The sequence below is a fragment of the Bordetella sp. BOR01 genome (assembly GCF_019218885.1).
In the GTDB taxonomy this organism is placed as follows: domain Bacteria; phylum Pseudomonadota; class Gammaproteobacteria; order Burkholderiales; family Burkholderiaceae_B; genus Bordetella_A.
The window spans coordinates 1,243,406-1,355,612 of record NZ_JAHUWT010000003.1 but is presented as its reverse complement, the minus strand read 5'-3'; the positions used below and the strand labels follow the sequence as shown (position 1 = coordinate 1,355,612).

112 protein-coding genes and 1 riboswitch (2 of these 113 cut by a window edge) are annotated in these 112,207 nt (G+C 65.3%); of the genes, 49 read left to right on the top strand and 63 right to left on the bottom strand.

The window, feature by feature from the left end:
* Positions 1 to 185: the end of a class I SAM-dependent methyltransferase gene (locus tag KW845_RS21325; RefSeq protein ID WP_218371316.1), read on the top strand. It extends 1,009 nt beyond the left edge of the window; the window shows 185 of its 1,194 coding nt (coding positions 1,010–1,194); its start codon lies off the left edge, out of view; its stop codon occupies positions 183 to 185.
* Between the two features lie 12 nt (positions 186 to 197).
* Here the strand turns inward: KW845_RS21325 and KW845_RS21320 are convergent, their stop codons facing one another.
* Both KW845_RS21320 and KW845_RS21315 read right to left on the bottom strand, forming a co-directional pair.
* Positions 198 to 1,307, bottom strand: coding sequence for a CCA tRNA nucleotidyltransferase (locus tag KW845_RS21320; RefSeq protein ID WP_218371315.1), 1,110 nt, complete (start codon positions 1,305 to 1,307; stop codon positions 198 to 200).
* Positions 1,304 to 3,394, bottom strand: coding sequence for a lytic transglycosylase domain-containing protein (locus KW845_RS21315; protein ID WP_218371314.1), 2,091 nt, complete (start codon positions 3,392 to 3,394; stop codon positions 1,304 to 1,306). Before KW845_RS21315 ends, KW845_RS21320 begins: the two co-directional genes overlap by 4 nt.
* A gap of 11 nt (positions 3,395 to 3,405) precedes the next feature.
* Between KW845_RS21315 and KW845_RS21310 the strand changes: the two genes are divergently transcribed.
* The 11 genes from KW845_RS21310 to KW845_RS21260 all read left to right on the top strand — a co-directional run bounded on the left by KW845_RS21310 (position 3,406) and on the right by KW845_RS21260 (position 14,490).
* Complete coding sequence (locus KW845_RS21310) at positions 3,406 to 4,086, top strand: 5-formyltetrahydrofolate cyclo-ligase (protein ID WP_218371313.1); 681 nt, start codon at positions 3,406 to 3,408, stop codon at positions 4,084 to 4,086.
* A 343-nt stretch (positions 4,087 to 4,429) separates the two neighbouring features.
* The gene (locus KW845_RS21305) at positions 4,430 to 5,863 is read left to right on the top strand and encodes a circularly permuted type 2 ATP-grasp protein (RefSeq protein ID WP_218371312.1); all 1,434 of its coding nucleotides are present in this window, start codon (positions 4,430 to 4,432) and stop codon (positions 5,861 to 5,863) included.
* 2 nt (positions 5,864 to 5,865) lie between these two features.
* The gene (locus tag KW845_RS21300) at positions 5,866 to 6,807 is read left to right on the top strand and encodes an alpha-E domain-containing protein (protein WP_218371311.1); all 942 of its coding nucleotides are present in this window, start codon (positions 5,866 to 5,868) and stop codon (positions 6,805 to 6,807) included.
* A 26-nt stretch (positions 6,808 to 6,833) separates the two neighbouring features.
* On the top strand, positions 6,834 to 7,637 hold the full coding sequence (locus KW845_RS21295; RefSeq protein ID WP_218371310.1) for a transglutaminase family protein: 804 nt from the start codon (positions 6,834 to 6,836) through the stop codon (positions 7,635 to 7,637).
* A gap of 87 nt (positions 7,638 to 7,724) precedes the next feature.
* The gene (locus KW845_RS21290) at positions 7,725 to 8,585 is read left to right on the top strand and encodes a proteasome-type protease (RefSeq protein ID WP_218371309.1); all 861 of its coding nucleotides are present in this window, start codon (positions 7,725 to 7,727) and stop codon (positions 8,583 to 8,585) included.
* A 137-nt stretch (positions 8,586 to 8,722) separates the two neighbouring features.
* A complete protein-coding gene (locus KW845_RS21285; RefSeq protein WP_218371308.1) occupies positions 8,723 to 9,622 on the top strand; it encodes a LysR family transcriptional regulator in 900 nt (299 codons plus the stop codon).
* Between the two features lie 242 nt (positions 9,623 to 9,864).
* A complete protein-coding gene (locus KW845_RS21280) occupies positions 9,865 to 10,782 on the top strand; it encodes a tripartite tricarboxylate transporter substrate binding protein (protein ID WP_218371307.1) in 918 nt (305 codons plus the stop codon).
* A gap of 66 nt (positions 10,783 to 10,848) precedes the next feature.
* On the top strand, positions 10,849 to 12,207 hold the full coding sequence (locus KW845_RS21275) for an acyclic terpene utilization AtuA family protein (RefSeq protein WP_218371306.1): 1,359 nt from the start codon (positions 10,849 to 10,851) through the stop codon (positions 12,205 to 12,207).
* Positions 12,208 to 12,323: 116 nt separating this feature from the next.
* The gene (locus KW845_RS21270; RefSeq protein ID WP_218371305.1) at positions 12,324 to 12,656 is read left to right on the top strand and encodes a DUF4387 domain-containing protein; all 333 of its coding nucleotides are present in this window, start codon (positions 12,324 to 12,326) and stop codon (positions 12,654 to 12,656) included.
* A 291-nt stretch (positions 12,657 to 12,947) separates the two neighbouring features.
* Entirely contained in the window at positions 12,948 to 13,184 is a 237-nt protein-coding gene (locus KW845_RS21265) for a helix-turn-helix domain-containing protein (protein ID WP_370628264.1), read from the top strand.
* Complete coding sequence (locus tag KW845_RS21260; RefSeq protein WP_218371303.1) at positions 13,177 to 14,490, top strand: HipA domain-containing protein; 1,314 nt, start codon at positions 13,177 to 13,179, stop codon at positions 14,488 to 14,490. The genes KW845_RS21265 and KW845_RS21260 overlap by 8 nt, the downstream gene beginning before the upstream one ends.
* 37 nt (positions 14,491 to 14,527) lie before the next feature.
* Here KW845_RS21260 and metF read toward each other — a convergent pair whose 3' ends face one another.
* From metF to ahcY, 3 genes are all read right to left on the bottom strand, one after another.
* Positions 14,528 to 15,373, bottom strand: a complete 846-nt coding sequence (metF, locus tag KW845_RS21255) for a methylenetetrahydrofolate reductase [NAD(P)H] (protein WP_218371302.1) — start codon at positions 15,371 to 15,373, stop codon at positions 14,528 to 14,530.
* A 13-nt stretch (positions 15,374 to 15,386) separates the two neighbouring features.
* Entirely contained in the window at positions 15,387 to 15,722 is a 336-nt protein-coding gene (locus KW845_RS21250; protein WP_218371301.1) for a phage holin family protein, read from the bottom strand.
* Positions 15,723 to 15,801: 79 nt separating this feature from the next.
* Positions 15,802 to 17,220, bottom strand: coding sequence for an adenosylhomocysteinase (ahcY, locus tag KW845_RS21245; protein ID WP_218371300.1), 1,419 nt, complete (start codon positions 17,218 to 17,220; stop codon positions 15,802 to 15,804).
* 99 nt (positions 17,221 to 17,319) lie between these two features.
* Positions 17,320 to 17,445: riboswitch (S-adenosyl-L-homocysteine riboswitch) on the bottom strand.
* Between the two features lie 100 nt (positions 17,446 to 17,545).
* Between ahcY and KW845_RS21240 the strand changes: the two genes are divergently transcribed.
* Positions 17,546 to 18,505, top strand: coding sequence for a tripartite tricarboxylate transporter substrate binding protein (locus KW845_RS21240; RefSeq protein WP_218371299.1), 960 nt, complete (start codon positions 17,546 to 17,548; stop codon positions 18,503 to 18,505).
* A gap of 37 nt (positions 18,506 to 18,542) precedes the next feature.
* On the opposite strand, the gene KW845_RS21235 is transcribed toward KW845_RS21240, so the two are convergent.
* Complete coding sequence (locus KW845_RS21235; protein WP_218371298.1) at positions 18,543 to 19,595, bottom strand: glycosyltransferase family 1 protein; 1,053 nt, start codon at positions 19,593 to 19,595, stop codon at positions 18,543 to 18,545.
* Between the two features lie 114 nt (positions 19,596 to 19,709).
* Here KW845_RS21235 and KW845_RS21230 point away from each other — a divergent pair, with 114 nt between their 5' ends.
* Together KW845_RS21230 and KW845_RS21225 are read left to right on the top strand one after the other, a co-directional pair.
* Positions 19,710 to 21,095 (top strand): YcxB family protein, encoded by a 1,386-nt coding sequence (locus tag KW845_RS21230; protein WP_218371297.1) that lies wholly within the window; start codon positions 19,710 to 19,712, stop codon positions 21,093 to 21,095.
* Positions 21,092 to 21,682 (top strand): hypothetical protein, encoded by a 591-nt coding sequence (locus KW845_RS21225; protein ID WP_218371296.1) that lies wholly within the window; start codon positions 21,092 to 21,094, stop codon positions 21,680 to 21,682. Before KW845_RS21230 ends, KW845_RS21225 begins: the two co-directional genes overlap by 4 nt.
* Positions 21,683 to 21,755: 73 nt before the next feature.
* Here KW845_RS21225 and KW845_RS21220 read toward each other — a convergent pair whose 3' ends face one another.
* From KW845_RS21220 to KW845_RS21200, 5 genes are all read right to left on the bottom strand, one after another.
* A complete protein-coding gene (locus tag KW845_RS21220; protein ID WP_218371295.1) occupies positions 21,756 to 22,001 on the bottom strand; it encodes a DUF1289 domain-containing protein in 246 nt (81 codons plus the stop codon).
* A gap of 83 nt (positions 22,002 to 22,084) precedes the next feature.
* Positions 22,085 to 22,975 (bottom strand): alpha/beta fold hydrolase, encoded by an 891-nt coding sequence (locus tag KW845_RS21215; RefSeq protein ID WP_218371294.1) that lies wholly within the window; start codon positions 22,973 to 22,975, stop codon positions 22,085 to 22,087.
* Between the two features lie 30 nt (positions 22,976 to 23,005).
* Complete coding sequence (gene leuD, locus KW845_RS21210; protein ID WP_218371293.1) at positions 23,006 to 23,656, bottom strand: 3-isopropylmalate dehydratase small subunit; 651 nt, start codon at positions 23,654 to 23,656, stop codon at positions 23,006 to 23,008.
* Positions 23,653 to 25,074 (bottom strand): 3-isopropylmalate dehydratase large subunit, encoded by a 1,422-nt coding sequence (leuC, locus tag KW845_RS21205; protein ID WP_218371292.1) that lies wholly within the window; start codon positions 25,072 to 25,074, stop codon positions 23,653 to 23,655. Before leuC ends, leuD begins: the two co-directional genes overlap by 4 nt.
* A 58-nt stretch (positions 25,075 to 25,132) precedes the next feature.
* A complete protein-coding gene (locus KW845_RS21200) occupies positions 25,133 to 26,116 on the bottom strand; it encodes a tripartite tricarboxylate transporter substrate binding protein (RefSeq protein WP_218371291.1) in 984 nt (327 codons plus the stop codon).
* Between the two features lie 144 nt (positions 26,117 to 26,260).
* Between KW845_RS21200 and KW845_RS21195 the strand changes: the two genes are divergently transcribed.
* Positions 26,261 to 27,184 carry a LysR family transcriptional regulator gene (locus KW845_RS21195; protein ID WP_218371290.1) on the top strand — a complete coding sequence of 308 codons (924 nt, stop codon included), beginning with the start codon at positions 26,261 to 26,263 and terminating at the stop codon, positions 27,182 to 27,184.
* Between the two features lie 8 nt (positions 27,185 to 27,192).
* On the opposite strand, the gene KW845_RS21190 is transcribed toward KW845_RS21195, so the two are convergent.
* The 6 genes from KW845_RS21190 to KW845_RS21165 all read right to left on the bottom strand — a co-directional run bounded on the left by KW845_RS21190 (position 27,193) and on the right by KW845_RS21165 (position 33,660).
* Complete coding sequence (locus tag KW845_RS21190) at positions 27,193 to 28,179, bottom strand: tripartite tricarboxylate transporter substrate binding protein (RefSeq protein WP_218371289.1); 987 nt, start codon at positions 28,177 to 28,179, stop codon at positions 27,193 to 27,195.
* Positions 28,180 to 28,256: 77 nt separating this feature from the next.
* Positions 28,257 to 29,633 (bottom strand): acetyl-CoA carboxylase biotin carboxylase subunit, encoded by a 1,377-nt coding sequence (gene accC, locus KW845_RS21185; protein WP_218371448.1) that lies wholly within the window; start codon positions 29,631 to 29,633, stop codon positions 28,257 to 28,259.
* Between the two features lie 2 nt (positions 29,634 to 29,635).
* On the bottom strand, positions 29,636 to 31,114 hold the full coding sequence (locus KW845_RS21180; RefSeq protein ID WP_218371288.1) for a CoA-binding protein: 1,479 nt from the start codon (positions 31,112 to 31,114) through the stop codon (positions 29,636 to 29,638).
* Positions 31,111 to 31,839 carry an acetate--CoA ligase family protein gene (locus KW845_RS21175; protein WP_218371287.1) on the bottom strand — a complete coding sequence of 243 codons (729 nt, stop codon included), beginning with the start codon at positions 31,837 to 31,839 and terminating at the stop codon, positions 31,111 to 31,113. Before KW845_RS21175 ends, KW845_RS21180 begins: the two co-directional genes overlap by 4 nt.
* Before the next feature lie 32 nt (positions 31,840 to 31,871).
* The gene (locus KW845_RS21170) at positions 31,872 to 32,093 is read right to left on the bottom strand and encodes a biotin/lipoyl-binding carrier protein (RefSeq protein WP_218371286.1); all 222 of its coding nucleotides are present in this window, start codon (positions 32,091 to 32,093) and stop codon (positions 31,872 to 31,874) included.
* Positions 32,094 to 32,124: 31 nt separating this feature from the next.
* Positions 32,125 to 33,660: an acyl-CoA carboxylase subunit beta gene (locus tag KW845_RS21165; protein ID WP_218371285.1), complete on the bottom strand. Its 1,536-nt coding sequence runs from the start codon at positions 33,658 to 33,660 to the stop codon at positions 32,125 to 32,127.
* A gap of 174 nt (positions 33,661 to 33,834) precedes the next feature.
* Between KW845_RS21165 and KW845_RS21160 the strand changes: the two genes are divergently transcribed.
* Positions 33,835 to 34,752 (top strand): TrmB family transcriptional regulator, encoded by a 918-nt coding sequence (locus KW845_RS21160; protein WP_218371284.1) that lies wholly within the window; start codon positions 33,835 to 33,837, stop codon positions 34,750 to 34,752.
* A gap of 94 nt (positions 34,753 to 34,846) precedes the next feature.
* Here the strand turns inward: KW845_RS21160 and metK are convergent, their stop codons facing one another.
* Positions 34,847 to 36,010: a methionine adenosyltransferase gene (gene metK / locus KW845_RS21155; RefSeq protein ID WP_218371283.1), complete on the bottom strand. Its 1,164-nt coding sequence runs from the start codon at positions 36,008 to 36,010 to the stop codon at positions 34,847 to 34,849.
* 228 nt (positions 36,011 to 36,238) lie between these two features.
* Here metK and KW845_RS21150 point away from each other — a divergent pair, with 228 nt between their 5' ends.
* From KW845_RS21150 to xerC, 5 genes are read left to right on the top strand one after another with little or no spacing between them, the layout of a single operon-like run.
* A complete protein-coding gene (locus KW845_RS21150; RefSeq protein WP_370628274.1) occupies positions 36,239 to 37,180 on the top strand; it encodes a lysophospholipid acyltransferase family protein in 942 nt (313 codons plus the stop codon).
* Positions 37,173 to 38,063, top strand: coding sequence for a lysophospholipid acyltransferase family protein (locus KW845_RS21145; RefSeq protein ID WP_218371281.1), 891 nt, complete (start codon positions 37,173 to 37,175; stop codon positions 38,061 to 38,063). The genes KW845_RS21150 and KW845_RS21145 overlap by 8 nt, the downstream gene beginning before the upstream one ends.
* Before the next feature lie 32 nt (positions 38,064 to 38,095).
* Positions 38,096 to 39,019: a diaminopimelate epimerase gene (gene dapF, locus KW845_RS21140; protein WP_218371280.1), complete on the top strand. Its 924-nt coding sequence runs from the start codon at positions 38,096 to 38,098 to the stop codon at positions 39,017 to 39,019.
* A complete protein-coding gene (locus tag KW845_RS21135) occupies positions 39,016 to 39,693 on the top strand; it encodes a DUF484 family protein (RefSeq protein ID WP_218371279.1) in 678 nt (225 codons plus the stop codon). Before dapF ends, KW845_RS21135 begins: the two co-directional genes overlap by 4 nt.
* Positions 39,694 to 39,725: 32 nt before the next feature.
* Positions 39,726 to 40,706, top strand: a complete 981-nt coding sequence (gene xerC / locus KW845_RS21130) for a tyrosine recombinase XerC (protein WP_218371278.1) — start codon at positions 39,726 to 39,728, stop codon at positions 40,704 to 40,706.
* Positions 40,707 to 40,716: 10 nt separating this feature from the next.
* On the opposite strand, the gene KW845_RS21125 is transcribed toward xerC, so the two are convergent.
* From KW845_RS21125 to KW845_RS21095, 7 genes are all read right to left on the bottom strand, one after another.
* Complete coding sequence (locus KW845_RS21125) at positions 40,717 to 42,804, bottom strand: TonB-dependent receptor domain-containing protein (protein WP_218371277.1); 2,088 nt, start codon at positions 42,802 to 42,804, stop codon at positions 40,717 to 40,719.
* A 126-nt stretch (positions 42,805 to 42,930) separates the two neighbouring features.
* A complete protein-coding gene (locus KW845_RS21120; protein WP_218371276.1) occupies positions 42,931 to 43,962 on the bottom strand; it encodes a nickel/cobalt transporter in 1,032 nt (343 codons plus the stop codon).
* Positions 43,959 to 44,549, bottom strand: a complete 591-nt coding sequence (locus tag KW845_RS21115; protein WP_255592849.1) for a DUF1007 family protein — start codon at positions 44,547 to 44,549, stop codon at positions 43,959 to 43,961. The genes KW845_RS21120 and KW845_RS21115 overlap by 4 nt, the downstream gene beginning before the upstream one ends.
* Positions 44,550 to 44,590: 41 nt before the next feature.
* Positions 44,591 to 45,574: a metal ABC transporter solute-binding protein, Zn/Mn family gene (locus KW845_RS21110; RefSeq protein ID WP_218371274.1), complete on the bottom strand. Its 984-nt coding sequence runs from the start codon at positions 45,572 to 45,574 to the stop codon at positions 44,591 to 44,593.
* A gap of 12 nt (positions 45,575 to 45,586) precedes the next feature.
* The gene (locus tag KW845_RS21105; protein WP_218371273.1) at positions 45,587 to 46,462 is read right to left on the bottom strand and encodes a metal ABC transporter permease; all 876 of its coding nucleotides are present in this window, start codon (positions 46,460 to 46,462) and stop codon (positions 45,587 to 45,589) included.
* Complete coding sequence (locus tag KW845_RS21100) at positions 46,459 to 47,187, bottom strand: metal ABC transporter ATP-binding protein (protein WP_218371272.1); 729 nt, start codon at positions 47,185 to 47,187, stop codon at positions 46,459 to 46,461. The genes KW845_RS21105 and KW845_RS21100 overlap by 4 nt, the downstream gene beginning before the upstream one ends.
* Positions 47,184 to 47,333: a hypothetical protein gene (locus KW845_RS21095; protein ID WP_218371271.1), complete on the bottom strand. Its 150-nt coding sequence runs from the start codon at positions 47,331 to 47,333 to the stop codon at positions 47,184 to 47,186. Before KW845_RS21095 ends, KW845_RS21100 begins: the two co-directional genes overlap by 4 nt.
* Before the next feature lie 153 nt (positions 47,334 to 47,486).
* Between KW845_RS21095 and KW845_RS21090 the strand changes: the two genes are divergently transcribed.
* The 3 genes from KW845_RS21090 (at position 47,487) to dksA (ending at position 49,866) form a co-directional block, all read left to right on the top strand.
* A complete protein-coding gene (locus KW845_RS21090; RefSeq protein WP_218371270.1) occupies positions 47,487 to 47,993 on the top strand; it encodes a Fur family transcriptional regulator in 507 nt (168 codons plus the stop codon).
* A 242-nt stretch (positions 47,994 to 48,235) separates the two neighbouring features.
* Positions 48,236 to 49,345, top strand: a complete 1,110-nt coding sequence (locus tag KW845_RS21085) for a GTP-binding protein (RefSeq protein ID WP_218371269.1) — start codon at positions 48,236 to 48,238, stop codon at positions 49,343 to 49,345.
* Positions 49,346 to 49,401: 56 nt separating this feature from the next.
* A complete protein-coding gene (gene dksA / locus KW845_RS21080) occupies positions 49,402 to 49,866 on the top strand; it encodes an RNA polymerase-binding protein DksA (protein ID WP_218371268.1) in 465 nt (154 codons plus the stop codon).
* Between the two features lie 117 nt (positions 49,867 to 49,983).
* Here the strand turns inward: dksA and KW845_RS21075 are convergent, their stop codons facing one another.
* From KW845_RS21075 to KW845_RS21055, 5 genes are read right to left on the bottom strand one after another with little or no spacing between them, the layout of a single operon-like run.
* On the bottom strand, positions 49,984 to 50,886 hold the full coding sequence (locus KW845_RS21075) for a 2-hydroxy-3-oxopropionate reductase (protein WP_218371267.1): 903 nt from the start codon (positions 50,884 to 50,886) through the stop codon (positions 49,984 to 49,986).
* The gene (gene hyi, locus KW845_RS21070) at positions 50,883 to 51,689 is read right to left on the bottom strand and encodes a hydroxypyruvate isomerase (RefSeq protein WP_218371266.1); all 807 of its coding nucleotides are present in this window, start codon (positions 51,687 to 51,689) and stop codon (positions 50,883 to 50,885) included. Before hyi ends, KW845_RS21075 begins: the two co-directional genes overlap by 4 nt.
* Before the next feature lie 9 nt (positions 51,690 to 51,698).
* Complete coding sequence (locus KW845_RS21065) at positions 51,699 to 52,619, bottom strand: dihydrodipicolinate synthase family protein (protein ID WP_218371265.1); 921 nt, start codon at positions 52,617 to 52,619, stop codon at positions 51,699 to 51,701.
* Positions 52,620 to 52,665: 46 nt separating this feature from the next.
* Positions 52,666 to 53,634: a tripartite tricarboxylate transporter substrate binding protein gene (locus KW845_RS21060; RefSeq protein WP_218371264.1), complete on the bottom strand. Its 969-nt coding sequence runs from the start codon at positions 53,632 to 53,634 to the stop codon at positions 52,666 to 52,668.
* 28 nt (positions 53,635 to 53,662) lie between these two features.
* Positions 53,663 to 54,427 carry a GntR family transcriptional regulator gene (locus KW845_RS21055; RefSeq protein ID WP_370628263.1) on the bottom strand — a complete coding sequence of 255 codons (765 nt, stop codon included), beginning with the start codon at positions 54,425 to 54,427 and terminating at the stop codon, positions 53,663 to 53,665.
* 148 nt (positions 54,428 to 54,575) lie between these two features.
* Between KW845_RS21055 and hslV the strand changes: the two genes are divergently transcribed.
* From hslV to KW845_RS21040, 3 genes are all read left to right on the top strand, one after another.
* Positions 54,576 to 55,115, top strand: a complete 540-nt coding sequence (gene hslV, locus KW845_RS21050; RefSeq protein ID WP_218371263.1) for an ATP-dependent protease subunit HslV — start codon at positions 54,576 to 54,578, stop codon at positions 55,113 to 55,115.
* Between the two features lie 38 nt (positions 55,116 to 55,153).
* Complete coding sequence (hslU, locus tag KW845_RS21045) at positions 55,154 to 56,488, top strand: ATP-dependent protease ATPase subunit HslU (RefSeq protein ID WP_218371262.1); 1,335 nt, start codon at positions 55,154 to 55,156, stop codon at positions 56,486 to 56,488.
* A gap of 63 nt (positions 56,489 to 56,551) precedes the next feature.
* Positions 56,552 to 57,511, top strand: coding sequence for a LysR family transcriptional regulator (locus KW845_RS21040; protein ID WP_218371261.1), 960 nt, complete (start codon positions 56,552 to 56,554; stop codon positions 57,509 to 57,511).
* Here the strand turns inward: KW845_RS21040 and KW845_RS21035 are convergent.
* The 3 genes from KW845_RS21035 to KW845_RS21025 all read right to left on the bottom strand — a co-directional run bounded on the left by KW845_RS21035 (position 57,459) and on the right by KW845_RS21025 (position 59,744).
* Entirely contained in the window at positions 57,459 to 58,268 is an 810-nt protein-coding gene (locus tag KW845_RS21035) for an aspartate/glutamate racemase family protein (RefSeq protein WP_218371260.1), read from the bottom strand. The genes KW845_RS21040 and KW845_RS21035 overlap by 53 nt on opposite strands.
* A 51-nt stretch (positions 58,269 to 58,319) precedes the next feature.
* Positions 58,320 to 59,288 carry a tripartite tricarboxylate transporter substrate binding protein gene (locus KW845_RS21030; protein ID WP_218371259.1) on the bottom strand — a complete coding sequence of 323 codons (969 nt, stop codon included), beginning with the start codon at positions 59,286 to 59,288 and terminating at the stop codon, positions 58,320 to 58,322.
* 138 nt (positions 59,289 to 59,426) lie between these two features.
* Positions 59,427 to 59,744, bottom strand: a complete 318-nt coding sequence (locus KW845_RS21025) for a copper-binding protein (protein ID WP_255592773.1) — start codon at positions 59,742 to 59,744, stop codon at positions 59,427 to 59,429.
* A 204-nt stretch (positions 59,745 to 59,948) separates the two neighbouring features.
* Between KW845_RS21025 and KW845_RS21020 the strand changes: the two genes are divergently transcribed.
* Genes KW845_RS21020 through KW845_RS21005 form a run of 4 tightly spaced genes read left to right on the top strand, consistent with a single transcriptional unit; the run spans position 59,949 to position 64,024 of the window.
* Positions 59,949 to 60,929 carry a tripartite tricarboxylate transporter substrate binding protein gene (locus KW845_RS21020; protein WP_218371258.1) on the top strand — a complete coding sequence of 327 codons (981 nt, stop codon included), beginning with the start codon at positions 59,949 to 59,951 and terminating at the stop codon, positions 60,927 to 60,929.
* Positions 60,930 to 60,936: 7 nt separating this feature from the next.
* Positions 60,937 to 62,277 carry an SRPBCC family protein gene (locus tag KW845_RS21015; protein WP_218371257.1) on the top strand — a complete coding sequence of 447 codons (1,341 nt, stop codon included), beginning with the start codon at positions 60,937 to 60,939 and terminating at the stop codon, positions 62,275 to 62,277.
* Positions 62,267 to 62,767 (top strand): aromatic-ring-hydroxylating dioxygenase subunit beta, encoded by a 501-nt coding sequence (locus KW845_RS21010; protein WP_218371256.1) that lies wholly within the window; start codon positions 62,267 to 62,269, stop codon positions 62,765 to 62,767. The genes KW845_RS21015 and KW845_RS21010 overlap by 11 nt, the downstream gene beginning before the upstream one ends.
* Before the next feature lie 21 nt (positions 62,768 to 62,788).
* A complete protein-coding gene (locus KW845_RS21005) occupies positions 62,789 to 64,024 on the top strand; it encodes an FAD-dependent monooxygenase (protein ID WP_218371255.1) in 1,236 nt (411 codons plus the stop codon).
* Here the strand turns inward: KW845_RS21005 and KW845_RS21000 are convergent.
* Positions 64,002 to 64,919, bottom strand: coding sequence for a LysR family transcriptional regulator (locus tag KW845_RS21000; protein WP_255592848.1), 918 nt, complete (start codon positions 64,917 to 64,919; stop codon positions 64,002 to 64,004). The genes KW845_RS21005 and KW845_RS21000 overlap by 23 nt on opposite strands.
* 79 nt (positions 64,920 to 64,998) lie before the next feature.
* Between KW845_RS21000 and KW845_RS20995 the strand changes: the two genes are divergently transcribed.
* The 5 genes from KW845_RS20995 (at position 64,999) to rfbC (ending at position 69,118) form a co-directional block, all read left to right on the top strand.
* A complete protein-coding gene (locus KW845_RS20995; protein WP_218371253.1) occupies positions 64,999 to 65,964 on the top strand; it encodes a PDR/VanB family oxidoreductase in 966 nt (321 codons plus the stop codon).
* Positions 65,965 to 66,036: 72 nt separating this feature from the next.
* Entirely contained in the window at positions 66,037 to 66,597 is a 561-nt protein-coding gene (locus KW845_RS20990) for a cob(I)yrinic acid a,c-diamide adenosyltransferase (RefSeq protein ID WP_218371252.1), read from the top strand.
* A gap of 3 nt (positions 66,598 to 66,600) precedes the next feature.
* Positions 66,601 to 67,662: a dTDP-glucose 4,6-dehydratase gene (gene rfbB, locus KW845_RS20985; RefSeq protein WP_218371251.1), complete on the top strand. Its 1,062-nt coding sequence runs from the start codon at positions 66,601 to 66,603 to the stop codon at positions 67,660 to 67,662.
* On the top strand, positions 67,659 to 68,576 hold the full coding sequence (gene rfbD, locus KW845_RS20980) for a dTDP-4-dehydrorhamnose reductase (RefSeq protein ID WP_218371250.1): 918 nt from the start codon (positions 67,659 to 67,661) through the stop codon (positions 68,574 to 68,576). Before rfbB ends, rfbD begins: the two co-directional genes overlap by 4 nt.
* Positions 68,573 to 69,118 carry a dTDP-4-dehydrorhamnose 3,5-epimerase gene (gene rfbC, locus KW845_RS20975; RefSeq protein ID WP_218371249.1) on the top strand — a complete coding sequence of 182 codons (546 nt, stop codon included), beginning with the start codon at positions 68,573 to 68,575 and terminating at the stop codon, positions 69,116 to 69,118. The genes rfbD and rfbC overlap by 4 nt, the downstream gene beginning before the upstream one ends.
* Positions 69,119 to 69,179: 61 nt before the next feature.
* Here rfbC and lipA read toward each other — a convergent pair whose 3' ends face one another.
* The 6 genes from lipA to KW845_RS20945 all read right to left on the bottom strand — a co-directional run bounded on the left by lipA (position 69,180) and on the right by KW845_RS20945 (position 74,180).
* Positions 69,180 to 70,178, bottom strand: coding sequence for a lipoyl synthase (lipA, locus tag KW845_RS20970; protein WP_218371248.1), 999 nt, complete (start codon positions 70,176 to 70,178; stop codon positions 69,180 to 69,182).
* Between the two features lie 61 nt (positions 70,179 to 70,239).
* The gene (gene lipB / locus KW845_RS20965) at positions 70,240 to 70,881 is read right to left on the bottom strand and encodes a lipoyl(octanoyl) transferase LipB (protein WP_218371247.1); all 642 of its coding nucleotides are present in this window, start codon (positions 70,879 to 70,881) and stop codon (positions 70,240 to 70,242) included.
* 22 nt (positions 70,882 to 70,903) lie between these two features.
* Positions 70,904 to 71,179, bottom strand: a complete 276-nt coding sequence (locus tag KW845_RS20960) for a YbeD family protein (protein WP_218371246.1) — start codon at positions 71,177 to 71,179, stop codon at positions 70,904 to 70,906.
* Between the two features lie 21 nt (positions 71,180 to 71,200).
* Complete coding sequence (locus KW845_RS20955; RefSeq protein WP_218371245.1) at positions 71,201 to 72,067, bottom strand: D-amino acid aminotransferase; 867 nt, start codon at positions 72,065 to 72,067, stop codon at positions 71,201 to 71,203.
* Positions 72,068 to 72,121: 54 nt separating this feature from the next.
* Positions 72,122 to 73,366, bottom strand: coding sequence for a D-alanyl-D-alanine carboxypeptidase family protein (locus KW845_RS20950; RefSeq protein WP_218371244.1), 1,245 nt, complete (start codon positions 73,364 to 73,366; stop codon positions 72,122 to 72,124).
* Positions 73,367 to 73,526: 160 nt separating this feature from the next.
* Positions 73,527 to 74,180: an alpha/beta hydrolase gene (locus tag KW845_RS20945; protein ID WP_218371243.1), complete on the bottom strand. Its 654-nt coding sequence runs from the start codon at positions 74,178 to 74,180 to the stop codon at positions 73,527 to 73,529.
* A 92-nt stretch (positions 74,181 to 74,272) separates the two neighbouring features.
* On the opposite strand from KW845_RS20945, the gene KW845_RS20940 reads away from it, so the two are divergent.
* From KW845_RS20940 to KW845_RS20930, 3 genes are read left to right on the top strand one after another with little or no spacing between them, the layout of a single operon-like run.
* Complete coding sequence (locus KW845_RS20940) at positions 74,273 to 75,133, top strand: biotin--[acetyl-CoA-carboxylase] ligase (RefSeq protein WP_218371242.1); 861 nt, start codon at positions 74,273 to 74,275, stop codon at positions 75,131 to 75,133.
* The gene (locus tag KW845_RS20935; protein ID WP_218371241.1) at positions 75,130 to 75,933 is read left to right on the top strand and encodes a type III pantothenate kinase; all 804 of its coding nucleotides are present in this window, start codon (positions 75,130 to 75,132) and stop codon (positions 75,931 to 75,933) included. The genes KW845_RS20940 and KW845_RS20935 overlap by 4 nt, the downstream gene beginning before the upstream one ends.
* 10 nt (positions 75,934 to 75,943) lie before the next feature.
* A complete protein-coding gene (locus tag KW845_RS20930) occupies positions 75,944 to 76,096 on the top strand; it encodes a hypothetical protein (protein ID WP_218371240.1) in 153 nt (50 codons plus the stop codon).
* A 14-nt stretch (positions 76,097 to 76,110) separates the two neighbouring features.
* On the opposite strand, the gene KW845_RS20925 is transcribed toward KW845_RS20930, so the two are convergent.
* The 11 genes from KW845_RS20925 to KW845_RS20875 all read right to left on the bottom strand — a co-directional run bounded on the left by KW845_RS20925 (position 76,111) and on the right by KW845_RS20875 (position 88,727).
* Positions 76,111 to 77,406 carry a 3-deoxy-D-manno-octulosonic acid transferase gene (locus tag KW845_RS20925; protein WP_218371239.1) on the bottom strand — a complete coding sequence of 432 codons (1,296 nt, stop codon included), beginning with the start codon at positions 77,404 to 77,406 and terminating at the stop codon, positions 76,111 to 76,113.
* Positions 77,407 to 77,459: 53 nt separating this feature from the next.
* Positions 77,460 to 78,494, bottom strand: coding sequence for a lipopolysaccharide heptosyltransferase I (gene waaC / locus KW845_RS20920; RefSeq protein WP_218371238.1), 1,035 nt, complete (start codon positions 78,492 to 78,494; stop codon positions 77,460 to 77,462).
* A gap of 69 nt (positions 78,495 to 78,563) precedes the next feature.
* A complete protein-coding gene (locus KW845_RS20915) occupies positions 78,564 to 79,652 on the bottom strand; it encodes a glycosyltransferase family A protein (RefSeq protein WP_218371237.1) in 1,089 nt (362 codons plus the stop codon).
* A complete protein-coding gene (glf, locus tag KW845_RS20910) occupies positions 79,652 to 80,824 on the bottom strand; it encodes a UDP-galactopyranose mutase (RefSeq protein WP_218371236.1) in 1,173 nt (390 codons plus the stop codon). Before glf ends, KW845_RS20915 begins: the two co-directional genes overlap by 1 nt.
* Positions 80,825 to 80,827: 3 nt before the next feature.
* On the bottom strand, positions 80,828 to 82,012 hold the full coding sequence (locus KW845_RS20905) for a hypothetical protein (RefSeq protein WP_218371235.1): 1,185 nt from the start codon (positions 82,010 to 82,012) through the stop codon (positions 80,828 to 80,830).
* Positions 82,013 to 82,143: 131 nt separating this feature from the next.
* Positions 82,144 to 83,565 (bottom strand): glycosyltransferase, encoded by a 1,422-nt coding sequence (locus KW845_RS20900; RefSeq protein WP_218371234.1) that lies wholly within the window; start codon positions 83,563 to 83,565, stop codon positions 82,144 to 82,146.
* A gap of 7 nt (positions 83,566 to 83,572) precedes the next feature.
* Positions 83,573 to 84,862 carry an ABC transporter ATP-binding protein gene (locus tag KW845_RS20895; RefSeq protein WP_218371233.1) on the bottom strand — a complete coding sequence of 430 codons (1,290 nt, stop codon included), beginning with the start codon at positions 84,860 to 84,862 and terminating at the stop codon, positions 83,573 to 83,575.
* A complete protein-coding gene (locus KW845_RS20890) occupies positions 84,852 to 85,610 on the bottom strand; it encodes an ABC transporter permease (protein ID WP_255592772.1) in 759 nt (252 codons plus the stop codon). Before KW845_RS20890 ends, KW845_RS20895 begins: the two co-directional genes overlap by 11 nt.
* Before the next feature lie 99 nt (positions 85,611 to 85,709).
* Positions 85,710 to 86,489, bottom strand: a complete 780-nt coding sequence (locus KW845_RS20885; RefSeq protein WP_218371231.1) for a glycosyltransferase family 2 protein — start codon at positions 86,487 to 86,489, stop codon at positions 85,710 to 85,712.
* A complete protein-coding gene (locus KW845_RS20880; RefSeq protein ID WP_218371230.1) occupies positions 86,479 to 87,606 on the bottom strand; it encodes a glycosyltransferase in 1,128 nt (375 codons plus the stop codon). The genes KW845_RS20885 and KW845_RS20880 overlap by 11 nt, the downstream gene beginning before the upstream one ends.
* An 11-nt stretch (positions 87,607 to 87,617) precedes the next feature.
* Complete coding sequence (locus KW845_RS20875; RefSeq protein WP_218371229.1) at positions 87,618 to 88,727, bottom strand: glycosyltransferase; 1,110 nt, start codon at positions 88,725 to 88,727, stop codon at positions 87,618 to 87,620.
* 382 nt (positions 88,728 to 89,109) lie between these two features.
* Here KW845_RS20875 and KW845_RS20870 point away from each other — a divergent pair, with 382 nt between their 5' ends.
* From KW845_RS20870 to KW845_RS20845, 6 genes are all read left to right on the top strand, one after another.
* Positions 89,110 to 90,378 carry an O-antigen ligase gene (locus tag KW845_RS20870; protein WP_218371228.1) on the top strand — a complete coding sequence of 423 codons (1,269 nt, stop codon included), beginning with the start codon at positions 89,110 to 89,112 and terminating at the stop codon, positions 90,376 to 90,378.
* Positions 90,379 to 90,431: 53 nt separating this feature from the next.
* Entirely contained in the window at positions 90,432 to 90,998 is a 567-nt protein-coding gene (locus KW845_RS20865; protein ID WP_218371227.1) for a carbon monoxide dehydrogenase subunit G, read from the top strand.
* Between the two features lie 37 nt (positions 90,999 to 91,035).
* Positions 91,036 to 92,478 (top strand): MFS transporter, encoded by a 1,443-nt coding sequence (locus KW845_RS20860; RefSeq protein WP_218371226.1) that lies wholly within the window; start codon positions 91,036 to 91,038, stop codon positions 92,476 to 92,478.
* Between the two features lie 15 nt (positions 92,479 to 92,493).
* A complete protein-coding gene (locus tag KW845_RS20855) occupies positions 92,494 to 93,381 on the top strand; it encodes a DMT family transporter (RefSeq protein ID WP_218371225.1) in 888 nt (295 codons plus the stop codon).
* A gap of 350 nt (positions 93,382 to 93,731) precedes the next feature.
* On the top strand, positions 93,732 to 94,928 hold the full coding sequence (locus tag KW845_RS20850; RefSeq protein ID WP_218371224.1) for a hypothetical protein: 1,197 nt from the start codon (positions 93,732 to 93,734) through the stop codon (positions 94,926 to 94,928).
* Positions 94,925 to 95,203, top strand: a complete 279-nt coding sequence (locus KW845_RS20845) for a hypothetical protein (RefSeq protein ID WP_218371223.1) — start codon at positions 94,925 to 94,927, stop codon at positions 95,201 to 95,203. Before KW845_RS20850 ends, KW845_RS20845 begins: the two co-directional genes overlap by 4 nt.
* 215 nt (positions 95,204 to 95,418) lie before the next feature.
* Here the strand turns inward: KW845_RS20845 and clsB are convergent, their stop codons facing one another.
* The 6 genes from clsB to KW845_RS20815 form a co-directional block, all read right to left on the bottom strand.
* The gene (clsB, locus tag KW845_RS20840) at positions 95,419 to 96,630 is read right to left on the bottom strand and encodes a cardiolipin synthase ClsB (RefSeq protein WP_218371222.1); all 1,212 of its coding nucleotides are present in this window, start codon (positions 96,628 to 96,630) and stop codon (positions 95,419 to 95,421) included.
* Positions 96,627 to 97,487 carry an endonuclease/exonuclease/phosphatase family protein gene (locus KW845_RS20835; RefSeq protein ID WP_218371221.1) on the bottom strand — a complete coding sequence of 287 codons (861 nt, stop codon included), beginning with the start codon at positions 97,485 to 97,487 and terminating at the stop codon, positions 96,627 to 96,629. Before KW845_RS20835 ends, clsB begins: the two co-directional genes overlap by 4 nt.
* A 116-nt stretch (positions 97,488 to 97,603) precedes the next feature.
* Positions 97,604 to 99,391 carry an aspartate--tRNA ligase gene (gene aspS / locus KW845_RS20830; protein WP_218371220.1) on the bottom strand — a complete coding sequence of 596 codons (1,788 nt, stop codon included), beginning with the start codon at positions 99,389 to 99,391 and terminating at the stop codon, positions 97,604 to 97,606.
* 40 nt (positions 99,392 to 99,431) lie between these two features.
* Entirely contained in the window at positions 99,432 to 100,073 is a 642-nt protein-coding gene (locus KW845_RS20825) for a DUF502 domain-containing protein (RefSeq protein WP_218371219.1), read from the bottom strand.
* A 28-nt stretch (positions 100,074 to 100,101) separates the two neighbouring features.
* Positions 100,102 to 100,434 carry an FmdB family zinc ribbon protein gene (locus tag KW845_RS20820; RefSeq protein ID WP_218371218.1) on the bottom strand — a complete coding sequence of 111 codons (333 nt, stop codon included), beginning with the start codon at positions 100,432 to 100,434 and terminating at the stop codon, positions 100,102 to 100,104.
* A gap of 135 nt (positions 100,435 to 100,569) precedes the next feature.
* Complete coding sequence (locus tag KW845_RS20815) at positions 100,570 to 101,484, bottom strand: LysR family transcriptional regulator (protein ID WP_218371217.1); 915 nt, start codon at positions 101,482 to 101,484, stop codon at positions 100,570 to 100,572.
* A gap of 130 nt (positions 101,485 to 101,614) precedes the next feature.
* Here KW845_RS20815 and KW845_RS20810 point away from each other — a divergent pair, with 130 nt between their 5' ends.
* Complete coding sequence (locus KW845_RS20810; protein WP_370628262.1) at positions 101,615 to 102,409, top strand: SDR family NAD(P)-dependent oxidoreductase; 795 nt, start codon at positions 101,615 to 101,617, stop codon at positions 102,407 to 102,409.
* A gap of 14 nt (positions 102,410 to 102,423) precedes the next feature.
* On the opposite strand, the gene KW845_RS20805 is transcribed toward KW845_RS20810, so the two are convergent.
* Positions 102,424 to 103,719, bottom strand: coding sequence for a putative Na+/H+ antiporter (locus tag KW845_RS20805; RefSeq protein ID WP_218371216.1), 1,296 nt, complete (start codon positions 103,717 to 103,719; stop codon positions 102,424 to 102,426).
* Between the two features lie 102 nt (positions 103,720 to 103,821).
* Positions 103,822 to 105,432: a GMC family oxidoreductase gene (locus KW845_RS20800; protein WP_218371215.1), complete on the bottom strand. Its 1,611-nt coding sequence runs from the start codon at positions 105,430 to 105,432 to the stop codon at positions 103,822 to 103,824.
* Positions 105,433 to 105,718: 286 nt separating this feature from the next.
* Here KW845_RS20800 and KW845_RS20795 point away from each other — a divergent pair, with 286 nt between their 5' ends.
* Positions 105,719 to 106,564 (top strand): cyclopropane-fatty-acyl-phospholipid synthase family protein, encoded by an 846-nt coding sequence (locus tag KW845_RS20795; protein WP_218371214.1) that lies wholly within the window; start codon positions 105,719 to 105,721, stop codon positions 106,562 to 106,564.
* On the top strand, positions 106,561 to 107,913 hold the full coding sequence (locus KW845_RS20790) for an APC family permease (RefSeq protein WP_218371213.1): 1,353 nt from the start codon (positions 106,561 to 106,563) through the stop codon (positions 107,911 to 107,913). Before KW845_RS20795 ends, KW845_RS20790 begins: the two co-directional genes overlap by 4 nt.
* Before the next feature lie 64 nt (positions 107,914 to 107,977).
* On the opposite strand, the gene KW845_RS20785 is transcribed toward KW845_RS20790, so the two are convergent.
* The 4 genes in view from KW845_RS20785 to KW845_RS20770 are tightly spaced (at most 15 nt apart) and all read right to left on the bottom strand, a layout consistent with a single transcriptional unit that may run on beyond the window.
* Positions 107,978 to 108,859, bottom strand: a complete 882-nt coding sequence (locus KW845_RS20785; RefSeq protein ID WP_218371212.1) for a hypothetical protein — start codon at positions 108,857 to 108,859, stop codon at positions 107,978 to 107,980.
* Positions 108,856 to 110,775 carry an iron-containing redox enzyme family protein gene (locus KW845_RS20780; protein WP_218371211.1) on the bottom strand — a complete coding sequence of 640 codons (1,920 nt, stop codon included), beginning with the start codon at positions 110,773 to 110,775 and terminating at the stop codon, positions 108,856 to 108,858. Before KW845_RS20780 ends, KW845_RS20785 begins: the two co-directional genes overlap by 4 nt.
* Before the next feature lie 15 nt (positions 110,776 to 110,790).
* Positions 110,791 to 111,714 (bottom strand): fatty acid desaturase, encoded by a 924-nt coding sequence (locus tag KW845_RS20775; protein ID WP_218371210.1) that lies wholly within the window; start codon positions 111,712 to 111,714, stop codon positions 110,791 to 110,793.
* Positions 111,692 to 112,207, bottom strand: partial view of a sterol desaturase family protein gene (locus KW845_RS20770; protein WP_218371209.1) — the 3' portion only. It continues 261 nt past the right edge of the window; only the last 516 of its 777 coding nucleotides appear in the window; the start codon falls outside the window, past its right edge — the gene reads right to left on this strand; its stop codon occupies positions 111,692 to 111,694. The genes KW845_RS20775 and KW845_RS20770 overlap by 23 nt, the downstream gene beginning before the upstream one ends.

Below are 112,207 nucleotides of genomic sequence, written 5' to 3'. Positions count from 1 at the left end.
TGGCCGAACTGCTGGCCGGCCACGATCCGGCCGATGCACGCGCTTATGCGCAGCTTGTTGCGCCCGTGCAGAAACTGCTGAGCGAAGCCGAGATGGGCGAGCTGTTCAAAGTGCTGGCCGTGGGACGCGGCATCCCGTCGCCGTTGCGCGGCTTCGTGCGCGGAGACCGGCTGGCGGCGCTTTAGTGCGAACGCACCCTAGCCCGCAGGGCCGGCCAACGCCGCCAGGCGGGCCTGCTGCAGCGCCGGCTTGATGCGGGCGGGGTCGCCCGCGCACAAGCGCGCAATGGCACCGGCATCCACGCCGCGCACGGCATCGACGCGGCGCTGCCAGGCGGGCAGGTCCACGCCGGTGACCACGGCGGCGGCCTGCAGCAGCGCGGCAAAGCGATCCGGCTTGCGCAGTGCATCGCACGACTCGATCAGCGCCAGTTGTGCCGGCGGCTGACCGGCACCCACCCCATCGACCACCTGCGGCAACAGGCGCGCCTGGTCGGCGCACTCGGTGGGCACGCGCAGGCGGCGGCTCATGGCATCGCGCTCGGGGGTCTGGCGGCACAACAAGGCGTAGCGGCCCGGCAACGCCAGCCCGGCGCGGGCGGCGCGATCCAGGTCGATGCCCACGCCTGGCACGCCTTGCAGTTCGGGCATCACCCGCGCCAAGGCGCCCGATTGCGCCAGCACGTCCAGCATGCGCGACGGCGCGGCGGCCATCAGCCCGCGCGACAGTTCTTTCCAGACCCGTTCCGGCACCAGGGCGTCGGCTTCGCCCGCATCGACCATGCGGCGGCACAGCGCCAAGGTTTCGGGCGCGACCGTGAAATCGCCGAAGCGCGCGGCAAACCGGCCCAGGCGCAGGATGCGCACCGGATCTTCGGCAAACGCTTCACCCACGTGCCGCAGCACGCGGGCCCGGATATCGGCCGACCCGTCCAGGGGATCCAGCAACTGGCCCTGCGGGGTGCGCGCGATGGCGTTGACGGTCAGGTCGCGCCGCAGCAGGTCTTGTTCCAGCGTGACGTCGGCCCCGGTATGGAACGTGAAACCCTTGTAACCGCGGCCCGATTTGCGTTCGGTGCGGGCCAGCGCGTATTCCTCTTTGGTGCGCGGGTGCAGGAACACCGGGAAATCGCCGCCCACGGGAATGAAGCCGCGGCGCGCCATGTCTTCGGGCGTGGCGCCCACCACCACCCAGTCGCGGTCGCCGGCGGGCAGGCCCAGCAACGCGTCGCGCACCGCACCGCCCACGATATATACCTGCAGCCCGTCGCAGTCCGGGTCGCCAGACGGCTGGGCGGACGCGCTCACGGCAGTTCGGCCGTGCGCACCGAAGGCGGCTCGATCTGCCCCAGCCGGGCCTTCAGCGATTGCGGCTGCCCCGAGAACATGGCGGCATAGTAGGTGGCATTGGACATCACGTGCTTGACATACAAGCGGGTTTCCGTGAACGGGATGGTCTCGGCGAAAATGGCGCCTTCCACGGGATGCGACAAGGTGGCGCGCCAGTTGCGCGGCCGGCCCGGCCCGGCGTTGTAGCCGGCGCTGGCCAATACCTGCGACCCGTCCAGGCCGGTCAGCACGATATTCAGGTAGTTGGTGCCCAACAGGGTGTTGGTGTCGAAGTCGTTGACGCTGGACGGCGAGAAATCGGCCATGCCGATCTTGCGCGCCACCCACTTGGCAGTGGCAGGCATCAATTGCATCAACCCCGAGGCCCCCACGTGCGAACGCGCGTCCATGACAAAGCGCGATTCCTGGCGGATCAGGCCGTATACCCAGGCCGGATCCAGCGAGATGGCATTGGCCTGGGCCGTGACACGACCTTCGAAGGGCGCGATGTAGCGCTGCGTGAAGTCCACCTCTTTGGCGGTGCGCTCAGACGTGTTGACCACCCGGTCGTAGATGTCTTCGGCGCGCGCCAGCTCTGCCGCGGCCAGCAATTGGCGGTCGGACATGCCGCGCAAGGCGAAATTCCATTCGCCCACGGCCTCGGAACGCCACCCCAGGCGGAAAAGGTGCACGGCACGCTGCAGGCCCGCGTTGGCGCGCGCCTCGCTCATTTCCTGGTCGGTGACGGGCGCCGGGCGCGGCGGCACCGTGATCGAGCGGCCCAGTTCTTCGGCCGCCAACTGCCCGTAGAAGTTGTACTGGTCGGCGATATCGGCGTAGGCTCGGCGCGCCTGCGTGTCGCGGCCGCGCGCCGCTTCGCCGCGCGCCTTCCAGTAGACCCACACGGACTCGGCCTGCTGGGCCTTGGGCATGTGCTCGACAGACTCGATGACCCAGCGCCAATCGACCTTGGGCTGGCGCAGCGCCGAACGCACGCGCCAGGCACCGTTGTAATCGGTGAGCTCGACCGTGTTGCCGGCCTCGCGGTACCAGCCATCGGCGCGGCTATCGAGATTCAGCGCGGCGATCAGCGCATACTGGTTGCGTACCCAGGCCAGGTTCGACTTCGGCAGGTTGCCGGCCCATTCGCGGCGCAGGTACGCATCGGCCACGTCGAGATCCTGCCGAGCCAGCCGGGCCAGCGCCAGGGTGGCCAATTCTTTTTCATTGCGGCCCACCAGCTTGTGGTCTTGCCGGGTCAGCCACTTCATGGGGCTTTTCAGCAAGGCATCGAAGGCCTTCTGGTCTTTGGGCTCGAAGATGTAAGCGACGAACTTGCGGGCATCGCCGGTGCGGTCGGTTTCAATGGCCGCACGCAATTGCGGCTGGAGCTCGTCCCAGCCCAGGATGTTGTCGGCCACCATCTGGTCGAACAGGTTCCAGCAATCCCGGCCGGGCGCGAAAATGGCCAGCGCCTGACTGGCCGTGGCCCGCTGGCCCGTCAGGTGCCGGGCTTCGAGCATGGCGCACTGGGTTTGCGCGTTGGCATCGGGCAAATCGCCCAATTCACGCACGGTTTCAAAATCGCCACGGCGCGCCGCCGCCAGGATCCAGCTTGAGCGCAGGCGCTCGGCCATGTAGGTGCCGGCGTTATCTTGCAGGAAACGGGCCACCTCGGCCTTCGGAACCACGTTGCCCGGCGGTGACCACACTTGGTAGCGCAGCAGCCAATACTGCGGATAATTGCCCAGTATGTCGCCGCGCGCCTGCGGCACCAACATGCCCAGCACCGACCACTGCTTGCGGCTATTGGCCTCGCGCGCAGCTACCACCGCCTGCAAGGCGGGGGTCTGCGGCGTGGGCGGCAGGCCGGCCAGCTTGGCCGGCGGCACCAGGATTGCCGGGCGTGCCGCCTGCGTCGGCGCCGCGGCCGCCTGGCGCGGTTGCTGTGCATCCACCGAGCTGCAGGCGGCCGTGACCAACGCCAATACCGGCAGCCACCGACGGCCCCGTGGCTCGGCCCGCGCCGATTTCTGATAACGTCCCGATTCAAGCCACTGACGCATTGCCGACCCGCATGAATACTCCAAATTCCGAACAGAATAACGCAGTCGCGCTACGGACGCGATTACGACAGGCCCGCGCCGAGTTGCCCGAGGCCCAACGCAGCCGTGGCGGCCTGCTGATGCGAGGCCGCCTGTACACCTGGCTGAATGCCGTGCGCGAGCAGGCCGCCAAGCACGGGACACCGGCGCCGGGCTCGGTAGCGGCCTTCTGGCCGCTGGACCACGAGCCCGATCTGCGCCCCCTGCTGGAGCAATGGGTACAGGCCGGCGTCGCCGTGGCCCTGCCGGCCATCCGCGCGGCGGGCGCGCCGCTCGAGTTCCGCGCCTGGACGCCCGGCGACACGCTCAGCGCCGGCCTTTACAACGTGCAAGAGCCGGCCGCCGACCGCCCCGCGCTGCGCCCCGACGTCATCCTGGTGCCCACGCTGGGTTATACCGTCCAGGCCGACCGCCTGGGATACGGTGGCGGCTACTACGACCGCACGCTGGCCGACTTGCGCCAGGCCGGGCACGACTTCACCGCCATTGGCGTTGCCTGGAACGAAGGCCTGCTCGATGCCGACTACCAGCCGGCCGCGCACGATGTGCGGCTCGACGCGATACTGACGCCCGATGGCTGGGTGCCCGAGCCGCCCTTGCTCGGGCCCGGCGCGCCATCGGGCCGCACGATCGGGTCGTACGTGCTGCGCTGAACGCCGACCGCACACCAGGCGGTCCGCGCCGTCTTTGCGATACTTGACGCTGACCCATGCCGCACGGGGAAAGCCCTGCACCGCCTTGTCCCACGGCCTGCGCGACGATGGTGCGCGCACTGCTTTGGTGCCACCCCCGGGCCAACCCGGCTACCTGCGCGGCAGCCCTTCTGCTACAACGTTCCCAGGCACCGGCATGGGTGCGCATGATGCGCAATCCCTTGCCAGAGTTGGCACAGGGGTTGCTTGAGCACTGTACGGCGCATGCAACCCATGCCCGCGCTTCGGGCCGCAGGCTCCATCCGGATCACGCGGCAGGCCCGGATCGCATACAGGAGGAGCCATGCAGCATCCCCAGCCTGCGCCCATCGCGGCGTATGACGAAATGGTTGACGCCCAGGGCCAGGTACGCCCTCATTACCAGGCGTTTTCGCAATGGCTGGCGCAAGAACCCGCCGACGCCATGGCGACGCGGCAGATCGAGGCCGACCTGAGCTTCCGGCGCGTGGGCATCACCTTCTCGGTGGCAGGCGACGAAGCGGGCACCGAGCGGCTGATTCCCTTCGACCTGATCCCGCGCATCATTCCCGCCGACGAATGGCAGCGCCTGGATGCTGGCCTGAAGCAGCGGGTGCGCGCCCTGAACCTGTTCATCCACGACATCTACCATGGCCACGACATCGTGCGAGCCGGCGTGATGCCGGCCGAGCAGGTCTTCCTGAATGCGCAGTACCGCCCCGAGATGCAGGACGTGGATGTGGCCGAGGACATCTACTGCCATATCGCCGGCGTGGACATCGTGCGCGCGGGCGCCGGTGAATTCTATGTGCTGGAAGACAACCTGCGCGTACCGTCAGGCGTGTCGTACATGCTGGAAAACCGCAAGATGTCGATGCGCCTGATGCCCGAGGCGTTCGGCCGCGTCAGGGTCAAGCCGGTGGCCCACTATCCCGACCTGCTGCTGGACAACCTGCGCGAAGTGGCGCCGCACAGCAGCGACAACCCGACTGTGGTGGTGTTGACGCCGGGCATGTACAACTCGGCCTACTTCGAGCACGCCTTCCTGGCGCAGCAGATGGGCGTGGAACTGGTCGAGGGCCAGGACCTGTTCGTGGAACAGAACACGGTGTACATGCGCACCACGCGTGGCCCGCGCCGGGTAGATGTGATCTATCGGCGGGTGGACGATGATTTCCTGGACCCGCTGACCTTTCGCGCCGATTCCGCACTGGGCGTGCCGGGGCTGCTGTCGGTGTACCGCGCCGGCCGCGTCACGCTGGCCAACGCCATCGGCACCGGCATCGCCGACGACAAGTCCACGTACCCGTACGTGCCCGACATGATCCGCTTCTACCTGCAGGAAGAACCCATCCTGGCGAACGTACCCACGTGGCGCTGCTCGCGGTCCGACGAACTGTCGCACGTGCTGGCCAACATGCACGACCTGGTCGTCAAGGAAGTGCATGGCGCGGGCGGCTACGGCATGCTGGTGGGCCCGGCCTCGACGCGCGCGCAGGTCGAGGCCTTCAAGGAACGGGTGCGCAGCCGGCCGGCCCATTACATCGCCCAGCCCACGCTGGCGCTGTCGACCGTGCCCACCTATGTCGAATCGGGCGTAGCACCGCGCCACGTCGACCTGCGCCCCTATGTGCTGTGCGGCAAGGATATCCGCACCGTGCCAGGTGGGCTGTGCCGCGTGGCCCTGATCGAGGGCTCGCTGGTGGTCAACAGCAGCCAGGGCGGCGGCACCAAGGACACCTGGGTACTGGGAGACTGACCATGCTGAGCCGTACCGCCGACAACCTGTTCTGGATGTGCCGCTACATCGAGCGGGCCGAGAATACCGCCCGCATGCTGGATGTGAACCTGCAGATGTCGCTGCTGCCGCAGGACGCCCAGGCGCGCGAAGGCCTGTGGCGCGCCGTGCTGGATATCTCTGAACTGCAGCACGGCTACGACGCGCGCTACCCCGCCGTGACGCCACTGGACGTGCTGCAGCACATGGTGCGCGAACCGTCCAACCAATCGTCCATCTACGCCTGCCTGCGCGCCGCCCGCGAGAACGCCCGTGCCGTGCGCGGCAGCCTGACCACCGAAGTCTGGGAAACCTACAACACCACCTGGCTGGAACTGCAGCGGCACCTGCAAGACCAGTTACCCGAACGCAATCCGGGCGAGTTCTTCGAATGGGTGAAATTCCGCGCCCACCTGGCGCGCGGCGTCACCATCGGCACCATGCTGGAAGACGAAGCACTGTATTTCCTGCGGCTGGGCATGCACCTGGAACGCGCCGACAACACGGCGCGCCTGCTCGATGTGAAGTTCCACGAGGCCGACGGCGACACGCCGGCGCGCGCCAGCGAGTTCTACCGATGGGCGGCGCTGCTGAGCTCGGTATCGGGCCTGGAGATCTATCGCAAGGTATATCGCGACGTCATCACGCCGGACCGCGTGGCCGAATTGCTGATCCTGCGCCCGGATATGCCGCGCTCGCTGCTGGCCTCGGTGCAAGCCCTGACCTGCGACCTGGCGCTGGTGTCCAACCAGCGCTCGGCCGAGACCGAACGGCGCGCCGGCATGCTGCATGCCGAGCTGCGCTACGCCCGCGTCGAAGACATTCTGCGCGGCGGCCTGCACCGCTATCTGGAACGTTTCCTGGACCGCATCAATGACCTGGGCAACCGGATCAGCCAGGATTTCCTGGTGCCGCTGGCGGCCTAGCCTGCACACACGAAAGAGAGCCGCGCATGAAACATCTCATCAGGCACGTCACGCAGTATCGCTATACGGCGCCGGTCGGCTACAGCATCCAGACCCTGCGGCTGACGCCGCGCCCCGACGAACACCAGCGCACCTTGCGCTGGCGTATCGACGCCCCTGGCCCACTGGAACAACAAGTGGATGCCTACGGCAATATCACCCACATGCTGACGCTGCCGCGCCCGCACGACAGTATCGACTTGTGCGTGACCGGCCAGGTCGACATCGCCCCGCTGCCCGATGGCCGCCTGCGCCCGGAAGACAACCGCCTGCCCGTGCACGCTTATTGCGTGCAGACGTCGCTGACCCAGGCCGACGATACGATTCGCGATTTCGTGCACCGCGCCCTGCCCGGCGGCCTGCGCAGCGCGGCCGATGTGCTGTCGCTGGCCGGCGCCATATCCGACCGGGTGGCCTATGAGCCCGGCACCACCGACGTCACGACCGCCGCGGGCCAGGTGCTGGCGCTGGGCCATGGTGTATGCCAGGACCATGCCCACCTGTTCCTGGCCTGCGTGCGCGGCCTGGGCGTGCCTGCACGATACGTCAGCGGCTATCTGTACACCGAGGACGAACACGCCGCCAGCCACGCCTGGGCCGACGTCTGGCTGGCCGACATCGGCTGGACCAGCGTCGACATCACCAATCGCCAGTTCGCGTCAGAGTGCCATTGCCGGCTGGCCGTGGCTCGCGATTACGACTCGGCCTCGCCCGTGCGCGGCGTGCGCCACGGCGGCGGCGAAGAGTCGATGACCGTGTCGGTGCAGGTACAGGCGGCTCCCCAGCAGTAAATGGGGCCAGTACAAGCCGGGGGGGCGGTGCCGGCACGCCGGCCTGACTACCCCTACAATACGCCAGCCGTTTTCCATTGCCAGACCATGACCTACTGTGTTGCCGCCCGCCTGGACGCGGGCCTGGTTTTCCTGTCCGACTCGCGCACCAACGCGGGCGTGGACCAGATCAGCATTGCCCGCAAGCTCAATGTCTTCGAACAACCGGGCGACCGCGTCATGGTGCTGCTGACCTCGGGCAACCTGGCCATCAGCCAGGCGGTGGTCAACCTGCTGGCCCAGCTCGATGGAAACAGCCCCGATTCGCTGTGGTCGGCGCCCGACATGTACGAAGCCGCCCGGCGCGTGGGCGAAGCCGTGCGCCGCGTGCACGAGCGCGACGCCGAGGCGCTGAGCGAACATGGCATCGATTTCAACATCAGCCTGATCTTCGGCGGCCAGATCGGCACCGAACGCGGCCGGCTGTTCCAGATCTATTCGGCCGGCAACTTCATCGAGGCCAGCCCCGACTGCCCTTATTTGCAGATCGGCGAAGCCAAGTACGGCAAGCCCATCCTCGACCGGGTGCTGCGTCCCGATACGCCGCTGGACGAAGCCGCCAAGTGCGCGCTGATTTCCATGGATTCGACGCTGCGCTCGAACATCTCGGTGGGCCTGCCGCTGGACATGCTGGTGTACGAAAGCGGCGCGCTGCGCGTGACGCATTTCGCCCACATCGATGAAGACAACGAATACTTCCGCATGATCCGCAAGTCCTGGGGCGAACGCCTGCGCCAGGTGTTTACCGAGATCGCCGACCCGACCTGGACCGACGCCGGCGCGTCGGGTTCGCTGGCCGCCGCCGGCCGCCTGCACCAGCCGCACCGGCTGACGCCGGACGGCAACAACGCCGAACCCGCGCCGCTGCAAGTGCTGGCGCAGGATCCGGGGCAATCGCAGGCCAGTTGATCCTTCAGGCACCTTGAGTCTATTGCCAGGTGCCAGGCTCCCGCCAGGGTGCCTGGCACCCTACGACTGAGACAGTGGCGGCACACAAGGGTGTCAGGCACCTGCGGAGCCTGACACCTGGGACATAGGACTGCGCCATGAACCTGCGCCAAATCGAAGTGTTCCGTGCCGTCATGCTGGCCGGATCCGTCAGCGGAGCTGCCCAGCTCCTGCATGTGTCGCAGCCGGCCGTCAGCCGCCTGCTTTCCTATACCGAACAGCGCCTGGGCTTTGTCTTGTTCCAGCGCCTGCGCGGCCGCCTGCACCCCACACCGGAAGCGCATAAGCTGTTTGCCGAAGTCGAGGTCATCTACCAGAACATCAAGCGCCTGCAGGGGCTGGCCAATGACATGGCGAATCAGCAGGGCGGCGTCCTGCGCATTGTCTGCAGCCCAAGCCTGGCCTATGCCCTGATGCCGTTGGCGATCGCCTCTTTTGCCACCCGTCACCCGGACGTCCAGGTGCTGGTGGAAGGCATGTTGTCCGATCCGCTGATCGACGCGGTGCTGACCCAGCGCGCCGACATCGCCGTGGCAATGGTGCCGCTGCAGCACCCCCGCATCCAGATACACAAATTGTTCCGCAACCGGATCGCGGCGGCGCTGCCGCACGGCCATCGCCTGCTGGGCCGCAAGCGGCTGCGCATCGCGGACCTTGCCCGCGAACGTGTCATCGGATATTCCGCCGACACGCCGCTTGCGCATGCCATCGGGCGCTTGTACGACGGCGCCCAGGTCGCGCCGCGCTGGGTCGCGGAAGTCAAGCAGACCCACGTGGCCTGCGCGATGGTGCAGCAAGGCTTGGGCATCGCGCTGGTGGACGAACAGGCGCAGCTCGCCGGCGCCTGGCCCGGCTTGGAACTACGCGAGATCAGCCCGACCATCGATCTGCAGGTGCGCATCGGGTATTCGCGACACGAACCTTTATCGACGGTGGCGCAGGCATTCGTCGACGACCTGCAGGCCCTGCGGCACCCCTTGCTGGTGCCCGCCAACTGATTCATCGCCATCCAGTTCTGTGCAGAGCCAATAGCGGCGCGGGTCTTAACGTCGTGTTATGGGAATTTTCCATATCGGAATGCGACAGCCGCAACAGGCCTACCTAGAATTTCCCTTGAGTCGTCGCCAAGACGGCCAGCCGAAATCGGCACACAAGCCAATACAAGGGGTTAACGATGAAGCCTGCATTCAAATGTACGCGCAGAGGCCTGATTGCGGCGGCGGCCTGCCTGGTTCTACCCATGTGGTCGCAAGCCGGCACGTTTCCCGATCGTGCGGTCACCATGGTGGTTCCCTACCCGGCCGGCGGTTCGCTGGATACCGTGGGCCGGCCTCTCACGCAGATGTTCGAGCAAGAAACAGGGCAGTCGCTGATACTGGAGAACGTCGGTGGCGCCGGCGGCCTGATTGCAGCGGCCAAGGTCGTGCAAGCCAAGCCTGACGGCAATACGCTGTTGCTGGCCAGCAATGGCCAGGTCACGATCGCGCCCTTGATGTACAAGGACATGGCCTACGACCCGCAGACCGATCTGCTGCCCATCGCGCACCTGGTGGATCAGACCGCTGTGTTGTATGCCAGCACGAAATCACCTTACCGCACGTTCGATGACGTAGCGAAGGCTGCGCAATCCGGTTCGGGCCGCCTGCAATTCGCCTCTAGCGGCACGGGCAGTATCTCGCACCTGGCCCAGGAACTCCTGGCGCAGCAAATGGGCGTGCAATTCACGCACGTGCCATACCGGGGCGCCGCGCCGGCACTGCAGGATGTGGCCGGCGGCCAGGTTCCGCTGCTGTTTACTTTTGTTGGCTCGGCCAAGGCGATGACGGCTTCCGGCATGGTGCGCCCCCTGGCGGTGGCCGCCGCCGAGCGCTTGCCCGCGCTACCCGACGTTCCGACCTTTGCCGAACTGGGCTATCCCGGCGTACAGGCCTCGGTCTGGATCGGCCTGATGGCGCCCAAGGGCACAGCGCCCGACCGCATCGAACGGCTGGCCACGGTATTCAACCATCTGCTGCAGCAGCCCGGTTTCAAGAAGCTGATGACGGACAACAACATGGAAGTCAAAGGCGGATCGGTCGCGCAGTTCACCACCATGATGGCAGAAGACGGCAAACGCTGGGCCGACCTTGCCAAGGCGGTCAACCTCGCGGCCAATTGACCGGCCTGCAGCCGGCGTTTTCCGGCGGGCGCATGCCCGCCGGCGATTCATCAATCAAGGATCAACATGAAACAGATCACGGGCGTCGCGCCGTCGGGCTCGATGGGCAGCGGCTATAACCTGGCCTCGTTCAAGCGTGCCATGCAAGCCAAGCCGGACTTTATCGGCCAGGATGCCGGTTCCACCGACATGGGCCCCTACTACCATGGTGCCGACCAGGCTTTTCTGCCGCTCTCCGCCTATCGCCGGGATCTCGCGGTCATGCTGGCCGCCGCGCGCGCCGCCAAGATCCCGCTGATGATAGGCTCTGCCATCACCAACGGGTCGAACACCACGCTGGAGTTGATGATCCGCCTGGTGCGCGAGGTGGCCGCGGAACAGAAACTCTCATTCAAGCTCGCCGTCATCAGTGCCGAAATCGACAAAGCCTATCTGAAACGCAAGATTGGCGCGGGCCCTCTGGAATCGATCGGCCCCGACGGCATACTGACGGCCGACACAGTAGACGCCGCGGGGCCCATCGTGGCGCAAATGGGCATGGAGCCGTTCATGCGGGCCCTGGACGCCGGTGCCGACGTGATCATCGCGGGACGCGCCTGCGACGACGCCATTTTCGCGGCCATGCCGGTGCTGCGCGGCTTCGCTCCGGGCCTGTCGCTGCATTGCGGAAAAATCCTGGAATGTGCAGGCCTGTCGGCGGTTCCTTACGATCTCGGTGAACCCATGATAGGCCGCGTGTACGAAGACCATTTCGAAGTCGAACCCGGCAATCCGGACAGCCGCTGCACGACTGTGTCGGTGGCAGGCCACTCGCTGTACGAGCGCAGCGACCCCTTTCTGCAGGCCGGCCCGGGCGGCATCAATGACCTGACCCATGCAGAGTTCCAGCAGGACGGCCGCAAAGTACAGGTGCGTGGCAGCGCTTATCTGCCGGATACCCGCTACCGCGTAAAACTCGAGGCCGCAGAGAAACTGGGCTATCGCAGCATCGTGGTGGTGGGCATACGGGATGCGGTCATGATCGCGCAACTGGACCACGTGCTGGACCATGCCCGCGAACGCGCTGAAGAACGCTTCGGCCTGGCCCAGAACGGCATCAACCTGCTGTTTCGCAACTATGGCAAGAACGGCGTCATGGGCGATCTGGAACCGGATGTGTCGCACGTACCCAAAGAGATCGGCTTGGTGATCGACGTCGTGGCGCCCGACCAGGATACGGCAACAGCGGTGGCGATGTTCACACGCGGCGTGCTGCAGCACGCCGACTATCCGGGCATCCTGACCACGGCAGGGAACATGGCTTATCCGTTCTCACCCTTCGGCATCCCGGTGGGGCCCGCTTACCGGTTCTCGATTTATCACCTGATGCCCGTGTCAGAACCGTGCGAGTGCTTTCCGATCCATTATGAAGACATCAAGAATTGAAGCGGCCCCCGAAGCGCTGCGCGCTTCCCCCCAGGGGGGCGGAGCCGGCTCCGCTGCGCCCCTGGTCTGGCCACGCCTGTTTCATGCGGCGCATAACACAAGGAAAAAATGACATCATGACTTCAGACACTAGAGCGCTGACCACCTACGCCAAGGTGATACGCAGCAAGAACTCCGGGCCCTTCGAACTGACGTTCGACATCATGTTCGACGCCGATGAGCCCTACTTTCATGTCAAGCGCAGCGGCGTCATCACCCTCGAGAACGTTGCCACGGCCTTTTCGATCGCACCCGACCAGGTGTTGGTCTGCAAGGCGTTCGATGCCGCGCGGGCATTCAAGGTCACCATCAAGCGCCCGGTAAGCTCGGGCGACCTGACCGACCGCGATGTCTACGGATGCCAGCAGCACGTTCCCCTGACCCGCATCCAGGTGCCGGTCAAGGCTTGATAGCTCCGAGGGCGGTGGACCATCGTCCCCAGCCTCTTTACGAGACTGGGTCCGCTTACGCCCCAGGATGCAAAGGGTCATCGCAGGCTAGCTGACGCAATAAGTTTCGGGATACCGAAATTTTCGGACTACCGTAGGATTTTGGCCGATAATTTCGGTTAGCCGAAATTATCGTGACTTTCTAGATATTCTGCGCTTTAATTTCGGCATACCGAAATTAAAGCTGCCATGAACCGTCTCCCACCCCCCGACACAAGCTCCCCGGCCTCGCCCATCTCTGACACGAGGGCATTGGGAGCGCTCGTCCGCGCCGCCCGGCTCGCCCAGGGTTTTCGGATCGATGACATGGCGGCATTTTGCGGCGTGTCGCAGGATTTGATGTCCAGGCTGGAAAACGGCCGCCCGGTGACATCGGAAAAGCTACTGCAGGTATTGCACCGGATGGGGTTGGCCATGCTCGTCTTGCCCAAAGCCGATATACCGGAAGCTAACAACAGGCTCGCATCCGAGGAAAACCCACATGGCTGAGCACATGTTGATCACGGCAGGTAGTGCGCAAGTCGGGACACTGGGGTTTGATTCCCGCCAGGACGAATTCGAATTCAGCTATGCCCCGGGCTGGCTAGCGCATCCTCAACGCTTCCCGCTTTCGCCATTTTTTCCTTTGGATGGCCCGCCCGCGGCGCCTGCCACCGTACGCCGCTTCCTGGATAACCTGATGCCCGAAGGCCGGCCGTTGAGAATAGCGGCTCAGCATCTCAAGATATCCGAGCAGAACATCGTCGGCCTGCTGATCGAACTGGGTCGGGAAACCACGGGCGCACTCAGCTTCCAACTCGACAATGTCGCGCCGACCGAGCCTGTGCCGATGCGCGAGATCACGCGGGATGAACTCGCGCAGCGGATTGCGCAACGAGCCTGGATCGAGTTCGCAATCTGGGATGGCAAAGTCAGGCTGTCGACTGCGGGCGTACAAGACAAACTCGCAGTGCATCGAATCGATGACGCGCTGTTCCTGCCGGACGACGGCCACCCTTCGACCCATATTCTCAAACCAGAATCCGAAGATCCGAGAACAACCCATTTGGTCGCCAATGAATTCTGCTGCATGCGCCTGGCAAGCGCCATGGGCCTGGCAGCCGCACCTGTCGAAATTCTGCGCTTGCCGGAGCCCGTTCTGATGGTCCAGCGGTTCGACCGCCACAAGCATGAAGGAGAGATCCGAAAAGTACATACCATCGACGCCTGTCAGGCGTTGGATCTTCCGGTGACGTACAAATATGAACGCATTTATGGCGCCTCACGCGATGTGGCGCACCTGCGCGATGGCGTTAGCGTGGCCAGATTGGCCAGTATGGCTGACACATCTGCCTTGGCGCCCGCGCAATATCTGCGCAGTATGCTGCAGTGGGTCTTTTTTCAGTTCTTGATTGGCAATAGCGACGCCCACGGCAAGAATCTGTCGTTCTTTTGTACAGCGCAAGGGCTCCATATGACGCCTTGGTATGACTTGGTCAGCGTGGCCCAATATCCGCATTTTGATCAGGAAATGGCCATGGCGATCGGCGATGTGTTCGAGTTCGACGCCATCCGTCCATTCGACGTCGCGGATATGGCTGCGCGGCTCGCCATGCCGCGCAACGCCTTGGCCCGCCTGATGACCAGCCTGGCAACCAAGGCACAACGTGCCTTGCCCCACCTGGTTCAGGCTCCCGAGCTTGTTGCCGACGAACGCCTCATGGCTGAATCGATCGCTGGTCTGGTCCGCACGCGTAGCGAGCGGTTGATGCAGCTCGCCCACGACATGCCGCAAGTATCCGAAGACCCGCTGTAAGCGCCATCAAGCCTATCTTTCTGCATGCCCCGTCTGGCTAGACCAAATCCAGCTCGCGCCAGATCGCCAACGGCGCCTCGGCGTGGTTCAGCGTATAGAAGTGCAGCCCCGGCGCGCCGTTGTCGAGCAGGTTCTGGCAAAGCTCGCCGATCACATCCACCCCGAAGGCGCGGATAGAGGCCTTGTCGTCGCCGAACTCGGCCAGCCGCAGCCGTATCCAGCGCGGGATTTCCGCGCCGCACATTTCCGAGAACCGCACCAGTTGCGTGTGGTTGGTGATGGGCATGATGCCCGGCACGATGGGAATGGACACGCCCTTGCCCTGCGCACGATCGACGAAATCGAAATAGGCGTCGGCGTTGAAGAAATACTGCGTGATGGCGGCATCGGCCCCGGCATCGACCTTGGCCACGAAGTGGTTCAGGTCGGCCGCCGGGCTGGTGGCCTGCGGATGCATTTCGGGGTAGGCCGCCACTTCGATGTGGAAGGCATCACCGGTTTCGGCGCGGATGAAGGCCACCAGGTCGGCCGCATAGCGCAGTTCGCCCGCGTCGCCCCCCATGCCCGAGGGCAGATCGCCGCGCAACGCCACCAGGCGGCGCACGCCCTGGTCGCGATAGGCGGCCAGGATATCGCGCAGATTCTCGCGCGTGGCGCCGATGCACGACAAATGCGGCGCGGCATCGCAGCCCAGGTTCTGCAACATGCGCACGGTATCGGCCGTACCGGCGCGGGTGGAACCCCCCGCGCCGAACGTGACGCTGACATAGCGCGGCTGGATGGCCAGCATCTGCTTGGCCGCGCGCACCAGCCGCTCTTGGGCGGCGATGTCGCGCGGGGGGAAAAACTCCAGGCTCAGCGCCGCGGGGGAAGGTCCGGTCATCAGGAAGAGAAAATCAGGGGATCAGGCGCGAAAGCAGGCCGGAAATGATGCTGTACAAAATGGCACCCGCCACGGCCCACCAGAAGCCGTTGACCTGGAAGCCGCGCAAGATCGAGCCGGCCAGCCAGAACAGCAGGGCATTGAGCACGATCAGGAACAGGCCCAGCGTAACGATGGTGATGGGCAGCGTCAGCAGCACCAGCACCGGCTTGACCAGCATGTTCAACAAACCCAGCACCAGCGCGGCTATCAGCGCCGAACCGAAGCTGGCCACGGTAATGCCGGGCAGCAGATAAGCGACGGCCAGCAGGGCAACAGCGTTCAACAGCCAGACGAGTATCAAGGTCATTGCGATCTCCGGTAAGGCGCCAGAATATTGGCAAAGCCGCCGCGCATGGCGCGCGGCGTGCTTCTATTGTGCTACAGGTTCAATAGCGATAGTGGCCGGGCTTGTAGGGGCCCTCGACCGGCACGTTGATGTAGTCGGCCTGGTCCTTGCGCAGCGAGGTCAGGTTGACGCCCAGCTTCTTCAAGTGCAGGCGCGCCACTTTCTCGTCCAGTTGCTTGGGCAGCACATAGACCTGGCCGCGCACGTAGGCGTCGTTGCGGGTGTACAACTCGATCTGCGCAATGGTCTGGTTGGCAAACGACGACGACATCACGAACGAGGGGTGGCCCGTGGCGCAGCCCAGGTTCACCAGCCGGCCCTTGGCCAGCAGGATGATGCGCTTGCCATCAGGGAACACCACGTGATCGACCTGCGGCTTGATCTCTTCCCATTGGCAATCATCCAGCCCGGCAACGTCGATTTCGTTGTCGAAGTGCCCGATATTGCAGACGATGGCCTGGTCTTTCATGGCCTGCATGTGCTCGCGGGTGATGACGTGATAGTTGCCCGTGGCGGTGACGAAGATGTCGGCGCGGGCGGCGGCTTCTTCCATGGTCACGACCTTGAAGCCTTCCATGGCGGCCTGCAGTGCGCAGATCGGGTCGATCTCGGTGACCCACACCTGGGCGCGCAGCGCGGCCAGCGCCTGCGCGCAACCCTTGCCCACATCGCCATAGCCGGCCACCACGGCGACCTTGCCGGCCACCATCACATCGGTGGCGCGCTTGATGCCATCGACCAGCGATTCGCGGCAGCCGTACAGGTTGTCGAACTTGGACTTGGTGACCGAGTCGTTGACGTTGATGGCGGCAAAGGCCAGTTCGCCCTTCTGCGCCATCTGGTACAGGCGATGCACGCCGGTGGTGGTTTCTTCGGTTACGCCGCGGATTTCCGCCAGGCGGGTCGAATACCACTTGGGGTCGCGCGCCAGCGTGGCCTTGATGGCGGCGAACAGCACGCGTTCTTCTTCGCTGCCCGGCTTGGCCAGCACCGAAGCGTCTTGCTCGGCGCGCGCGCCCAGGTGCAACAGCAGGGTGGCATCGCCGCCGTCGTCCAGGATCATGTTGGCATGGCGGCCCTGGGGCCATTCGAAGATGCGGTGCGTGTACTGCCAGTACTCTTCCAGGGTTTCGCCCTTGACCGCGAACACCGGCGTGCCGGTGGCGGCAATGGCGGCGGCGGCGTGGTCCTGGGTGGAAAAGATATTGCACGAGGCCCAGCGCACTTCGGCGCCCAGCGCCACCAGCGTCTCGATCAGCACGCCGGTCTGGATGGTCATGTGCAGGCTGCCGGCGATACGCGCGCCCTTCAGCGGCTGGCTGGCCGCGAACTCGTCGCGGATGGCCATCAGGCCCGGCATTTCGGTTTCGGCAATGGCCAATTCGCGGCGGCCCCAGGCGGCCAGGGACAAATCGGCAACGAGGTAATCGGCAACGGCTTGGTCGGGTACGGCATTCATGGTGTGTGCTCCGGTAAAGAATCAACGGCAATGCGCAACGCGGACGGCCGTACGGAACACCATGATGGAACAGGCGCCCGCCTTTATCGTCCGCTGCGACAAAGGTGAGCGCCGTTACAGGGCACCGCCGTGGCGGTGCCTGATGAGATTCCTGAGCCTGGCAACCCCTGCTGGCTGGCCCGCGCGTGGGGGCAGCCGGGGATCGTCGCAGCGCTCCTCAGGACTGACCCGAATTGTACCGGCTGGCGCAAAGCGTGCAACACCAGTCAGGCGCTCGTCAGACGTTCACCGATACAGTGACCGGGTACGAAAACGGAGACACATCATGCTGAAATTACCCCGCTGCCTGGCCCGTTCGCTATGCGGGCTGGCCCTGCTGGCCTGGGCGGCCGGCGCCCAGGCTGCCTGGCCCGACCGGCCCATCACCCTGGTGGTGCCCTTTCCGCCAGGCGGCACCACCGACATGGTCGGCCGGCCGCTGGCGCAGGCGCTGTCGCAGCGGCTGGGGCAGCCGGTCATCGTCGACAACCGCTCGGGCGCGGGCGGCACCATCGGCGCGGCCGACGCGGCGCGCGCCAAGGGCGACGGCTATACGCTGTTCCTGGCCACCATCGCGCACACGATCGCGCCGTCCACCTATGAGCACCTGCCGTACGACTTCCAGAAAGATTTCGCGCCGGTCACCACCATCGCGTCGTCGCCCAATATCCTGATCGTGAACAAGAAGCTGCCGGTCAAGTCGGTGCAAGACCTGCTGAAGTACGCCAAGGCGCATCCCGGCGAACTGAACTACGGCTCGGCGGGTATCGGCAGCACCGAGCACCTGGCCGGCGAACTGTTCAAGCGCATGGCGCACATCGACATCCAGCACGTGCCCTACAAGGGCGGTGCGCCGATGATGTCGGACCTGATGGGCGGGCAGATCCAGATGGCCCTGGAAACCAGCGGATCGGCCATTGCCCAGGTGCGGGCCAAGACGGTGACGGCGCTGGGCGTCAGCAGCTCCAAGCCCAGCCCGTACTTTGCCGGGATCCCGGCCATCGACGAATCCGGTGTGCCGGGCTACACGTTCGAGACCTGGTACGGCCTGATGGTACCGGCCGGCACGCCTGCCGATGTGCAGGCCAAGCTGTACCAGAACACGGTCCAGGCCTTGAAGTCGCCCGAGATGCAGCAGGTCATGAAAACCATCGGCGCGCAGGCGGGCGGCGAGCCCCCGGCCGAGTTCGGCAAGTTCATCGCCAGCCAGACCAGGAAATGGCATGACATCCTGAAGGGCGGCTGACAACCGGCCTGGCGGCGGCCGTGCGACGTGCCCGGCATCACGCCGTGCTTGCCGACCCCGCCGCCACGGGCCAGTCGGCCGCGCCGGCCGGCGTCAAGGGCACCAGGGCGGCCAGCAGGTCGTGCGCGATTTTTTCCCAGGTGCGCTTCAACGCGCCTTCGCGCACCCCGGCACGGTCCAGTTCCAGCGCTTGCCGGCACGCCATGGCCAGGTCGTCGTTGACGAAGCCGGTGGCACCGGCCTCGATCACCGCCAGCGGCGCCTCGCTGTGGAACGCGGCCACCGGCGTGCCGCAGGCCATGGCTTCCAGCATGACCAGGCCGAAGGTATCGGTCAGGCTGGGAAACACGAACACGTCGGCCGCCGAATAGTAGGCCGGCAGCTTTTCGTCGGGCTGCATGCCGGTAAAGTGCGCAGCCGGGTAGGCCTTGCGCAGGCGCGCCTCGTCGGGCCCGGCTCCCACCACCACTTTGCTGCCCGGCAAGTCCAGCGACAGGAAGGCATCCAGGTTTTTCTCGCGCGCCACCCGGCCCACGCTCAGGAAAATGGGCCGCGGCAGATCGGCGAAGGCATCGCGCGGGCCGGGGCGGAAATGCGCCGCGTCGACGCCGCGCGACCACACTCGCAAGTTCGCCAGGCCGCGCGCCGCCACGATGTCGCGCACAGTGGGCGTGGGCACCAGCACGCAGGCCGATGGCCGATGGAACCAGCGCATGTATTTCCAGGGCAGCGACGCCGGAATACCCATGCGGGCCTGCAGGTAGTCGGGAAACAGCGTATGGAACGAGGTCGTGAAGCGCCAGCCGCGGCGCATCGCCATGCGCCGCGCCGCCAGGCCCAGCGGACCTTCGGTGGCGATGTGCAGGGCATCGGGCACGGTGTCGCCCAGGATGCGGCGCAGTTGCCGGCCCGGTGTCAGACACAGGCGCAGTTCCGGTTCGGACGGCGCGGGCACGGTGCGCGCGCCATTGGGGTTGACCACGATCAGTTCATGGCCCCATTGGGTCAGCAGGCGCTGCATGGTGGTCCAGGTACGAACCACGCCATTGACTTGCGGCGGCCAGGCGTCGGTGACGAGCACGATGCGCATGCGGGTCCTCCGGGGCGGAAGAGTGGACAATGGCGGGATTTAGCCTGCGGGATGTTACGGGGGTGCGACGGGAATGTGACGGGGTTCTGACAGGGGTGGGTGCGTTAAGGCATCATGGATTCGGATAATCGGGAGCAGGGCAGCCGCCAGTATCACTTTATCGAGAATGCTAAATTCTTGTTCGACGATGACGGAGGCCGTATGGCTGAGCGGGGCTTTTTCCGGGACGAAGGGCGGACATCGCGCGGCATGATGGAGAGCAACGCCACCGGCGAGCGGGACGGAACATTGACGATCGAGGCCCCGATCGACTTGCAGGACCGGATAGCGGCCGCGCTCTTCACCTATTCCGATCTGTTCGCCGCAGGGCGGCGGTGCCTGCTGCACCTGCTGGCGTGGGTGGTGATCGTGCTGCTGCTGGTGATAAGTTTCTCGTCCTGGCAAGAGAGCGGCCGTCAGGGCATCGGTGCTTTCGCTTCCCGCTTCATTCCTGACCTGTTCGGCCTGGACGGCTTGCCCATTCTGATCGTCGCCCTGCCGGTGCTGCTCTTCTACGCCATCCACCCCGCGATCGTTCGCAATCGCTTGCGGCGCTGGTACCGCGACGAGCGGTTCGACCAGCCCGTCGACGCGACCTATCGCTTCGAACCCGGCGGCCTCGCTGTGACGCTACCCGGGCGCAAGACCGTTCTCGCCTGCTCGCGCATCAAAGGCGTCGTCCGGACACCCACGCATCTTCTCGTCTCACTCAAGGACATCGAGGACGTCTTTGCCTTGCCGCTGCGCGTGCTGTCCGACGAGCAGGTCGCGCGTATCGAGGCATGGGCCGCATCCTGCCATGCCGGCCTCGCCGCGGCGGATCACGGCCTGCTGGAGCGAGAAGCACGCTCTGATCAGCAATCGTTGCTGACATCCCGGTTCCAGTTCAACGAGACCGACCGCGCCGTCGCGATCGGCTGGCAGATGGAACGCCCCGGCATGCGGCGGCGGCGGCGGCGCGGCTTCATCCTCGCCTTCCTGGTCACCGCCTTCATCGTGCCGCTGATTTTCGGCTTTCTCTGGTTGCTGGATCCCGCGCGTGTTCCCTTCCGCTACGCCTTTCCACTCTTCATCGAGCTGTCCACCGGCTTCTTTTGGCGATATGTGCTGGGTGTCTGGGCGATCATTACCATCATCATTCTCTTGCACCCGTGGTCACGGCGGCGGCAGGGGTACCAGCTTGCCCAGCGGATGCACAAGCGGGTGCAGGCCCATGAGTACAAGGTGCAGCTTTACGAGGACAGGCTCGAAGTCTGCCAGGACGGCTGGTGCAACCACTTCGAGGCGATCGGCTTCGAAGGGATCGAGCGCCAGGGCGAGCATCTCATCGTGCTGTGGGAGAAAAGCGAACCCCTGATCCTGCCCCTGCGCGCGCTCGACCTCGACAAACTGGCCATCTTCGAGCGCACCGTCGATCGCTGGGGCGACAAGGAAGACCACCGACCGGAGGCCGAAGCATGAGCAAGCCACGCATACCTCCCCTCGTCGCGCTGTTCGCCGCGCTGGCGCTTTCGGCCGGAGTGCAGGTCTCGCGGGCCGAGACCATCGTGATGCCCTACGGACTCTCTATCGCAATACCCGAGGGCTGGGTGGTGGACGGATCGCCGCAGGGGAAACTTTCCAAGACCGGGCTCCGCCGGGTGCAACTCGTTTGCGAAAGCGAAGCCTGCAAACAAACGCAAGAGACTTGCACCATCCTGATGCGCGCCAAACAGATGGAAGGCGACGACGACATCGCCAAGCTGCATTCGCTCTATGCCTCGCCGCTCCAGCAGTACTTCCGCCTGCGCGCCGTGCTGCGCGCAACCGGCCGCGATGCCGGGATTCGCAAGCCGCTCGATCTGGTACGCATCGGCGATCGGGAATGGTATCGGGTCGAGACTGATGCGCGGCACAACTACAAGTCGGGCTTGTTTGCCGAGACCGTCATCGATGGTCTCTACGTCGGCGGAATCTGCAAGTCCTGCGAAACGGGTGAGATCCGCCATCAGAGCGGCTTGCAGATCCTGATGAGCCTGAAGAAATCGAACGCCGCTTCGCTGCGATGATGGTGCGGCTTTCAATGAGCGACAGGGTGCGCACGTACTTGTCGACGCTGACTCGTGCCAAGTCGAACAGCGGTCACCCCTTGCGCCGCGGATATCCCTGCGCCCGGATGCGCTGCCAGACGGCTTGTTTTTCTTCGTCGGTCATGAACACCCAGTTGGACACTTCCATGGCCGTCCGTCCGCAGCCGCGGCAGATTTCGTCGAACAGGGTCGAGCAGACCGCCACGCAGGGCGAATCGGTGGCGATGAAGGCTTGCTGCGAGGCGTCGGCGCAAATGGAATCGGGCGCGTTGCCGCCCTTCGAAGGGGTGTTGCTCATGCGGCGCAGCTTACCATCCGCAGTGCGTCCCTTTTTAGATGGCCCTGCTGGCGTAGCGGGTAGGTTTCCCCCCGCTGCGCCTCTTACCCTTGGCCGAACAGTCTGGCCGCTTCTTCCAGCACCTGCTCGGGCACTTCCTCGGCCAGGTAATGCGCGCCCGGCAGGGCGCGGCCAGTGACGTCGTCGGCCACGGCGCCCCACAGGCCCAGCACATCGAAATTGCGCCCTACCGCGCCACGCTCGCCCCAGAACACCCGCACCGGCTGGCGCAACCGTTCACCACGCTGGCGGCCGTCGCGGTCGTGCTGCAGGTCGATGGTGGCCGAGGCGCGGTAGTCTTCGCAGATACCGGTGGCCCAGCCCGGCAGGCGCGCGCAGCGCTCGTACTCGGCCAGGGCCTGCGGCGCGAACAGGGCCAGCCCGCCAGGCCGCCCGCCCATCACCGACCGCACGTAGAAGGCCGGATCGTGCCCGATCATGGTCTCGGGCAGCGGCGCCGGCTGGATCAGCCAGAACCAGTGGTAATACGCCTGGGCGAAGGCGCGCGTCGTACCTTCGTACATATCCAGCGTCGGCGCAATGTCCAGCAGCATCATGCGCCCGACCCGCGCCGCATGGTCCAGGGCCAGGCGATGCGCCACGCGCGCGCCGCGGTCGTGCGCCAGCACGTCAAAGGTATCGAACCCCAATGCGCTCATCAATTCGGCCATGTCGCGCGCCATCTCGCGCTTGGAATGTGCCGCGTGGTCGGGCGAGGCCGGGGGCTTGCCGCTATCGCCATAGCCGCGCAGGTCGGCCGCGATACAGGTGCGATAACGCGTCAGCCCGGGCCACACGCGGTGCCAGATCACATGGGTTTGCGGATGCCCGTGCAACAGCAGCAATGGCGGCCCCGAGCCCTGCACGCGGGCAGCGATGCGGGTGCCATTGACCTGGAAGGTTCGCAGCGGCAAATCGAATAGCGTCTCGGACAAGGTGTGCTCCCAGTGAATAGCGTTAGCGCGTCAGCCCGCGGCGTCCAGCCGCGCGCGCACGCGCTGCGCGACGTCCCGCATCCAGGGATGGCGGGCCCAATGCCTGGCCTCGTAGCGCTCGATGTCATCCAGCTGCCGCAGCGAGGCGCCCACCATATCCTGGTTATGCGCGAACATGTCGCGATGCCGGGCCGACATCGGAAACGACGCGGTCCAGCCGTCGGCGGCCTTGACCGTCGCGGCCAGCACGTCGATCTCGACCCCGGCGTCGGCGGGCCGGGACACGCGCTGCAGCAGCGCGTCCACGTCCGCAGCGGGCAGCGTCACCAGCAGCAGGCCGTTGTTCAGGGCATTGAAGAAAAAAATCTCACCGAAGCTCGGCGCGATCACGGCCCGGATGCCGAATTGCTGCAGCCCCCAGACCGCGTGCTCACGGCTGGATCCGCAGCCAAAGTTCGGGCCCGCCACCATCACCGACGCCCCGGCGTAGGCCGGCTGGTTCAGCACGAAATCGGTGCGCGGCGCACCGGTTTCGTCAAAACGCAGGTCATACAGCAGGCCGCGGTCCAGCCCGGCCTTGTCGACGATGCGCAGGAACTGCTTGGGCATGATCTGGTCGGTGTCCAGATTGCTGAAAGGCAAGGGCGCCGCGACGCCCGCGATGACAGAAACCGTGCTCATGCTGCCTGCTCCAGTGTGCGCGCATCGACGATCCGGCCGGCCAGCGCGGCCGCGGCGGCCATGGCGGGGCTCATCAAGTGCGTGCGTCCGCCGCGTCCCTGGCGGCCCTCGAAATTGCGGTTGGTGGTGGATGCGCAGCGCTCGCCCGGACGCAACATGTCGTCGTTCATGGCCAGGCACATCGAACAGCCGGGCTGGCGCCATTCGAAGCCCGCCTCGATCAGCTGGGCGGCAATGCCTTCAGCTTCGGCCTGCGCCCGCACGGCGCCCGACCCCGGCACGACCATGGCGCGCACCCCCGGCGCCACCTTGCGCCCGCGCACCAGGCCGGCCACCACCCGCAAGTCTTCGATACGGCCATTGGTACAGGAACCGATGAACACGCGGTCGATCGGCACGCCGGCAATGGGCATGCCGGGCGCCAGGCCGATATAGTCGATGGCCTTGCGCAGGGCGATGCGCGCCAGCGTGTCGGGCTCGGCATCGGGATCCGGCACCGTGCCGGTCACCGGCACCGCCTGGTCGGGGCTGGTTCCCCAGGTCACGAACGGCGCGATCAGGGCGGCATCGAACACATGTTCAGCCTCGAAGCGCGCGCCGGCATCGGAATACAGCGTGCGCCAGTGTGCGCGCGCCAGGTCCAGGTCGGTGCCGGCCAGATGCGGCGCGTGGGCCTCTACATAGCGCCGCGTGGTGTCGTCGGGCGCGATCAGCGCGGCGCGCGCACCGGCTTCGACCGTCATGTTGCACAGGGTCATGCGGGCTTCGGCGGACAAGCCGTCGATGGCCTGCCCGCAGTATTCGACCGCATAGCCCCGCGCGCCCTGCGCGCCCAGGCGATGCACCACGTAGATCACCAGGTCCTTGGCCGACACGCCGGCGGGCAAACTGCCGTCGATGCGCACGCGCATGTTGCGCGCCACGCGGTACACCAGGGTCTGGGTGGCCAGGATGTGCTCGACCTCGGACGTGCCGATGCCGAATCCCAGCGCCCCCAAGGCCCCGTATGTGGTGGTGTGGCTGTCGCCGCACAGCACCACCATGCCCGGCAGGATCATGCCGTGCTCGGGCGCCACCACATGCTCGATGCCTTGCAGCGGATCGGTGGTGTCGAACAGCACGATGCCCTGCTCGTCGCAGTTGCGCTTCAGGTTGCGCGCCTGCAATGACGAGGCCGGTTCCTGGATCACGCGCGCCGCCGATGGCACGGCATGGGTGGGAATCACGTGGTCCACCACCGCCATCTGCTGGCCCGGCCGCAACACACGGCGGCCGCGGGCGGCCAGGCCGCTGAAGGCCTGCGGGCTGGTGTACTCGTTCATGATGTGCAGGTCTACGTAGAGCAGCACATGCTCGCCGTCGATGCGGGCCACTTCGTGGCTGGCCACCAGTTTGTCGTATAGAGTCATGCCGCGCATGATCGAAGTTCCTCGGTAAGGTACGGCCCGCGGCCGGTCGCCGCGAACGTTGCCGGCATCAGTTGGGTTCGATGCCGGCGGCCTTGATGATCCCTGCCCAGCGCGTCATCTCGGCGGCCACCATCTGGTCGGCCTGGGCGGGGGTGGATATCAGTGGCTCGAAGCCTTCCCGCTTCATGCGGTCGACCACTTCGGGCGAACGCAGCGCATCGCCCAGCTTGGCATTGAGCGTATCCACCACGGCCTGCGGCGTGCCGGCGGGCGCGCTGATCACGAACCAGGTGTTGAATTCATAGTCGGGCAGCCCCGATTCGGCGATGGTGGGCACGTTGGGCAATAGCGGCGAACGCGTCTTGCCGGTGACGCCCAGGGGCTTGAGCTTGCCGCCATCGACTTGCGGCTTGGCGGCCGACAACACCGGGAAGCTCATCTGCACTTGGCCGCTGATGGTGTCCAGCATGGCCGGGCCGCCCCCCTTGTAGGGCACGTGCAGGATCTGGGTCTGGGACACCGACTTGAACAGTTCGGCGGCCATGTGGAAAGTGCTGCCGGTGCCGGCCGACCCGAAGCTCACATCGTTGGCCGGGCGCGCGCGCACGTATTCCAGCAGTTCGGCCACGCTATTGACCGGCAAGCCGTTGGTCACGGTAAGCACGTGCTGCGAGGTAGCCACCGTGCCCACCGAGCGCAGGTCTTTCACCGTGTCGAAGGGCATGGTCTTGAACAACGACGGGTTGATCGCCAGCGACATCGTATTGATCGCCAGCGTGTAGCCGTCGGGCTGGGCCCGGGTCACGGCGGTCATGCCGATATTGCCGGACGCGCCGGCGCGGTTCTCGATCACCACGCTCTGGCCCAGCTGCTTGGCCCAGGCATCGGCGATCAGGCGCGCGGTGATGTCCACGCTGCCGCCGGGCGCGAACGGCGCCACCAGCGTGATGGCCCGCTGCGGAAAGTCCTGCGCCAGGGCGGGCACCGCCGCGCTACAGCAGGCGGCCAGGGTGGCCAGAAGCACGGCGCGCCGGGAATGAAATGGGGTCATGAATCGAGTCTCCTTTGGGCTGGGCAGCGGTGAGCCACCCTGGTTGATGTTGTGCAGGCAGTGTATAGGCCTATTTTGTTCTTATAATTAATTCATAAATAAAGCTTTATTTAAATTTATTTAATAATTGAAGCAAGGTGCCTCATGGATGCCATGTCCGACCTGGCTTTCTTCTCGCTGCTGGTCAAGCACGGCAACCTGTCGGCCGCCGCGCGGGAACTGGGCCTGACGCCGCCTGCGGTCAGCACCCGGCTGGCGAACCTGGAGCGCCGGCTGGGCGTGCGCTTGCTGAACCGCACCACGCGACGCGTCAGCGTCACCCAGGAAGGCGAGCTGTACCTGGCCGAAGGCGGCCGCATCCTGGCCGACCTGGAAGCCCTGGAACGCAATGTCGCCAGCGCTCGCGCACAGCCGCGCGGACTGCTGCGCCTGAATGCCACGTTCGGATTCGGCCGCGCCCACATCGTGCCGGCCGTGTCCGACTTCGCGCAGCAGTACCCCGAAGTGGAAGTGCAGATGCGGCTGACCGACAGGCCGGTCAACTTGATGGACGAAGGGTTCGATGTGGCAGTGCGCTTCGGCGAGATTCCCGACGCGCGGCTGACGGCCCGCAAGATCGCCTCGAACCACCGCCTGCTATGTGCCTCGCCGCACTACCTGCGCGCCCACGGCGAACCGCGCACGCCAGGCGAACTGCAGCGGCACCGCTGCATCGTGGTGCGCGAGAACGATGTGGCTTATGGCACCTGGCACCTGCAGGCGGGGCAGCGCGTCGAAACCGTGAAAGTGCGCGGGCCGCTCAGTTCCAACGATGGCCAGAGCGCGCTGGAATGGGCCCTGGCCGGCCATGGCATCGTGATGCGGTCGGAATGGGAAACCGCGGCCTATCTCAGGTCGGGGCGCTTGCGGCCCGTCTTGCCCGACTGGAACACGCCGCCCGCCGATATTCACGCCCTGTACCCCGAACGCCTGAACCTGCCGGCCAAGACCGTGGCGTTCGTGGACTTCCTGGTGCAGCGCTTTGCCAGGCACGTGCGCCCGCCGGGCAGCGACGATTCCGTGTGGTAGCCGCCCGTCTACTTGCCGTCAGGCGACTTCCCGACCTTGAGCTTGCCCAGCACTTGCTCGACACTTTGCGTTTCCGCCGCCAGCATCTCCGAGGTTTGCTGCGCATCCAGGAAACGCGGCGCCCACTGGTTTTTCTCAAGGAAAACGCGCCAGTCTTCGGTATCCGACACTTGCTTCAAGGCCGACTCCCAGAACTTGACCTGGGCGGGCGAAATGCCCTTGGGCGCCAGCACGCCCTGCGGCGATGAGGTCACGACATCGATGCCCAGCTCTTTCCAGGTGGGGGTATCGCTCAACACCCCCTGCAGGCGTTGCGGCGCGCCGATCACCAACAAGCGCACCTTCCCGGTCTGCAGCGCCGGAATGATGGTGGGCGTGGTCGCGCCCACGACATCGACGTTGCCGCCGATCAGATTGGTAATGGACTCGCCAGACGACTTGAACGGCACGAACGTCAGCTTCGAGATATCGACCCCCGCATGCATCAAGGGCTTGGCCACCCCCACATGCACGTCATTGCCCAGGGTCGCGGCGATGGCGATATTCAAGTCGTCGGGGTCTTTCTTCAGGTGCGCCACCAGATCCATGGCCGTCTTGAACGGCGAATCGCTGCGCACCAGCACCCCGACATAGCCATCGAGCAGCATCGCGACCGGCGTGTAATCTTTGTACGAGACCTTGATGTTGCCCAGATAGTTGTTATTGACCATCGACGTGGCCAGGGTCATCAAATAATGCGGATCCCCGACATGCTGGTCCAGTACGTTCAAGGCCATCTGGGTCGATGCCCCGGGCTTGTTCAATACGACGATATCGCTGACCAGCTTTTTCGCCACCAGCAGTTCCTGCAGCTTCCGGGCTACCGCATCCAGCGAACCGCCGGGGCCGGCGGGCACAATGAACTGCACTTCCCTGTTTATTTCGGATTGCGCAACGGTGCCCTGCAGCGGCAACATCGCGAGAAAAGCCAATACCCCAAGAACGTGTTTTCTCATCTTAGTGTCTCCTCGGCCTGAAAGTGCCGTAAAGCAGGGCTTGTCTCAGGGCGGCCAGGCCTGTGCCGCATGCCCTGTCACAGCAAGCGCTGCATCGGATGCTTGCTGTACATGTGCTCTTTGATGAACCGCGTGTGCACCTCGTTATTCAGGAAGGCGGGTTCTTCCAGCAGGCGCCGGTGAAACGACAGCGTGGTGGCGAACCCTTCGATGCGAGCCTCGGACAAGGCGCGGCCCATGCGGGCCAAAGCCTCTTCGCGGTCCTGTCCCCAGACCACCAGCTTGGCCAGCAACGAGTCGTAGTGCGCGGGCAGGCAATAGCCCGCGTAGGCATGGGTATCGACCCGCACGCCCGGTCCGGCCGGCATTTCGAATTCGACGATGCGACCGCTGCGGGGCAGAAAGCCCTTGTCCGGGTCTTCGGCATTGATCCGCAGTTCGATGGCGTGCCCGCGCAGGTCTACGTCTTCCTGGCGCAAGTCCAGGGGCCGGCCGGCGGCGATCGACAATTGCAGTTTCACCAGGTCCAGGCCGGTCAGCAGTTCCGTGACCGGATGCTCGACCTGGATGCGGGTATTCATTTCAATGAAATAAAACGCCTGCGTCACGGGGTCTACGATGAATTCCACCGTACCCGCGCTGCGATAGTGGATCGACTCGGCCAGCTTGGTCGCCGCCGCCCGTATCCGCGCCTGCGTCGCCGGGCTCAGGATGGCAGCGGGAGCTTCTTCAACCAGCTTCTGGTGCCGGCGCTGCAACGAGCAGTCTCGCTCGCCCAGGTGGATGACGCGCTGGCCGTCTCCAACCACTTGCACCTCGATGTGCCGGACCCGCTCAAGGAATTTCTCGATGTAGACCTCGCCCGAACCGAACGACGCCTGGGCTTCGGCGACCGCGCGCTCCATGCTTTCGGCAAGTTCGGCATCATCGTGCGCAACACGCATGCCGCGCCCGCCGCCACCTGCCGCGGCCTTGATCAGCACGGGGTATCCCACCCGGTGCGCCATGGCCACGGCTTGTTCCACCGACGCAACCGCCGCGGCCGACCCCTGTATGACGGGCACGCCGGCAGCCTCGGCGCACCGCCGCGCGGCGATCTTGTCGCCCATCGTGCGAATGACCTGGGCCTGCGGGCCGATGTACACCAGCCCGGCCTGTTCGACCTGCTCGGCGAAGTCCGCGTTTTCTGACAGAAACCCGTATCCGGGATGCACGGCATCGGCCCCCGTGCGGCGGGCGGCCTCGAGCAGCGCGGCGGCGTTCAAATAACTGTCGGCGGGCTTCGGGCCGCCGATGCATACGGCCTGGTCGGCCATGCGTACTGCCCTGGTTTCCTGGTCGGCCTCGGAATAGGCCTGCACAGACTGCAGGCCGGCTTCGCGGCAGGCCCGGATAATCCGCAACGCGATTTCTCCCCGGTTGGCAACCAGGACTTTGCGGAAAGGACGAGGCATGGTCATGGGGTCTCCGGGCGCGACTGGCGAAAGCGGGAATACCTGTGCAGGGCGGCCAGGGCTTGCGCCACCGCCGGCAAGCTGAAGAAAACCGGAATGCCCGATTGCATGGCCAGGCTGGCATACGTCTGGCGCTTTGCTTCCAGCTCTGGCTGGCCGGTCGAACGCAGCACCAGCAACAAGCGAACCGCGGCGGGCAGCATGGCTTTGAGCCCGATGGCGGCGTGCACCAGTTCATCCAGCAATTCGCCCTGTCGATAACCCAGGATGACAGGCAGGTTCAGGTGCATGACCACGGCGCCGGGCCGTTCGGTGGCGGCCACTGTGTCAAGAATGCGGCGCGCCAGCGCCCCGCGGTCGCGCTGCAGGATATTCGCGGGCACGTCCAGCGGATTCTCGATACCCGCCCCCGGCGGAATGCCGAGTTGCTCCAGGGCGGCAACCGTGCCGGCCCCGAGCGGCGGCACATCCACGCCCAGCCTGCCCAGCGCATCGGCGGCCAGCACACTGGCGCCGCCGCCATTGCCGAACAGGATCACGCGGCCGTCGAACGCGCAGGCACGCGTGCTTTCGTGTTCCAGCGCAACCAGTGCGTCGATGAAGTCCTCCATCGTATCGGCCAGGATCGAACCCGTCTGTGCCGCCAGCGCACGCCACACTTGGTCATTGCTGGCCAGCGAACCGGTATGCGATGCCGCCGCCCGCTGCCCTTGCCGGGTACGCCCCCCCTTCAACAGCACCACGGGCTTGCGCGCCCGCGCGCCGCGCAGCAATTCAAAGAAGCGGCGCCCGTCGCGGATGTCTTCGATATAGGCGCCGATGACACGCGTGCCGGGGTCGTCCAGGTAATGCTGAAGCAGGTCGCTGGAGTCGACATCCAGGCAGTTGCCCAGCGATACCACCCCGCTGAAGCGCAACCCCCGGTATTCGCCGCTGCGCACGATGTCGATGGACAGGCCCCCGCTTTGCGACAGGATGCCCACCACGCCGGCATCGCCCATCTGGCCATCCGTGAACGTGACCCGCCCCGATGGCGAGTAGATGCCCATGCAATTGGGCCCCAGCAGTCGCATGCCGCCCTGTCGCACGGCCTGCAGCAGGGCGGCGCGCAGGCCGCCGCCGCGCCCGCCTTCGCCAAAACCGCTGGACATGACCTGCGCGTAGCGGACCCGATGCTTGGCCGACGCCAGTAACGGCGGCACCGCTACGGCCGGAATGGCGATGAAGGCGTAGTCGATCGGTTCGGGCGTGTCCGCCAAGGACGGATAGGCGGGCAGCCCTTCCAACTGGCTTTCGGTGGGATGAATGGGGTAGATCTTTCCTGGGTATCCGGCTGCGCGCAGGCGCTGGATGAACTTGTTGCCCTGCCCGGCGCTCTTGGCGGACACGCCGGCCACCGCGATGGTGGCCGGACGGAACAGCGCCTTGAAGTTTTCAGGCGGGCGGGCGCCAGGCCAGACATGCTGCGAGTCGAGGATCACGTTGGCTCACCGTGCGGGCAAAGCATCAGGCGCGCATCGACGGCCACCGCGCCGTCGGCCGATACGATCAGTGGGTTGATGTCGAGCTCTGCGATGCTGTCGGCGTGCTGGGTCAGCAGGCCGCCATCGCCGCCGATGGCCAGCAGCGTCGCGGTCAGCACTTCGTCGGGGATGCGCGTGCCGCCCCGGGCCCCCCGCAACAGCGCGGCGCCCTGCAGTTCATCGAGCATCTCGTGGGCATCCAGCGGGGTAATCGGGCAAATGCGAAACGCGACATCGCGCAAGACTTCGACGAACACGCCGCCCAGGCCGATCATGACCACCTGCCCGAATGACGGGTCTCGAAAACCGCCGATGACCAGCTCAACCCCGGGCGCGGCCATCTCTTCCAGCAGGAAACCGCTTAATCGGTGGCCCGCCGTGGCGCAACGAGCCGACATCGCATCCATGCCCGCAAGCACTTCATCGGCATGCCGCAGGCCAAGCTTCACCCCGCCAAAATCGGATTTGTGCAGTACGTCGGGGGACATCAGCTTCAGCGCGAACGGGCCCCGCAGGCTTTCGGCCGCAGGCCGGACATCTGCCGCCCCCCTGATGACCATGGACCGGGGCACCCGCAGTCCATACAAAGACAGAACGTGTTTTGCCGTGGGCTCGTCCAGCGACCGCCCGCCCTGGCGGCGTGCCTGTTCGATGATGGGCCCGGCCGCTGAGGGCGATGGCATGGATTGGCTCCTGGCGGAAACGGGATTGCGGCTCAAGCTTTCAGCACGGCCACCAGCTCGCCTTCCGAGATCGTCTGCCCTTCGGTCACGCATATCTCTTGCACGGTAGCGGCCTCGGGTGCCGTTACCGGGATCTCCATTTTCATGGACTCCAGGATCATCAGCGAGTCATCCTCCGCAACCTTGTCGCCCGGCTTGACCAGGATTTTCCAGACCGTACCGGTGATGTCGCTGGGAATGTTGATAGTGGACATGGCGGCGTTTCCTTGAAGATCGTTATCGGGTTCAGTAGCTGGTGGGCCAGCAGGCCAGCCGGTGCGCGCCGATGCCCCCCGAGGGTTTGCGCGAATGGATGGCCAGCAGGCGCTTCAAGTAAGCACGCGTTTCGCGCGGATCGATCACGTCCTTGGCTTCATACAAGGACGCCAGCGCCCAGGGGGCGTTGTCCTGGTTGATCTGCTCGACCAGCTGCTGGAATTTCTCGGGGTCTTCGTCGTGGCGCACGCCGTACAGGACGTTGACGGCGGTTGCCGGATCCATGAAGCCGAAATCGGCACATGGCCAGGCCGCGGCTTCATCGCTATTGCGCCCGCCCCCCATGTTCAGGTATGCCTGGCCGTAGTTCTTGCGCAGGGTGATGACAAACCGCGGCACGGTCACCTGGGAGAGCGCGTTCATCCAGTTCATGATGCGCCCTGGCGCGCCGCGCTTCTCGCCATCGATGCCGATCAGGAAGCCGGGCTGGTCTGCCAGGAAAACAAGGGGAATATTGAACGAGTCGCACAACACCAGGAAGCTGGTGGCCTTCGCGCAGGCGTCCACATCGATGGCGCCGCCCTTGAACTTGGGATTATTGGCCAGCACGCCCACCGTGCGCCCGGCGATGCGGCCCAGCCCGGTAACAATAGACTTGCCGAAGCGCGGCTTGAGCTCGAACAGGCTGTCCGTGTCGAGCAACCGGCGGATCACCTCCCGGCTGTCGTAGGTCTTGGCGCGAGACTCAGGCACGATGTCCAGGATATCGGCCATGGCGTCATCGGACCCTGCCGGCACGGGTGCCACCGGCGGTGCCTCGCCGCTGTGGCTGGGCAGGTAGCTCAGGAAACGCTTGATGACTTCCAGCGCTTCCTCATCGGTATCGACCGCGACATCGACAATGCCGGTCGTGCCGGTGTGCAGTTTCCAGCCGCCCAGGTCTTCGGCATCCACCGCCTGCTTGATGGCCAATTCCGTGACGCGGCTGCTGGCAACCGCCATGGTGGCGCCCTTGCGCATCACGACAAAATCGGACAGGCAGGCGTACCAGGTGGACGAGCCATAGCAGTTGCCCAGCAGGGCCGACACCCAGGGCGTGCGGCGGTCGCGCAGATATTCGGTGGGATCCTGCCCCAGGATGGCGCGGCCTGCCGCGCCCATCCGGTCGGGCATGCGCGCGCCGGCCGATTCGCCCAGCAGGACCAGGGGCATGCCGGAATCGGCCGCCACCTGCCGCACATGCTTGATTTTCTTGCCGTTGACGACACTGCTGGATGCCCCCATGACAGTGAAATCGTTCGACACGACTGCCACTGGGCGGCCGGTGATCGCGCCGAAGCCGGCGATCTTGCCATCGGCCGGCGTCTTCTCGCGCGCTTCCGGACGATACGACGTGGCCAGCAATCCGGACTCGCAGAAACTACCCGGGTCGAGCAGCGCATCCAGGCGTTCGCGCGCGTTCAGGACACCTTGGGCGCGACGCTTCGCAAGGCGTTCTTCCCCGCCCATGGCGTAGGCCTTGCTGCGCCGCTGCTGCAGTTCCTGGATGTGGGTTTCATGGCTCATGGTCGTGCGTTGCCTCCGGGCTAAAATTAATAGTAGTTATAGCTACTACTAAAAGTCAAGCGCGTGACGGACGCTGCCATCGTGGCGTGCGGGCAGCCCATCGCCGCCAGGGTTCGGCATTACACTTTGTGGCCCAGGGATTTCTTGGAAAGCACCTCAACAAGGGCGCGTCATATGTCAAAGAGCGTAGCGGCCAAGCCTGCCGCAAAACGCAGGAACGCTGCGGATCCGGTCCATGATCTACAGCGCCTGGGTTTCTCCGAATACGAAGCCAGCGCATACATAAGCCTGCTGCAAGCCAGTCCGGCCACGGCCTACGAAATCAGCAAGCGTTGCGGCCTGCCTCGCGCCAATACGTATGGCGCGCTGGAAGGCCTGGCCAAGAAACGCGCGGTCCAGCCTGTCAGCGAAAGCCCGGCCCGCTATGTGCCCGTGGATCCGGCGGTGCTGCTGGGCGATATCTCAGATGACATCAGCACCGTCTGCAGCCGCCTGAAGCAAAGCCTGGACAACCTGGGGTCGGAAGAAGATCCGAATGTCGTCTGGAGCATCGAAGGCCAGGAACGCATCCAGGAAAAAATCAATGAACTGATCGACGGCGCCTCGGAACATGTGTGGATCAAGGCGTCGACAGACATCCTGCGCGAGCATGCCGCCAAGATGAAAAAAGCCGCGGCGCGCGGCGTGAAACTGGTGTTCGTCGTGTTTGGCGAAGACGTGGAATTTCTACGCTTCGGCGCCAATTCGAAGATCTACCTGCACGAAGGCAATGGCTTTCGCGTCGGTGGCGCCGACAACCTGTTCACGCTGGCCATCGACTACCGGGTCGCGCTGACGGCCAACCTGGGCGAGACCCTGACGGGCGCCTACACCACCAATTCCGCCATCGTGCGCATGGCCGAGACCCTGATCCGCCACGACATCTACATGGCCGAAATGATGTCCGCGTTCGGGGACCAGATCGAGAAGAAATTCGGCAAGGCCCTGGTCCAGTTGCGCAAGCAGCTGTTTTCGCCGCAACAGATGGCGCTGCTGCGAACCAACCTGCCGCAAGCGGATATCGACCCGGCCGCGAGAAAACCGGCGAAGTAACCAGCCCGGCCCCAAGAAAAACGGCCCAGCGCCCTGTGCATTCCAGAGGCTGGGCCCAGGGCCGGGACAGGCCCTGCGGTTTCTTGCTGCCGGATCAGGCCGCTTGCTTCAGGGTCTGGACCTTGTCGGCGGTTTCCCACGAGAACTCGGGTTCGGAACGGCCAAAATGGCCGTACGCCGCCGTCTTGGTGTAAATGGGGCGCAGCAGGTCGAGCATGTTGACGATGCCCTTGGGACGCAGGTCGAAGTGCTCGCGCACCAGCTTGGCGATCTGGTCGTCGGGGATGACGCCGGTGCCTTCGGTATAGACCGTGATGTTGATGGGTTCGGCCACGCCGATAGCGTAGCTGACCTGCACCTGGCACTGGCGCGCCAGGCCCGCGGCCACCACGTTCTTGGCCACGTAGCGCGCCGCATAGGCGGCCGAACGGTCGACCTTGGACGGGTCTTTGCCCGAGAACGCGCCGCCGCCGTGGGGGCAGGCGCCGCCGTAGGTGTCGACGATGATCTTGCGGCCGGTCAGGCCGCAATCGCCTTGCGGGCCGCCGATGACGAAGCGGCCGGTGGGGTTCACCAGGAACTTGGTCTTGGGCGTGATCAGGCCGTCGGGAAAACTGGGCTTGATGATGTCTTCGATGACGGCCTCGTGGATGGCCGACTGCGAGATTTCGGGCGCGTGCTGGGTCGACAGCACCACGGTATCGACTTCGACCGGACGGCCGTCGACGTAGCGGAAGGTGACTTGCGATTTGGCGTCGGGGCGCAGCCACGGCAGGCGGCCATCTTTGCGCAGTTCGCTCTGGCGCTGCACCAGGCGGTGCGCGTACCAGATGGGGGCCGGCATCAGGTCGGGGGTTTCGTCGCAGGCGTAGCCGAACATCAGGCCCTGGTCGCCCGCGCCCTGGTTCAGGTAGTCTTCCGAGGTGCGGTCCACGCCCTGGGCGATGTCGGGCGACTGCTTGTCGTAGGCCACCAGCACCGCGCAACCCTTGTAGTCGATGCCGTAGTCGGTGTTGTCGTACCCGATGCGGCGAATGGTGTCGCGCGCCACCTGGATGTAATCGACATTGGCCGTGGTGGTGATTTCGCCAGCCAGCACTACCAGGCCGGTATTGCACAGCGTTTCGGCGGCCACGCGGGCGTTGGGATCTTGCGTAAAGATGGCGTCGAGGATGGCGTCGGAAATCTGGTCGGCGACCTTGTCCGGATGCCCTTCCGAGACGGATTCAGAAGTAAAGAGGAAATCGTTGTTGGCCACGGATACGTCCTTACGAGACCGGCGGCGCCGGCACACAGGTTTAACGAGGCGCGTAGCGCCCCGGATCTGAACCTGCCTTTGACGATCTGGGCGCGACGCTTTAGCGGATTTTGCCTGAAACGCGCACCGCGCCCCAGACGTCGCCCCGCAAGTTGTCGGTTAACTCGGCGACTGGGGGCATTTTAGGCGAAAATGCCCACTTCTTGCTGATCGCTTGAATCTATAGATATATACCGCGGCACGCGTCCGGCGCGCCGCACTTGCTCCTGGCCTCGCATGCTGCTCCTCGCCTTGTTCCGCGCCGTCGCCCTGCTTCCCCTGCCCCTGCTGCATGCAGTGGGGCGGGTTGCGGGCCTGTTCACCTATGCCTGGCCGGGCCGGTACCGCCAGCGGCTGCGCGCCAACGCGGCCCAGGCCGGCTATGCCGATGCCGCCTTCGCGCGCCGCGCGGCGGCCGAGACCGGCGCCATGATCCTGGAAATGCCCAAGGTCTGGTTCCGCAGCGCCGAAAGCCTGGCCAAGACCACCTCCGACGAATTCCACGTGGTCGAGGCCGCCCTTGCCGAAGGCCGCGGCATTCTGTTCCTGACGCCGCACCTGGGCTGCTTCGAGATCATCGCGCGCTATGCGGCGGTGGCCCGCCGCACCCCGGTCACCGTGATGTTCCGGCCCCCGCGCATCGAGGCGCTGGCCCCCTTGCTGGCCACCGCACGCAACACCTCGGGCCTGAAGGCCGTGCCGGCCACCATGCAAGGCGTGCGCGAATTCGTGCGGGCGCTGCGGCGCGGCGAAACGGTGGGGCTGCTGCCCGACCAGGCCCCCGGCGAAGGCGAGGGCGTGTGGGCACCGTTCTTCGGCCGCATGGCCTACACCATGACGCTGCCGGGCAAGCTGGCCGCGCAAACAAAGGTGGCGGTCGTCGTGGTGGCGGGCGAGCGCCTGCCGCACGGGCGCGGCTGGCGCGTGCATTTCGCGCGCGTGCCCGAGCCCCTGCCGGACGACCCGCAGGCCCGGGCCGCCCTGTTCAATGCCTCCATGGAAATATTGATCCGGCGCTTTCCGCATCAATATTTGTGGAGCTACAACCGCTACAAAACCCCGCGCAACGCCCCGCCCATCCCCCCCATGGCCGCCAGCACACCCCCTGATACCCCGGCTTCCCATGACTGACTTCAAGACGCGGGCCTTGGAAGCGCTGTTCGCAGGGTTCGGCCGCATGCGCCCGGCCACGCGCCAGCGCATCGGCGCTGCGCTGGGCTGGCTGGCCCCGAAACTGGCCCGATCGCGCGCGCGCATCGTGCGCCTGAATCTGCGGCTGTGCTTTCCCGACCAGCCCGAGGCGGTGCGCGAACGCTGGCTGCGCGAGCACTTCCGCGCGCTGGCGCAAACCATCGTCGACCGAGGCGTGCTGTGGTATGGCACCCCCGAAGCCGTACGCGAACTGGTCACCGAAAATGGCACCGAGCTCGTCAACACCCTGGTGGCCCAGGGACGGCCCGTGCTGTTGCTGGCGCCGCACTTCGTGGCCCTGGACGCCGCGGCCACGCGCCTGACCCTGGAACTGCCCAGCAGCGCCACCATGTACACCCCGCAAAGCGACCCGGCGGTGGACGCCATCGTGTGCAAGGGCCGAGCCCGCTTCAATGAAGTGTTCCTGGTCAGCCGCAAAGAAGGCGTGCGCGAACTGATCCGGCACCTGCGCAAGCCGCGCCCGGTGTACTACCTGCCCGACATGGATTTCGGCCGCAACGGCGCCGTGTTCGTGCCGTTTTTCGGCGTGCCGGCTGCCACGCTGCTCGCCACCGCCCAACTGGCGCGCAAATGGAACGCCGCCGTCATGCCCGTAATCGACTTCTGGGACCCGGCCACCGGCCGCTACCATGTCGAAGTACTGCCGCCCCTGGAAGATTTCCCTGGCAACGGCACCCTGGAAGACGCCACCGCGCGCCTGAACCGCGACATCGAGACCTGGGTGCGGCGCTGCCCCAGCCAGTACTACTGGGTGCACCGCCGCTTCAAGACCCGCCCGCTGGGCGAGGCCAAGTTCTATTAGCACTATTTGGCGGCCGACACCGCCGCGCCGTAATGGGCGATAATCGGCCAATGATCTGGAACTTCACCAAGATGCATGGCGCGGGCAACGACTTCGTCGTGCTCGACGGCGTGCGTCAAGCCATAGCCATGACGCCCGAGCGCGCGCGCGCCCTGGCCGACCGCCATTTCGGCATCGGCGCCGACCAGATCCTGCTGGTCGAGCCCGCCACCCGGCCCGATGCCGACTTCCGCTACCGCATCTTCAACGCCGACGGATCCGAGGTCGAGCACTGCGGCAATGGCGCGCGCTGCTTCGTGCGCTTCGTGCACGAGCAGCACTTGTCCGACCGCAACCCGCTGCGCGCCGAAATCGCCACCGGCATCCTGGTGCTGGACGAGGGCGACGACGAACAAGTCACGGTCGACATGGGCGTCACCCGGTTCGATCCGGCCGCCCTGCCATTCGACACCGCGGGGCTGGCATCCACCGTTCAGGGCGACGACACCCTGTGGCAGCTCGACCTGCCCGACGCCCCCGCCGGGCTGCCGCGCAGCGTACTTGTGTCGGCCGTGGCCATTTCCAATCCACATGCCGTGCAGCAGGTCGACGACGTCGACACCGCGCCGGTGGCCGCCGTCGGCCCGTTGGTCGAGCGCCATCCGCGCTTTGCGCGACGCGTGAACGCCGGCTTCATGCAAGTGGTCGATCGCCACACCATCCGCCTGCGTGTCTACGAGCGCGGCGCCGGCGAAACGCTGGCCTGCGGCACCGGCGCCTGCGCCGCCGTGGCGGCCGGCATCCGGCGCGGCCTGCTCGATACGCCTGTACGCGTGCACACGCGCGGCGGTACGCTTACGGTCGACTGGAACGGCGAGCGCCTGCGCATGACCGGCCCGGCCGCTTCCGTCTTCACGGGCCAGGTCGATATCGACAAACAGGTTTTTTCCATGGCCCTAGCCCCTACGCCTTCATGACCGATACCGCTTTCACCGCCCAGGACGTCGCGGATTTCCTGCAGAACAATCCGGACTTCTTCGACCAGCACGCCGAGGTCTTCGCCACCTTGCAGGTGCCGCACCCGCATGGTGCGCGCGCCATCTCGCTGGGCGAACGGCAGATCCTCACGCTGCGCGAGCGCAACCGCGAGCTCGAATGGCGCCTGAACGAACTGGCCCACCATGCCGATTCCAACGAGGCCATCGGCGAACACGTGTCGCAGTGGTGCTGCCGCCTGCTGGGCGAAACCGAACCGCAGCACCTGCCCGGCGAGATCGCCCTGGGCCTGGCCGAACAGTTCGACCTTAATCACGTTGCCTTGCGTCTTTGGAACCTGCCCGGCCAGCCGCCTTCAGGCTACGGCCTGCCGGTATCGCCCGACGTGCACGCTTTCGCCGACAGCCTGAAAGCGCCTTATTGCGGCCCCGATACCGAATTCGAGGCGGCTGGCTGGCTCGACGCCAAGCCGCAATCGCTGGCCCTGGTACCGTTGCGGCTGGAACCCGACCAGCCCAGCGTCGGCCTGCTGGTACTGGGATCCGACGACCCCGATCGCTTCAGCCCCGAAATGGGCACCGTATTCCTCGAGGCCATCGGCCGCCTGGCATCGGCCACGCTGCGCCGGCTGGCCGTGCCCGCCGCGCAGCCCTGACCGGGCTTGGGCGGCAACCGGCCTGCCACGCTATGAGCCACGCCGATCCCGCCCCGCCCGAAGCCCTGCCGCGGCCCCTGGACGAATGGCTGCACCACCTGCGGGCCCATCGGCGCTACTCGCCCCATACCCTGGACGCCTACCGGCGCGACCTGCGCCAACTGGCTGACCTGGCCCAGGCAACGCACCTGCCACTAGAGCAACTGGCCAACGGCCACATCCGCCAGTTCGTGGCGCGCCTGCATGCGCAAGGCCTGGGACCGCGCAGCCTGGCGCGCGTGCTGGCGGCCTGGCGTGGCTTCTATCAATGGTGGGCGCCCACGGCCGGGCTGGCCGGCAACCCGGTCGCCGGCGTGCGGGCCCCCAAGGCCCCGCGCGGCTTGCCCAAGGCGCTGTCGGTTGAACAGGCGCAGGCGCTGCTCGACCACGCCACCAATCGGCTGGCCACCGACCCGGCCGGCCTGCGCGACCGCGCCATGTTCGAATTACTGTATTCCAGTGGCCTGCGCCTGTCCGAACTGGTGGGGCTGGACCTGCGCTACGAACGTGCCGACGGCTACGAATCGCGTAGCTGGCTGAACCTGGCCGACGCCGAAGTCGTGGTGCTGGGCAAGGGCGGCAAGCGCCGCACCGTGCCCGTGGGCAAAGCGGCGCTGGCCGCGCTGCAGCGCTGGATCGAGGCACGCCCCCAACTGGCCGCCGCGGCGGCGCCCCCCACCGATGCCGCGGCGCTGTTCGTGGGCACGCGCGGCCGACGCATCGCTCCGCGCGTCGTGCAGGTTCAATTGGCCAAGTTGGCGCAGGCTGCCGGGCTGCCGGCCCACGTACACCCGCACGTCTTGCGCCACAGTTTCGCCAGCCACGTACTGCAGTCCGCGCAAGACTTGCGTGCCGTGCAGGAAATGCTGGGCCACGCCAACATCTCGACCACGCAGATCTACACCCGGCTCGACTTCCAGCACCTGGCCAAGGCGTACGACCAGGCACACCCGCGCGCCGGCCGCAAGTCGTAGCGCACCCCGCCTAGTACGTTACCCGCACCCCCAGCATCACGCTGCGGCCCGGCAGCGGCGCCACTTTCGAAATGAACGACGCGTGGTTGTAGGCCAGCTTGTCCAGCAGGTTGGTGCCGCGCAGATAGACTTCGTAGGCAGCATCCGCGCCCAGGCCGTCGCGGTAGCTGACCACGGCATTGACCATGTCGTAGCCCGGCGTGCTGGACTCGTACGACGCAATGTCGTTCTGGCGGAACACGTGGGCGTATTCAACGCCACCCGACCATTTTTGCCACTTGGCATTGGCGCGCACACCCAGCCGCGCGGCCGGGATGCGCGGCAAGTTGCCATCGCCGCCGGTCAGCTTGCCGCGCACATAATCGCCAAACACCGCAGCCGAAAAAACCTTGGTGAACTGATGCCGGACCTCGCCTTCCAGGCCGGTGAATTCGGCATCGCGCTGCGTGTATTCGATCAGGCGGAAGTCCTCGAACTGGTCCAGCGTATCGGCATAGATGTAGTTCTTCACCTTGTTGTGGAACGCGCTCAGGCTGAAGGTGGTGTCGCCCTCGTGCTTGCGCAGCGTCAGGTCGATATTGTGCGAGGTCTCTTTGCCCAGATCGGGGTTGCCGATTTCATACGTATTGGTGGCCAGGTGCACGCCGTCGGCATACAGCTCTTGCGCCGACGGCAGGCGCTGCGAACGCGACAGCGACAGGGCCACGGAATACTGGGGCGCGAAGTCCCAGATGGCCGAGGCCGACAACGACGTGCCCGACTCGCTCGAACGCGGCTGGCCGCCCTCGGGCGTGATGCGTTGCCAGTCCTGCCGCGCGCCGACTTCGAAGCGCCAATCGGCCAGGCGATATTCTTCCAGCAGGAAGATGCCGGTGGAACGGGTCTCGCTGCGCGGCAGGAAGGCTTCTTCCCCCTCTGCGCTGAAGTCGCTGTAGGCGTTCTGGACGCCGATCACGCCGCGCCATCCGTGCCAGGGCTTGTGCTCCAGTTCCAGGCGCGCATCGTAGCCGCGGTTCTTGAACGTGGTGCCCACTTCGCCGCCTTCGATTTCCTGGTGCTGGTAATCGGTCAGCCCGCCACGAAAGCGGATTTTCTCGAAGCCGGCGAATGGATCGGCATATTCGGCGCGCAGGTCGATGCGGTTGCTGCGCAGCTTCACGTAGGGCGGATCTTCGTGCTCGTGGTCATGATCGTGATCATGGTCGTCGTGGCCGCCATGGTCATGGTCGTGCCCGCCGCAATGCAGGTGCGTGCCGTGCGGATGGCACCCTTCGTATTCGTGGTTGTGCCCGGGCAGGCCGTATTCGCTTTCCAGGTAGGTGTATGCCACCCCCACGTAGCCGCGCGGCGTTATCCACGACAGGCCCACGGAGCCTTGCGAAGACTCGCTATACGAGCCTTCCAGTTCGCCGCCCGGCCAGTCGGGTACGTTGTAGTCGTCGGACCGGCGCTTCAGGCCTTCGACGCGCACCGCGAATTCCCCCGTGCCCGCCGTGATGCCCACGGTGCCGGCGCGCTCGCCGGTGCCGGTGGCGCCGCGTACTTCGGCTTCGGCTTCCACGCCTTTTTCGGGCACGGCGGTGGGAATCTTGCGGTCCAGCACATTGACCACGCCACCGATGGCGCCGCCGCCGTACAGCAGCGTGGCGGGGCCGCGCAGCACTTCGATGCGGTCGGCCAGCAGTGGCTCAGTGGTTACGGCATGGTCGGGCGAGATGTTCGACGCATCCATCAGTTCCGATCCATCGGACAGCACTTTCACGCGCGGCGCCGTCTGGCCCCGGATTACCGGACGGCTGGCGCCGCCGCCGAAAGTGTCCGAATGGATGCCGGGCAGGCCGTTCAGGGTGTTGCCCAGCGTGTCCTGGCGGCGTTCGATCAGGGCATCACCACTTAACACCAGCGCAGGCAGCGCCATGCTGTCGGGGTCCAGGCCCAAGGGGTTGGCCGACACCGTGATCGGCGCCAGCGTGGGCGCCTGCCGAGCTTGCGCCACATCGGGCAGGGCCTGATCCTGGACCTGGACCTGTTGCGCCTGAACGGCAGGGGCCAGCACCAGCGAAAGCGCCACGGCCAGCGGCAGCGGTTGGATATGCATTTCCCGTCCCATTAATGTTATATCATTCCAAAAACAAACGAATGATATAACATCTCAAAATTGATTGCAGGGGAAATCCACTTGTCGACGCCGCCGGCCGCCATGTCGGCACTCAGACACCCGATATCAGGCGCCGCCGGCCACCTGCCCACCCAGCAATAACAGGCCCAGCAGCAGGATGCAGAGCGCGGCCACCGCTTCGATCAGCCCCCGCAGGCGCGCCGCCCAGGCGGCCGACAAGCGGGCGCTGAAACGCGTGGCGGCCCCGCCCGCCATGACCGCCACGACGGCCAATGCCGCCACCGTCAGCCCCGTACCCACTCCCATGGCCAGGGCGGCCGCAATACCAGCGACGAAGAAGCCTTGCGACAAGGCAAACACCAGCACAATCAAGGCACCGCTGCATGGCCGCAGGCCCATCGCCAGGATGGCCGAGACGGCCTTGCGCCATTCCAGCGGGCCGGCCACCTGCTCGGCGGCGGGCGCATGCGCATGGCCGCAGCCGCAGTCGGCAACGTCATGGCCATGCCCATGACCCTGGTCGTGGGCATGGCCATGCCCGTGCGAGTGTCCCGGCGCCGGTTCATGCGCGTGGCGGCCCGCGCGGCGCAGCCAGCGCCGCACGGCCTTCTGCCAGACCAGCCAGGCCCCCAGCGTCACGATCAGCGCGTATGACGCGGTTTCCAGCCAGCGGGTGGCGCGATTCATGGTGGGCGCCGTGGCATTGAGCAGCCAGGCCAGCACCGCTACCAGGCTGATCGCCACCAGCGCCTGCAGCAAGGCCGACAACAAGGCCAGCAACGCACCATTGCGCGCGGTCTGGCGGTTGGCCAGCACGTACGACGCGATGACGGCCTTGCCGTGGCCCGGCCCCAATGCGTGGAACACTCCATAGGCGAACGACAACCCCAGCAAACCCCAGGCGGCGGCGCCATCGGCCTGCCAGGCACGCACGGCGCCGGTCAATTGCCGATAGAAATGGGTTTGCCAGGCCGATACCTGGCCCAATAGTGCAGTCAGCCAGTCCGGGCCGCCGGCCAGGCCGCCGCCGCCGCTTTCGGGCACGCCAAAAGGATGGCTGGCCTGTGCCCAGGCCGCCAAGGGCAGCAACAGGCCCAGCAACCCCAGCAACGACAGCGCGCAACGACTACGCCTCATCGACACGCCACCTCGATGCGGTGCGTCAACCCTTTGGTGATGGCGAACAATTCTTCAGGCAAGGCGTCGGGGTCGGCCGGAATGGCCGCCAGTTGCTGCATGGTTTTCCAATCCAGTTCGCGCGGTGGCTGGTAGGCCTGGGTGCAGCCAGCCGGCGCATCGGCCAGGGCCAATGCGCCCGATGCATCGAAGGCGTAGGCCACGAAGTACGTGGGATCATAGATATCGAAGCGCACCCCCTGCTTGCCCGGCGCCACCGGCTGCGCCAGCGGCAGCGTGAATGACAAGGTCAGGCGCTGGCCTTGCGGATTCCAGCGTACGACGGCGTCGCGCGGTTCGCCAAACGCCAGCACCTGGTCGCCGACGGCCGCGCGCGTGAAATAGTGCGACACCGGTTCGCCCAGGGCATTCATCCAGTCGCGCGCCATGCCCTGCAAGGTTTGCGCCGACAAGCTGCCATCCGGGCCTTTTTCCAGGCCTTGCGTGGTGTAGGTACCGAACATTTCGTCGAACAGCCAATCCTGGTGAATGGCGGCGATGCGGCCCTGCCCGTCAAAGGCGATGCGCGCGCGGGCATCGATCCACATGTGCGGGTGGGCCTGCGCCGCCGGCGCGGCGCAGGCCATGATCATTGCGGCTGCAAGGCAGCGGAGAGCTGGCGCGCATTCCATTCGAACATTCCAAGGTAAGTCGCGGCCGGCTTTCCGGACGGAGCCAGCGCGTCGGAATAAAGCGTACCACCCACCCGGGCGCCGGTTTCGCGCGCTACCTGCTGCACCAGCGCGGGGCTGGTGATGTTCTCGACAAACACCGCCGGCACATGCTCGCGCTTGACCTGCTCGATGATGCGCGCCATGTCGGCAGCCGACGGCTCGGCATCGGTGGACATGCCCGCCACAGCGATGAAGCGCACGCCATAGGCATCGCCGAAGTAGCCGAAGGCATCGTGCGAAGTCACGACCTGCCGCCGCGCCGCCGGGATATCGGCAAAGGCCTTGCGGACCTGTGCGTCCAGCGCTTCGATGCGTGCGATATAGGCCTGTGCACGCTGGCGATATGCCGCGGCCCGGGCCGGATCTGCGGCGGCCAGGCCCTCGGCGATATTGCGGGCGTAGATCGCGCCATTGGACAGGCTCTGCCAGGCATGCGGGTCCACGTCGCCGTGCTGGTGATGGTGGCCATGATCATGGTCATGGTCATGGTCATGGTCGTCATGGTCATGGCCGTGCCCGGCCCCGGCCAGCTTGCGCGGCGCAACGCCGTTCGATGCCACCACGGCGTGCCCGTTGAAGCCGGCCGCCTTCACCAGCCGCGGCAGCCAAGTCTCGAAATCCAGGCCATTCTCGACCAGCACGGCGGCGCCGGCCAGTTGACGCGCGGCCGCCGGCGTGGGCTCGTATCCATGCGCATCGCCATCGGGGCCGACCAATGTGGTCACCGCCGCATCGGTGCCGCCGATCTCCCGGGCCATGTCGCCCAGTATCGAAAAACTGGCCACGACACGCAGCGGCTCGGCGGCGCGCGCCATCATGGGCGCGGACACGCAGGCCGCCCCCAGCGTCAACATCATCAGCACGCGGCGACGCGCCTGCGCGGCAAAGAATCCATGCATGTTGTTCTCCTTTCAGCGATAGCGTGCCCGGCCATGAGCGGCCAGGCCGTGCAGCAGCCCGCCCTGCGGACCGCAGGCGACCGACACCAGATAGACCCCGCCTGCCGCCAGGATGATGGCGGGCGAGGCGGGCAAGTTGTAGTGATACGAGACCAGCAGGCCGGCAATGCCCGCGGCCACGCCCAGCGCGGCCGCCAGCACGATCTGGCCGGCCACCGACGGCACCCAGAAGCGTGCCGCTGCGGCCGGCAGCATCATCATGCCCACCACCATCAGGGTGCCCAGCACCTGGAATCCGGCCACCAGGTTCACCACCACCAGCACCAGGAAGGCCATATGCGCCAGGCTGCCGCCACCGCCGCTGGCGCGCAGGAAGCCGGGGTCCAGGCATTCGGCCACCAGCAATCGATACAGCACGGCCATGGCCAGCAGCGTGGCGCTGGCCGCGCCGGTGACCAGCAGCAGGGCCGCGTCGTCCAGGCCCAGCACCGTGCCGAACAGCACATGCAGCAAGTCCATGTTCGAGCCACGCACCGACACCAGCAATACACCCAGGCCCAGCGATATCAGGTAGAACGCCGCAAAGCTGGCGTCTTCGCGCAGCGGCGTCAGGCGCGCCACCAGCCCTGCCAGCACGGCCACCGCCAGGCCCGTGGCCAGCCCGCCCAGCAACATCGCGCCCAGCGACAAGCCGGACAGCAGGAACCCCGCCGCCACGCCGGGCAGAATCGCATGCGACATGGCGTCGCCCATCAGGCTCATGCGCCGCAGCACCAGGAACACCCCCAGCGGCGCCGCGCCCAACGCCGCGGCCGATGTGCCGGCCAGGGCGCGCCGCATGAAACCGTAGTCGACAAAAGGCGCCACCGCCCAATCCAGCAGGCTCATGTCCATTCCTCTTGCGCGCCGCGTGCAACGGCCAGGTGGGCCGGTGTCAGCACCTCGGCGGTCGGGCCCCAGGCCACTTGGCGCCCGGCCAGCAGCAAGGTCTGGCCGAAATGCCGGCGCACCAGCGCCAGGTCGTGCAGCACGGCAATCACCGTGCGGCCTTGTCGGTGCCAGGCGCACAGCAACTGCATCAAGGTATCGGCGGTATGGCTGTCGACCGCCGCAAACGGCTCGTCCAGCAGCAAGACCTGGGCGTCCTGCAACAGCAGGCGGGCGAACAGTGCCCGCTGCATCTGCCCGCCCGACAAGGCCCCCACCAGCCGCCCGGCCTCGCCGGCCAGGCCGACGGCATCGAGCGCCTGCCAGGCCCGCGCGGTTTCGTCGGCGCCGAACCGGCGCCACGGCCCTACCCGGCGCCAGCCACCCATGGCCACCATGTCCAGTACCGTGATGGGAAACGTGCGATCCAGTTCGGCGGCCTGCGGCAGCCAGGCCAGGCGGCGGCGCTCGGCGGCAGCGATATGCAGGCTGCCGGACAGCGGGCGCAGCAGCCCCATGATGCCCTTCACCAGCGTCGACTTGCCCGCCCCGTTTGGGCCGGCCACCGCCGTCATTGAACCGCGTGCGAAACTGCCCGACACGGCCTGCACGGCCGCCTGCCCGCGCCAGCCGAACGCCACGCCATGCAGGTCGATCACCGTGGCGGCACCCGGTTTATCCGTCATGCCGTGGCCCACCAGCCCAGCGCCCAGCTGGTCAGGGCCCACAGTGCCAGCGCGGCGGCCAGCGCCACGCCCAACCGGGCAAGCGCCGAAGCACGCAAGGCGGAGCGGCCAGCCCGGGCCGTCACGGCCGAAACGATATGAGACATACCAATGCGCAATACGTGCCGGCCGCCCGATGGCGGATGGCGATTAATGTAGATATGTTATATCATAACAAATATGGCAGGGTATGGCCGCCACCCGCCGGTCGCGTTTTCTGATACCTTCGCGGAATCGCCCCTGCCGGCCGCAAGATTCCGATGCCCACCTCGCCCAGCACCTCTCGTTCCGACCCCATAGGCGATCAACTGCGCACCGCCGAATCGCTGTGCGCGCAGCGCGGCCGCAGGCTGACGCCGATCCGCCGCAAGGTGCTGGAACTGCTGCTGCAGCACGGCCGCAGCCTGAAAGCCTACGAACTGCTCGACGCCATGCGCGCCGTGCACCCTGGCGCAGCGCCGCCCACGGTGTACCGTGCCCTGGATTTCCTGATGGACGAAGGCCTTATCCATCGGCTCGATGCCGTCAACGCCTGGACCGCCTGCCACGATGCGGCCGGCGCGCCGCACGACCTGCTGGTGGTGTGCACGGGCTGCGGCGCCGTGGCTGAAGTCAGCGATCCGGCCATGAGCCGGCAACTGGCCGAACGGGTCTCCCGCACCGGCTTTGCGCTGGCCACCCACGAAACCGAGATCCGCGCGCTGTGCCCCCAGTGCCAGCAGCAGTCCCCCGAGACGGGTCATCGCCACCACGGCCACGCGCACTGATCGCGCCTGGGGGCGGCGCGGCATGCTTGATATGCCGCGATCCATCCCCATATAACCGTATCTATCGGATTACGGCGGCGTTTTTCGACCTTCTCCGGAAAGCGTGGCTGGGGTTGGCCCGGGGTTTGCCCCCCCGCCCCGACTGTGCTGTAATCCTGCGTCCGGCCGCAACAGTGGCCCCCCTGTAGTCCACGCCCGAGCGGTGCCCCGTGCGCCCCAGGCCTTCAGCTTGCCGCCTTGCCATGAATACCCAGCGCAGTTTGGACAAAATGGTTCCCGTCACCATCCTCACCGGCTTTCTCGGTGCGGGCAAGACCACCCTGCTCAAGCGTATCCTCACCGAATTCCACGGCCGTCGCGTCGCGGTCATCGAAAACGAATTCGGGCCGGAAAGCATCGACAACGACCTGCTGGTGCAAGACAGCGATGAAGAAATCATCGAGCTCAGCAACGGCTGCGTATGCTGCACCGTGCGCGGCGACCTGATGCGCACCCTGGCCGAGCTGCGCACCAAGCGCCAGGCGGGCGAGCTCACGTTCGAACGCGTCATCCTTGAAACCACTGGCATGGCCAACCCCGGCCCGGTCTGCCAGACGTTCTTCATGGACGACGAGATCGCCGAATACTATCGCCTGGACGCCGTGGTCACGGTGGTCGATGCCAAGCACGGCATGGCCACGCTCGACGCCCAGCCCGAAGCCCAGAAGCAGGTCGGCTTTGCCGATCGCATCCTGGTGTCGAAGAAAGACCTGGTCAACGAAGCCGACTACGAAGCGCTGCGCGCCCGCTTGGTGCGCATCAACCCGCGCGCACCGATCTCGCCGGTAAATTTCGGCGACGCCGACCTGAAGTCCATCATCGACATCAGCGGCTTCAACCTGAATTCCATTCTCGACATCGACCCGGAGTTCCTGGCCGATGAACACCCCGACGCGGCGCACAGCCATGCCCACGGTCACGATCACGGCCATGACCATGGCCACGATCATGACCACGAAGGCGAATGCGGGGCGCATTGCCATCACGACCAACACCACCATCACCACCACGACGACGAAATCGGCGCCTTCGTCTTCCGCTCCAACAAGCCGTTCGATCCCGCGCGGCTTGAAGAATTCCTGGGCGGCGTGGTGCAGGTCTATGGTCCCGACCTGATGCGCTACAAAGGCATCCTGTACATGAAAGGCATCAATCGCCGCATGTTGTTCCAGGGTGTGCACATGATGATGGGTGCCGAACCCGGCAAGCCGTGGACCGCGGCCGAGAAACCATCCACCAAGATGGTGTTCATCGGCCGCAAACTGCCCCAGGAAATTTTCACCCGGGGCTTGGAGCAGTGCCTGGCGGGCTAACGCCGCAATCCCGACGCGCGCGTCGCGCCAGGATCGATTCATAGTGGAGTGTTTTCATGGCTACCAAGGCAGCAACCAAAAAATCAAGTAAGTCGGCGAGCGATACGGCGATTGATCTGCCCAGCGAACAAGAATTGCTGGCCATGCCCGAATCGGACTACATGAACGACCGCCAATTGGCGTTCTTCAAGGAACGGCTCAAGCAACTCGAACAAGACATCCTGGCCAATGCCGGCGAAACCACCGAGCACCTGCGTGAAACGCAATTCGTGCCCGACCCCGCCGACCGCGCCACCATCGAAGAAGAGCACGCGCTCGAACTGCGCACCCGCGACCGCGAGCGCAAGCTGCTGAAAAAAGTGCAACAGTCCATTGCCCGCATCGACAGCGGCGAATACGGCTGGTGCGAAGAAACCGGCGAACCCATCGGTGTGCCTCGCCTGCTGGCACGCCCCACCGCCACCCTGTCGCTGGAAGCGCAAGAGCGACGCGAAATGCGTCAGAAGCTGTACGGGGACTGATTCCTTTTCTATCGCTTGCCACGGAAAAGGGCAAGCTGGGTTCTGAACTGCACCCCAAAAGTTGGACACTGGTCCAACCTTTGGGGTGTTTTTCATGGCAAGCGCAACGGCACGAGGCTACGTGGCAGCAGCCAGGCCATGGCTGGCGGCATGCTCGACCGCCTGAACCAGTGCCGAATGATCCAGCTGAGCAATGTCCAGCGCCTGGCAGGCATTCATCAACTGCACCACCCCGGCGGTCTGCGGCAATGCCACGCCCAGGCTGCGCGCACCGGAAAGCGCCAGGCCCAAGTCTTTCTGGTGCAGCCGGATCCGGAAGCCCGGCTCGAAAGTGCGCTTGATCATGCGTTCGCCATGAACTTCCAGGATGCGCGAAGAAGCGAATCCGCCCATCAGCGCCTGGCGCACCTTGGCCGGGTCGGCGCCAGCCTTGCTGGCGAACACCAGCGCCTCGGCAACCGCCGCGATATTCAACGCAACGATGATCTGGTTGGCAACCTTGGTCGTCTGGCCGTCTCCATTGCCGCCGACCAGGGTCACGTTCTTTCCCATCAGGTCGAACAGCGGCTTGACGCGCTCGTACACCTGGGGCTCGCCACCGACCATGATCGTCAGGCTGCCGGCCTTGGCACCCACTTCGCCACCGGAAACCGGGGCGTCCAGGTAGTCGCCGCCCAGGGCGTTGACGCGGACCGCGAAGCCTTTGGTGGCGATGGGATCGATGGAACTGCAATCCACCACGATCTTGCCCCGGGACATGCCCTGGGCCACGCCATCGCCGCCGAACAGCACTTGCTCGACATCAGGGGTGTCGGGAACCATCAGGAAAATAATGTCTGCCCGTTCGGCGACTTCCCTGGCGTGGGCGCAGACCGTGGCTCCGCCCTTGACCAGCGTCGCTGGCACCGCGCTGCGCGTATGGGCAAAGAGCGTGTGGCCGGCGGCCAGCAAACGGCCGGCCATGGGCGTGCCCATGATGCCCAGGCCGATGAAGCCCAGCTTGAGTTTCGCTTGCGTCATTCGATGGCTCCTGTTGCATCCCGATGAACGGCCGGTATAGCGCGCCAACCCAGGCCGGCTTCGGTGTGACCCTGCGGCTTGTACTCGCACCCTATCCAACCCTGGTATCCCAGCGCGTCGATGTGCTGGAATAACCATGGATAGTGGATTTCCCCGGTGCCCGGCTCGCCGCGCCCCGGATTGTCTGCCAGTTGGATATGGCCGATGCGCCCGATGTGGGCGGCAAGCGTATTGCCCAACTCCCCTTCCATGCGTTGTGCATGGTAGATGTCGTACTGCAACCGCACGTTGGACGAGCCCACCTCATCGATGATAGACAGTGCCTCGCGAGTGCGCGTCACGAAAAAACCGGGAATATCGAAATCGTTGACGGGTTCGAGCAGCAAGCCTAACCCCGCCTCTTGAAGTGCGGCCGCGGCGAAACGCAAGTTCGCCACCAGTGTGCGACGGGCATCGGCAGCTGTCACGCCAGGCGGCAGCTTGCCCGCCAGGCAATTCAGTTGCGGGCAGCTCAGCGCGGTCGCATATTCGATTGCGTGGCCCACACCTACGCGAAATTCCGCCGCCCGATCGGGGTGGCAGGCAATGCCGCGCTCTCCGGCTTCCCAATCGCCGGCGGGCAGATTGTGCAGAACTTGCTCCAGGCCATTGGCGCGCAACGCATGGGCCAGTTCATGCTTGTCGCAAGCGTAAGGAAACAGATATTCCACCGCCTTGAAGCCAGCGCGCGCGGCCGCTTCGAAGCGCTGCATGAACGGCAGCTCGGTAAATAGCATAGTCAGGTTGGCGGCAAAGCGGGGCATTCGGTCTCCTTAGTCGTCGGCCCGCAGGCTCGCGTTCGGCAGCACACCGGCAAGCGCCTTGCGAATCGCGGCTTTCTGCGCGGGCGTGACCGCGGCCACCGGACGCAAGGTATGGCCAGTGGGCGCTCCCTGCAACCAGAGCGCGTATTTCGTGGTTGCCACCCGGTTGTCCGCATACAGGGCGTTCCAGAGGCGCAACAAGCGCGCGTGCATGTCTCGCCCAAACTCGTGGTCGCCTCGCTTGACCGCATCCCACAATTGCACAAGCGCCGAAGGTACCGCGGTCGTCAGGATCGAGATAACACCATGCGCGCCAAGTGCAATGCACGGGTAAAGCAATGCATCGACGGCAGCGAAGATGCGGTCCGTGGGGCGGGCGTCGACCAGCAAGTCGGCCAACGCCTTCAGGTCGCCGGCGCTCTGCTTCACACCCACCACGCCAGGCACTTCGCGCATGGCCTGCAAAAGCAGCGACGGGCTCAGGTAGTTCCAGGGAATCACGTTGTAGATCAGAATCGGCACATCGGTTTCATCGGCGATTTCACGGAAGTGACGCAGCATCGACGCGTCGTCGGTCTTGTAGATGTAATGGGCTGGAGTGACCTGCAGCGCCGACACACCCAGCGACGAAACAGCCTTGGCCTTGGCAATGGCATCGCGCGTGCTATTGGCAATGACTCCAGCCACCAGCGGCACACGGCCGTCGATTTCCTCGGCGGCGAGTTCGGTAATGCGCCGCAGTTCGTCGACACCCAGCGTGTACCCTTCGCCGGAACTGCCGCCCACCACCAGGCCGTGCACACCCTGGTCCAGCATGAAGCGTGTTGTTTCGCGCAAAGCTTGCTCGTCAAGCGAACCGTCGGCAGCGAACGGCGTAACCAGAGGCGGGACGATTCCCTGGATTTGTTCGGGAGAGAATATTTTGTTCATAGCGGATATGTGTTGAATGACAAGAAGGCTGTATCGACCTGCGCAATTACTGTGGCTCGACGCCGGCAAGTTTGATCAGGCGGTTGAAATTACCGATCTCGCTGCTGATGAATGCCTCGAATTCCTGCGGCGACGACGGGGCGGCTTCCAGGCCCAACTGCAGAAGCTTGGCTTTCACTTCGGGCGCATTGACGGCGCCAGCCACCGCAGCGTTGAGTTTGGCAATCACATCGGGCGGCGTACCTGCCGGGGCAACCACGCCGTTCCAGGTAATGACTTCGTAGCCGGGGAACATTTCGGCAACGGCGGGCACCTCGGGCAACAGGGGAGAGCGCCTGGCCGAGGTGACGGCGATAGCCTTGAGCTTGCCGGCCTTGATATGCGGCACCACCTCCAGGATCGGGCTGAACGACAGCTGGATCTCGCCGCTGAGCAGATCCGCATTGACCTGGCTGCCGCCCTTGTAGGGAATGTGCGTCATGCGCACGTCGGCAAGCGATTCGAACAGCACAGCTGATAGGTGTGGCGACGAGCCCGCGCCGGAAGTGCCGTAGTTCACTTTTCCGGGATTGGCCTTCAGATAGGCGACCAGCTCTTTCAGGTTCGAAGCGGGAACCGTCGGATGCACCACCAGCACGCCGGGGCTGGTGGTGGTTCTGGCCACGGGCGAGAAATCCTTGACGGAATCGTAAGGCAGCGACTTGTACAGGCCGGGATTGGCGGCCAGCGGCCCGCTGCTCAGGAAACCCAGCGTATAGCCATCGTTCTTTGCCCGCGCGACCGCGGTTGCGCCGATCGCACCGGCCGCCCCGCTGCGGTTCTCTACCACGACGGGCTGGCCCAATAGCTCACCCATGCGTTCTGCGATGATCCGTCCGGAAACATCGTTGTTGCCCCCGGCGCCGAACGGCACGATAAGCGTGATGGCACGCGAGGGGTATTGCTGCGCCTGTACAGTAGCGCACACAACGGAAAGCGCGCACAACGCCACCGCCTGTTTGAACAAGCTGATCATTTTGTTTGTCTCCTCTGGTACTTGAAAGTCAGCCGGTGCGAAGTCGGGGCGTATTGCTCCCTTCTTCCTCGAGCCCGCTGGCGCGGGCTACCACCCGCCGTTTTGATGCAGAAATGTGTTGTTCCATCAGCGCCACGGCGCGAGCCTCGTCGCGCGCCTGCAGTGCTTCGATGAACGACAGGTGTTCCACCATGGCGGGCAGTACCCGCATGGGCTGCGCAAGGTCGCTGTCGATACGGATGAGCTTGATGTGCAGGCTGTTGACTCGATAAATGTCCGAGACGATTTCGTTGTCCATGGCATCGACCATGCGGTGGTGCAGGCCCCAGTCCAACGCCTGGGCGTCTTTGTCGAGCTCGGCGTCCTGCGTGGAACGCTCGGCCCGCAACAGCATGTCTTGGTGAGCCTTGGCGATGCCCGCCAACTCTTCGTCGGTGGCGGATCGCACGAAATGCGCCACCGCCTCGCGTTCGACCATCGAACGCAACTGAAAGGCATTGCGGATGAGCTTCAGATCGACATGCGCAATCTGCAGCCCCCGCTTGGGGATCGTCGACAGCAGCCGCGCCGCTTCCAGCCGTGGGATGACTTCACGCACCGCCCCCAGGGGCAGGCCAAGCATCAAGGTAAGGGCTTGCTGCGAAACGAACTGGCCCGGGCTGAGCCGGCCGGCAAGCACCTGTTCGCAGAACCGCTCGTAGGCAAGATGCCGCAACTTGGCGGGGCTGGTGGCGGGCGGCTCGGCAGAGTACGGGGAAGGAATCGATTGCATGGCCGCAGTATAACTACTCACTAACATGTTATCAACATGTTTAAGAATCAACGGCCTGCGGCCTTCGCACGGCATCGGGCGGACGGGATAATGCAATGAGCCGCGCCCTTGCCACGCCTTGAAATCCGGCACCTCTGCCCTCAACTAGGGGCTTCAAAGGAAGGAACGCATGGAACAATTTCACGCCACCACCATCGTCTGCGTGCGCCGCGGCAACCGTGTCGCGCTGGGCGGCGATGGCCAGGTCACTCTGGGCAATGTCGTCATCAAGGGTACGGCCCGCAAGATCCGCCGCCTGTACCACGACAAGATCCTGGCCGGCTTCGCCGGCGCCACGGCTGATGCCTTCACGCTGCAAGAACGCTTCGAGGCCAAGCTGGAAAAGCACCAGGGCCACCTGATGCGCGCCGCTGTCGAACTCACCCGCGACTGGCGTACCGACCGCGTGCTGCGCCGCCTGGAAGCCATGCTGATCGTGGCCGACGCCGAACACACCCTGGTGCTGACCGGCAACGGCGACGTGCTCGAACCCGAGAACGGCCTGGCCGCCATCGGTTCGGGTGGGGCCTATGCCCAGTCGGCCGCGCTGGCGCTGCTGCGCAATACCGAGCTTGCGCCGCAAGATATCGTCAAGCAATCGCTGGAAATCGCCGGCGACATCTGCATCTACACCAACCAGAACCACGTCATCGAAACGCTGGGCGACTAAGCGGCCGCACACGGCCGCCCGCAGCAAGGATTCCGCTTATGTCCGCATCCACCATGACCCCCGGGGAAATCGTCTCCGAACTCGATAAATACATCATCGGCCAGAACCGCGCCAAGCGCGCGGTGGCCGTGGCCCTGCGCAGCCGCTGGCGCCGCCAGCAGGTCGACGAGCCGCTGCGCCATGAGATCCACCCCAAGAACATCCTGATGATCGGGCCCACCGGCGTGGGCAAGACCGAAATCGCCCGGCGCCTGGCCAAGCTGGCCAATGCCCCCTTCATCAAGATCGAGGCCACCAAGTTCACCGAAGTGGGCTACGTGGGGCGCGATGTCGACACCATCATCCGCGACCTGACTGAATATTCCATCAAGCAGACGCGCGAACTCGAAATGCGCCGGGTGCGCACCCAGGCCGAAGACGCGGCCGAAGACCGCATCCTGGACGCCCTGGTGCCGCCGGCGCGCAACACCGCGGGTGAACCCGAGCGCGGCGAAGAAAGCAACGCCCGCCAGACCTTCCGCAAGCGGTTGCGCGAAGGCAAGATCGACGACCTGGAAGTCGAGATCGAGGTCTCCCAGGCCATGCCCCAGATGGACGTCATGACCCCGCCCGGCATGGAAGAAATGGCCGAGCAACTGCGCGGCATGTTCGCCGGCCTGGCGCGCGACAAGAAAAAACCCAAGAAAATGAAGGTGAAGGAAGCCTTCAAGTTGATCGTCGAAGAAGAGGCCGCCAAGCGCGTCAACGAAGACGACCTGCGCACCGTGGCCATTGCCAACGTCGAACAGAACGGCATCGTCTTCCTGGACGAGATCGACAAGATCGCGGCGCGCCAGGAAACCGGTGGCGCCGACGTGTCCCGCCAGGGCGTGCAGCGCGACCTGCTGCCGCTGGTGGAAGGCACCACGGTCAACACCCGCTACGGCATGGTGCGCACCGACCATATTCTGTTCATCGCCTCGGGCGCGTTCCACCTGTCGCGGCCCTCGGACCTGATCCCTGAACTGCAAGGGCGCTTTCCCATCCGGGTCGAACTGGAATCGCTGTCGGCCCAGGACTTCGTGCGCATTCTGTCGGATACCGACGCCTCGCTGATCAAGCAGTACTCGGCCTTGCTGGCCACCGAAGACGTGCACCTGGAGTTCACGCCCGATGGCATCGAGCGCCTGGCCGAACTGGCGTTCTCGGTCAACGAGCGTACCGAGAACATCGGCGCGCGGCGCCTGTATACCGTCATGGAAAAGCTGCTGGAAGCCCTGTCGTTCGATGCCACCGCCAGCAGCGGCCAGAACATCAAGATCGATACTGCGTATGTCGATACGCAATTGTCCGAGGCGGCCGCAAGCCAGGACCTGGCGCGCTACGTGCTGTAGCCGCCCGCCTGCCCGCGGCATGGCGCAGGCCGCGGGCAAGCCGGCACAATAACAAGAGGCCCCATGGACAAGCTTTGGGCAATGGAAGTGTTTGCGCGGGTGATGGAATGCGGCGGTTTCGCGCGCGCCGCCGAATCGCTGAACCTGGCCAATGCCACGGTCACCGCCAGTGTGCGCAACCTGGAAAAGCACCTGGGCGTGACGCTGATCCAACGCAATACGCGGCACCTGCGCCTGACCGAAGAAGGCCGCCTGTTCTTGCCGCGCTGCCTCGACATCTTGAACGCCGTGTCGCAGGCCGAGGCCGACGTCCAGGGTAGCGCCGCCGATATCTCGGGCCCGCTGCGCGTCGAGGCGCCCTTTGCCATCGGCCAAAGCCTGCTCGGCCCGGCGCTGGTCGAGCTGACGCGGCGGCACCCCGGCCTGGCGGTGTCATTGACCCTGACCAACGAGCCGCACAACCTGATCGAACGCGCCACCGACGTGGCCCTGCGCATGGACCGCGTCGAAGACGCGGACCTGGTCGGCCGCCCCATCTATGAAGCCCATTACGTGGTGTGCGGGGCGCCCGCCGTGGTGGCCGCCGCGCTGGCGGCCAGTCCTACCCCGCGCGAACTGATCCCGGCACGCTGCCTGGGCCTGCTGCAGGGCGCCCGCCAGGCGCCCAACCCGTGGATATTCACGCTGGGCAAAGACCAGGTCCTGGTGCCGCCCGAAGGCGTCCTGCATTTCAACAACACCGAATCGCTGATCCAGGCCGCGCTGCGCGGCGCCGGGCTGATCTACGTGCTGGACATCTTCGTGGCCGACCTGATCGACCAGGGCAAGCTGGCACGGCTGTATCCGGAATGGACGACAGCCGTGCGCACCTTCTACGCGGTCACGGTGAAAACGCGCTACACCGCACCCAAGGTGCGCACCTTCATCGACTTCCTGCTGGAAATCTTCGATGCGCGCCGGCGGCCGCCTGTCAGGACGATGATCCCGGTCGGTCCAGGCCGTAGAACGAAAAGACCTCGCTGACGCGGTCCAGGTCGGGCGGGGCATGGTAGAAGCCCTTGCGCGAGGCCCGGATGCCGCACAGGCGGCGCAAGTCGCCCAGGGCTTCGGCCTGCTTGATCCAACTGGCCAGCGAGTCCAGCACCGGCACGCCGTCGACCTCGGTCACGCCGTTCTTGGCCAGCAGCACGTTCATGGGCGCCTCGCCGGGAATGATCACATCGGCCCCCTGGGCGATCAGCCGCCGCGCCGCCGCGCGGAAGCGCTCGATCAGTTCAGACGGATCGTCGAACCCCTTGAGCACGTCCTGGAACGTGAAACCCACCGGCATGGCGCCGGCAAAGCGCGAGGCCAGGCCATGGCCATGCGCGTTGTCGGCGATCAGTTCATTGAGGTCGTCGATGAAAACCAGCACGCCGAACTTGCGGCCCAGCATGCAGGCGGTCAGCATGGCCGATTCGCCATAGCCCACCACCGGGATATCGACCATGCCGCGTATCTCGCGCAGGGCCGGCTCGGGCAGCGTGCTGATGGCGTAGACGTCGTAGCCCTTGCGCTGAGCCTGCACGGCCGCGGTCATGAATTGCAGCGCGTGCACGTACTGCAGCGATGCATGGCGGATATCCGTGCCCGGATAATTCGATCGGTATGTGCCCGGATGCATGCCGTGCAGGTCGATCTGCGTATCGGGCCGCGCCACGCGCGCAAAGTGCTGTTGCAGGGCCTGGTGGTAAGCCCCCAGGTCGTCCAGGACGGTAAAGCTTTGATGCCAGATTCGCATGATAGCCACGGTTAAGTTGAAAAGCCGGGTGCGGCCGCCAGGGCCGCAACCCTAGTCGATCTGCACGTTGGCGCGCTGGACCACCTCGGCCCACTTGGCGACTTCTTCCTTGAAGAACGCCGCGAACTCCGCCGGCGTCGAGCCCACCGGTTCGGCGCCCACCTTGCGCAAGGTTGCGCTCACTTCTGGGGTCTTGACGGCCTGCACGGCCGCTTCGCCCAGCTTGCTTACGATGTCGGGCGGGGTGCCGGCCGGCACGAACAGGCCGAACCACGAAGTGGCGTCGTAGTCCTTGACGCCCAGTTCGGCCAGCGTGGGAATATCGGGCGCCGCCGGCGAACGCTGCGCGCTGCTGACGGCCAGGGCGCGCAGCTTGCCGGTTTCGATCAGGGGCAGCGTGGTGATGATGTTGTCGAAGGTCAGCGGCACCTGGCCGCCCAGCACGTCAGCCATGGCCGGCGCCGCGCCGCGGTAGGGTACGTGCGACAGTTCGATGCCCGCGCGGGCGCTGAACAATTCCATGAACAAGTGCGAACCCGAACCATTGCCGGCAGTGGCGTAGTCGGGCGCGCGGCCCTTCTCGGCATGCTTGGCCGTGTCGATCAGGTCGGCCACCGAGTGAATGGGCGACTTGGGGTTGACCACCAGCAGGAAGGGCGCGGACGACAATTGGGATACGGGCGTCAGGTCGCGCACCGGATCGTAGGGCAGGCTCTTGTACAGGCTGCCGTTGATGGACAGGGAGATCGTGCCGAACAGCATGGTGTAGCCATCGGGCTTGGCCTTGGCCACCGCGTCCGAGGCAATGTTGCTGGCGGCGCCCGGCTTGTTCTCGACCACGACCGGCTGGCCCAGCAGGGCTTCCATCTTGGCCGCCACGGCGCGTGCCGCCACATCGGACGCGCCGCCGGCAGGAAAACCCACCAGCATGCGCAACGGTCGTTCGGGGTAACCGGCCGCTTGGGCGGTACCCGCCAGCGACAACAGCCCGGCCGCCAGCAAGGGTTTCCAGCTTTTCATGTCTCGCTCCTGTTTATTCTGGATATTGAATTGACAGGCGAGATTGTGCGCGCGTACCGGGTAATGGAACACCGCGCAAAGCCGAATAGGCTATTCGGTATTGTTGAATACTGGCGGGCAGCGGCCTGCCCGCCCGGGCTACTTGCTGATCTCGGTCACGACGTAGCGGCCGCTCTGTCGGGCGGCCGTGAAACGCACCTTGTCGCCGGGCTTGATACCGGCCAGCAAGGCCGGATCGGCCTGATACACCAGGGTCATGGCGGGCAGGTCCAGCGCCGAGATCTCGCCGTGCCTGATCGTGACCTTGCCCGCCGCCGCGTCCACCCGGCGCACTTCCCCACTGGCAGAGGCCGAGACGGCCGCTTCCTGGTTGGCGGACTGGGCCTGGGCGAGCGGTGCCGCCCAGACGGCCAGCATGCCAAAGGCCGCCAGGCCGAGACACATGCGACCTGCCATCTTGAACACCTTTCCCATCTGCATTGACTCCTGCGGTACGTATGGCTTGGACTCTCGCCCAAGACACAGGATAGCGCCTGCGCAAGGCTTCTTGCAGATGACTAACAAAATTTACTTGTTAATTAACTTTATATTCTTGTTTTACTTATTTATTGCCTGCGTTTCAAATATCCGCTCAAACGATAACAACCCCTGGAGACAATCATGATGTTCATTCGTCGCCTATTCGGCTGCGCAACCGTGCTGCTGGCCTGTGGTGTTGCGGGCGGCCCCGCGCAGGCGGCTGCTTACCCGGCAAAGCCCGTCACTATCGTTGTGCCCTTCGCGGCCGGCGGCCCCACCGATACCTCGGCCCGTGTCGTGGCCGAAGCCTTGGCAAAACGGCTGGGCACCCCGGTGGTGGTCGAGAACGTACCGGGCGCGGGCAGCGTGGTCGGCACCACCAAGGTGGCGAACGCCGCACCCGATGGCTACACCTTGCTGTGGGGCACGGCCAGTTCACTGGCGATCGCGCCCCACTTCAATCAAGCGGTCAAATACGACCCCAACACCTCGTTCGCCCCGATCAGCGAGATCACGGCGGCGCCGTTCGTGCTGGCCGTGACCTCGAAGTCGAAGATCAGCACGCTCGACGACCTGGTCAGCCAGGCCAAGGCAGCGCCTGAAAAGCTGAACTACGGGTCGACCGGTGCCGGCGGCAGCGCCCACATGATCAGCGAACTGTTCAATTCGCAGGCCGGCATCCGCACCGTGCACATTCCATACAACGGCGGCGCACCCATGATGCACGCGCTGCTGGCTGGCGACGTCGACTTCATCTTCGACACTCCAACAACCATTGTGCCCATGGTGCAGGGGCAGCGTGTCGTCCCGCTGGCGGTAACCAGCCTGGAACGCTGGCCTGCCCTGCCGCAGGTAAAGACCTTGGACGAACTCGGCCTGCAAGGCTTTGACGCAACGACCTGGTTCGGGCTGTTGGCCCCGCGCGGCACGCCAGACGAGCGCATCCGCATCCTGAACGAGAAAATCGTCGAAACCCTGCAAGACTCGTCTGTCGCCCGTACCCTGCAAGAAGCGGGCTTCTTCGTGCATTCATCCACGCCGCAGGCATTCGCCAAGAAAATCCGCGATGAAGGCGAACGCTGGGGCGACATCATCCGCACCGCCAATATCCGCATTCAATAGGCCAGCCATGACGCAGCATTCCGACCCCCGGCGCCTGGTGCAAGATCATGCGCCGCCCTCTTTCCTGGTGCACCGCGACATCTACCGCGACCCGGAAGTCTTCGAATGGGAAATGCGCTACTTGTTCGAAGGCACCTGGAACCTGATCGGCCTGGCTACGCAGGTACCCAGGCCCTACGACTTCATGACCACGCACATCGGGCGTTCGCCGGTCATCGTGACGCGCGACGGGCACGGCAAGCTGCATTGCCTGCTGAACAGTTGCCGCCACAAGGGCGCCATGGTGTGCCACCGGCGGCAAGGCAGCGCGAAGAATTTCGTCTGCCAGTATCACGGCTGGGCATACGACAGCGGCGGGCGCAACATTCTGATCAAAGACCACAAAGAAGGCGGCTATGCGGCCTGCTTCGATCAGCAAGACCACAACCTGCAGCCGGTGGCCCGCTTTGCCGAATACCGTGGCGTGCTGTTTGCCAGCCTGCATCCCGACGTGCCCGACCTGGAAACGTACCTGGGCGACCTGCGCACCATGATCGACCTGGTCGTCGACCAAAGCCCGCAAGGGGTGGAGTGCATTGCAGGCATGGGCAACTTCACTTTCGAGGGCAACTGGAAGCTGCAATTGGAAAACGGCGTGGACCCCTATCATTTCTCGTCCACCCATCCTTCCTATATCCATGCGCTGCAGAAGCGCGGCACCATGGGATCCGTGTATTCCACATTCCGCAGCAGCGCGCTGGAACGCGGCACCTTTGCGTTCGGGCACGGGCACAACGCTATGTGGGGCCCCGCGCCGACAGACAAGGCTACGCCGCTGAGCTTCGCACGCGAAGAACTCGAGCAGCGCGTAGGAGAAGTCCGGGCCCGGTGGATGACATATGTCCGCAATATCACCGCCTTTCCCAATGCTCAGTTTGCCGAGAACGCGTCGCTGCAACTGCGCATCTGGCGGCCGTTGTCGGTAGGCCGCACCGAGATGAAGACCTTCTGCCTGGCCCCTGTGGGCGAGCCCGCCCAGGCGCGCAGGCTGCGCATCCGGCAGTACGAGGAATTCTTCAACCCCACCGGGCTAGCCACGCCCGACGATATCGCCAATTACGAAGACTGCCAGCGCGGCATGGCGGCACGAACCATCGAATGGCAGCAGGGCCATGCGCGCGGCGCCCTGCACGCCAGCACCGACGTACCGCCGGCCGCGGCCGAACTCGGCGTCGCGCCGCAGTCGTCTGTGATCGGACCATTCAACCTGGGCGACGAGACCGTCATGCAGCACACCTACCGTTATTGGCGTGAGCAGATCACGCGCGGCCTGGCTCGGGATGGGAAGGAGCCCCGCCATGAATCTTGAACTCCGCCTGCAAGCCTGCGACCTGGTCTCGCGGGAAGCGCAATACCTGGACCAGCAACATTGGCAAGAGTGGCTGGCGCTGTACGCGGCAGACGCCGTGCTGTGGGTTCCCACCTGGAAAGACGAAACCGAGCTGACCTCGGATCCGATGACCGAGCTGTCGTTCATCTACCTGGAAGGCCGCGCCTTCCTGGAAGAGCGCGTACAGCGCGTGATCTCGGGACGGGCAATATCGTCGGTGCCGATCCCGCGCACCACGCATGTGGTCGGCGGTACCTTGGCCCATTCCGACGACGACGGCGCGACCGTAACGGTTGATTCGGCCTGGAGCAGCCATGTCTATTTGCACAAGGACGCGGGATTTGTTTCCTATGCCGGCCGCTACGAGCACATCCTGCGGTGGGATGGCAGCGGCTACCGCATCGCCAGGAAGAAAATCATTCTGACCAATGATTTCCTGGCCTCGAAACTGGACTTCTTCTATATCTAAGTTCGCAGGACTGGACACCTTATGAATTCGCCAAAAGTATTGATCTCGGGCGCCGGAATCGGTGGCCTGACCGCGGCGCTATGCCTGGTGCAACGGGGCTTCGATGTCACGGTATTGGAACAGGCGGCCGAACTGAAAGCCGTGGGCGCGGGCCTGCAGCTCAGCGCCAATGCGACCCGCGTGCTTGACGATCTGGGCCTGGGCCCCGCGCTGGCCGACGTTACGATAAAACCGGGCGGCAAGTATGTGCGGCTGTGGAACACCGGCCAGGAATGGCAGTTGTTCGACCTGGGCACGGAATCCCTGGTTCGCTACGGCCACTCCTACATGATGCTGTACCGGCCCGACTTGCATGGCATTCTGGCGCAAGCGCTGGAATCCCGCGCGCCCGGGTCATTGAAACTGGGCGCCAAAGTGGTGGACGTAGGCCAGGATGCACACGGCGTGCATGCCGTGCTGGCAGATGGCACCCGCCATGCGGCCGACGTTCTGGTAGGCGCCGACGGCGTGCACTCGGTGACCCGTGCCAGGCTCATCGCGGAAGACCATCCCCGGTTCTCAGGCTGCATCGCGTGGCGCGGCGTCATCCCGCTGCAAGCCCTGCCGGCCAGCATGCAGGGCACGGCGGGCGTGAACTGGGTTGGTCCCGGCGCGCATGTCATCCACTATCCCGTGCATGCGGGCAAGCTGGTCAGCTTCACCGGCATTGTCGAGAAAGACGGTTGGGGCCGCGAATCCTGGACCGAACAAGGCTCGACCGAAGAATGCCTGGATGACTTCAAGGGCTGGCATGCCGATGTGCAGGCATTGGTTCGGCAATTGCACGCCCCGCTGCGCTGGGCCATGATGGTGCGCGACCCGCTCGAGAACTGGACCAATGGCCGTGTCACCTTGCTGGGTGATGCCGCCCATCCTACCTTGCCGTTCCTGGCGCAAGGCGCGGGCATGGCGATCGAAGACGGCTGCGTGATCGCGCGTGCCCTGCAAGCCTATCGCGACGATCCGGCTTACGCCCTGCAGGCATACCAGGCCACCCGCCTCGAACGCACCACCCGCATCGTCAACGGCTCGGCCGCCAACACCAAGCGTTTTCACAATCCCGAGCTGGCGCATGCCAGCGGCGCAGCCGCGTATATAGAACGCGAGTGGGCCGAAGACAAGGTGCGCCAACGCTATGAGTGGCTGTTTTCGTACGAACCCGAGAACGTGCCTTTGGCCTCCCCGCGGGCGACGGCTACCGGGAGCACAGGCTCTTGATCACTTCGGCCAGCGTCGCCACGAAGGGCTGCACCATCTCGGGCAGTTGGTGCCCCTTCTTGGCGATCTGGTAGAACGGCAGCGGCGCAACCGGGTCGGTCATATAGGCCACGTCGAACGCTTCGGCCGGACATGATGGCAGCACCATGGAAGGCAGGATGGCCATGCCATGGCCCGCGGCCACCATGCCGATGATGGTCTGCATCGAATTGCAGACCGGACGCGGCTCGTTGGCGCGGCCGACTCTGGCCAGGTAGCTGTCCATGGCCTGCTGGATCAGCGTATCGGCCGGCAGGCCGATCAACTTGTGCGGCGGCAGGGCCGACCACGCAAGCTCGCCGCGCTGCCCGGCCTTGGCGATATCGCCGAGCATGCCGCGCGGCGCGATGCAGACCAACTGGAACGACAGCAATGACTGCACCTCGATGCCCGCAGCAGGCTTGAGAAAAATGCTGAATCCCACATCGACTTCGCCACGTTCGACCAACCCTTGTATCGCGGGCTGCGGCACATCGCGCATGCGCACTTCGACACCAGGGTCGCGGCCGGCGTGCACGCGGCAAACCAGGGGCATGAGGCTGGAAGCCACGATGGGCGTAACCGCCACGGTCAGGATGCGCCGTGCCGAAGCCGTCGTCGCCCGCACCATGGCGGCCGCCGCTTCCAGCTCGTTGACGATCCGTTCAGCCGCAGGCACCAGCCCCGTGCCTTCGCGCGTCAATGACACCGAGCGGGTGGTGCGGTCGAACAGGCGGCAGCCGAACTGGACTTCCAGGTCGCGCACCATGGCGCTCAGGCCAGCCTGCGTGATGTGCATCTGCTCGGCCGCGCGCGTGAAGCTGCCCAGGCGTGCCACCAGCAAGAAGCCCATCAATTGGCGCATCGATACATTCATGGCGTTCAAGGTTGATCCGACGCCCCGATTTTATTGGTTTACACGCCCATCCCGGCCGACCCCTGAACACGGACCCCTCATGACTTCCCCGCTTATCACTGTACGCCTGGACCGCAAAGTCACGGAAGCGCTCGATATCTGCACGTTCGAGCTGGTCGACGCACACGGCGCCGACCTGCCCGCCTTTACGGCGGGGGCCCACATAGACGTGCACGTGGGCGGCGTCGTACGTCAGTACTCGCTGTGCAACCCGCCGTCCGACCGGCACCGCTACCGTATAGCCGTGCTGCGCGAACCGCAGTCGCGCGGCGGATCGCGCGCCTTGCACGATACGGTGGCAGAAGGGGACATGTTGCGTATCAGCGCGCCGCGCAACCACTTTCCGCTGGCGCCGCAGGCTGGCCACTCGCTACTGCTGGCGGGCGGCATCGGCATCACGCCGCTATTGAGCATGATGGCGTACTTGGCCGGCCGTCGCGACTCATACACGCTGCATTACTGCACGCGCAGCCTGGCCCGTACTGCGTTCCGGCCATGGCTGCAGGCGCCCGGGCAGCGTGGCAGCGTGGTATTCCATTGCGACGAAGACCCCGCGCAGCGGTTGGACCTGGAACGGATCCTGGACACGGCGCCCGCCGATACGCACCTGTATGCCTGCGGGCCCGGCGGCTTCATGGCCCATGTGCTTGAGACCGCCCGCAGCCGGGATTGGCCCATCGATCGCCTGCACTACGAATACTTCTCGGCGTCGCCTGCCGCGGCCGCCACGTCCGCCGACCGGCCCTTCCAGATCCGCATCGCCAGCACGGGCGCCCAATACGATGTGGGTGCAGAAGAATCAGCCCTCGAAGCGTTGGTCCGCCATGGTGTCGATATCCCGATGTCGTGCGGACAAGGCATTTGCGGCACCTGCCTGACCGGCGTGCTGGCTGGCCAGCCTGAACACCGCGATCAGTGCCTGACGCCGGACGAACAGGCCCGCAACGACCGCTTCACCCCGTGCTGTTCGCGGGCGCTCAGTCCGCTGCTGGTGCTTGACCTGTAGCCCCCGCGCAGCTGGCGCTGGCACTACACTAGGGCTTTGTCATCACGCAACCACCAAGCCGAGGGCATCCGCATGGGCAACCGACTTTCCGTCGTGGCAACGCGCACCGGCGATGACGGCACCACTGGCCTGGGCGACGGCAGCCGCATCGGCAAAGACGCGCCGCGCATTGACGCGCTGGGCGAAGTCGACGAGCTGAACAGCGTCATCGGCCTGCTGCGCACCGAGACACTGCCGCAAACCGTACAAGCCGACCTGGGCACCATCCAGAACGACCTGTTCGACCTGGGCGCCGAGCTGTGCATCCCGGGCCACGCCGCCCTGGAAGCCAGCCAGTTGGCCTTCCTGGACCAGCGGCTGGCGTACTACAACGAGGCCCTGCCGCCGCTGCGGGAATTCATCCTGCCCGGCGGCTGCCGCGCCGCGGCCCTGGCCCACCTGGCACGCACCGTGGCGCGCCGGGCCGAACGCTCGGTGGTGGCGCTGGGCCGCAACGAAGACCTCAACGCGCCGGTACGGCAGTACCTGAACCGCTTGTCCGACCTGATGTTCGTGCTGGCCCGCCACCTGAACGGCGCGCAGGGCACGGGCGACGTCTTCTGGGCCAGCCGGCACTCGCGGGTACAGGCCTAGGACATGAGCATTCTCGTCACCGGCGGTGCCGGCTTCATCGGTTCGAACTTCGTGCTGGCCTGGCTGGGCCACACCGATGAGCCTGTCATCAACCTGGACAAGCTGACCTATGCCGGCCACGCCGGCAACCTGGACAGCCTGCAGGGCGATCCGCGCCATCAACTGGTGCACGGCGATATTGCCGACACCCGCCTGGTGGCCCGGCTGCTGCAGGCCCACCGGCCCCGCGCGGTGCTGAATTTCGCGGCCGAATCGCATGTGGATCGGGCCATTCGCGGGCCCGATGCCTTTATCCAGACCAATGTCACCGGCACGTTCCAGCTTCTGGAAGCCGTACGCCTCTATTGGCAGGCACTGGACGAACCGGCACGCAAGGGCTTTCGCTATGTGCAGATATCCACCGACGAGGTCTACGGCTCGCTCGATCCCCAGGCGCCGGCCTTCGCCGAAGGCGGCCCCTACCGGCCCAACAACCCGTATTCGGCCAGCAAGGCGGCCGGCGACCACCTGGTGCGCGCCTATCTGCACACGTACGGCCTGCCGGTACTGACCACGCATTGCCCCAACAACTACGGGCCGCGCCAGTTTCCCGAAAAGCTGATCCCGCTGCTGATCCACCAGGCCCTGGCGGGCAAGCCGCTGCCCCTGTACGGCGACGGCTCGCATGTGCGCGACTGGCTGTATGTAGACGACCACTGCGCCGGTGTGCGCCGTGTGCTGCAAGCCGGCGAGCCGGGCCAGGTCTATCACATCGGCGCCAGCCAGGAACGCAGCAATCTGCAGGTGGCCCAGGCGGTCTGCACGCTGCTGGACGCCTGGCGGCCCCGCAGCGACGGGCGCCCGCATGGCGACCTGATCACCTTCGTGCAAGACCGTCCCGGCCATGACCGACGCTATGCCATCGATGCCGGCAAGATCCGCCGGCAACTGGGCTGGCAACCGGAGCACGCCTTCGACGTCGGCCTGCACGCCACCGTGCAGTGGTACCTGGATCACCCGCAATGGGTGGCCAGCGTGGCTGGCGGCGCCTACCGCCACTGGCTGCAAACCCAATACGCGCCATGAAGATCCTGCTACTAGGGGCCACGGGTCAGATCGGCAATGCCTTGCGCCGTACCCTGCTGCCGCTGGGCAGCGTGGTGGCGCCGCCCCGCCCGCAAGCCGACCTGGCCGACCTGGGCGGCCTGCAGGCCCTGCTGCGGGCGCAGGCGCCCGACCTGATCGTGAACGCAGCAGCCTACACCGCGGTCGACCCGGCACAGGCCGACCCGGCCCCGGCGCGGCGCGTCAATGGCGAAGCCGTGGCGGTAATGGCCGCGCATGCGCACACCAGCGGCACGCTGCTGGTGCATTTCTCCACCGATTACGTGTTCGACGGCGCCAAGCCAGCTGCTTACCTGGAAACCGACGCCCCCAACCCCTTGAACGAATACGGCCGTTCGAAGCTGGCCGGCGAGCAGGCCATCCAGGCCAGCGGCTGCCGCGCCCTGGTCTTGCGCACAAGCTGGATCTACGCCGCGCACGGCCAGAATTTCGTCAAGACGGTATTGCAGTTGGCGCGGCAGCGCGACGAATTGCGCGTGGTGGCCGACCAGGTCGGCGCGCCGACCTCGGCCGAATTGGTGGCCGACGTCACCGCTCTGGCGCTGGCCGCGCACCGCCGGCAGGCCTTGCCCGACGGCCTGTACCACCTGAGCGCGGCCGGCAGCGCCACCTGGCATGAACTGGCCTGCCGAACCGTGCGGCGCGCCCGCCAGCAAGGCATGGCGCTGCGCCTGCTGCCCGAGCATATCCACGCCATCGCCACCGAAGACTATCCCCTGCCTGCGCCACGGCCGCACAACTCGCGGCTGGACACACGGCGCCTGTCGGATGCGCTGGGCCTGGTCCTGCCCGACTGGACCGTGCACCTGGACCGCACCATCGATTGCCTGGCCCGCTGCGCACCAGGCCGCCTGCCGAACGCACCAACACCATGAAAATCACGCCCCTGGCCATTCCCGAGGTCGTGCTGATCGAACCCGACGTCTTCAGCGACGCACGCGGCCATTTCTTCGAAAGCTACAACGCCGCGCGCCTGCAGGCCGCCCTGGGCCGGGCGCCAACCTTCGTGCAGGACAACCACTCGCGCTCCACGCGCCACGTCGTACGCGGCCTGCACTATCAGATCCAGCAACCGCAAGCCAAGCTGGTCCGCGCGATCGTGGGCGTGGTCTTCGACGTGGCCGTCGACCTGCGCCGCTCGTCGCCCACCTTCGGACAATGGGCCGGCGCCCTGCTGTCCGCCGAAAACAAGCGCCAGCTATGGATACCCGAAGGCTTCGCCCACGGCTTCATGGTGCTGTCGGACGTCGCCGAGACCCTGTACAAGATCACCGACTACTACGCCCCCGCGCACGAGCGCTGCCTGCGCTGGAACGACCCGGCCATCGCCATTGCATGGCCGGCAGCAACGAATGTGATCGTGTCAGAAAAAGACCAGCGCGGCCTGCCCTTGGCGGACGCAGAAACATACCCCTGACATCCCCGCGTCACCCGCAACGCCAGAAGAACCAGCAACGTCCCCCGCAAACCGCAGTCAGTCAGTTGACCCCAGCCGCATGTGCCTGCTCATCAGCGTGGTAAGACGACCGCACCATCGCCCCCACCGCCGCGTGCGAAAACCCCATGGCATAGGCTTCGCGCTCGAACATCGCAAAGATGTCCGGGTGCGCATAGCGCAGCACCGGCAGGTGATGCTCGGACGGCTGCAGATACTGGCCTATGGTCAGCATGTCGACGCCATGCGCGCGCATGTCCCGCATGACTTGCAGGATTTCGTCATCGGTTTCGCCCAGGCCCAGCATCAGGCCCGACTTGGTGGGCACTTCGGGGTGCAGTTGCTTGAACTCGGCCAGCAGCTTCAGCGAATGCGCATAGTCGGACCCCGGGCGCGCCTGCTTGTACAGGCGCGGCACGGTTTCCAGGTTGTGGTTCATGACGTCGGGCGGGCCGGCGTTCAGGATAGCCAGCGCGCGTTCCAGGCGACCGCGGAAATCGGGCACCAGGATTTCGATGCGCGTCGCGGGCGACAGCGTGCGGATGCGCGAGATGCAGTCCACGAAATGCGCGGCGCCCCCATCGCGCAGATCGTCGCGGTCGACCGAGGTAATGACCACGTACGACAGTTTCAGCGCGGCAATGGTGCGCGCCAGGTTCTCGGGTTCGTTGGTATCGAGGGGATCGGGGCGGCCGTGGCCCACGTCGCAAAACGGGCAGCGGCGAGTGCACTTGTCGCCCATGATCATGAAGGTGGCCGTGCCCTTGCCGAAGCATTCGCCGATGTTGGGGCACGAGGCCTCTTCACAGACGGTGTGCAGGTTGTGTTCACGCAGAATGCGCTTGATGTCGTAGAAGCGCGAACCCGGCGCGGCGGCCTTCACGCGGATCCACTCGGGTTTCTTCAGGCGTTCGGCCGGCACGATCTTGATGGGGATGCGTGCGGTCTTGGCCTGCGACTTTTGCTTCTGCGTGGCGTCGTAGGCAGTGGGCGCGGCAGCTTGCGAGTCGTTCGAGGAAAGCGTGGGCTCGAGCGTGGACATTCGTCACCTTCGTCATGACCATGCCCGGAAGACCGGGCGCGGTCCGAGAGAAAAGGCCATTTTAGCGCGTTGCGTGCGCCGGCTGCGGCATGGCGGCCAGCAGCCGCTCGGCCAGGCGCTGGCCCACCGGCGCCAGATCGTGCCGCGCACCGCATGCAGCCATGTCTACAGTAACCAGGCCCTCATAGCCGCAGGGGTTGATGCCCTGGAACGGCGACAGATCCATATCGACGTTCAGCGCCACCCCATGGTAGGCATAGCCGTTACGGATCTTGATGCCCAGCGCGGCGATCTTGGCCAGTTCGCCCGCCGGCCCCCGCGGCACGTACACGCCCGGCGCGCCGGGCTTGCGACAGGCGCCGGCGATGCCGAAATCGTCCAGCGTGCCGATGGCCGCGTCTTCCAGCAGGCGCACGTATTCGCGCACGAACAGGCCCGCGCGGCGCAGGTCGAACAGGGTATAGGCCACCACCTGCCCCGGGCCGTGATAAGTGACCTGGCCGCCGCGGTCGCACATCACCACGGGAATGGCGCCGGGGTTCAGCAGGTGTTCGGGTTTGCCGGCCTGGCCCAGCGTGTACACGGGCGCGTGCTCGCACAGCCAGACCTGATCGGGCGTGGCGGCGCCGCGCCCGGCCGTGAAGGCCCGCATGTCTTGCCATACCGGAGCGTAGTCGGCCGGCCGGGTCAGCCACTTGATCATGGCATGCGCCTGGCTGGCCGCCCTACAGGACGATGGACACCATGGGGTGCCCGTGCAACGCGCGATACAGGTTGTCGAGCTGCTCGCGCGAGGTGGCGCGCACGGTGAACGTCAGCCCCATGTAGTTGCCGCCCTTGCTGGGCCGCATCTCGACCGTGGCGGGATCGAAACCCGGGTCGAACTGCCGCACCACTTCGGTCAGGGTGTCGGCGAATTCGGGGTGCTGCTTGCCCATCACCTTGATGGGAAAGTCAGACGGGTATTCGATCAGCGATTCTTCGGGCGGGATAGGGTGCATAGGGCTTCGACCGCGTAGTGCCTACAGGGCGGCGATACGGGCATCATACCCCGCTCGCAGGCGTGCATAAACGGGGCCGGGCTTGCCGCTGCCCACGGGCTTGCCGTTGAACTTGGTGACCGGCAGCACTTCCTTGGTGGCCGAAGTCACCAGCAATTCATCGGCGGTGGCCACGTCTTCTTCGGTGAGGCGGCGTGCCTCGAACGCAATGCCGGCTTCGGCGGCCAGCTCGCTCATCAGGCCGTAGCGGATGCCTTCCAGGATCAGGTTGTTCTTGGGCGGGGCCAGCAGCTTGCCGCCCGACACCACCCAGATGTTGCTGGACGAGCCTTCGGTCAGGAAACCGTCGCGGAACTGCGCGACTTCATCGGTACCGGCCTCGACCGCCTTTTGCCGCGCCAGCACATTCCCCAGCAGCGACACCGACTTGATCTCGCAATGCAGCCAGCGTTCGTCCGGAATGCTGATCAGGCTCATGCCCTGCTCGCGCTGCGCAGCCGAAGGCGGGTTGAACACCGTGGCCATGCCAAACACCGTGGGCGTAATCTCTTGCGCGGGGAAGGCGTGGTCGCGCTTGTAGACCCCGCGGGTGACCTGCAGGTAGACGATGCAGGTGGGCGTGGCCGAACGGCTGGCCAATTGGCCAATAAGCGCGAGCCAGTCGGCGCGCGGCATGGGCTGGGGGATGCTGAGCGCCTTCAGGCTGCGATCCAGGCGGTCGAGGTGTTCGGCCATGCGGAACGGCTTGCCGTTGTAGACCGGCACGACTTCGTAGATGCCGTCGCCAAAAATGAAGCCCCGGTCCAGCACCGAGATCTTGGCCTGGTCGGCCCGCGTGAATTCACCGTTGAGATACACCTGGCTGTCGCCCGGCATGCCCGGAATCATGGATGGCTCCTGAATATGAAAAGGGCGGCGGTGCCGCCCGGATGAGGGGGTGCGTTATTGGAACTTGCGCTTGACCATGTCGACCAGGCGGCCGAAGAACCCGGCGCGCTCGACGTCGTCTTGCACCACCAGCGGTTCGGTGCGCAGCACCTTGCCGTCCAGCGTGAGCTGCAAGGTGCCGACTTGCTGGCCCTTGGTCAGCGGCGCCACCAGCGGATCGGTGCGCTGCGCCACCGGCTTGATCTCGCCGGACTTGCCGCGCGGCACGGTCAGCGACACCGGCTTGGGCGGACCCAGCTTGACGGTTTCGACCGTGCCTTCCCAGACGCGTACTTCCAGGCCGGGCTGGCTCTTGTCGTACAGCTTGACCGTATCGAAGTTCTGGAAGCTCCAGTTCAGCAGCTTCAGGCTTTCTTCGGCACGGGTGGCCTCGCTGTCGGCGCCGGCCAGCACGGTCAGCACGCGGCGGTCGCCGCGCAGCGCCGTGGATACCAGGCAGTAGCCGGCCGCATCGGTGTGGCCGGTTTTCATGCCGTCGACCGACGGGTCGGCCCACAGCAGGCGGTTGCGGTTGGGCTGCGTGATCTTGTTATAGGTGAATTCTTTTTGCTTGTAGTAGTGGTAGTAGTCGGGGTGATCGTTGATCAGCGCAGCCGACAATACCGCCAGGTCGGCCACGGTGGTGACGTGTTGCGGATCGGGCAGCCCGGTGGCGTTCATGAAGTGCGTGTGGGCCAGGCCCAGGCGCTCGGCCTCTTGGTTCATCAGCGCGGCGAAAGCCTGTTCGCTGCCGCCCACGGCCTCGGCCAGCGCCGCCGATGCGTCGTTGCCCGACTGCACGATCATGCCCTGGATGAGCTCATCGACCGTCACGGGCTTGCGCGGCTCGATGAACATGCGCGAACCGCCAGTGCGCCACGCATGCTCGGACACCGGTACCTGCTGGTCCAGGGTGATGCGCTTTTCTTTCAGCGCGTTGAACACCACGTAGGCGGTCATGATCTTGGTCAGCGAAGCCGGCTCGATCTGCATATCGGGGTTGGCCGCTGCCAGCACCTGGCCGCTGTTGACATCGATGGTGATCCAGGCGCGCGCCGCAATGGTGGGCGCCGGCACCGCCGACAGTTCCGACACCGGCGTCATGGCCGCCGCGGCAGGCGCGGCGCTGGCCGCTGGCGCCGCCGGCTGCTGTTGCGTCCAGGCTGGCGCGGATGCCGCCATCATCGCCGACAGCACGGCGCCGGCCAGCACGCGGCGGGAAAACGCAGCAGAAGACGGGAGGGTACGATTTTTTTTCATCGGCAAGAGAAATCCACGAACAAAGGCCGCCCACGCGGGCAAAAAGCTGCATCATTATAGGCAGGCCGATCAGACTGCGCCGCCGCGAAAACGTTCCAGGCCATCCCGGACCGGTAACGCGATGCTACCCGCGGCATGCGCGGCCCGGCCTCGACCAGCGCTAGTCCAGCGCCGCCTTCAGCCGCGCCTGCACCAGCGCGCGCAGCACCAACAGCTTGCCATGGAAGAAATGCGTGGCGCCCGGCACCACCACCACTGGCAAATCGCGCGGGCGGGCCCAGTCCAGCGTTTCGGACAAAGGCACCACGTCGTCTTGTTCGCCGTGCACCATCAGCGTGTCGGCCGGCACCTCGATCTCGTTCGCCTGGAAGCGCTGCACCGCCGCGCCCATCAGCATCAGCGCCACGGGCAACGCCGTGTCGCCCGCATCGGCCAGGCCCGCGTAGGTTTGCGCGGCCACGGCGGTGCCGAACGAGAAGCCCGCCAGCACCCAGGGTTCGGTCGCCAGTTCGGGATAGCGCTGGCGCACCTGCGCCACCAGCGCCAGCATGTCCTGGGTTTCGCCGCGGGCCTTGTCGAACTTGCCTTCAGACTTGCCCACGCCGCGGAAATCGGGGCGTACCGCCACCAGGCCGTGCTGCACGCAGGCACGCGAGATGGTGGTCACGACCTTGTTGTCGCGCGCGCCCCCTTGCAGCGAATGCGGGTGCAACACCAGCGCCCAGCCGCGCGGCGCGTCGGCGGGCCAGTCGATGGCGCAATCGATAATGCCGGCTTCGCCGGTAAAAGCCTGGGTTTCGGTGCGTGCGGGCATGACGGGCATAAAAGAAGAAAATGTCAGCCTGCATGTTACCAACCCCCCCGGGGCCGTGGCCCGCCACGGCACGGTGCCCTACAATCGCCGCCATGCTTACTGATGCCCGCCACACCGACCTGCCCGCGCCCGAGGCGCTGGCGCGCGAGCTGTCCGCGCGGCTGGACGGTTTCCAGGCCATCGCCTGGACGGCCAGCACCGGGTCCACCAACGCCGACCTGCTGGCGCGCGCGCGCGCGGGCGGAGGAACGTGGCTGCTGGGCACCCACCTGCAGCAAACTGGCCGCGGCCGGGCCGGACGCCCCTGGCAGAACCGCACCGGCGCGGCCTTGATGTTCTCGTGCGCCTATCCCGTGCGGATGCCGGCCAGCCGCCTGCCGGCGCTGTCGCCGCTGGCCGGGCTGGCCGCCTGCGAAGCGCTGCGCACCCTGGCCGGCGGCGCCGACGGGCTGTGCGTCAAGTGGCCCAACGACGTGCAATGGCACGACGCCAAGCTGGCCGGCGTGCTGGTGGAATCGACCCGCGACCCGGCCGTGCCCGGCGGCTACACCGTCGTCATCGGCATGGGCGTGAACCTGCGCGATGCCGCAACCCTGTCGCAAGCCCTGGGCCGTTCGGTGGCCGACTGGACCTGCGTGGTCGAACAAGCGGGCAGCGCCCCGGCCAGTGCCGCCGACATCGTCTGCGCCGTCGCCACTGCCTGGCGCAAGGCGGTACGCGAACTCGAAACCACGGGCTTTGCGCCCTTTCGCCCCCGCTTCGACGCGGTGGACGCGCTGGCCGGCCGCGCGATCAATGTCATCGACCAGGGCACCGTGCTGTTCAGCGGCACGGCCCAAGGCCTGGATGACCAGGGCCGCCTGTATGTGCAAACCGCCCAGGAACGGGTGCCCGTGTCGGTGGGCGAAGTCTCGATCCGGCCCGCGGCCGACTTGCCCGGGAACCAGCCATGATCCTGCTCATCGATTCCGGCAACAGCCGCCTGAAAGTGGGTTGGCTAGACGTGCGCGCCCCCGACCCGCGCGAACCCGGCGCCGTCGCCTTCGATAACCTCGACCCGAACGCCCTGGGCGACTGGCTGGGCACGCTGGCGCGCAAGCCCGTGCTGGCGCTGGGCGTGAACGTGGCGGGCGCCGAACGCGGCGATGGCATCCGCACCGCCCTGGCGCGGCACGGCTGCCCGGTGCACTGGATCACATCGCGCCTGCAATTGCTGGGGCTGCACAACCGCTATACGCAGTCCGCGCAACTGGGCGCCGACCGCCTGGTCTCGCTGCTGGGCGTGCGCAGCCGCCTGCCGCAGGCGCATCCGCCGTTCGTGCTGGCATCGTTCGGCACGGCCACCACCATCGATACCGTGGGGCCCGACGATGTTTTCATCGGCGGGCTGATCCTGCCCGGGCCGGCACTGATGCGCAGCTCGCTGGCGCGCGGCACCGCCAACCTGCCCTTGGCCGATGGCCCGGTGGCCGATTTCCCGGTCGATACTCACCAGGCCATCGCATCGGGCATCGCAGCCGCGCAGGCAGGCGCCGTAGTGCGCCAATGGCTGGCGGCCTGCCAGCGCTACGGACGCTCGACCGACATTTATGTGGCCGGCGGCGGCTGGCCCGAGGTACAACAGGAAACTGAACGCTTGCTGGCCCAGGCCGGCGGGTTGGCGGGCACCCCGCCCGTGCCCGCCTACCTCGACCGCCCCGTACTCGACGGCCTGGCGCTGCTGGCCGCACAACCCGATCCGCAATCCCTCTGAGCGTGCCGCGATGCGTGTGCTTTTCGTGCTGATCGTATTGGCCAACCTGTGGGTCTACGCCCTGGGCCAGGGCTGGCTGGGCGCCCGCCCCGACGACGCGGGGCGCGACAGCGCCGCATTCAAGCAGGAACTGAATGCCGACAAGGTGAAGATCCGGCCGTAACGGGGCGCAGGCCCCTACAGCCAGTCGTCGAGCGCCCGCAGCGTGCGCTCGGTGGCGCCGGCATGGGTGGCCGCCCACGCACGCGCGGCCTGGCCGATGGCCAGCCGGCGCTCGTCGTCATCGAGCAGGGCCAGCGCCGCATCCAGCGCCGCCGGCGCGTCGGGGGCGCGCAATACGGCGCCCGCCGCGATGGCGTCTTCAGCCGCCTGCTTGAAATTGAAAGTATGGGGCCCCACCACCACCGGCACGCCTGCCGCGCAGGCCTCGATCAGGTTCTGCCCGCCCAGCGGTACGAAGCTGCCCGCCACGATGGCCACATCGGCGGCGGCGTAGTAGAACGCCATCTCGCCCAGCGTGTCGCCCAGCACCACATCGACGGCGCCATCCACCGGCGGCAAGGCATCGGCGCGCGCCGCCGCCTGGGAGCGCCGCAGGCACGACAGCCCCGCGTCGCGCAATTGCGCCGCCGCGTCGTCGAAACGTTGCGGATGGCGCGGGATCAGCACATACAGCACCGGCCGGCCACCGCCGGCACGGACGCGCATGGCCTGCGCGAACAGGGCGTCTTCGCCCTCACGCGTGCTGGCCACGGCCACCACCGGCCGTCCCAGCGCCTGTCGCCAGGCCTTGCCGGCCTGTACTTGCCCAGCGGGCAAGGCCAGGTCGAACTTGAGATTGCCGGTGACTTGCACGCGACGTGCGCCGGCCTGTTCCAGGCGCCTGGCGTCTTCGGGCGTCTGCGCCAGCACGGCGTCCAGGCCCGCCAGGGCGCCGCGCAGCGCCTCGCCCAGCCAGCCGGCCTGCCGCAACGAAGATGCCGAGAAACGCGCGCTGACCAAGGCCATGTGCACGCCCTGCTGGCGTGCCCGCGCCAGCAGGTTGGGCCATACCTCGCGCTCGATCAGCAGTCCGCAGCGCGGCGCATAGCGTTCCAGGAAGCCGCGCACGGCAGGGGGAAAATCGTAGGGCAGCCATGTCTGGCGCAATTGGCCGGCAGCGATGGCGGCCGGGAACAGCCGTGCGCCTTCGGCACGGCCCGTGGCGGTAGTGTGGGTCAGCAAGACCGGCAGGCCACGCTCGAGCAGCGCCTGGACCAGGGGCTGGGCAGCGCGGGTCTCGCCCAGGCTGACCGCATGCACCCACACTGGAGGCCGGGCGAAGGGCGCGGGTTCGGCCGGGTCGGGCCGCCCAAAGCGCGCCGCCGAGAAAATACCCCACCGGCCGCCGGCCCGCCGGGCGCGCCGGGCCATCCACAGCCACACCAGCGGGGCTGCCGCGTACAGGGCCAGGGTATAGGCGCCGCGCCGCATGTCAGCCGGCCGCCGCGCGGCACCGGAACACAGGAGCGGCGGGCGGCTGCATATCAGTAGGCCGCCAGGGCCTGGTCCACCGAGGCCAGCACGGCCTCGCGCGATGGAGGCGCGCCGCGATCGCCCAGGCTGGCGGTGAAATTCGAGCCGATCAGGGGGGTGCGCACCGGCGTGGACGCCCGGTAAATGCCCACCGTGGGCCGGCCCAGCGCGGCCGACAGATGGGTCAGGCCGCTGTCGAGCCCCACCATGATGCGCGCGCCCGCCAGTTGGCGGGCAATGGCGCTCAGGTCCATGCGCGGCAGCACCTGCACGCCGCCCAGCCCGGCCACCAGCGCCTGGGCTCGCTCGGCTTCCTGGGTATTGCCGGCCAGCAGGCGCAGCGTGCAGCCCGCCTCGCGCAGCCGGGCGAATACGGCACGCCAGTCGTCTTCGGGCCAAAGCTTGTCGTCGCGGCTGGCCGAGGGCATGATGACCGCATAGCCATGGTCGGTATTCAGGTGATGGTGCGGACGGGCGCATTCCTCAGAAACCGCGGCGCAGGCCCGGGCCTGCTCTTGCGCCAATTCCCGGGCCTGGCGCGCAAAGGCCTGCAAACCGAAGTCGGGCGGCCCGCTATAGGTATAGCCGAAGGCCAGCGCGGCCAGCTTGCGCTGGCGAATTACCGCCGGCTGCCAGAACTCGACCCGGTGGCGCTCTTGGTAGAACAGCGAGGCCAGCGGCTCGCGGGCCGAGCGCCAGTCCAGCCCATGGCGCACGCCACGCGTCTGCCGTACCAGCCAGGCTGATTTCATCAGGGCCTGCATATCCAGCACGACGTCATACTGCACGGCGCGCAGGCGCTCGGCCAGGGCACGCCGCTCGGCCTTCACGGGGGCCGACCACCAGGCCTTGCGCCAACGCCGATGGGCCACCTTGATGACCTCGTGCACGGCCGGGTGCCAACTGGGGATCTCGGCAAATGCCTCTTCCGCGACCCAATCGATGACCACACCGGGCACGTGGCGCGCGATATCGGAAATGGCCGGCAGCATATGCACCAGATCGCCGAGCGAGGAGGTGCGGACGATGAGAATGCGAGTAGGCATCAAAGCGGGGCAGTGCAATCAAAGCAGGAAATGTACAACACAACTTAGCTGGCCGCCCTGCTGGCGGCGTTACAGCATCGCCCCCAGACGGTTACGCAAGCGGCGCTTTACCGCCCTATAGGCGCGCAGCGGAAACTCCAGCACCCGCTCCACGCCGCGATCGATCTTGCCACAGACCCCCATCAGCTTCCAGAACACCACAATGGGGACATAGTTGAAAACCCGGGCAATCTTCACCGCGCGATGCACCTTGCGCCCGAAAATGTCCCAGGCGATGCCCGTCTTGAGCCAATCGGATCCGAAATTCTCGTCGGCTACCGCAAATATCTCGCGCAGCGCCTGCAAACGCGGGTATCCATGCAGCGTCTTGACACGCTGAATCCAGGCCACGCAATGCATGCCGACGTACCACATGAGCTGCCGGCGCTTGGCTTCGAACTGGCCTTTCTTGCGGTAGAAGGCCAGCATGTCCTGCAGCGCCGGGACGATATTCAGGATGCGCTTGTCCGTCTGCTGCATCGACTGCGTGGGCCGGGTGATGTCGTAGTTGTAGAGCTCTTTGTCTACGTAATAGATTTTCTTCGCCACCAGATAGCTCTTGGGCGTGAAATTGGCATCGGCAAAGAAAATACCCGGCAGCAGGCGCACGTCGGGGTCGGCAAAAATCGAGCGATGATAAATGCGGCCGCAGGGCGTGGCCCAGTTCCGGTACAACTGGTCGCGGTCTTCGGCGGATAGCTCGCGTTCGGACTCGAACGGCAGGGGCTTGAAAGGCTGGGTGCGATCGCTGAAGCAATAAAGCAAATTGCCGATCAGCAGGTCGGCCTCTGTCGCCTGCGCCTTGTCGTACATGAATTCGATGGCGTCCGGATCGAGAAAATCGTCTCCGTCGACAATGATGATGTACTCGCCAGCCGCGCGGTCTATGCCATAGTTGCAGGCGGCTCCATGCCCGCCGTTGGGCTTGATGAAGGACTTGAAAATGCCTGGATACTGGGCCACATACTCGTCGATAATCAACTGGCTATCATCGGTCCCGCCATCATTGATGACCAGTACTTCAATATCCTGGCAAGTCTGCCGGGCCAAAGAGGCCAGGCAGCGTTCGATGTAGAACTCCAGGTTGAAGACTGGTACGACTACGCTGACCTTCGGCATTAGTTCGGTCCGCCCGCAAGTTCTTTTTCGTATACGTCCAAAGCCCGCTCGATGATGTTGTTCATATCGTAATAGCGGTATTCGGCCAGCCGGCCAACCAATTTCAGTTGCTTGTATGACTCCGCCGCTGCCAGATATTTTGCATACAGCTCGGCGTTGCTGTCTTTAGGAATTGGATAATAGGGAATGCTCTTGGCAGGCACTCGTCGATCGTACTCCTGCGGGTATTCCTTCATGATGGTCGTCTTGGCCGGCTTGGCCTCCATCATGTGCTTGTACTCGGTAATGCGCGTATAGGCCTGGGTATTGGGATAATTCACCGTGGCGGTCGGCTGGTAGTACTCCATCGCGTGCGTTTCCAGGTCGAAGCGCAGCGAGCGGTAGGGCAATTCGCCATACCGGTACTCGAACAGCTCATCCAGCGCGCCGGTGTAGATCACCGTGCCGGCAAACGGATGCCCCTCGAACAGCACGGTCCCATCCGCCTGCAGGCTCAGCACCTGACTGGCCTTGGTACCAAGGCGCACCTCGATCAGAGGATGCGCCAGCATTTTCTCGAACATCGCCGTGTAGCCATCTTTAGGCAGCGCCTGGTGGCTTTCCTGAAAATAGCGATCGTCGTACGACAAGTGCACCGGCACCCGCGCGGTAATGGTTTCAAAGTCCAGATTCTCGGGCTTGTCTCCCCACTGCTTGGTCGTGTAGTTCAGGTAGATATTCTGGAAAATAAAGTCGCCCAGTTCGCTGATACGCGGATCGTCATGCTTGCGAAGCACCGACACGGGCACTTTGACGTCCATGCCAAACTGCCCAACCAACAATTCCTTCAGCTCGGCCGCCTGATCGGGCAGGAGTTTTTCGAGCGAGGTCAGGTTGAATGGCACGGGCACCAGTTGGCCCTGCACTTCGGCCAACACCCGGTGCTGGTAGGGATGCCAACCGGTAAATTGCGAAATATACGCAAGCACGCGCGGACTATTGGTGCGAAACAGATGGGGGCCATATTTGTGTACCCGCACGCCATGTTCGTCCTGGTAGTCGTACATGTTGCCGGCGACATGATCGCGCTGCTCGATCAACAGTATCCGGCGCCCTTGCTGGGAAGCCAGGCGCTCAGCCAATATCGAACCGGCGAAGCCTGTGCCCACGATGATGATGTCGTAATTGCTCATATCTCAAACCTTGATTGCCGACCGGATCGCGCTTTCCATCAATGGCGCGATATTGTCGACGGTGTACTCGTTGTAAACCGAATAGTCGGGGGTAATCTTCTGATCTATGTATCGCTTCAATACATACGCAATGCGATCGATGCGGCCGTCGGCCACCAGGTTTCCCGCACGCGCCATGATCTCGGCGGTTGGTCCCTTAGGCATGGTGACTGACGCTATGGGGCGACGCGCGCCCATGTAGTCCGTCAATTTTCCGGGAAAGAAGGGATTGCAGTCCAGCCCGTCCTCTTCCTGTGAAAACAGACCGTCGATCAGCAACAGAGCGTCTGCCTCGCACATCAAGCGCAGGCTTTCTGCGTAGGACACTGGTTTTTCAAACCGCACGTGGCTGGGATTGCGCATCGCAGCATGCTGATGCAGGTCTTGCTCGCCGGGCGACGCGCCGTAGAATCGGACTTCAAAACGACCGCGGTATTCCGGGTAAATTTCCAGCAGGCGATCCACGGCCCGCAGCACCGGGGTGGCCGTCCGCTTGATGTAGTACAGCATGCCCAAATGAGAAAAAACGAACTTGTCGTTACGATGCGTTGCCGTTGGCGGGTACATGCTCGGGTCAAAACAATGCGGGACAACAACAGATTTGTCGACCAGCGGTGCCAAGTCTCCGGTGAACATCAAGTCGCGCTGGTACGTATTATTGACAATCACCCGATCGGCCAAGCGTAGCGTATCTCGCTCGATAGTACGGTCCTCATCCGCAAGGGGAAATCCCTTGGTGACATAGGGATTGCGCACGAACAAATCACCGAAGTACACAATCCAGGGAATATTCGGGTGTAGTTTCTTGATTTCGGCCGCCGCGGCATGGCTGATTAATTCGTTGGAATGCGAGATGATGAAATCGTAGTTTTCTTCCGATCGCGCAAACGCGTCGAGCACACCCCGCACGAATCCCGCGCGCGCCGACTGGGTGCGAGGATTTGCGTGATCGACCTGCAGCTCGATGCGCTCGATATCGGTCGAGGCATATTTCAATACTTGATCATCGCGCCGTTCGCGCGCAGCCTGCACCACCGTATAAGACAGGTTCGTATCCTTGATGCGCTTGAAAAAATCCAGATCGGCAGAACCGATATAGGGCGCGAAGAACCACGAAACTGCGAAACCTTTGAGTTTTTTCATTTCCATCCCACATTCTTGCCAACCATGGCCTGCGGCATTGCGGCGCAGGCCATGCAGCTAAGCGCTTTTACTTTTATATGTCTGAGCGGAAGCGGCGGCCATGCGGGCCGACCCGTCCATAGGTGGCAGTGCAATCATCAATCGCGAACCCACCGGCCGGCCAGCCTTGACCACCAAGAGTCAAAAGGACCCTTTTCGACCGGGCGCTCACGCTCCAGCAGAGTCTCGAGTTGCGCATCCAGATGCGCCTGCTGCTCGGCCAGCGATGCAATCAGCGGCGCCAGTTCATTCGTTGCGACCAGCCATCGGGCGCGCTGGAAATAGAAGTCAAACGAAGCTGCCAATCCCGCGGAAAAATGCCGGGAGCCGTGCACGACCCGGCCCACCTCGTAGAAGAACGCATCCGATCTCAGATAGGGCAACGCATCGGCCTGCGCACTGTCGGACTGGATCAGGCTGTATAACGGCGCCAGCAGCGGCGCCGGCCGGGCCGGCAGGACGGCAAGGCCGTCGGCAAACCCCTGCCAGATCCGCGACTCTGCATAAGCATTCGCAACCTTGTCATGCAGCTCGGTATTGCTGCCAGGCGGATGGTTGGCCAATTGCGCGCGCAATTGCTCGGCCGAAATATTGGGCAGGCCGCGTCCGGAGAAGTTGGCGGTAACCGCTGCGTCGAATAATGCGCGGTCGACGATACCCTTGACACCGTCGTAACCGACCAGGCAACAGGGTCTGCCGCTAGCCAGGCCTTCTAGCAGCACGCGGCCCATGCCTGCCACGCCGCAACTGGCGCGCATCAGTTCGGGAATATCGGCACGCACGCCCAGAAAACGCACAAACTCCGCCAAGCCGTCCTGCGCCAGTTGCTCTTGCAACTGTGCCTGCGCGGGACCTTCACCCGCGATATCGACGCCCGGCAAGCCGGCCGTACGCGCATGGCTGGCAAACTGCCGGATACCGACTGTCTTGAAGGCATCCAGGCGGCTGACGACCAGCCAGCGCGCCAGCCCGTCCGCCACCGGCGACTGCGGCTGGAATAGCTGCAGATCGACCGCATTGGGCTGTACCAGCAAGCATTCATCATCCATGTAGGACGCAGCCAGGGCACGCACCTCTTCCGAGACGGCGACGACCCGGTCGGCGTGAGGCAATACCACGCCAGACAGCAGAAAGTCGTTGAGCGGGCCATAGCCGCCGCTTAGCGAACTGGGGCCGTGCAGGGTTGCCACATAGGGCAACCCTTCGAGCTTGGCTGCCAGCAGCGCCGGAAACAGGCAGATAAAAGGATGCGCGTGCACATGGGTAATACCATGGCGCTGGATGAACGTCCGCAAGGTCCGTGTCGCGCGCAAGAGGTCGGCGGCAGTGGCCTCGACGCCAAGCGACAGGCCTGGGCACAATGCGGTGATTTCCGTGGGCAAGAGTTCGGTACGCGGCTCACCGCCGCACGCCATGTACACACGCCACCCCAGCCGGGCCATGGCCCGCACCTGCCCGCGGATGTACGTTTCCAGGCCGCCTATGTCGAAATGTTCGGTGATGATCAACAGGGAAGGCATGAGGCACTCACAGTTTGGCTACGCTTACCGACGAGCGCAGTGCTGCAATGCCGCCGCCCAGCAAAGGCCGCTGGCTGATCTTCAAGATAATGGCGTCAGTCTTGCGATCAAGGTATTCCATATGCGCCTGCGTCACTTCCTCGGCGATTGCCAAGGTGACGAAATAAGTGCCCTCGCCCAGCGTCAAATCCAAGGCAAATTCGACCCGCAAGCGATCCCCGGATTGGGGCGAAGGATAGCTGGTCCCGTGATAGAGCGTGCTGGTTCCGAACGCGGATACGCCTTCGATGGTGCGAATCAGCAGGCCGGCCTGCAACATTGTAATAGGGGCAAATACGTCAACATCGACCGCAATAGTGGCTTTCTGCCCGCTATGGAAGGCTTCGCAGGCTGTGCCGCCCTCGTCGCACACTTGCCAGGCACGGATCGCGGCACGCATGTCGCCTTCCGATTCGGCGGCCGGCGTGTCCTGCGCCTGCGAGGTAGTGCCGCTTTCCACGGCCACGGCGCTCTGCTGCTGGCCCTGGTTGGCGTTCAAGTAGCGCAGGTAGGTCTTCTCGTCGGAATACAGCAACGCGTGGTATTGGTCGATGACGTTCTTCGCGGGCCCCAGCGCGTGCAATTCGCCACGATGCAGCAGGGCGGCGCGCTGGCAGAATTTCTCGACCGTCGCGGTCGAGTGCGTCACGATCAAGATCGCGCAACCACCGACGCGCAGCCCCTCGATATAGTCGAAGCACTTGCGCTGAAATTTCTCGTCACCCACCGAGAGTGCCTCGTCGACGATCAGAATGTCAGGCTGCACGCAGGCCTGCACAGCGAAAGCCAAGCGCACGTACATGCCGCTGGAATAAGTCTTGACTGGCTGATCCAGGTGTTCGCCGATATCTGCAAACGCCGCGATCTCATCGAACCGGGCATCCATCTGCGCCGTCGAGAAACCCAGCACCGAACCGTTCAGGTAGACGTTTTCGCGCCCGGTGAACTCGGGGTTGAATCCCGAACCCAGTTCCAGCAGCGCGGCCAACTTGCCCGTCACTTGCACATCGCCGGTAGTGGGCGAGAGCGTGCCGGCGATAATCTGCAGCAACGTGCTCTTGCCACTGCCGTTGCGCCCCAGGATACCGACGGTTTCGCCCTTGCAGACGTCCAGCGACACGTCGCGCAGAGCCCAGAATTCTTTGAAATACTGCCGCCGGCCGAAAGAAAGAAACTGCAGCAAGCGGTCACGCGGCTGCCCGTACATCTCGAATCGCTTCGAGACCTTGTCCACCGAGATTACACGTTCACAAGACATCGGCGAACCCTTTCCTTGTTTTCTGGAACCAGGCGAATCCCAGTGTCGCAACAACGATGGCGGCAATCATGTATAGCGTCCAGGTACTCCAGGTAATGCCCTTGCCCCAGAACAGCACATCGCGCCCCTGCTCGATGATCAGCGTCAGCGGACTGATATGCAGAAAGGGACGATAGCGCTCCGGCAGGACCTCGGCCGAATAGAAAATGGGCGACAGGAACATGAGCACCGTCGTGACGATGGTGATGAACTGCGTTACGTCGCGCAAATACACCCCCAACGCGGCCAGAAACCAGCTCAGGCCCAGTGTCATCACCATCAGAGGCAATATCACCAGGGGAAACAGCAGTACCGTCAGGTGTGGAACGCCGAACAGGAAGATGTAGAAAATCAACCAGACCAACAAACTGACCAGCATGTGAAACAGCGCCGACCCGAGCGACACACAAGGCAGGATCTCGAGCGGGAAGACGACCTTTTTCACATAATTGGCGTTACCCAGGATCAGCGACGGCGCCCGGTTGATACACTCGGCAAACAGGTTGAAAATGATCAGCCCAGCGAACAGCACCAGGGCGAATTCGGCCTTAGATTCGGTGCCGCCCGGCCAGCGCGCCTTGAACACCACGCTGAAGACGAAGGTATAGACCAGCAACATCAGCACCGGGTTGAAGAAAGACCACAGCAGGCCCAGCGCCGAGCCGCGATAACGTCCGACCACCTCGCGCTTGATCAGATTGTTGATCAATTGCCGATTGGTACTCAGGCTTTTCAGCAAATACAACAATGAGGGACTATGTTTGGATTGCCGAGACACGACTGCTTGATTCCACTTGAATTTGAATGGTTATTGAAACATGCCGCGCAATGATCGCCGCTTGCGCACGGCTGCCAGGGCATAGCAGGTAAACAAATAGGCGCTGCGGGTATACGACAGCCCCAACGCTTCGCGATAGATGCGCCACTGCCAGCCGGCCGCGCGCAGCTTGTTGGCCGACAGCGACCCCGCACTGGTGCGGTAGTGCGCCAGCGGCTCGTCTGATGGCGTGGCCCGCGCCTGGCCAACTCGTGCGAGCGCGCGCAGCCAAAACAGATAATCTTCATGGCGCACGGACTCGAACCGCAGGTCGGCCAAGGCCGAACGCAAGAAAATGCCGGTCAGGTTGCCGATCTGGTTGGATTTGAGCATATCGGCGTACCCCACCCTGGCGGGACTGCGCACGCGCGACAATATGTGTCCAGCTTCGTCGACGCGCAGGTAGTCAGCATAAGAAACCAGCGTACCGGATTGCTCCATGAACGCGACCTGGCGCGCAAGCTTGGTCGGCTCCCAGAGATCGTCGCTGTCCAGGAACGCCACATAACGCCCTTGCGCCAACTCCAGCGCCCGATTACGAGCAGCCACCACGCCCTGGTTGCTGGACATGCGCTCATAATGTACGCGCGGGTCACGCTGCTGGAAGGCGCGCAGCAGGCCAGCGGTGCCATCGTCCGAGGCGTCATCGACGACGATGAGCTGCCAATGCGTATGCGTCTGGGCCAATACGGACTCGATCGCCGCGCCGATGAAGCGCTGCGCATTATAGGCCGGCATGACGATGGACACGCCAGGAGGTTCAGGCAACATCGGCGCCCTCCTGGTTGAGCAGTGCACGGATGCGCGCGACATAAGCCCCGCAATAGTGGGTCTGGAAATATGCGGCATAGCGCTGCTGCCACAAGGCATAGGCCCGCTCGCCAGCCTGCCGCACCGCCTGGCTGGTCAGGGTATCGAGCCATTGACGCAGCGCCGCGGCCCCGGGCTCGAGCGCCCACCCGGTGCCATGCTCCACCACTCGGCGGCCCGGCGGCGTGCCGCGCGTGGTCACCATCGCGCGGCCCAGCAGCAGGTGTTCGTAGTACTTGTTGGGCGACGCATAGGCATGGTTGGCCACCGACGGGTAATAGCAACCCACGATCACGTCGGTGCGCGCCATCAGCGCCAACCCCTGGTCGCTGGGCAGGGGGCCATGGAAAAACACATTGGCGCACTGACGCGCGGCTGCGCTGAAATCGTCCTGCAAGGCGCCGTAGCCTGCAACGTGCAACTCGACATCGGCACGCTCGGCACATACGGCCAGCAGGTCTTCCAGGCCCCGATGGCGGGCTTCGAGCACACCGAAATAGCCAAGTTTCCAGGGCGGCCGGGCATCGCCCGGCACCGGTTCAGGCATGCTGGCGTAGGGCACATTCTCAAGCACCAGCACATTGGCGCGTCCCGCCGGAATGCCATGCTGCGCCAGGCGGTCCTGGCTGGCCAGCAGGGTCAGTGGCGCAGCAAAGGCTACGCGGCGCTCGAGCGCATCCAGAGTGCGCCCCAGCAGGCCTCCGATGTTGCGCACGGCCGTGTACTTGTCGTAAATGTCGAATACCAGGCTGCGCCGGAAGATGGCGCAGAATAGCCAGCAAGCCAGCGCACAATCCAGGTCTACAGCGTGCACCACGCGAACCTGCGCGCGATGGCGCAACAGGTGGCGCAGGATATACAGGTTCCACAGCATCAGCGCCGCGGCGTTGGCCCAGCCTGCGCCCAAGCGCGCACGGCGTTCGAAATAATCGACCCGGGGATCCGACGTCTTTGCAACCGCGCCGGTTTTGTTCCATCCGATGAAGCGAAACGGCAAACTGGCAGCGTCCAGCGCCTTGAAATACTTGGCTAGGCGCGCGTCCAGATCGGCGATGTAAGAGCGTACGAAGATAATCATGCCGTGCCGTCTCAGGCCCTGTGCCGCTTTTTCTTTTTCAGCACCATCCACTTGGGCATGCGAAACAGCACCAGCCGGCGGTACAACACCACATAAGTGATCGAAAATACCGCCACGCACAGCATCAGCATGATGGGCATCTGCCAGAACAGCACGGCCGGAATCACCGCCAGCGACGACAGCAGCCACAGATATGGCGAAGTCAGCGAATTGCGCCAGGTCAGATGATGGGCCTCGCGCGAGCCCACCACCCAGCGAACCACCCGCTTATAGATCAGCATGTGCAGATGCACGCCATCGGGCGCGCCGGGCGAGCGGCCACGCAACCACCGCTTGCGATAGATGGAGAACAGCGTCTCGAAGATGGGATAAATGCACAGCAGCAAGGGAAACCAGGCCGATACGTCGGGATGGCGCGCCAACAACAGCACCGACAGTTCGCCGATCATGAACCCCAGGAAGTATGCCCCGCCGTCGCCCAGGAAGACATGGCCGCGCGGATAATTCCAGATCAGGAACCCCACCACGCCGCCCAGCATGCCCAGGGCAACGATCAACAGCATGCGGTCGCCCAAATAGAAGCAGACATAGGCGAAACCCGCGAAGATCATCGCCGACACCACGGCAGCCAGGCCGTTATAGCCATCGATGATATTCATGGCGTTGGCCGCGCCACTGATCGCCACGATCGTGAAAACAAAGGATATGGCGCCGAACTGCAGCAGCCAGTCCAGCCCGATGATGTCCACGCGGGTGACCGCGGCCCCCAGCAAGAAATACGCAAGCGCCCCGGACGCCATCGCCAGGAGCAGGCGGGTCAGTACCCGTACGCGCTTGGTCAGGTCTTCGGCCAGCCCGCCGGCGAAGGCCGGAGTGGCAGCCGCCAGCAGCAACAGCATTTCAGGCAGCTCTTGCGGTTCGCGCAAGGCCGCCACCGTACAGGTGGCCGCCATGGCAACCACCAGGGACACCCCGCCGATGCGCGGAACGGGCTTGGTGTGGTATTTCTGCACACCATGGAGTTCATGGTCCGCCGTCAGGCCGTTATGCAGGCAGCGGCACCGCACGATGAGTGCGGTGAATACCAGTGAAGTTAGAAACGCGGTCAACAAATATTGCATGTCATAGCTACATTAGGGCCCCATTGGCGCAGGACCCGGGCGGATTGTATGGGTTGCAAGCGGGGCGTGCGCATTTCTGAATGCTCGATTGGTCCGCAGATGCTACGGGGCATGGGGCAACCGGCGGAAAGAACCCACCTGCCAGAAATTTGGGCCTCTTGGCTATACTCCGCCCGGTAGTTGGGTTTTCATGGGCAGAATGTGCTCTCCTGGATACGTTGCGCTACCATGACAGCGACGATTTTTTCTCTACTCATCCGTATGGCAATTCGCACAGTCGTGTAAATTACGGATAAATTTTATTTCATTTTCTTCATTTTGTAGCATCATCCGCCTATGTGTGGGCCACTTGAAGGCACCCATATCCCGGCGGCGGCTTTTCATGACGTATCCGATCTCACGCTACACCACCTGGGTCGCCATCCTGGTGGGCCTGCTGCCCGTGCTGACACTGACCATCGGCGGCGGCAGCGGATTGTTTTATTTGCTGGCCCTCATCTGTGCCCTCGTTCTTGCGGCTACGCCGGCGCCGCAACGCTGGCAGCCGCTGCGCCCTTATCGCCACCTGGCTCTGGCACTGTGCCTGCCGCTGGTGGCAGCGGTGTTCAGCCAGTTGCTGAATGCAGAATGGAGCGGCGCAGAAATCGAGCGCGGACTGCGCATCGCATTGGGTTTTCCGTGCCTGCTGGCAGCCTTTCTGCTGCTGGACCGCAATCGCCTGCGCCAGTTCGCCTGGGGCCCCTTGATTGCCGGGCTCGCAGCCACGGCCGTGGCTGCCTACCTGACGGGGCCCATGCTGCAGCGTCCACTTACCCCGCAGTTCAATGCCGTCGGCTATGGCAACCTGATGCTGCTGATGGCGGTGTTGTGCTTGTACAGCCTGGGCTGGCAACTGACGCGCCGCCCCAAGGCGGAACGTGTGCTGAAAATCGCAGTGGTCGTGGTCACGTTCGGCGGGTTCATCCTGACCCAGACCCGCACAGGCTGGATGGCGATTCCTGTTTTCGCTGCCATCGGCCTGGTACTGGCGCGCTGGCCCCGCCAGCCGCTGCGGGCCGTGGCCGTACTGGTGGCCATCGTGCTCGCCGCGGCGGCCATAGGTGCTTCGAGTTCAGCGTTGCGCGAGCGCGTAGCCAACGGCGTGCATGAAATCCGGCAATGCCTGACCGTGGCCCCCACCGCCGACACCTCGATGTGCATCCGCCTGCAATTGTGGGGTGCATCGGCGAAGCTCATTGCCGGCGACCCCTGGTCTGGCATAGGCGGGGGCGCGAGCTTCGCGCATGCGCTGCAACGGCGTGCCGCTGCCGGTGAAGTTTCGCCCTATGTTGCCGACAATTTCGGCGAGCCGCACAACGACCTGTTGATGGCCCTGGTCACCTACGGCCTGCCGGGCGGCATTGCCCTCTTGGTGCTGTACCTGGCGCCAGCCTGGTCGTTCGTGCGCCGACTGCGCTACGGCTTGCCGCAAGCGCAGCGTACCGCTGCCGCGATGGGCTTGGCCGTATGCCTGGGTTTTGCCGTTTTCGGGCTTACCGAGCTGATGTTCCGCGGTATGCGTTCGGTCAGCCTGTACATCACGCTGATCGCCCTGCTGACGGCCCTGTCGGCGCCCGCCTCTAGCCAAGCACGGGATTTAGGGCCAGAATAGGTTCAAAAGACCTGAAGACTGAAGACCTGCAGGCTCGCAGCTAGGAGACAGCCGTGCGGATAGCCGATGCCCAATGGATTCCCTCCACGCCGCACCAGACGTGGGATGCCTTGATGGACCCTGGGGTGCTGCAAAAGTGCCTGCCCGGTTGTGTCAACGTCGAGCGGCGCACCCCCACCGAATACGCCTTGTCCCTGCACGCGAACGTGGCCGGCCTGGAAGCCAGTTACGAAGGCGAGGTGCTGCTGTCCGAACTGAACCCGCCCCATGGCTGCTCATTGGCCTTCGACGGCAAAAGCCAAACCGCCTGCCTGGCCATCGGCACCGCCCAGATCACCCTTACCCCCAAAGACGAAGGCACCCGCCTGGCGTACACCGTAGCCGCCATGGCGGGCGGATCGCTGGGCAAGGTGGGCGAGCCTGTTCTCATGAAGGCCGGCGGCAAGCTGGTCGAGAAATTCTTCGCCGCCTTCATCGACCACATGGCCAAGCAACCGCGCACGGCCCCGCCGCCCGAGCCCGAAGAGCCGGAACGCGGACTGGTATCCTCGCGCTGGTCGTGGCTGGCAGTGGCGGCCGTGGTGCTGGTCATCCTGGGGTATCACACGCTTTACAAATAGGTGAAATCCCTAAGCACGCGGTGATATGCTTGGCGCCATGACGACGCCCGCTCCGCCTGCGCCCAATACTCCCCCCGACACTCCCCGCTCCCGCCGCGACCTGCTGATGGCCATGGCCGGCGTGTCCGCCACGGTGGTGCTGGCCGCCTTCGACTCCACCATAGTCAGCACCACCCTGCCGCGCGTGGCCGCGGCGCTCAACGGCATGGCCCTTTATGCCTGGGTGGGTACGGGCTATCTGCTGGCCACGGCCGCGTCCATCCTGATTTTCGGCCGCCTGGGCGATCTGTTCGGGCGCAAGCCCCTGATGCTGCTGTCAGTGTCGATCATCGCACTGGGCTCGATCGCCTGTGGGCTGGCGCAGTCCATGGAACAGCTCATCGCGTTCCGGACCCTGCAGGGGATAGGCGGAGGCATGATGATCGCTACCGCCTTCGCCGCGCCGGCCGACCTGTTCCCCGACGCCAAGGAACGGGTGCGCTGGCTGGCGCTGGTATCGGCGGCCTTCGCCATGGCCAGCGGCGTGGGCCCGCTGCTGGGCGGCGCGGCCACCCAGGCGCTGGGCTGGCGGGCGGCGTTTTTCATATCGCCCATCGCCGCGGTGATGGCGCTGTTCCTGCTGGCGCGCTACTTTCCGCGCATTCGGTCCCTGCATGCCGGGCAAGGCAGGCGGCGGGTCGACTGGCTGGGCAGCCTGCTGCTTGTCATCGCCGTCAGCGCCCCGCTGGCCGCCATGGAACTGGCTTTTGCCCCCGGCGAGCACGCGCAACCCATGCTGGCGCTTGCCCTGGCGCTGGCCGGGGTGGCCGCCATCGCCCTGCTGCTGCCCTACGAGCGGCGCGTGTCCTCGCCCATTTTCCCGCTGCGCGTCATTGCCCAGCGCGAGCCGCAGTTGCTCAACCTGGCCGCGCTGGCGGTGGGCGCGGTGATGTTCATCCTGATCTTCTACAGTCCGCTACTGCTGCAGACGGAAATGGGCTACACGCCCAGCCAGGCCGGCCTGCTGCTGACACCGCTGGTGGCTGCCATTCCTATCGGCAGCATCATCAACGGCTACCTGTTTCCCAGGCAAAGCGAACCGCAGCGCCTGATGGTGTTCGGCGGCTGCCTGTTGGCGGTGGGATCGCTGATGGTGCTGGCGTTCGGGGCCGACACCTCTACGGCCTGGATCCTGGCGGCGTTTTTCGTCAACGGCTGCGCCCTGGGTTTCCTGCTACCGAACCTGACGCTGTTCATGCAGATGCTCAGCGAGCGGCACGACGTGGGCGTGGCCTCGGCCCTGGTGCAAACCACGCGTGCCATCGGCAGCGCGGTCGGCACGGCGCTGGTCGGCATCGTCATCGGGCGCAGCTCGGTGCTGGACGGCGTGCGCATCGGCCTGGTGATCTGCGCGCTGCTTGCCCTGGGCAGCGCCTACCTGGCGCACCGCGTCAAAATGAAGAACATCCTGACCCGCGCCGCCGACCGGCGCAAATCCTGACCGGACACTCCATTCATGCGCTATCGCGACTTGCGGGACTTGCTGCTGCTGGCAGCGGTGTGGGGCGGATCGTTCCTGTTCATGCGCATAGCCGTGCCCGAATTCGGCCCCGGTCCGCTGATGGAACTGCGCGTCGGCCTGGCCGCGCTGACCTTGCTGCCGCTGGCCGCGCTGCGCGGCAAACTGCCGCTGATCGCGCGCCGCTGGAAGGCAATCCTGGTGGTGGGCGCCCTGAATTCCGCCATTCCCTTCCTGCTGTATGCCTACGCCGCGCAGTCGCTGGGCGCGGGCTTCATGTCGGTGGCCAATGCGGTAACGCCCGTGTGGGGCGCCGTCATTGGCTGGCTGTGGCTGAAAGACCGCCTGCCCTGGACTCGCGCGCTGGGCCTGGCCATTGCCCTGCTGGGCATCGTGGTGCTGGTGTGGGACAAGCTCGACTTCGGTGCCGGCGGCCATGGCCCGGCTGTCCTGGCAGCGGTATCGGCCCCCCTGTTCTATGGCATTGCCGCCAACTGGACCAAGCGCTTCCTGAGCGACGTCGACGCCCTGTCCAATGCCACGGGCAGCATGGTGGCCGCCTCGCTGGTGCTGGCGCCGCTGGCCATCGCCACCTGGCCGGCCCAACCGGTGTCATGGCAGGCCTGGAGCGCCACCATCGCGCTGGCGCTGGTGTGTACCGGAACGGCCTACATTGTGTTTTTCCGGCTGATTGCCAACGTGGGGCCTACCGCCGCGGTCAGCGTCACCTTCCTGGTGCCGGTGTTCGGCGTGCTGTGGGGCGTGTGGTTCCTGGACGAAGTGCTGACCACCCAGATTCTTTCCGGGGCGGCGGTGATTCTGGTGGGAACGGCCCTGGTACTGGGACTGGTGCGCTGGCCGGGGCCGCGGGTGCAGGCGGGCTGACGCTGGGTATTGTCTGGTATCTGGCTCGCCAGCCTGCCTGACACCGCTGTCGACCAAAGGCCGCGCCACCTTTCAGTATCTGACACCCGGGCGGGAGTCAGGCACCTGCCACAGACACAGAAGTGGCAGAACGCGCCCCTGCCGATCAATTCGACGCGGTTCTTTCCGCAAATCCCACGTAGCTCTCAGGATGTCAATCTGAAACAAAAGCGACAATTTTTGTAGTTTCCCGATGCCTGGTGGCAAAGATTGTTAGGATTCCGCTGCCCCGGCGCGGTTCCGCCTGGCCCGCATCCGTGGGCACGCCCGGGCTGCGCTGTACCGGTTTCCACCGCACAACGACATGCCCCATGGACGTCAGATCACTTGAAAGGTCCGGAGACGTCGCCGCGCTTCGCGGTGGCGGTGAGCTCCTGCTAATCGGCCCCTGGAACGTATTCCAGGGCGTCTCGCAATCGCTGATCATCCGCGACCCCGCCCGCTTGCGCACCGTGCTGTACCCGCACCTGCGCGACGACGCCTCGCTGGCCAAGCTGGCCGCCCTGTACCGCCGGCTGATCTGCACGGGTTCCGTCGCCGGCCACTATTCGCCGCAGCAGACCACCGAGCAGATGATGGCGCTGATGCAGGTCGGCCAGATTGCCGCGGTGGCGCTGCCGGATACCTCGGGCAACGACGGCAATGGCAACGTGCAGCCGGCCGTGCTGTCCGGCAACCCGGTCGGGCCTGTAACGCAGTGGTCGCTGGCCGACCGGTTCAGCTATGTGCTGAACAAGTCCCCCCAGTACATGCCCGCGGCATTGGGCAACGAGCTGCTCAATGCGCTCAGCGGCAGAAGCCTGGCCATCGTAGTGGGCGTGCTGGTGGTGTGGGCCGGCTCGCATGCCATCGGCGTGGGCTTCGTGGCCGACGCGGCACTGCTGGCCATCGGTTTCACCCTGGCGGGCTGGGCCATTTTCGACGGCATCAAGTACCTGATGCGGTTTTTCAACCTGACCATGAATGCGTCCAGCACAGGTGAACTGGACCAGGCCGCCGAGCAGTTTGCCAAGGGCGTCATCGCCATGGGGGTGGGTGCCGTCATCGCCTTGCTGACGCGCGGGGCGAACCGGCTGGCGCCGCGGCCGCTTGGGCGGTCGACGCCGCGGCCCTCGGCGGAAACGCCGCAGACGCCCAGGCAAGCGACCGGCCCCCGGCCTGCCGAAACCGTGCCGTCCACGCCCGATTCACTGCGTTGGGGATCATGGAACGACTATCCGAAAGTCGCCCAGGGCGACCGAACGTATGCGCAGATCGGCGATCGCCTCTATTCCCAGCATGCCGTGGATCGCATGCAGCCTTCGGGGCTGGGCGCCCCGGCAGGCACGGTCGGGGCCGGCCGCAACATTTCTCCGAACATCGTCGAACACGTCATTCGCACGGGAGAGCCCACCAGCAGCATAGTGAACGGCGTGACCCGCACCACCTACTGGAGTGGTAACGTTGGCGCTGTAACCGAGAATGGCGGAAATACCGTCGTGACCCTACTTCGACGGGGAGGACAATGAATACGTGGCTATACCCAGAATCTGTACAACGCGTGGAGCAAGCCTGCCACGCGTTCCTGTCCAGGCAGTCCAGCATCGAGCAAGTGCAAGCCGCATTGCTCCAGTCCGAACAGGAAATCGTGGCGCTCGATGAAAAATGGCTGCGGTCTGCACTATTCGAGGCCGAAAACAAACTGGAAGAAATCAAGTTCACTGTTTCGGATGACAAGCAGGCAGAAGCCGCCGACGAGGTCGTGCGCCATGTTCTGCAAACCATGAAGGCCCCGCCTGCGTAATGCAAGACATTCCGCTGACGGTCTTGTTCTCTTGTTGAATCCGGGATGACGTCCGGCGACAACGTAATTACCATGGCCTATCGCCGTGCCGACGGCGCGCGGCGTTTCTCGTACCGGATGCCGTTCATCTTCCACGAGTTCCTGCGTACCGGCGATCCGCTGATCGCACGCGATGAGCTGGGCTTTGTGGGCCTGGCACCGGACGGCGCACAGACTCAATATTCCCCCGACCGCCCCGTCAGCGCCACACCGATGCGCAGCAAGGTGTACGACGCGGCATCCACGCAGCGCCGCCACCAGCCGCGCCGGTGGTAGTCCAGCGGCCGCACGAAACGCCCGCCCAGGACAATGGCGTCTTCCAGGCGGTGCTGCAGGTCCCATGCAAACGGCTGGTCATCGACCACCACGTTGGCCTCGCGCGCCAGCAGCAGGCTGAACGGGTCCAGGTTGGACGAGCCCACCATGGCCATGTTGTCGATGACGGCCACCTTGGCGTGCAGGTAGCCGGGCATGTATTCGTAGATCTCGATGCCGCCGCGCAATAGCTGGTCGTACAGCGAGCGGGTGGCGTAGTACTGCATGTGGTATTCGATCTTGCCCTGCAGCAGCAGGCGCACGCGCACGCCGCGCGCGGCGGCCTGCAGTAGTGCCTTGCGGAACTGGCGGCCCGGAAAGAAGTACGCGTTGCCGATCAGGATGTCGCGCCGCGCATGCTGGATGCCGTACAAGTAGGCCCGCTCGAAAGTTTGCCGAAAGCGCAAGTTGTCGCGCAGCACCAGCGCTGCGCGCTGGCTGCCCACCTGTCCGGCGGACGGCGGGCGCGGCCGCCCCAGGCGCAGGCGTGGCCATTCACGCGGATGGCGGCGCAGCCGGGTCCAGTTCAGCCGCACCCACAGCAGGTCTTGCGCATGCACCGCATAAGCCACCAGCGGCCCCCGCGCTTGCACGGCAAAATCGAAACGCGCCGCGGGGATATCGTCGCTGGGGTCCAGGTCGTCGTAGTCGTCGACGATGTTGATGCCGCCGACAAAGGCAATATCACCATCCACCACCGCTACCTTGCGATGCAGGCGGCGCAGCCGGCTGCGCGACGGCACCAGGCGGCCGTACCAGGGCGGCTCGGGCCGGTAGACGCGGCAATACCCGCCCGCCGCCACGATACGGTCGCCGATGGCGCGGGCCGTGTCGGCGCTGCCGAAGCCATCGAGCACCACCCGTACTTTCACGCCGCGCCGCGCCGCCTGTTCCAGGCTTTGCAGCACAAGCTCGCCAGTACGGTCGATCACGAAGATATAGGTTTCCAGGTGCACGCTGACGCGCGCGGCACCGATGGCGCGACACAGTGCCGGAAAGAAGTCAGCGCCATTCTGCAGCAGTTCGATGGCGTTGTCGTCGGTCCAGTCCAGCCTGACGATGTCCGCCTTCACGGCAACTCAAGCTCCGCCAACAGGGGCGCGTGGTCGGACAGCCGCGCCCATTCGCGGCCGCGCAGCACCCGGGCACTGCGTACGGCGAAGCCGCGCTGGTAGATGCGGTCGAGCCGGAACCATGGGAACACCGCCGGGAAAGTGCGCGGCGGCGGCAGTGGGCAGTAGGCACCGCCCATGCCAAGCTGGTTGTTGCGTTCCAGCACGGCCACGTTGTTGGGCACGCCGCGCAGCACGTTGCCCAACCGCCGCACCGAATCGCGCAGGCGCGGCAGGTCGCCGCCATGGCTGCGCGGGGCATTGGAAAATACTTCGTACAGGCCCAATTGCTGCACGAACAAGGGCGCCAGGCGGTCGCCCCAGTCGTTGAAATCGCCCGCCACCAGGATGGGATCGCCCTCGGGCACCAGCCGGCCGATGCGGTCGGCCAGGGCCTGGATCTGGCGGGTGCGGCTGCCGGCGAACAGGCCCAGGTGCACCACGAAGCAATGCACGTCGCGGCCATCGACCTGGATGCGGGCATGCAGCAGGCCGCGCTGTTCCAGCCGATGGTCGGAGATGTCCTGGTTTTCGTGTTCCAGGATGGAATAGCGCGACAGCAGCGCATTGCCATGGTCGGAGCGGTTGCGGATGGCATTGCAGCCATAGGCTACGTCCAGGCGCAGCGCCGCGGCCAGCGATTCGTGCTGGGCATCCAGGACGGACAACTGGTCGTTGCGGCCCTGCACTTCCTGCAGGAACACCAGGTCGGGACGCAGGCCGTACAACCCCAGGCGCAGGTCGTTCAGCGATTCGCGCCGGCCCAAGGCCGAACGCCCTTTATGGATGTTGTAGCTGACTACGCGGATAAGCGACATAAACCGAATGGCGCCTTTTCTTATGCGGCGGGCCGGGCGGCTTGAACCGCCCCGGCCCTGGGGTAGCGGGCGGGTGCCGCCTTGACGCCGGCGGCACCCTCTGCCCGCAGATTACTTCATTTCACTTCAACATTGCGCAGGCGGATATGCAGCTCGCGCAGTTGCTTTTCGTCGACCTCGGACGGCGCCTGCGTCAGCAGGCACTGGGCACGCTGCGTCTTAGGGAAAGCGATAACATCGCGGATGGATTCGGCGCCGGTCATCATGGTGACGATGCGGTCCAGGCCGAAGGCGATGCCGCCGTGCGGGGGCGCGCCGTATTGCAAGGCGTCGAGCAGGAAGCCGAACTTCTCGCGAGCTTCTTCCGGGCCGATCTTCAGGGCGCGGAATACCTTGCTCTGCACTTCTTCGCGGTGGATACGCACCGAGCCACCGCCGATTTCCCAGCCGTTGAGCACCATGTCGTAGGCCTTGGCGAAGGCCTTGCTGGGATCGGATTCCAGGAAGTCTTCGTGGCCGTCTTTGGGGCTGGTGAACGGATGGTGCGCGGCGGTGTAGCGGCCGTCTTCTTCGTCGTACTCGAACATGGGAAAGTCGACCACCCACAGCGGCTTCCAGTCAGTGGAAGCCAGGCCGGTCTTCTTGCCGAATTCGCTGTGGCCGATCTTCACGCGCAGCGCGCCGATGGCGTCGTTGACGACCTTGGCGCGGTCGGCACCGAAGAAAATGATGTCGCCGTCTTGCGCGCCGCTGCGCTTGACCAGTTCGGCCAGCGCGGCATCGTGCAGGTTCTTCACGATGGGCGATTGCAGGCCTTCGCGGCCCTTGGCCGCGTCATTGACCTTGATATAGGCCAGGCCCTTGGCGCCGTAGATGCCCACGAACTGCGTGTAGGCGTCGATTTCGCTGCGCGACAGCTCGGCGCCGCCCGGCACGCGCAGGGCAACCACGCGGCTGCCCGCCGCCGTGGCGGCGGCCGCGAACACCTTGAAGTCCACATCGCGCATGATGTCGGTAACATCGGTGAATTCGAGATTCACGCGCAGGTCGGGCTTGTCGGAACCGTAGCGCTGCATGGCTTCGGTCCAGGTCATCTTGGGGAACGGCGCGGGCAGGTCGACATTCTGCACGGTCTTGAAGACGTGGCGGATCATGTCCTCGAAGATCTGGCGGATCTCGACTTCGTTCAGGAACGAAGTCTCGCAGTCGATCTGGGTGAATTCGGGCTGGCGGTCGGCACGCAGGTCTTCGTCGCGGAAGCACTTGGTGATCTGGTAATAGCGGTCAAAGCCCGACACCATCAGCATCTGCTTGAACAACTGCGGCGACTGCGGCAGCGCGAAAAAGTGCCCGGCGTTCACGCGCGAAGGCACCAGGTAATCGCGCGCGCCTTCGGGCGTGCTCTTGGTCAGCATGGGGGTCTCGATATCGATGAACCCGAGCTGGTCCAGGAACTTGCGCACTTCGATCGACACGCGGTAGCGCAGCATCAGGTTGCGCTGCATCTGCGGGCGACGCAGATCCAGTACGCGATGCGTCAGGCGCGTGGTCTCGGACAGGTTGTCGTCGTCGAGCTGGAACGGCGGCGTGATCGAGGCGTTGAGAATCTCGACTTCTTTGCACAGCACTTCGATTTCGCCCGAAGCCAGTTCGGGGTTGGCCGTGCCTTCGGGACGCGGGCGCACCAGGCCCGTGACGCGAATGCAGAACTCATTGCGCAGGCGCTCGGCGGTGGCGAAGGCGGCGTTGTCGGGGTCGAACACGATCTGCGCCAGCCCCGCGCGATCGCGCAGGTCGATGAAGATGACCCCGCCGTGGTCGCGGCGGCGGTTCACCCAGCCGTACAGGGTGACAGTCTGGCCGAGATGATCACGGCAAACCTCGCCGGTGTAGCAGGTACGCATTGCGGGATGACTCCTAGGTGCTGTGTTTTCAGCGTAAAAATTACGAATCGACGGCCGGGGCAGTCGGGATGGGGGCGGCGGCCACGGCCGGTTGGGCCGGTGGCGCCACGACGCCCATGGAAACGATGTACTTCAAGGCGGCGTCCACGCTCATCTGCAATTCGACGACGTGGTCGCGCGGCATCATCAGGAAGAACCCCGACGTGGGGTTCGGCGTGGTGGGCACATAGACGCTGACGTGCTCGCCCGGCAGGTAGCCGGCGACTTCGCCGCCGGGCACGCCCGTCAGGAAGGCGATGGTCCATGAGCCGGCACGCGGGTACTGCACCAGCACGGCCTGGCGAAACGCCTGGCCATTGGGTGCCAGCACCGTATCGCTGACCTGCTTGACCGAATTGTAAATGGAGCGCACCAGCGGAATACGGCCCAGCAAGGCTTCCCATTGCTCGACCAGGGTGCGGCCCAGCAGGTTGGCGGCAAACATGCCGGTCAACAACACCACCACGATGACCAGCACGAAGCGAAAGCCGGGGATGTCGATGCCGACCAGCGACTGCGACGACAAGAAGCTGGGCACAAAGCCTTCCAGGGTTGCGATCAGCAGGCCCAGCACCCAGAGGGTGATGGCCAGCGGAACCCAGATCAACAGCCCGGTGATGAAGTACTTCTTGATGACGCGCATACGACGTGGCCTACATATGGGTCAGGGATCAGGACGACGCGGGGGCCGCAGGAGCAGCCGGCGCGGCGGGCGTGGCGCTGTCGCTCTTGGCGGGCGCGTCGGCCTTGGCGGGAGTAGCACTGGCACTGTCGGTGCCGGCCTTGGCGTTGTCGGTCTTGGCGGCGCCCTGGTTGCCCGGCCCGTTGCGGAAATCGGTGACGTACCAACCCGAACCCTTGAGCTGGAAGCCGGCGGCGGTCACCTGCTTGGAAAACGTGGCCTGGCCGCATTCGGGGCAAACCGACAGCGGCGCATCGGACAACTTCTGCAGTACGTCTTTGGCATGGCCGCAAGCGCTGCATTTATAGGCATAGATAGGCATGTTGGGAGTTTCCAGGCGCACCGGCGCATCAAAAACCGCCGTTTCACTACCCACGGCAAGCGGGCAGCGGCCAGGCGGCGCCGGATCAATACGGGAAAGTGTTGAATTTTAGCGGTTTTTGCCAAAAAGGCCGGTTCAGGTTTCCCGACAGGGGGTTTCCAGCAGCCCGGCATGCTGGCGTATCGACGCCATGACCTTCCGCATTAACGGGGGCGGATCACATTCGCGCCGGGTCACGAGCCCGATGGCGCGCTCCGGGGCGCCCTCCAGGGCGGTGATCTGCAACCCGTCGGCCCAGGCCAGGCGCGCGCCGGTGAGGGGCAGCAAAGCCACCCCGCAGCCGGCCTGCACGAAGCGCGAGATGCTGGCCAGATTATGCAGTTCCAGAATGGGGCGGAACGCCAGGCCCTTGCGCAGGAAGGCGGCCTCGCTATGGCGCCGCGTGCCGGTACCGCGCGGCATGGATATCAGCGGCAAGGCGCCGATCGCCTCTTCGGACCATACGTGCGAATCAAGGTGCAGGGCAAAGCCGGACGAAGACAGCAGCACGAAGGGTTCGCGCAGCAGTACCTCGTAGGCCAGGTCGGATTCTTGTATATCGGTGCCGGTCAGCGCCAGGTCGACCTTGCGCGCGCGCAGCAGGTCGATGGCGTGGTCGGTGAACACATCATGCACCTTGATCCGTGCCCGGGGCATTTCCTGGCGCAGCGCCGCCACCGCCGGCGGCAGTAATGCCGCCGCCACCGTAGGCAGCGCGGCAATGGCAATGCGCTGCGTATTGCGCCGCGCGATTTCGTCGAGCTCGGTGATGCCCGCGTCGAACTCATGGGCGATGCGGCTGGCCACCACCGTCAAAGACGCGCCTTCTTCGGTCAGCGTGACGTTGCGCGTATTGCGATCGAACAGGCGCACGCCGATTTCCGCTTCGATCTCGCGCACGATGCGGCTGAGCCGCGGCTGCGTCACGCAGAACTGGGCAGCTGTGCGACTGAAGCTCAGCGACTCTGCCAGGTAGATGAAGATGCGCAGCTGGCGTGGAGATAGATTCATTCTTTTAGAGCATCAATCCAGGTGAAAAAGCAATTTCCAACGCCTGCGCTGCTTTATTACCATGGATCGGCAGGGTAGAGAAGCAAGGCGGCACGCCATCATGTGGCCGCCGCAACCAATGGAGCGCATTGTGCTGAGACTGGATGGACAGGTGGCTTTGGTAACGGGCTGCGGATCACTCGGGCCGGGATGGGGCAACGGCAAGGCTATCTCGGTATTGCTTGCCCGCCAGGGCGCCCGGGTATTCGGCTGCGATCGCGATCTCGATGCCGCCCGCGCCACGCAGGCCATCATCGACGACGAGCAGGGCACTGCCGATACGATGGCCGCCGACGTGACCGATCCTGTCCAGGTGCGTGCGCTGGTCGATGCCTGCATGGCCCGCTACGGCCGCATCGACATCCTGGTCAATAACGTGGGCCGCTCCGAGCCTGGCGGCCCGGTAGAAATGGATATCGACACCTGGGACGAACAGATGGATGTCAACGTCAAGTCTGCCTACCTGACCTGCAAGCATGTGCTGCCCATCATGCAGGCCCAGGGCGGCGGAGCGGTAGTGAACATCTCGTCGGTGGCGGGCCTGCGCTACGTGGGCAAGCCGCAAGTGGCGTACGCGGCGGCCAAGGCGGCGCTGATGCAATTGACCCGCACGACTGCCGTGCTGTATGCCGACCGCGGAATACGCATGAACTGCGTGGTACCGGGTCTGGTGTTCACGCCCCTGGTCAAGCGCCTGGCCGACAAATACGCACGGGGAGACTTCGATGGATTCGTCGCCCATCGCCACCAACAGGTGCCGATGGGGCGCATGGGCGATGCCTGGGACGTCGCGCATGCCGCCTTGTTCCTGGCCAGCAAAGAAAGCCAGTACATCACGGCGCAAGCCCTGGTGGTCGATGGCGGCCTGATCGCCGCCACGCGTTGAAGTGCCGCGACTTTTCAGTGCGGCCCGACCGGCAGCAGGAACATGCCGGCGGCCACCAGGGTAGGCAGCAGCGCCGACAGGAACAGCCGGCCCGCCGAGATGGCCTCGTTGGGAAAATACGGCCGCAAAATCGCGTAGCCGGCAGGGTTGGGAGCATTGGCGATGACGGTCAGCCCGCCGCCTGTGACGGCGCCGGCCACCAGCATGTAATGCCAGGTGGGGCTGGCGCCTTCCACCAGCGAACCCAGGTAGGTCAGCGCAGCATTGTCGGTAATGGCGGTCAGCGCGGTGGCGCCCCAGAACAGCACGGTGGGTTCCAGGCCGCCCAGGAAGTCTTGCAACCACCATTTCTGCAGGCCGCCCAACACCACCAGGCCGGCCAGGAAGAAGCCCACCATCAGGCCCTCGCGGATCAGCAAGCGGTCTTGATGGCGCCGATAGGCGTGCGAAAAACCGATGAACATCATCATCAGGCCCAGGAACACGGCGGGATGATGCGCCGTCATGACTACGCCCACCAGGAACACCAGGTGGATCAGTATCACGGGCCAGGGCACCGGCTCGCGCCCTGAAGGCGTATCGTCGGCGGCATTGACGCCGCTGCCGGTGCCGATACGGTGGTCGGTCAGCGCGTCGCGGCAGATCCAGGTCAGGACTGCGGCGTTGATGAACACGGCAATGGCGGCGCGCCAGCCGAAATGCGCGGCCATGAAGGCCGTGTCCCAGCCGAAGGTCGAAGCCACCATCAGCACCGGCGGGGCCGCATAGGCAGTCAGCACGCCGCCGATCGACACGTTGACGAACAGCACGCCCAGCGCCAGGTATTTGAAGCGCGTATGGCCGGCCACGCGGAAGTAGCCGTCGCGCAGCAGGATGGCGGCCAGCGTCATGGCGGCCGGCTCGGTAATGAACGAGCCGCCCAGCGGCACGATCGACATCACCACGAAAAAGGTGGCCACTTCGCGCTGCAGCGGCAGCAGGCGCGCCAGGCTGCGCACCACCACGCCCACCAGTTCCAGGATGGGGCGGCTGGCGGCCACCACCATGATCACGAACACGAACAGCGGCTCGGTGAAGTTGCGCGTGTCCATGTACTGGATGGCGGTCTCGCTGCCGCGCAGCAGCGCCATGCAGACGATCAGCACGAAGGCCCACACGCCGAATACGGCCTCGACTTCGGACAGCAGGTGCCAGCATCCCGCATGCGGGCCGTTGCGGTGCGCCAGCCGCGCGAAGACAGGTACCGAGAACGTATGGATCACGGCCACCGCGAACAGGACGGTGGCGAGCAGTTCGATTGTGTCAGGCATCAGAAGTGAATCCCGGAACGGACCCGCTCGCGCGGGGCCAGGATGAACGAACCTGGTGCCGCTGCGCGCGCGAAAACTGTCGGACTATACCCCAGCGGCCTCTCATCGCAGCAGGTGCGCGCCTTTCTCGGCGATCATGATGGTGGGCGAATTGGTGTTGCCCGACGTGATGGTGGGCATGATGGACGCGTCGATCACGCGCAGCCCTTGCAGGCCATGCACGCGCAGTTCGGGGTCCACCACGGCCAGGGCGTCTACGCCCATCTTGCAGGTGCCCACCGGGTGGAAGATGGTCGTGCCGATATCGCTGGCGGCGCGCGCCAGTTCCTCGTCGGTCTGGCAAGCGTTGCCCGGCTTGTATTCTTCCGGCGCGTAGCCAGCCAGCGCCGGCTGCGCCACGATATGGCGGGTCAGCCGCAGGCTTTCGGCCGCCACGCGCCGATCGGCCTCGGTGGCCAGGTAGTTGCACAGGATCTCGGGGTGGTCGTCGGCCTGCGGGCTGGTGATGCGCACATGCCCCCGGCTGGTTGGGCGCAGGTTGCAGACCGATGCCGTGAACGCCGGAAATGCGTGCAGCGGTTCGCCGAATTTTTCCAGGGACAGCGGCTGCACATGGTATTCGACGTTGGCGCGCGCCTGGTCCGGCCCGGAACGCGCAAAGGCCCCCAGCTGCGACGGCGCCATGCTCAGCGGACCACGCCGCCACATAGCGTACTGCGCCGCCATCATCGCCTTGCCCCACAGGGTGCCGGCAATGGCGTTCAAAGTCTTGGCACCCGTCACGCGGTAGATCATGCGCAACTGCAAGTGGTCTTGCAGGTTCTCGCCCACGCCGGGCAAGTCGTGCACCACCGGCACGCCGCGTGCCTGCAGCAAAGCGGCCGGACCCACCCCCGAGACCTGCAGCAACTGGGGCGACCCGATGGCACCGGCCGCAAGGATGACCTCGGCGCGCGCGCGGGCGACCTTTTCCGTACCATCGTCCAGGCGGAAAGCCACGCCATCGGCGCGGCGGTTCTGGAACACCACGCGCGACACTCGCGCGCCCGTCATGACATGCAGATTCGGCCGGGCGGCCGCGGGTTTCAGGAAGGCGCTGGCCGCGCTCCAGCGCACGCCGCGGCGCTGGTTCACTTCGAAATAATCGCAGCCTTCGTTATCGCCCCGGTTGAAGTCGGACACCGAAGGGATACCGGCCTGCGCAGCCGCGGCCCGGAAAGCATCGAGCAGGTCCCAGGACAGGCGCTGGCGCTCGACCCGCCATTCGCCGCCGGCACCGTGAAAACCGCTGGCACCGGCATGATGGTCTTCGCTGCGCGTGAAGAAGGGCAGCACTTCGTCCCAGCCCCAGCCGGCATTGCCCAGCGCGGCCCAGCCATCGTAGTCGGCGCGCTGGCCGCGCATGTAGATCATGCCGTTGATCGACGAGCTGCCGCCCAGCACGCGTCCGCGCGGATAGCCCAGGCTGCGTCCGTTCAGGCCGGGATCGGGATGAGTGCGGTAGCACCAGTCGGTGCGCGGATTGCCGATGCAATACAGGTAGCCCACCGGGATGTGGATCCAGTGCCAGTTGTCGCGCCCGCCGGCCTCGAGCAGCAGCACGCGCTTGCTGGCGTCGGCCGACAGGCGGTTGGCCAGCAGGCAGCCGGCCGACCCGGCGCCCACCACGATGTAATCGAACACCAGATCGGTGCCGCCAGGATCGAGGGCCATGGAACTTGTCTCCCGTTGTTGGTACGCCGGCATGGGGACGCCAGCCTTGCGCGCGGCCGGTCGCCTGGTGCAGGGTTGTAGAACACAAGCGTCCCGCTGCCTACCCGGATACGCCCTAATCATCCCGCTTGGCGCGGCGCCGCACTCGTGCGGTGCAGGGCGTTGACGAGACGTAACAAGGGTTGAAAGATCCGAGCGTAGCATTGATGATCTTGTTCAGTTTATTGTCAGCAGCGTGCCGGGCCGGTAGTTGCAAGGCCAGTCGCACGTCCACCGGAGCCCCCCAATGCCCGCGACTCGACCCGCCCCGTCCACGCCCGCCTTTTCACGCCGCCATGCGCTGGCCGCGCTGGCTGCCACGCTTGCCCTGGCCACCTCGCCCGCCTGGGCCGCCGACCCGGTCCGGCTGGACGTGCCCTTCGTGCCTACGCCCAACGATGCGGTGGCCAAGATGCTGGACATGGCCTATGTCGGCCCGCAAGACACAGTCATCGACCTGGGCTCGGGCGATGGCCGCATCGCCATCGCCGCGGTGCGCGACCGCAAGGCCACGCAGGCCACCGGCATCGACATCGACCCCGAACGCATTGCCGAAGCCCGCGCCAACGCCCAGAAGGCCGGGGTACAAGACCGCGTGCGCTTCATGCAGCAGAACCTGTTCGAGACCGACATCTCGAAAGCCACGGTGCTGACCATGTACCTGCTGCCCGATGTGAACCTGAAGCTGCGCCCGCGCATTCTCAGCGACCTGGCGCCGGGCACGCGGGTGGTGTCGCACGCGTTCACCATGGGCGACTGGGACAGCGACCAATACGAAAACGTGGATGGCCGCTCACTGTATTTGTGGATCGTACCTGCCAAGGTGGCCGGCACCTGGCAGATCCAGCACCCCGACGGCCCTATCACGGTGCAGATGTCGCAGCACTTCCAGAAAGTCACCGCCACCGCGCGGCGCAACGATGCGCAACTGGGCGTGTCGCAAGCCCTGCTGCGCGGCGACCGCCTGAACCTGGTGTTCGATGACGGCGGCAAGCCGCTGCAGTTCGTGGGCCAGGTACGTGGCGACGCCATCGTGGCGCTGGCCGCCGACGGCGCCGAGCAAGGTTGGCAAGCCAGCAGGCAAGCACCATGAGTGCAGCCGCTCCCGCCCAGGGCCGGCCCGCCGGCCTGTCGGTGCTGGATGGCGTGGCCGTACTGGTCGGGGTCGTCATCGGCATCGGCATTTTCGGTTTCCCGCCCCTGGTGGCGCAGCATGCCAGCTCGCCTGCCATGTATATCCTGCTGTGGCTGGCCGGCGGCGGCGTGATGCTGCTGGGGGCGCTGTGCTACGCCGAACTGGGTTCCACCTACCCGGATTCCGGCGGCGAATACCGCTACCTGACGCTTGCGTGGGGCGCGCGTACCGGGCTGATGTTCGCCTGGGCGCGCTGCACCGTCATCCAGACCGGCGCCATCGCGGCGGTGGCATTCATCTATGGCGACTACGCCCAGCAACTGCTCGACCTGGGTGCGCAAGGTGCCACCCTGCACGCAGCCCTGGCCGTCGTGGCGCTGACCGCCCTGAACGTCGCGGGCACCCAGCCGTCCAAGCGGCTGCAGATCGTGTTCACCGCGATCACAGTGACCGCGCTGGTGGCGGTGGTGGTCGCCGGCATGCTGGCTGGCGATGCCCCCGCCCAGGCGCTGGCCGCCAACAGCCCGCCGCCGCAAGAGGGCCTGGCCAGCATGCTGGGCCTGGGCATGGTGTATGTGCTGCTTACCTACGGAGGCTGGAACGAATCGGCCTACCTGTCGGGCGAGCTGCGCGATCCGGCCCGCAACATGAGCCGCGTGCTGTTGATCGGCACGGCGGTGGTCACCAGCGTCTACTTGCTGGCCAATATTGCGCTGCTGGACATGTTCGGCCTGCAAGGGCTGCGCCAGGCCAACGCGGTGGGAGCCGACGTCATGCAGATCGCCGCGGGGCCGTACGCCGCGGTGCTGCTGAGCCTGCTGGTGTGCTGCACGGCGCTCAGCACCATCAACGGCACCATCATGACCGGCGCGCGCGTGTACGTGGCGCTGGGCGACGATGTTCCGGCGCTGCGCCGGCTGGGTGGCTGGTCGGCGCGCGGGCAGGCGCCGACCCGGGCCTTGCTGGTGCAAGGCTTCATCACGCTGGCGCTGGTGGGCTTCGGGGCGCTGGCCGATAACGGCGTGCAGGCGATGGTGGCCTATACCGCGCCGGTGTTCTGGTTTTTCATGCTGCTGGTGGCAGCCTCTTTATGGCGCCTGCGCCGCCTGCACCCCGATCGCGTGCGCCCCTTCAGTGTGCCGCTGTACCCGCTGACGCCACTGCTGTTCGCACTGAGCTGCGCCGGCCTGGTGTGGTCCAGCGCGCGTTATGCGGGCATAGGAGCGTTGGTGGGAATCGTGGTGTTGATAGCGGGACTACCGTTGATTTGGATCGCGCGGGGAAAGGGACTCAGGGATCCAGGGTAGCTGGGTTGGTTCTTTTGGCGTCGTCGCGGACCGGCGTGAATGCATAGGCGCGGTTCGGTCTACATCAAGCAGCGGGCTTCGCTTCAGTCTTCATCTGCATCAACAAACTATGCAGCATCTCTGTCGACAGCCCGTGCAGCACCAGCCGATAGCCGGCCCGCAGGGTCGACATGGGTACCAGGGGATGTTTGTTGTTGACCAGGATCAGGTGTTGCGGGGCGCCCAGTATCTGCGCGGCGTAGATGCCTACGGTTTCGTCGAGCTGCAGCGAATTGGCCGCGCGCCAGAAATCGTTGTCGGTCAGCATCAGTTGATAAAGCGGCGTGAACAGCTCGATGGCGCTTTGCAGGTCCAGCAAATTGCGCCGGCGCCGCGGCATGTCGGCCAGTTGCAGGCCGGGGTCGCGCACCATCGAGAAATCCACCTGCGCGGGCGCCTGCATTTCCACACCGGCCTCGCGCAGCGTGCGGTTCAGGCGGATCACGAAATTGAACAGGTTCAGGTCGTGCTTGACGAACATTTCGTCTTTCAGATCGGCGATGCCCTGCGGTTCCAGCGGCGTGGTCGTTACCGGCACCGGCGCATTGCGCGCGATGAACGCCAGGATCTGCGAACCCAGGTGGAAGTGGCGCAGGATCAGCCAATTGGCCTCGGGCGATACGAAGTGCTCCAGCCCCCACGCCAGAATGCGGTGCAACAGTTTCGAATGCGACCACTTGCGCGGCAGGAACGTCTTGACGATCTGGATCAGGATGATGAACGCACGCGCCAAGGGCCGCAGAAAAGGCAGCAAGTATTGCCGCGACCCGCAACTGGAATCGGCCAGCCAGGCTTCTTTCACGGTGTCGGGCAAGGGCGTGCTGCGGTCCAGGTACAGCGCCAGCCAGGGGCTGGGATCGGCAGGATCATGCTCGCGCGTCAGGAAATCGGGCGTGCGGGGATTCATGCGGGGTCGGCCTCCATCACGTGATGGAACTGCATCAGGTAAAGCGCCGCGGTGCGGCGGGCGGTGTCCACGATACGGCGTTCCGCTTGCCCGCGGTCGTCGGCGTCCAGCGCCAGTTCCACCGCCATCAGCCAGCGCGCCAAATGGTTTTCGTCGTTGTGGCCATGGTATTCCAGGAAGCGGAACCGGTCGGGCGGCAAATCCAGGCTGGCTTTCAGCAACGGCAACAGCGCCGGCACGATGCGCTGGCCGGTGCCCTCGATGATATAGATGGCGCCCAGCAGGCCGATCGGGTCACGCGTGGCCGCCAGCGCATGCAGGTAGGCATTGAGCGCCTCGCCGCCGGGGTTGCGGCGCAGGGTATCGATGTCGGTCTCGGTGCCGCCCGCCTTGCGATAGTCCTGGAACAGGATCTGGAAATCGTCCTGCTCTTCGCCGGCATGCACGCCGATCAGATCTGCCAGCGGCCGATAGGTATCGCCCAGCGATGCCGCGCCCTCGCGCATCCACTTGCTGCCTTCGCGCACTTGCGGAATCCAGTGCGCCATCCAGTTCACATAGTCGGCCGCGGTGAAGCGGCGTTCGCGCAGGTGGCGCACCACCGGCGTGCGCCACACGCGCGAACGATAGTCATGCCAGATCGACGCCAGCTCGGTCAGCAGCGGGCCCAGGCCCTGCGGCGCGCTGCCGGGATCGTGCGGCGGGGCAATGGCATCGGCATCGTCGCTGGCAACTGGGGCGACCGCCGGCCGGGCGCTACCGGCGGCTACGGCCGGCGCATCGACGGCCTCGGCTTCGAACAGCATGTAGGCCGTCATGAAGCGTCCCGATTCCGGGATATAGCAAAACACCTGCTGGCCCGGCTTCAGCGCATGCGTCTCCAGGAACTCGGCCAGCATGATCAGGATAGACGCGGCGCCGGTGTTGCCGCGCCAGGCCAGGTTGCTGAACCAGCGTTCGCGCGGTATCGACAAGCCGGCCTTGTCCATCAGGTCTTCGACCACCGGGATGAATTTCTCGGACGAGTAATGGCACAGGAAGTGGTCCACGCGCCCGGGATCGACCCAGCCGTCGCGCACCAGGCCGGCGTATTCATGGATGCCGATATCGAACAAGTGCGGCAGCAGCCGGATGTCCTGGCGCAGCGCCAAGGCGCCGGCCGCTTCGGCTTCGGCCCACGAACCGTAGTCCAGGTGGGCCTGGCCGCCCTCGGCCGCCAGGCCCAGCTGCATGCAGACCGGGTAGTCGCCCGAGAAGGCGCGCTGGTGCACCCACCTCAGCCGCAGCCGCACGCCCGCCGAAGCGCCCGGCAGCGGCGCGCCGCGATGGCCCAGCAAGACCGCGCCGGCGCCGTCCGACAGCATCCAGCGCAGGAAGTGCGCGTCGAAGTCGGCGTCGTAGCCGCGTGCCGCGAACCGCGAACGCTTGAACAGGCGCGACGGCATTTCGCTGGCCACGGCCAGCGCGCGGCGGTGCGCCCCCAGTTCGATACCTTGCGCGGCCGCCTGGATGGCCGACACGCCCGCCGCGCAAATGCCATGTACCGACACGACTTCCATGGGCGGGGCCGCCAGCTCGCCCTGGATCATGTTGGCAAAACCAGGCATGAGCGCATCGCCGCCCGACGACCCGCTGGCCAGCAGCGACACGTCGGCCAGGCCGCGGTCCTGCCGGCGCAGGCAATCGCGGATGGCCTGCGCTGCCTGCGCGGCGTTGGTAAAGCGCGTATCGCCCGCCTCGTCGATGGCGTAATAGCGCTGCTTGATGCCATTCTCGGCCAGGATGCGCTGTTTGATACGGCCCGACATGCGGTTCAGGGGTGCAATGTAGCGGTCCATGTCCTGGTTGGCCACGGGCTCGCCCGGCATGAAATAGCCGGCGCTTTCCAGATAGACGCGATCGAAGGCAACAGGCATGGGAAGAACGGGCTCCTAGTCTTGGACGATGTGTTCCGGGCGCATCAGGGTACGGCTGCGGCAACGGGGCCAGGCCAACCCCAGCACGAACACGCGCAGCATGTACGGCACCAGGCCGGGTTCGACCAGCGCCGGATCGAGGCGATGGCGATAGTGTCGGGCATGCAGGCGCGTCAGTTCCGACCAGTGAGCGCGCGCATGTTCGTGATGCGCCGTGTGCAGGCCGATATTGAACAACAGCGGATTGACCAGCCCTTCGAAATTGCGGGCATAGCTCAGGCGCGCGTGGCGCTGCGGGCCGCCGTCGGTGTGGGCGTGCTGCAGATAGTTGGTGGCCAGCAGCCAGTGCAGGCCATGCAATTGCGGCAAGATGACCAGCACCAGCGCCTTGCCGGGATTGGCCGCCAGCAGGCCGCCCCACAGGCCCAGCCAGGCCGCGTATTGCCACAGGCAATAGCGCCAGGCGCCCGGACGATGGCGGCGCAGCCGCCCCAGCCAGCGCCAGAACAGCGGGTACAGCGTCCAGGCGGCCTGCAACGGATGCAGCAGGTAGCCCAGCAGATGATTGGTATCGCCACCGTAGCGATAGGTACGCGCCAGGTCGCGGGCGCCGTGCTTGTGGCGATGATGATTGCCCGCGTGCGCGGGAAAGAACACGAAGGTGGGATGGCCTTGCAGCAGGGTCAGCGCCATGTCGGTCGCGCGGTTGGCCGCACGGCGGCGCCACATGCGCAGGTGCGCATGGTTGTGGTGGACCACGCCTATGCCCAGCGTCAGGAACAGCATCAGGCCATACGGCAGCCAATGCAGCCCGTATATCCATTGCCAGGCCGCCAGCGCGGGCAGCGCCACCATATAGGCCAGGCTTTGCAGGTCGCGCCCGTTGCGCAGCACGCGGCGACGCCGGGCCGGCGGCCTACGCGCGGCGGCCAAGCGCATCTCGCTGCCGGGCCGCGCCCAGTTGCGCGGCCGCCGCGTCGGCCTGCAAGCGCGTGCCGAACAACCGGTCCATGAACGTGAACTGGAACCCGTAGTTGCCGTGATAGCAGGCATGATGCAGGTGGTGCCGGCGGCTGGCGGCAAACCAGTGCGCATACGACACGCCCGGGAAGAAATCGTAGTTGGCGTGCCCCACGCAATTGAAGAACAGGCTGAACAGCGGCACCGAGAACAGCGACCAGAAGCTGAAATCGTGCAGCATCATCGGCAGCAGGATCACATTGCCCAGCATCAGGGCCTCGATGGGATGGAAGCTGTAGGTCGAGAACGGCGTGGTCACGACCGAACGATGATGCGGCAGGTGGAAGCGGCGCAGCAGGCGGGTATGCAGCAAGCGGTGGTTGACCCAGAAGTGCACGTCATTCCAGGCCACCAGCACCAGGATCTCGAGCGCGATCCGCCCCGCGCCGGCATCCGGGTCCAGGTGCGCCCA

Coding starts and splice junctions, on each gene's coding strand:
- KW845_RS21030 (WP_218371259.1), bottom strand. CDS start 59,288: ATGAAAAGCTGGAAACCCTTGCTGGCGGCCGGGCTGTTGTCGCTGGCG.
- KW845_RS20850 (WP_218371224.1), top strand. CDS start 93,732: ATGGACGTCAGATCACTTGAAAGGTCCGGAGACGTCGCCGCGCTTCGC.
- dapF (WP_218371280.1), top strand. CDS start 38,096: ATGGGCGATAATCGGCCAATGATCTGGAACTTCACCAAGATGCATGGC.
- KW845_RS20900 (WP_218371234.1), bottom strand. CDS start 83,565: ATGCCTTCCCTGTTGATCATCACCGAACATTTCGACATAGGCGGCCTG.
- KW845_RS21025 (WP_255592773.1), bottom strand. CDS start 59,744: ATGGCAGGTCGCATGTGTCTCGGCCTGGCGGCCTTTGGCATGCTGGCC.
- KW845_RS21285 (WP_218371308.1), top strand. CDS start 8,723: ATGAACCTGCGCCAAATCGAAGTGTTCCGTGCCGTCATGCTGGCCGGA.
- KW845_RS20930 (WP_218371240.1), top strand. CDS start 75,944: ATGCGTGTGCTTTTCGTGCTGATCGTATTGGCCAACCTGTGGGTCTAC.
- KW845_RS21040 (WP_218371261.1), top strand. CDS start 56,552: ATGGACAAGCTTTGGGCAATGGAAGTGTTTGCGCGGGTGATGGAATGC.
- KW845_RS21005 (WP_218371255.1), top strand. CDS start 62,789: ATGAATTCGCCAAAAGTATTGATCTCGGGCGCCGGAATCGGTGGCCTG.
- KW845_RS21295 (WP_218371310.1), top strand. CDS start 6,834: ATGAAACATCTCATCAGGCACGTCACGCAGTATCGCTATACGGCGCCG.
- KW845_RS21225 (WP_218371296.1), top strand. CDS start 21,092: ATGAGCAAGCCACGCATACCTCCCCTCGTCGCGCTGTTCGCCGCGCTG.
- KW845_RS21230 (WP_218371297.1), top strand. CDS start 19,710: ATGGATTCGGATAATCGGGAGCAGGGCAGCCGCCAGTATCACTTTATC.
- KW845_RS21170 (WP_218371286.1), bottom strand. CDS start 32,093: ATGTCCACTATCAACATTCCCAGCGACATCACCGGTACGGTCTGGAAA.
- KW845_RS20960 (WP_218371246.1), bottom strand. CDS start 71,179: ATGCACCCTATCCCGCCCGAAGAATCGCTGATCGAATACCCGTCTGAC.
- KW845_RS21120 (WP_218371276.1), bottom strand. CDS start 43,962: ATGAGGCGTAGTCGTTGCGCGCTGTCGTTGCTGGGGTTGCTGGGCCTG.
- KW845_RS21010 (WP_218371256.1), top strand. CDS start 62,267: ATGAATCTTGAACTCCGCCTGCAAGCCTGCGACCTGGTCTCGCGGGAA.
- KW845_RS21310 (WP_218371313.1), top strand. CDS start 3,406: ATGAATACTCCAAATTCCGAACAGAATAACGCAGTCGCGCTACGGACG.
- KW845_RS20855 (WP_218371225.1), top strand. CDS start 92,494: ATGCGCTATCGCGACTTGCGGGACTTGCTGCTGCTGGCAGCGGTGTGG.
- KW845_RS20955 (WP_218371245.1), bottom strand. CDS start 72,067: ATGATTCCGGGCATGCCGGGCGACAGCCAGGTGTATCTCAACGGTGAA.
- rfbD (WP_218371250.1), top strand. CDS start 67,659: ATGAAGATCCTGCTACTAGGGGCCACGGGTCAGATCGGCAATGCCTTG.
- KW845_RS21035 (WP_218371260.1), bottom strand. CDS start 58,268: ATGCGAATCTGGCATCAAAGCTTTACCGTCCTGGACGACCTGGGGGCT.
- KW845_RS20935 (WP_218371241.1), top strand. CDS start 75,130: ATGATCCTGCTCATCGATTCCGGCAACAGCCGCCTGAAAGTGGGTTGG.
- KW845_RS21145 (WP_218371281.1), top strand. CDS start 37,173: ATGACTGACTTCAAGACGCGGGCCTTGGAAGCGCTGTTCGCAGGGTTC.
- KW845_RS21100 (WP_218371272.1), bottom strand. CDS start 47,187: ATGACGGATAAACCGGGTGCCGCCACGGTGATCGACCTGCATGGCGTG.
- KW845_RS21280 (WP_218371307.1), top strand. CDS start 9,865: ATGTGGTCGCAAGCCGGCACGTTTCCCGATCGTGCGGTCACCATGGTG.
- KW845_RS21305 (WP_218371312.1), top strand. CDS start 4,430: ATGCAGCATCCCCAGCCTGCGCCCATCGCGGCGTATGACGAAATGGTT.
- KW845_RS21015 (WP_218371257.1), top strand. CDS start 60,937: ATGACGCAGCATTCCGACCCCCGGCGCCTGGTGCAAGATCATGCGCCG.
- KW845_RS21200 (WP_218371291.1), bottom strand. CDS start 26,116: ATGACCCCATTTCATTCCCGGCGCGCCGTGCTTCTGGCCACCCTGGCC.
- KW845_RS20790 (WP_218371213.1), top strand. CDS start 106,561: ATGAGTGCAGCCGCTCCCGCCCAGGGCCGGCCCGCCGGCCTGTCGGTG.
- glf (WP_218371236.1), bottom strand. CDS start 80,824: ATGAGCAATTACGACATCATCATCGTGGGCACAGGCTTCGCCGGTTCG.
- xerC (WP_218371278.1), top strand. CDS start 39,726: ATGAGCCACGCCGATCCCGCCCCGCCCGAAGCCCTGCCGCGGCCCCTG.
- KW845_RS21065 (WP_218371265.1), bottom strand. CDS start 52,619: ATGAACAAAATATTCTCTCCCGAACAAATCCAGGGAATCGTCCCGCCT.
- hslV (WP_218371263.1), top strand. CDS start 54,576: ATGGAACAATTTCACGCCACCACCATCGTCTGCGTGCGCCGCGGCAAC.
- hyi (WP_218371266.1), bottom strand. CDS start 51,689: ATGCCCCGCTTTGCCGCCAACCTGACTATGCTATTTACCGAGCTGCCG.
- ahcY (WP_218371300.1), bottom strand. CDS start 17,220: ATGAATGCCGTACCCGACCAAGCCGTTGCCGATTACCTCGTTGCCGAT.
- metF (WP_218371302.1), bottom strand. CDS start 15,373: ATGACCGGACCTTCCCCCGCGGCGCTGAGCCTGGAGTTTTTCCCCCCG.
- rfbC (WP_218371249.1), top strand. CDS start 68,573: ATGAAAATCACGCCCCTGGCCATTCCCGAGGTCGTGCTGATCGAACCC.
- KW845_RS21240 (WP_218371299.1), top strand. CDS start 17,546: ATGCTGAAATTACCCCGCTGCCTGGCCCGTTCGCTATGCGGGCTGGCC.
- KW845_RS20860 (WP_218371226.1), top strand. CDS start 91,036: ATGACGACGCCCGCTCCGCCTGCGCCCAATACTCCCCCCGACACTCCC.
- leuD (WP_218371293.1), bottom strand. CDS start 23,656: ATGAGCACGGTTTCTGTCATCGCGGGCGTCGCGGCGCCCTTGCCTTTC.
- KW845_RS21190 (WP_218371289.1), bottom strand. CDS start 28,179: ATGAGAAAACACGTTCTTGGGGTATTGGCTTTTCTCGCGATGTTGCCG.
- leuC (WP_218371292.1), bottom strand. CDS start 25,074: ATGCGCGGCATGACTCTATACGACAAACTGGTGGCCAGCCACGAAGTG.
- KW845_RS21235 (WP_218371298.1), bottom strand. CDS start 19,595: ATGCGCATCGTGCTCGTCACCGACGCCTGGCCGCCGCAAGTCAATGGC.
- KW845_RS20940 (WP_218371242.1), top strand. CDS start 74,273: ATGCTTACTGATGCCCGCCACACCGACCTGCCCGCGCCCGAGGCGCTG.
- KW845_RS20995 (WP_218371253.1), top strand. CDS start 64,999: ATGACTTCCCCGCTTATCACTGTACGCCTGGACCGCAAAGTCACGGAA.
- KW845_RS21075 (WP_218371267.1), bottom strand. CDS start 50,886: ATGACGCAAGCGAAACTCAAGCTGGGCTTCATCGGCCTGGGCATCATG.
- KW845_RS21085 (WP_218371269.1), top strand. CDS start 48,236: ATGAATACCCAGCGCAGTTTGGACAAAATGGTTCCCGTCACCATCCTC.
- rfbB (WP_218371251.1), top strand. CDS start 66,601: ATGAGCATTCTCGTCACCGGCGGTGCCGGCTTCATCGGTTCGAACTTC.
- KW845_RS21260 (WP_218371303.1), top strand. CDS start 13,177: ATGGCTGAGCACATGTTGATCACGGCAGGTAGTGCGCAAGTCGGGACA.
- KW845_RS20795 (WP_218371214.1), top strand. CDS start 105,719: ATGCCCGCGACTCGACCCGCCCCGTCCACGCCCGCCTTTTCACGCCGC.
- KW845_RS20820 (WP_218371218.1), bottom strand. CDS start 100,434: ATGCCTATCTATGCCTATAAATGCAGCGCTTGCGGCCATGCCAAAGAC.
- KW845_RS20875 (WP_218371229.1), bottom strand. CDS start 88,727: ATGCAATATTTGTTGACCGCGTTTCTAACTTCACTGGTATTCACCGCA.
- KW845_RS21315 (WP_218371314.1), bottom strand. CDS start 3,394: ATGCGTCAGTGGCTTGAATCGGGACGTTATCAGAAATCGGCGCGGGCC.
- accC (WP_218371448.1), bottom strand. CDS start 29,633: ATGCCTCGTCCTTTCCGCAAAGTCCTGGTTGCCAACCGGGGAGAAATC.
- KW845_RS21220 (WP_218371295.1), bottom strand. CDS start 22,001: ATGAGCAACACCCCTTCGAAGGGCGGCAACGCGCCCGATTCCATTTGC.
- KW845_RS20825 (WP_218371219.1), bottom strand. CDS start 100,073: ATGCGCGTCATCAAGAAGTACTTCATCACCGGGCTGTTGATCTGGGTT.
- KW845_RS21275 (WP_218371306.1), top strand. CDS start 10,849: ATGAAACAGATCACGGGCGTCGCGCCGTCGGGCTCGATGGGCAGCGGC.
- KW845_RS20800 (WP_218371215.1), bottom strand. CDS start 105,432: ATGGCCCTCGATCCTGGCGGCACCGATCTGGTGTTCGATTACATCGTG.
- KW845_RS20905 (WP_218371235.1), bottom strand. CDS start 82,012: ATGGAAATGAAAAAACTCAAAGGTTTCGCAGTTTCGTGGTTCTTCGCG.
- aspS (WP_218371220.1), bottom strand. CDS start 99,391: ATGCGTACCTGCTACACCGGCGAGGTTTGCCGTGATCATCTCGGCCAG.
- KW845_RS20885 (WP_218371231.1), bottom strand. CDS start 86,489: ATGTTGCCTGAACCTCCTGGCGTGTCCATCGTCATGCCGGCCTATAAT.
- KW845_RS20805 (WP_218371216.1), bottom strand. CDS start 103,719: ATGCCTGACACAATCGAACTGCTCGCCACCGTCCTGTTCGCGGTGGCC.
- waaC (WP_218371238.1), bottom strand. CDS start 78,494: ATGCCTACTCGCATTCTCATCGTCCGCACCTCCTCGCTCGGCGATCTG.
- KW845_RS21060 (WP_218371264.1), bottom strand. CDS start 53,634: ATGATCAGCTTGTTCAAACAGGCGGTGGCGTTGTGCGCGCTTTCCGTT.
- dksA (WP_218371268.1), top strand. CDS start 49,402: ATGGCTACCAAGGCAGCAACCAAAAAATCAAGTAAGTCGGCGAGCGAT.
- KW845_RS20915 (WP_218371237.1), bottom strand. CDS start 79,652: ATGCCGAAGGTCAGCGTAGTCGTACCAGTCTTCAACCTGGAGTTCTAC.
- KW845_RS21095 (WP_218371271.1), bottom strand. CDS start 47,333: ATGTCTCATATCGTTTCGGCCGTGACGGCCCGGGCTGGCCGCTCCGCC.
- KW845_RS21195 (WP_218371290.1), top strand. CDS start 26,261: ATGGATGCCATGTCCGACCTGGCTTTCTTCTCGCTGCTGGTCAAGCAC.
- KW845_RS21090 (WP_218371270.1), top strand. CDS start 47,487: ATGCCCACCTCGCCCAGCACCTCTCGTTCCGACCCCATAGGCGATCAA.
- KW845_RS21290 (WP_218371309.1), top strand. CDS start 7,725: ATGACCTACTGTGTTGCCGCCCGCCTGGACGCGGGCCTGGTTTTCCTG.
- KW845_RS21020 (WP_218371258.1), top strand. CDS start 59,949: ATGATGTTCATTCGTCGCCTATTCGGCTGCGCAACCGTGCTGCTGGCC.
- KW845_RS20785 (WP_218371212.1), bottom strand. CDS start 108,859: ATGAATCCCCGCACGCCCGATTTCCTGACGCGCGAGCATGATCCTGCC.
- KW845_RS20780 (WP_218371211.1), bottom strand. CDS start 110,775: ATGCCTGTTGCCTTCGATCGCGTCTATCTGGAAAGCGCCGGCTATTTC.
- KW845_RS21105 (WP_218371273.1), bottom strand. CDS start 46,462: ATGAGCCTGCTGGATTGGGCGGTGGCGCCTTTTGTCGACTACGGTTTC.
- KW845_RS21250 (WP_218371301.1), bottom strand. CDS start 15,722: ATGACCTTGATACTCGTCTGGCTGTTGAACGCTGTTGCCCTGCTGGCC.
- KW845_RS21160 (WP_218371284.1), top strand. CDS start 33,835: ATGTCAAAGAGCGTAGCGGCCAAGCCTGCCGCAAAACGCAGGAACGCT.
- KW845_RS21165 (WP_218371285.1), bottom strand. CDS start 33,660: ATGAGCCATGAAACCCACATCCAGGAACTGCAGCAGCGGCGCAGCAAG.
- KW845_RS21270 (WP_218371305.1), top strand. CDS start 12,324: ATGACTTCAGACACTAGAGCGCTGACCACCTACGCCAAGGTGATACGC.
- lipA (WP_218371248.1), bottom strand. CDS start 70,178: ATGTCCACGCTCGAGCCCACGCTTTCCTCGAACGACTCGCAAGCTGCC.
- lipB (WP_218371247.1), bottom strand. CDS start 70,881: ATGATCAAGTGGCTGACCCGGCCGGCCGACTACGCTCCGGTATGGCAA.
- KW845_RS21000 (WP_255592848.1), bottom strand. CDS start 64,919: ATGAATGTATCGATGCGCCAATTGATGGGCTTCTTGCTGGTGGCACGC.
- KW845_RS20845 (WP_218371223.1), top strand. CDS start 94,925: ATGAATACGTGGCTATACCCAGAATCTGTACAACGCGTGGAGCAAGCC.
- KW845_RS20895 (WP_218371233.1), bottom strand. CDS start 84,862: ATGTCTTGTGAACGTGTAATCTCGGTGGACAAGGTCTCGAAGCGATTC.
- KW845_RS20880 (WP_218371230.1), bottom strand. CDS start 87,606: ATGATTATCTTCGTACGCTCTTACATCGCCGATCTGGACGCGCGCCTA.
- KW845_RS21115 (WP_255592849.1), bottom strand. CDS start 44,549: ATGTGGATCGATGCCCGCGCGCGCATCGCCTTTGACGGGCAGGGCCGC.
- KW845_RS21300 (WP_218371311.1), top strand. CDS start 5,866: ATGCTGAGCCGTACCGCCGACAACCTGTTCTGGATGTGCCGCTACATC.
- KW845_RS21125 (WP_218371277.1), bottom strand. CDS start 42,804: ATGCATATCCAACCGCTGCCGCTGGCCGTGGCGCTTTCGCTGGTGCTG.
- KW845_RS20870 (WP_218371228.1), top strand. CDS start 89,110: ATGACGTATCCGATCTCACGCTACACCACCTGGGTCGCCATCCTGGTG.
- KW845_RS20950 (WP_218371244.1), bottom strand. CDS start 73,366: ATGAAAAAAAATCGTACCCTCCCGTCTTCTGCTGCGTTTTCCCGCCGC.
- KW845_RS20945 (WP_218371243.1), bottom strand. CDS start 74,180: ATGCCCGCACGCACCGAAACCCAGGCTTTTACCGGCGAAGCCGGCATT.
- KW845_RS21110 (WP_218371274.1), bottom strand. CDS start 45,574: ATGCATGGATTCTTTGCCGCGCAGGCGCGTCGCCGCGTGCTGATGATG.
- KW845_RS20990 (WP_218371252.1), top strand. CDS start 66,037: ATGGGCAACCGACTTTCCGTCGTGGCAACGCGCACCGGCGATGACGGC.
- hslU (WP_218371262.1), top strand. CDS start 55,154: ATGTCCGCATCCACCATGACCCCCGGGGAAATCGTCTCCGAACTCGAT.
- KW845_RS20815 (WP_218371217.1), bottom strand. CDS start 101,484: ATGAATCTATCTCCACGCCAGCTGCGCATCTTCATCTACCTGGCAGAG.
- KW845_RS20835 (WP_218371221.1), bottom strand. CDS start 97,487: ATGTCGCTTATCCGCGTAGTCAGCTACAACATCCATAAAGGGCGTTCG.
- KW845_RS20775 (WP_218371210.1), bottom strand. CDS start 111,714: ATGCGCTTGGCCGCCGCGCGTAGGCCGCCGGCCCGGCGTCGCCGCGTG.
- KW845_RS20925 (WP_218371239.1), bottom strand. CDS start 77,406: ATGCGGCGCGGCGCCTATACCCTGGCCCTGTACGCGGCAGCCCCGCTG.
- KW845_RS21175 (WP_218371287.1), bottom strand. CDS start 31,839: ATGCCATCGCCCTCAGCGGCCGGGCCCATCATCGAACAGGCACGCCGC.
- KW845_RS21135 (WP_218371279.1), top strand. CDS start 39,016: ATGACCGATACCGCTTTCACCGCCCAGGACGTCGCGGATTTCCTGCAG.